General features: G+C 64.9%; 114 protein-coding genes, 2 tRNA genes and 4 pseudogenes (2 of these 120 running past the window's edge). 60 read left to right on the top strand and 60 right to left on the bottom strand.

Annotation, left to right across the window (positions count from 1 at the left end; all coding sequences use genetic code 11):
- From ACQY5A_RS08275 to ACQY5A_RS08255, 5 genes are all read right to left on the bottom strand, one after another.
- A protein-coding gene (locus tag ACQY5A_RS08275) for a cytochrome P450 (RefSeq protein WP_428339881.1) crosses the window boundary here: on the bottom strand, positions 1–326 show its start. 907 nt of this gene lie to the left of the window's left edge; 326 of the gene's 1,233 nt are visible here — the first part of the coding sequence; its start codon is at positions 324–326; its stop codon lies beyond the left edge, outside the window.
- A 234-nt stretch (positions 327–560) separates the two neighbouring features.
- On the bottom strand, positions 561–827 hold the full coding sequence (locus tag ACQY5A_RS08270; RefSeq protein WP_428339880.1) for a hypothetical protein: 267 nt from the start codon (positions 825–827) through the stop codon (positions 561–563).
- A 39-nt stretch (positions 828–866) separates the two neighbouring features.
- Entirely contained in the window at positions 867–1,859 is a 993-nt protein-coding gene (locus ACQY5A_RS08265) for an amidohydrolase family protein (RefSeq protein ID WP_428339879.1), read from the bottom strand.
- Between the two features lie 50 nt (positions 1,860–1,909).
- On the bottom strand, positions 1,910–2,764 hold the full coding sequence (locus ACQY5A_RS08260) for an SDR family oxidoreductase (RefSeq protein WP_428339878.1): 855 nt from the start codon (positions 2,762–2,764) through the stop codon (positions 1,910–1,912).
- Positions 2,765–2,846: 82 nt separating this feature from the next.
- On the bottom strand, positions 2,847–4,031 hold the full coding sequence (locus tag ACQY5A_RS08255) for a cytochrome P450 (RefSeq protein ID WP_428339877.1): 1,185 nt from the start codon (positions 4,029–4,031) through the stop codon (positions 2,847–2,849).
- 311 nt (positions 4,032–4,342) lie between these two features.
- Here ACQY5A_RS08255 and ACQY5A_RS08250 point away from each other — a divergent pair, with 311 nt between their 5' ends.
- Complete coding sequence (locus tag ACQY5A_RS08250; protein WP_428339876.1) at positions 4,343–5,107, top strand: SDR family NAD(P)-dependent oxidoreductase; 765 nt, start codon at positions 4,343–4,345, stop codon at positions 5,105–5,107.
- An 88-nt stretch (positions 5,108–5,195) separates the two neighbouring features.
- Complete coding sequence (locus ACQY5A_RS08245) at positions 5,196–6,713, top strand: class I adenylate-forming enzyme family protein (RefSeq protein ID WP_428339946.1); 1,518 nt, start codon at positions 5,196–5,198, stop codon at positions 6,711–6,713.
- A 49-nt stretch (positions 6,714–6,762) separates the two neighbouring features.
- Here ACQY5A_RS08245 and ACQY5A_RS08240 read toward each other — a convergent pair whose 3' ends face one another.
- The 3 genes from ACQY5A_RS08240 to ACQY5A_RS08230 are packed head-to-tail and all read right to left on the bottom strand — an operon-like array spanning position 6,763 to position 8,875.
- The gene (locus ACQY5A_RS08240; protein ID WP_428339875.1) at positions 6,763–8,370 is read right to left on the bottom strand and encodes a phytoene desaturase family protein; all 1,608 of its coding nucleotides are present in this window, start codon (positions 8,368–8,370) and stop codon (positions 6,763–6,765) included.
- A gap of 54 nt (positions 8,371–8,424) precedes the next feature.
- The gene (locus ACQY5A_RS08235; RefSeq protein WP_428339874.1) at positions 8,425–8,682 is read right to left on the bottom strand and encodes a cytochrome C oxidase subunit IV family protein; all 258 of its coding nucleotides are present in this window, start codon (positions 8,680–8,682) and stop codon (positions 8,425–8,427) included.
- Positions 8,683–8,686: 4 nt separating this feature from the next.
- Complete coding sequence (locus tag ACQY5A_RS08230; protein WP_428339873.1) at positions 8,687–8,875, bottom strand: cytochrome c oxidase subunit 3; 189 nt, start codon at positions 8,873–8,875, stop codon at positions 8,687–8,689.
- Positions 8,876–9,273: 398 nt separating this feature from the next.
- Here ACQY5A_RS08230 and ACQY5A_RS08225 point away from each other — a divergent pair, with 398 nt between their 5' ends.
- Positions 9,274–10,245, top strand: a complete 972-nt coding sequence (locus ACQY5A_RS08225) for an alpha/beta fold hydrolase (RefSeq protein ID WP_428339872.1) — start codon at positions 9,274–9,276, stop codon at positions 10,243–10,245.
- Positions 10,246–10,256: 11 nt separating this feature from the next.
- Positions 10,257–10,553: a hypothetical protein gene (locus ACQY5A_RS08220; protein WP_428339871.1), complete on the top strand. Its 297-nt coding sequence runs from the start codon at positions 10,257–10,259 to the stop codon at positions 10,551–10,553.
- A gap of 32 nt (positions 10,554–10,585) precedes the next feature.
- On the opposite strand, the gene ACQY5A_RS08215 is transcribed toward ACQY5A_RS08220, so the two are convergent.
- From ACQY5A_RS08215 to ACQY5A_RS08200, 4 genes are all read right to left on the bottom strand, one after another.
- On the bottom strand, positions 10,586–11,227 hold the full coding sequence (locus ACQY5A_RS08215) for a CoA transferase subunit B (protein ID WP_428339870.1): 642 nt from the start codon (positions 11,225–11,227) through the stop codon (positions 10,586–10,588).
- Positions 11,224–11,991 carry a CoA transferase subunit A gene (locus ACQY5A_RS08210; RefSeq protein ID WP_428339869.1) on the bottom strand — a complete coding sequence of 256 codons (768 nt, stop codon included), beginning with the start codon at positions 11,989–11,991 and terminating at the stop codon, positions 11,224–11,226. Before ACQY5A_RS08210 ends, ACQY5A_RS08215 begins: the two co-directional genes overlap by 4 nt.
- Positions 11,988–13,169: an NAD(P)/FAD-dependent oxidoreductase gene (locus ACQY5A_RS08205; RefSeq protein ID WP_428339868.1), complete on the bottom strand. Its 1,182-nt coding sequence runs from the start codon at positions 13,167–13,169 to the stop codon at positions 11,988–11,990. The genes ACQY5A_RS08210 and ACQY5A_RS08205 overlap by 4 nt, the downstream gene beginning before the upstream one ends.
- Before the next feature lie 196 nt (positions 13,170–13,365).
- Positions 13,366–14,106, bottom strand: coding sequence for an IclR family transcriptional regulator (locus ACQY5A_RS08200; RefSeq protein WP_428339867.1), 741 nt, complete (start codon positions 14,104–14,106; stop codon positions 13,366–13,368).
- Positions 14,107–14,428: 322 nt separating this feature from the next.
- Between ACQY5A_RS08200 and ACQY5A_RS08195 the strand changes: the two genes are divergently transcribed.
- The 11 genes from ACQY5A_RS08195 (at position 14,429) to ACQY5A_RS08145 (ending at position 23,447) form a co-directional block, all read left to right on the top strand.
- On the top strand, positions 14,429–15,394 hold the full coding sequence (locus ACQY5A_RS08195; RefSeq protein ID WP_428339866.1) for a VOC family protein: 966 nt from the start codon (positions 14,429–14,431) through the stop codon (positions 15,392–15,394).
- Between the two features lie 43 nt (positions 15,395–15,437).
- Positions 15,438–16,772, top strand: coding sequence for an aromatic ring-hydroxylating oxygenase subunit alpha (locus ACQY5A_RS08190; protein ID WP_428339865.1), 1,335 nt, complete (start codon positions 15,438–15,440; stop codon positions 16,770–16,772).
- Positions 16,769–17,269 (top strand): aromatic-ring-hydroxylating dioxygenase subunit beta, encoded by a 501-nt coding sequence (locus ACQY5A_RS08185; protein WP_428339864.1) that lies wholly within the window; start codon positions 16,769–16,771, stop codon positions 17,267–17,269. The genes ACQY5A_RS08190 and ACQY5A_RS08185 overlap by 4 nt, the downstream gene beginning before the upstream one ends.
- Positions 17,270–17,281: 12 nt before the next feature.
- Entirely contained in the window at positions 17,282–18,061 is a 780-nt protein-coding gene (locus ACQY5A_RS08180; protein WP_428339863.1) for an SDR family NAD(P)-dependent oxidoreductase, read from the top strand.
- Positions 18,062–18,117: 56 nt separating this feature from the next.
- Entirely contained in the window at positions 18,118–18,480 is a 363-nt protein-coding gene (locus ACQY5A_RS08175; protein ID WP_428339862.1) for a non-heme iron oxygenase ferredoxin subunit, read from the top strand.
- Entirely contained in the window at positions 18,477–19,181 is a 705-nt protein-coding gene (locus ACQY5A_RS08170) for a TetR/AcrR family transcriptional regulator (RefSeq protein ID WP_428339861.1), read from the top strand. Before ACQY5A_RS08175 ends, ACQY5A_RS08170 begins: the two co-directional genes overlap by 4 nt.
- 784 nt (positions 19,182–19,965) lie before the next feature.
- Entirely contained in the window at positions 19,966–20,256 is a 291-nt protein-coding gene (locus tag ACQY5A_RS08165; protein WP_428339860.1) for a hypothetical protein, read from the top strand.
- Positions 20,257–20,468: 212 nt separating this feature from the next.
- Entirely contained in the window at positions 20,469–20,636 is a 168-nt protein-coding gene (locus tag ACQY5A_RS08160; protein WP_428339859.1) for a hypothetical protein, read from the top strand.
- Positions 20,637–20,773: 137 nt separating this feature from the next.
- On the top strand, positions 20,774–21,550 hold the full coding sequence (locus tag ACQY5A_RS08155; protein ID WP_428339858.1) for a cupin domain-containing protein: 777 nt from the start codon (positions 20,774–20,776) through the stop codon (positions 21,548–21,550).
- Positions 21,547–22,548: an aldo/keto reductase gene (locus ACQY5A_RS08150; RefSeq protein ID WP_428339857.1), complete on the top strand. Its 1,002-nt coding sequence runs from the start codon at positions 21,547–21,549 to the stop codon at positions 22,546–22,548. The genes ACQY5A_RS08155 and ACQY5A_RS08150 overlap by 4 nt, the downstream gene beginning before the upstream one ends.
- Positions 22,545–23,447 carry an alpha/beta hydrolase fold domain-containing protein gene (locus tag ACQY5A_RS08145; RefSeq protein WP_428339856.1) on the top strand — a complete coding sequence of 301 codons (903 nt, stop codon included), beginning with the start codon at positions 22,545–22,547 and terminating at the stop codon, positions 23,445–23,447. The genes ACQY5A_RS08150 and ACQY5A_RS08145 overlap by 4 nt, the downstream gene beginning before the upstream one ends.
- A 538-nt stretch (positions 23,448–23,985) precedes the next feature.
- Here ACQY5A_RS08145 and ACQY5A_RS08140 read toward each other — a convergent pair.
- Positions 23,986–25,038, bottom strand: coding sequence for a ComEC/Rec2 family competence protein (locus tag ACQY5A_RS08140; RefSeq protein WP_428339855.1), 1,053 nt, complete (start codon positions 25,036–25,038; stop codon positions 23,986–23,988).
- A 77-nt stretch (positions 25,039–25,115) separates the two neighbouring features.
- The gene (locus tag ACQY5A_RS08135; protein WP_428339854.1) at positions 25,116–26,198 is read right to left on the bottom strand and encodes a patatin-like phospholipase family protein; all 1,083 of its coding nucleotides are present in this window, start codon (positions 26,196–26,198) and stop codon (positions 25,116–25,118) included.
- A gap of 276 nt (positions 26,199–26,474) precedes the next feature.
- Between ACQY5A_RS08135 and ACQY5A_RS08130 the strand changes: the two genes are divergently transcribed.
- Both ACQY5A_RS08130 and ACQY5A_RS08125 read left to right on the top strand, forming a co-directional pair.
- Positions 26,475–26,843 (top strand): transcriptional regulator, encoded by a 369-nt coding sequence (locus ACQY5A_RS08130; RefSeq protein WP_428339853.1) that lies wholly within the window; start codon positions 26,475–26,477, stop codon positions 26,841–26,843.
- Positions 26,844–26,846: 3 nt separating this feature from the next.
- Positions 26,847–27,416 carry an ImmA/IrrE family metallo-endopeptidase gene (locus ACQY5A_RS08125; RefSeq protein WP_428339852.1) on the top strand — a complete coding sequence of 190 codons (570 nt, stop codon included), beginning with the start codon at positions 26,847–26,849 and terminating at the stop codon, positions 27,414–27,416.
- 29 nt (positions 27,417–27,445) lie between these two features.
- On the opposite strand, the gene ACQY5A_RS08120 is transcribed toward ACQY5A_RS08125, so the two are convergent.
- Positions 27,446–27,619 carry a hypothetical protein gene (locus ACQY5A_RS08120; protein ID WP_428339851.1) on the bottom strand — a complete coding sequence of 58 codons (174 nt, stop codon included), beginning with the start codon at positions 27,617–27,619 and terminating at the stop codon, positions 27,446–27,448.
- A 323-nt stretch (positions 27,620–27,942) separates the two neighbouring features.
- Here ACQY5A_RS08120 and ACQY5A_RS08115 point away from each other — a divergent pair, with 323 nt between their 5' ends.
- A complete protein-coding gene (locus ACQY5A_RS08115; RefSeq protein WP_428339850.1) occupies positions 27,943–29,304 on the top strand; it encodes a trypsin-like peptidase domain-containing protein in 1,362 nt (453 codons plus the stop codon).
- Between the two features lie 740 nt (positions 29,305–30,044).
- Positions 30,045–30,251 carry a hypothetical protein gene (locus ACQY5A_RS08110; RefSeq protein WP_428339849.1) on the top strand — a complete coding sequence of 69 codons (207 nt, stop codon included), beginning with the start codon at positions 30,045–30,047 and terminating at the stop codon, positions 30,249–30,251.
- 594 nt (positions 30,252–30,845) lie between these two features.
- Here the strand turns inward: ACQY5A_RS08110 and ACQY5A_RS08105 are convergent.
- From ACQY5A_RS08105 to ACQY5A_RS08095, 3 genes and pseudogenes are all read right to left on the bottom strand, one after another.
- Positions 30,846–32,207 (bottom strand): hypothetical protein, encoded by a 1,362-nt coding sequence (locus ACQY5A_RS08105; RefSeq protein WP_428339951.1) that lies wholly within the window; start codon positions 32,205–32,207, stop codon positions 30,846–30,848.
- Between the two features lie 822 nt (positions 32,208–33,029).
- Positions 33,030–33,488, bottom strand: a pseudogene (locus ACQY5A_RS08100) (TniQ family protein); the annotation flags it as partial.
- Positions 33,488–33,784 (bottom strand): helix-turn-helix domain-containing protein, encoded by a 297-nt coding sequence (locus ACQY5A_RS08095; protein ID WP_428339847.1) that lies wholly within the window; start codon positions 33,782–33,784, stop codon positions 33,488–33,490. The gene ACQY5A_RS08095 and the pseudogene ACQY5A_RS08100, both read right to left, overlap by 1 nt.
- Positions 33,785–33,940: 156 nt before the next feature.
- Here ACQY5A_RS08095 and ACQY5A_RS08090 point away from each other — a divergent pair.
- Positions 33,941–34,363 (top strand): annotated as a pseudogene (locus ACQY5A_RS08090) (TniQ family protein); the annotation flags it as partial.
- Positions 34,364–34,501: 138 nt separating this feature from the next.
- Here ACQY5A_RS08090 and ACQY5A_RS08085 read toward each other — a convergent pair.
- Positions 34,502–34,663, bottom strand: coding sequence for a hypothetical protein (locus tag ACQY5A_RS08085; protein WP_428339950.1), 162 nt, complete (start codon positions 34,661–34,663; stop codon positions 34,502–34,504).
- Positions 34,664–34,789: 126 nt separating this feature from the next.
- Between ACQY5A_RS08085 and ACQY5A_RS08080 the strand changes: the two genes are divergently transcribed.
- Positions 34,790–35,599, top strand: a complete 810-nt coding sequence (locus ACQY5A_RS08080; RefSeq protein WP_428339949.1) for a hypothetical protein — start codon at positions 34,790–34,792, stop codon at positions 35,597–35,599.
- Here the strand turns inward: ACQY5A_RS08080 and ACQY5A_RS08075 are convergent.
- The 14 genes and pseudogenes from ACQY5A_RS08075 to ACQY5A_RS08010 all read right to left on the bottom strand — a co-directional run bounded on the left by ACQY5A_RS08075 (position 35,554) and on the right by ACQY5A_RS08010 (position 50,235).
- Positions 35,554–36,738: a TniB family NTP-binding protein gene (locus ACQY5A_RS08075; protein WP_428339846.1), complete on the bottom strand. Its 1,185-nt coding sequence runs from the start codon at positions 36,736–36,738 to the stop codon at positions 35,554–35,556. The genes ACQY5A_RS08080 and ACQY5A_RS08075 overlap by 46 nt on opposite strands.
- Before the next feature lie 6 nt (positions 36,739–36,744).
- Positions 36,745–37,452, bottom strand: a complete 708-nt coding sequence (locus ACQY5A_RS08070) for a hypothetical protein (protein WP_428339845.1) — start codon at positions 37,450–37,452, stop codon at positions 36,745–36,747.
- 8 nt (positions 37,453–37,460) lie between these two features.
- The gene (locus ACQY5A_RS08065; RefSeq protein WP_428339844.1) at positions 37,461–38,267 is read right to left on the bottom strand and encodes a hypothetical protein; all 807 of its coding nucleotides are present in this window, start codon (positions 38,265–38,267) and stop codon (positions 37,461–37,463) included.
- Positions 38,268–38,328: 61 nt separating this feature from the next.
- Entirely contained in the window at positions 38,329–38,835 is a 507-nt protein-coding gene (locus ACQY5A_RS08060) for a hypothetical protein (protein WP_428339843.1), read from the bottom strand.
- A 55-nt stretch (positions 38,836–38,890) separates the two neighbouring features.
- A complete protein-coding gene (locus ACQY5A_RS08055) occupies positions 38,891–39,568 on the bottom strand; it encodes a TnsA-like heteromeric transposase endonuclease subunit (RefSeq protein WP_428339842.1) in 678 nt (225 codons plus the stop codon).
- A 509-nt stretch (positions 39,569–40,077) separates the two neighbouring features.
- On the bottom strand, positions 40,078–41,886 hold the full coding sequence (gene dnaB, locus ACQY5A_RS08050; protein ID WP_428339841.1) for a replicative DNA helicase: 1,809 nt from the start codon (positions 41,884–41,886) through the stop codon (positions 40,078–40,080).
- Positions 41,887–42,492: 606 nt separating this feature from the next.
- Positions 42,493–42,951 carry a 50S ribosomal protein L9 gene (gene rplI / locus ACQY5A_RS08045; RefSeq protein WP_428339840.1) on the bottom strand — a complete coding sequence of 153 codons (459 nt, stop codon included), beginning with the start codon at positions 42,949–42,951 and terminating at the stop codon, positions 42,493–42,495.
- 34 nt (positions 42,952–42,985) lie between these two features.
- Positions 42,986–43,243 carry a 30S ribosomal protein S18 gene (gene rpsR / locus ACQY5A_RS08040; RefSeq protein ID WP_428339839.1) on the bottom strand — a complete coding sequence of 86 codons (258 nt, stop codon included), beginning with the start codon at positions 43,241–43,243 and terminating at the stop codon, positions 42,986–42,988.
- Positions 43,244–43,292: 49 nt separating this feature from the next.
- The gene (locus ACQY5A_RS08035) at positions 43,293–43,826 is read right to left on the bottom strand and encodes a single-stranded DNA-binding protein (protein ID WP_428339838.1); all 534 of its coding nucleotides are present in this window, start codon (positions 43,824–43,826) and stop codon (positions 43,293–43,295) included.
- 93 nt (positions 43,827–43,919) lie between these two features.
- Positions 43,920–44,210, bottom strand: coding sequence for a 30S ribosomal protein S6 (rpsF, locus tag ACQY5A_RS08030; RefSeq protein WP_428339837.1), 291 nt, complete (start codon positions 44,208–44,210; stop codon positions 43,920–43,922).
- A 155-nt stretch (positions 44,211–44,365) separates the two neighbouring features.
- Positions 44,366–46,066 carry a glycosyltransferase family 87 protein gene (locus ACQY5A_RS08025; protein WP_428339836.1) on the bottom strand — a complete coding sequence of 567 codons (1,701 nt, stop codon included), beginning with the start codon at positions 46,064–46,066 and terminating at the stop codon, positions 44,366–44,368.
- Positions 46,063–48,570: a transglycosylase domain-containing protein gene (locus tag ACQY5A_RS08020; RefSeq protein ID WP_428339835.1), complete on the bottom strand. Its 2,508-nt coding sequence runs from the start codon at positions 48,568–48,570 to the stop codon at positions 46,063–46,065. Before ACQY5A_RS08020 ends, ACQY5A_RS08025 begins: the two co-directional genes overlap by 4 nt.
- Entirely contained in the window at positions 48,563–48,997 is a 435-nt protein-coding gene (locus ACQY5A_RS08015) for a DUF5318 family protein (RefSeq protein WP_428339834.1), read from the bottom strand. The genes ACQY5A_RS08020 and ACQY5A_RS08015 overlap by 8 nt, the downstream gene beginning before the upstream one ends.
- A 58-nt stretch (positions 48,998–49,055) precedes the next feature.
- Positions 49,056–50,235: pseudogene (locus ACQY5A_RS08010) on the bottom strand (LLM class flavin-dependent oxidoreductase).
- Between the two features lie 215 nt (positions 50,236–50,450).
- Here ACQY5A_RS08010 and ACQY5A_RS08005 point away from each other — a divergent pair.
- The 3 genes from ACQY5A_RS08005 to ACQY5A_RS07995 all read left to right on the top strand — a co-directional run bounded on the left by ACQY5A_RS08005 (position 50,451) and on the right by ACQY5A_RS07995 (position 53,136).
- Positions 50,451–50,993 (top strand): PadR family transcriptional regulator, encoded by a 543-nt coding sequence (locus ACQY5A_RS08005; protein WP_428339833.1) that lies wholly within the window; start codon positions 50,451–50,453, stop codon positions 50,991–50,993.
- A gap of 41 nt (positions 50,994–51,034) precedes the next feature.
- Positions 51,035–52,132 carry an inositol-3-phosphate synthase gene (locus tag ACQY5A_RS08000; protein WP_428339832.1) on the top strand — a complete coding sequence of 366 codons (1,098 nt, stop codon included), beginning with the start codon at positions 51,035–51,037 and terminating at the stop codon, positions 52,130–52,132.
- Between the two features lie 101 nt (positions 52,133–52,233).
- Positions 52,234–53,136: an alpha/beta fold hydrolase gene (locus tag ACQY5A_RS07995; RefSeq protein WP_428339831.1), complete on the top strand. Its 903-nt coding sequence runs from the start codon at positions 52,234–52,236 to the stop codon at positions 53,134–53,136.
- 24 nt (positions 53,137–53,160) lie between these two features.
- Here the strand turns inward: ACQY5A_RS07995 and ACQY5A_RS07990 are convergent.
- A pseudogene (locus tag ACQY5A_RS07990) lies at positions 53,161–53,347 on the bottom strand (diguanylate cyclase); the annotation flags it as partial.
- Positions 53,348–53,385: 38 nt separating this feature from the next.
- Here ACQY5A_RS07990 and ACQY5A_RS07985 point away from each other — a divergent pair.
- From ACQY5A_RS07985 to ACQY5A_RS07965, 5 genes are read left to right on the top strand one after another with little or no spacing between them, the layout of a single operon-like run.
- Positions 53,386–54,171 carry an LLM class F420-dependent oxidoreductase gene (locus ACQY5A_RS07985; RefSeq protein ID WP_428339830.1) on the top strand — a complete coding sequence of 262 codons (786 nt, stop codon included), beginning with the start codon at positions 53,386–53,388 and terminating at the stop codon, positions 54,169–54,171.
- A complete protein-coding gene (locus tag ACQY5A_RS07980; protein ID WP_428339829.1) occupies positions 54,168–55,946 on the top strand; it encodes an ABC transporter substrate-binding protein/permease in 1,779 nt (592 codons plus the stop codon). Before ACQY5A_RS07985 ends, ACQY5A_RS07980 begins: the two co-directional genes overlap by 4 nt.
- Positions 55,943–56,674: an amino acid ABC transporter ATP-binding protein gene (locus tag ACQY5A_RS07975; protein WP_428339828.1), complete on the top strand. Its 732-nt coding sequence runs from the start codon at positions 55,943–55,945 to the stop codon at positions 56,672–56,674. The genes ACQY5A_RS07980 and ACQY5A_RS07975 overlap by 4 nt, the downstream gene beginning before the upstream one ends.
- A gap of 54 nt (positions 56,675–56,728) precedes the next feature.
- Positions 56,729–57,238 carry a MarR family winged helix-turn-helix transcriptional regulator gene (locus tag ACQY5A_RS07970; RefSeq protein ID WP_428339827.1) on the top strand — a complete coding sequence of 170 codons (510 nt, stop codon included), beginning with the start codon at positions 56,729–56,731 and terminating at the stop codon, positions 57,236–57,238.
- A 47-nt stretch (positions 57,239–57,285) separates the two neighbouring features.
- Positions 57,286–57,954 (top strand): SDR family oxidoreductase, encoded by a 669-nt coding sequence (locus tag ACQY5A_RS07965; RefSeq protein WP_428339826.1) that lies wholly within the window; start codon positions 57,286–57,288, stop codon positions 57,952–57,954.
- Between the two features lie 84 nt (positions 57,955–58,038).
- Here the strand turns inward: ACQY5A_RS07965 and leuS are convergent, their stop codons facing one another.
- Complete coding sequence (leuS, locus tag ACQY5A_RS07960) at positions 58,039–60,906, bottom strand: leucine--tRNA ligase (protein WP_428339825.1); 2,868 nt, start codon at positions 60,904–60,906, stop codon at positions 58,039–58,041.
- A gap of 186 nt (positions 60,907–61,092) precedes the next feature.
- Here leuS and ACQY5A_RS07955 point away from each other — a divergent pair, with 186 nt between their 5' ends.
- From ACQY5A_RS07955 to ACQY5A_RS07945, 3 genes are read left to right on the top strand one after another with little or no spacing between them, the layout of a single operon-like run.
- A complete protein-coding gene (locus ACQY5A_RS07955) occupies positions 61,093–62,001 on the top strand; it encodes an LpqN/LpqT family lipoprotein (protein ID WP_428339824.1) in 909 nt (302 codons plus the stop codon).
- 46 nt (positions 62,002–62,047) lie between these two features.
- Entirely contained in the window at positions 62,048–62,392 is a 345-nt protein-coding gene (locus ACQY5A_RS07950; protein ID WP_428339823.1) for a hypothetical protein, read from the top strand.
- Positions 62,393–62,407: 15 nt separating this feature from the next.
- On the top strand, positions 62,408–63,406 hold the full coding sequence (locus ACQY5A_RS07945; RefSeq protein ID WP_428339945.1) for a bile acid:sodium symporter family protein: 999 nt from the start codon (positions 62,408–62,410) through the stop codon (positions 63,404–63,406).
- On the opposite strand, the gene ACQY5A_RS07940 is transcribed toward ACQY5A_RS07945, so the two are convergent.
- Positions 63,403–64,008, bottom strand: a complete 606-nt coding sequence (locus ACQY5A_RS07940; protein WP_428339822.1) for a YqgE/AlgH family protein — start codon at positions 64,006–64,008, stop codon at positions 63,403–63,405. The genes ACQY5A_RS07945 and ACQY5A_RS07940 overlap by 4 nt on opposite strands.
- Before the next feature lie 146 nt (positions 64,009–64,154).
- Between ACQY5A_RS07940 and ACQY5A_RS07935 the strand changes: the two genes are divergently transcribed.
- The 3 genes from ACQY5A_RS07935 (at position 64,155) to ACQY5A_RS07925 (ending at position 66,981) form a co-directional block, all read left to right on the top strand.
- Positions 64,155–65,426, top strand: coding sequence for an MFS transporter (locus ACQY5A_RS07935; RefSeq protein ID WP_428339821.1), 1,272 nt, complete (start codon positions 64,155–64,157; stop codon positions 65,424–65,426).
- Between the two features lie 9 nt (positions 65,427–65,435).
- Positions 65,436–66,209 carry a TIGR03084 family metal-binding protein gene (locus ACQY5A_RS07930; RefSeq protein ID WP_428339820.1) on the top strand — a complete coding sequence of 258 codons (774 nt, stop codon included), beginning with the start codon at positions 65,436–65,438 and terminating at the stop codon, positions 66,207–66,209.
- 151 nt (positions 66,210–66,360) lie between these two features.
- Positions 66,361–66,981, top strand: a complete 621-nt coding sequence (locus ACQY5A_RS07925; RefSeq protein ID WP_428339819.1) for a GNAT family N-acetyltransferase — start codon at positions 66,361–66,363, stop codon at positions 66,979–66,981.
- 71 nt (positions 66,982–67,052) lie between these two features.
- Here ACQY5A_RS07925 and mbtN read toward each other — a convergent pair whose 3' ends face one another.
- Genes mbtN through ACQY5A_RS07900 form a run of 5 tightly spaced genes read right to left on the bottom strand, consistent with a single transcriptional unit; the run spans position 67,053 to position 72,084 of the window.
- The gene (mbtN, locus tag ACQY5A_RS07920) at positions 67,053–68,204 is read right to left on the bottom strand and encodes a mycobactin biosynthesis acyl-ACP dehydrogenase MbtN (protein WP_428339818.1); all 1,152 of its coding nucleotides are present in this window, start codon (positions 68,202–68,204) and stop codon (positions 67,053–67,055) included.
- On the bottom strand, positions 68,201–69,787 hold the full coding sequence (gene mbtM / locus ACQY5A_RS07915) for a long-chain-fatty acid--ACP ligase MbtM (RefSeq protein WP_428339817.1): 1,587 nt from the start codon (positions 69,785–69,787) through the stop codon (positions 68,201–68,203). Before mbtM ends, mbtN begins: the two co-directional genes overlap by 4 nt.
- Complete coding sequence (locus tag ACQY5A_RS07910; RefSeq protein WP_428339816.1) at positions 69,784–70,050, bottom strand: acyl carrier protein; 267 nt, start codon at positions 70,048–70,050, stop codon at positions 69,784–69,786. The genes mbtM and ACQY5A_RS07910 overlap by 4 nt, the downstream gene beginning before the upstream one ends.
- Before the next feature lie 39 nt (positions 70,051–70,089).
- Complete coding sequence (locus tag ACQY5A_RS07905; protein WP_428339815.1) at positions 70,090–70,617, bottom strand: pullulanase; 528 nt, start codon at positions 70,615–70,617, stop codon at positions 70,090–70,092.
- Between the two features lie 24 nt (positions 70,618–70,641).
- Positions 70,642–72,084: a CCA tRNA nucleotidyltransferase gene (locus ACQY5A_RS07900; protein WP_428339814.1), complete on the bottom strand. Its 1,443-nt coding sequence runs from the start codon at positions 72,082–72,084 to the stop codon at positions 70,642–70,644.
- 142 nt (positions 72,085–72,226) lie between these two features.
- Here ACQY5A_RS07900 and ACQY5A_RS07895 point away from each other — a divergent pair, with 142 nt between their 5' ends.
- From ACQY5A_RS07895 to sigM, 4 genes are read left to right on the top strand one after another with little or no spacing between them, the layout of a single operon-like run.
- Entirely contained in the window at positions 72,227–72,976 is a 750-nt protein-coding gene (locus ACQY5A_RS07895) for an NUDIX hydrolase (protein WP_428339813.1), read from the top strand.
- Positions 72,977–72,996: 20 nt separating this feature from the next.
- On the top strand, positions 72,997–75,441 hold the full coding sequence (locus ACQY5A_RS07890; RefSeq protein WP_428339812.1) for a hypothetical protein: 2,445 nt from the start codon (positions 72,997–72,999) through the stop codon (positions 75,439–75,441).
- A complete protein-coding gene (gene murJ / locus ACQY5A_RS07885) occupies positions 75,438–79,271 on the top strand; it encodes a murein biosynthesis integral membrane protein MurJ (protein WP_428339811.1) in 3,834 nt (1,277 codons plus the stop codon). The genes ACQY5A_RS07890 and murJ overlap by 4 nt, the downstream gene beginning before the upstream one ends.
- 54 nt (positions 79,272–79,325) lie before the next feature.
- Positions 79,326–79,913 carry an RNA polymerase sigma factor SigM gene (sigM, locus tag ACQY5A_RS07880; RefSeq protein WP_428339810.1) on the top strand — a complete coding sequence of 196 codons (588 nt, stop codon included), beginning with the start codon at positions 79,326–79,328 and terminating at the stop codon, positions 79,911–79,913.
- Between the two features lie 7 nt (positions 79,914–79,920).
- On the opposite strand, the gene ACQY5A_RS07875 is transcribed toward sigM, so the two are convergent.
- Positions 79,921–81,648, bottom strand: coding sequence for a diguanylate cyclase (locus tag ACQY5A_RS07875; RefSeq protein ID WP_428339809.1), 1,728 nt, complete (start codon positions 81,646–81,648; stop codon positions 79,921–79,923).
- Positions 81,649–81,842: 194 nt separating this feature from the next.
- Between ACQY5A_RS07875 and ACQY5A_RS07870 the strand changes: the two genes are divergently transcribed.
- From ACQY5A_RS07870 to ACQY5A_RS07855, 4 genes are all read left to right on the top strand, one after another.
- Positions 81,843–82,574, top strand: a complete 732-nt coding sequence (locus ACQY5A_RS07870; protein ID WP_428339808.1) for a hypothetical protein — start codon at positions 81,843–81,845, stop codon at positions 82,572–82,574.
- A gap of 76 nt (positions 82,575–82,650) precedes the next feature.
- Positions 82,651–83,649, top strand: a complete 999-nt coding sequence (gene trxB / locus ACQY5A_RS07865) for a thioredoxin-disulfide reductase (protein ID WP_428339807.1) — start codon at positions 82,651–82,653, stop codon at positions 83,647–83,649.
- Between the two features lie 14 nt (positions 83,650–83,663).
- The gene (trxA, locus tag ACQY5A_RS07860) at positions 83,664–84,017 is read left to right on the top strand and encodes a thioredoxin (protein WP_428339806.1); all 354 of its coding nucleotides are present in this window, start codon (positions 83,664–83,666) and stop codon (positions 84,015–84,017) included.
- Between the two features lie 122 nt (positions 84,018–84,139).
- Entirely contained in the window at positions 84,140–85,360 is a 1,221-nt protein-coding gene (locus ACQY5A_RS07855) for an N-acetylmuramoyl-L-alanine amidase (protein WP_428339805.1), read from the top strand.
- On the opposite strand, the gene ACQY5A_RS07850 is transcribed toward ACQY5A_RS07855, so the two are convergent.
- The 9 genes from ACQY5A_RS07850 to rpmH all read right to left on the bottom strand — a co-directional run bounded on the left by ACQY5A_RS07850 (position 85,347) and on the right by rpmH (position 91,672).
- Positions 85,347–86,105: an acetyltransferase gene (locus ACQY5A_RS07850; protein WP_428339804.1), complete on the bottom strand. Its 759-nt coding sequence runs from the start codon at positions 86,103–86,105 to the stop codon at positions 85,347–85,349. The genes ACQY5A_RS07855 and ACQY5A_RS07850 overlap by 14 nt on opposite strands.
- A 303-nt stretch (positions 86,106–86,408) precedes the next feature.
- Positions 86,409–87,392, bottom strand: a complete 984-nt coding sequence (locus tag ACQY5A_RS07845; protein ID WP_428339803.1) for a ParB/RepB/Spo0J family partition protein — start codon at positions 87,390–87,392, stop codon at positions 86,409–86,411.
- Positions 87,389–88,348: a ParA family protein gene (locus tag ACQY5A_RS07840; protein WP_428339802.1), complete on the bottom strand. Its 960-nt coding sequence runs from the start codon at positions 88,346–88,348 to the stop codon at positions 87,389–87,391. The genes ACQY5A_RS07845 and ACQY5A_RS07840 overlap by 4 nt, the downstream gene beginning before the upstream one ends.
- Positions 88,345–89,073, bottom strand: a complete 729-nt coding sequence (gene rsmG, locus ACQY5A_RS07835) for a 16S rRNA (guanine(527)-N(7))-methyltransferase RsmG (protein ID WP_428339801.1) — start codon at positions 89,071–89,073, stop codon at positions 88,345–88,347. Before rsmG ends, ACQY5A_RS07840 begins: the two co-directional genes overlap by 4 nt.
- 63 nt (positions 89,074–89,136) lie before the next feature.
- On the bottom strand, positions 89,137–89,715 hold the full coding sequence (locus ACQY5A_RS07830) for a protein jag (protein WP_428339800.1): 579 nt from the start codon (positions 89,713–89,715) through the stop codon (positions 89,137–89,139).
- Between the two features lie 78 nt (positions 89,716–89,793).
- Positions 89,794–90,855, bottom strand: coding sequence for a membrane protein insertase YidC (gene yidC, locus ACQY5A_RS07825; protein WP_428339944.1), 1,062 nt, complete (start codon positions 90,853–90,855; stop codon positions 89,794–89,796).
- Positions 90,839–91,078 carry a membrane protein insertion efficiency factor YidD gene (gene yidD / locus ACQY5A_RS07820; protein WP_428339943.1) on the bottom strand — a complete coding sequence of 80 codons (240 nt, stop codon included), beginning with the start codon at positions 91,076–91,078 and terminating at the stop codon, positions 90,839–90,841. Before yidD ends, yidC begins: the two co-directional genes overlap by 17 nt.
- A gap of 80 nt (positions 91,079–91,158) precedes the next feature.
- Positions 91,159–91,503, bottom strand: a complete 345-nt coding sequence (gene rnpA, locus ACQY5A_RS07815) for a ribonuclease P protein component (protein WP_428339942.1) — start codon at positions 91,501–91,503, stop codon at positions 91,159–91,161.
- A gap of 25 nt (positions 91,504–91,528) precedes the next feature.
- Positions 91,529–91,672 carry a 50S ribosomal protein L34 gene (gene rpmH, locus ACQY5A_RS07810; RefSeq protein WP_293001408.1) on the bottom strand — a complete coding sequence of 48 codons (144 nt, stop codon included), beginning with the start codon at positions 91,670–91,672 and terminating at the stop codon, positions 91,529–91,531.
- Positions 91,673–92,243: 571 nt separating this feature from the next.
- Here rpmH and dnaA point away from each other — a divergent pair.
- The 9 genes from dnaA to ACQY5A_RS07765 all read left to right on the top strand — a co-directional run bounded on the left by dnaA (position 92,244) and on the right by ACQY5A_RS07765 (position 103,248).
- A complete protein-coding gene (gene dnaA / locus ACQY5A_RS07805) occupies positions 92,244–93,746 on the top strand; it encodes a chromosomal replication initiator protein DnaA (RefSeq protein WP_428339941.1) in 1,503 nt (500 codons plus the stop codon).
- Positions 93,747–94,347: 601 nt separating this feature from the next.
- On the top strand, positions 94,348–95,547 hold the full coding sequence (gene dnaN / locus ACQY5A_RS07800) for a DNA polymerase III subunit beta (RefSeq protein ID WP_428339799.1): 1,200 nt from the start codon (positions 94,348–94,350) through the stop codon (positions 95,545–95,547).
- 7 nt (positions 95,548–95,554) lie between these two features.
- Positions 95,555–96,718 carry a DNA replication/repair protein RecF gene (gene recF / locus ACQY5A_RS07795; protein WP_428339798.1) on the top strand — a complete coding sequence of 388 codons (1,164 nt, stop codon included), beginning with the start codon at positions 95,555–95,557 and terminating at the stop codon, positions 96,716–96,718.
- Positions 96,719–96,722: 4 nt separating this feature from the next.
- Complete coding sequence (locus ACQY5A_RS07790) at positions 96,723–97,295, top strand: DUF721 family protein (RefSeq protein WP_428339797.1); 573 nt, start codon at positions 96,723–96,725, stop codon at positions 97,293–97,295.
- Positions 97,296–97,515: 220 nt separating this feature from the next.
- A complete protein-coding gene (gene gyrB / locus ACQY5A_RS07785; RefSeq protein ID WP_428339796.1) occupies positions 97,516–99,546 on the top strand; it encodes a DNA topoisomerase (ATP-hydrolyzing) subunit B in 2,031 nt (676 codons plus the stop codon).
- 38 nt (positions 99,547–99,584) lie between these two features.
- The gene (gene gyrA, locus ACQY5A_RS07780) at positions 99,585–102,086 is read left to right on the top strand and encodes a DNA gyrase subunit A (protein WP_428339795.1); all 2,502 of its coding nucleotides are present in this window, start codon (positions 99,585–99,587) and stop codon (positions 102,084–102,086) included.
- A 50-nt stretch (positions 102,087–102,136) separates the two neighbouring features.
- Complete coding sequence (locus tag ACQY5A_RS07775) at positions 102,137–102,889, top strand: DUF3566 domain-containing protein (protein WP_428339794.1); 753 nt, start codon at positions 102,137–102,139, stop codon at positions 102,887–102,889.
- Positions 102,890–102,947: 58 nt separating this feature from the next.
- Positions 102,948–103,021: transfer RNA gene (locus tag ACQY5A_RS07770), tRNA-Ile, on the top strand.
- A 154-nt stretch (positions 103,022–103,175) separates the two neighbouring features.
- A tRNA-Ala gene (locus tag ACQY5A_RS07765) sits at positions 103,176–103,248 on the top strand.
- An 89-nt stretch (positions 103,249–103,337) separates the two neighbouring features.
- Here ACQY5A_RS07765 and ACQY5A_RS07760 read toward each other — a convergent pair.
- Positions 103,338–103,952, bottom strand: a complete 615-nt coding sequence (locus tag ACQY5A_RS07760; RefSeq protein WP_428339793.1) for a site-specific integrase — start codon at positions 103,950–103,952, stop codon at positions 103,338–103,340.
- Positions 103,910–104,224 carry a hypothetical protein gene (locus ACQY5A_RS07755; RefSeq protein WP_428339792.1) on the bottom strand — a complete coding sequence of 105 codons (315 nt, stop codon included), beginning with the start codon at positions 104,222–104,224 and terminating at the stop codon, positions 103,910–103,912. Before ACQY5A_RS07755 ends, ACQY5A_RS07760 begins: the two co-directional genes overlap by 43 nt.
- 554 nt (positions 104,225–104,778) lie before the next feature.
- On the opposite strand from ACQY5A_RS07755, the gene ACQY5A_RS07750 reads away from it, so the two are divergent.
- From ACQY5A_RS07750 to ACQY5A_RS07740, 3 genes are all read left to right on the top strand, one after another.
- Positions 104,779–105,084 carry a P27 family phage terminase small subunit gene (locus ACQY5A_RS07750; protein WP_428339791.1) on the top strand — a complete coding sequence of 102 codons (306 nt, stop codon included), beginning with the start codon at positions 104,779–104,781 and terminating at the stop codon, positions 105,082–105,084.
- Between the two features lie 11 nt (positions 105,085–105,095).
- A complete protein-coding gene (locus tag ACQY5A_RS07745) occupies positions 105,096–105,461 on the top strand; it encodes a hypothetical protein (protein WP_428339790.1) in 366 nt (121 codons plus the stop codon).
- Between the two features lie 128 nt (positions 105,462–105,589).
- Positions 105,590–106,150 (top strand): hypothetical protein, encoded by a 561-nt coding sequence (locus tag ACQY5A_RS07740; protein ID WP_428339789.1) that lies wholly within the window; start codon positions 105,590–105,592, stop codon positions 106,148–106,150.
- Between the two features lie 636 nt (positions 106,151–106,786).
- On the opposite strand, the gene ACQY5A_RS07735 is transcribed toward ACQY5A_RS07740, so the two are convergent.
- Entirely contained in the window at positions 106,787–107,110 is a 324-nt protein-coding gene (locus tag ACQY5A_RS07735) for a hypothetical protein (protein ID WP_428339788.1), read from the bottom strand.
- Positions 107,111–107,269: 159 nt separating this feature from the next.
- Positions 107,270–107,623 (bottom strand): hypothetical protein, encoded by a 354-nt coding sequence (locus tag ACQY5A_RS07730; RefSeq protein ID WP_428339787.1) that lies wholly within the window; start codon positions 107,621–107,623, stop codon positions 107,270–107,272.
- A gap of 1,175 nt (positions 107,624–108,798) precedes the next feature.
- Between ACQY5A_RS07730 and ACQY5A_RS07725 the strand changes: the two genes are divergently transcribed.
- Positions 108,799–109,194 (top strand): hypothetical protein, encoded by a 396-nt coding sequence (locus ACQY5A_RS07725; protein WP_428339786.1) that lies wholly within the window; start codon positions 108,799–108,801, stop codon positions 109,192–109,194.
- Positions 109,187–109,879: an RES family NAD+ phosphorylase gene (locus tag ACQY5A_RS07720; RefSeq protein ID WP_428339785.1), complete on the top strand. Its 693-nt coding sequence runs from the start codon at positions 109,187–109,189 to the stop codon at positions 109,877–109,879. The genes ACQY5A_RS07725 and ACQY5A_RS07720 overlap by 8 nt, the downstream gene beginning before the upstream one ends.
- Positions 109,880–110,062: 183 nt before the next feature.
- Here the strand turns inward: ACQY5A_RS07720 and ACQY5A_RS07715 are convergent, their stop codons facing one another.
- The 3 genes from ACQY5A_RS07715 to cwsA form a co-directional block, all read right to left on the bottom strand.
- Positions 110,063–110,602, bottom strand: a complete 540-nt coding sequence (locus tag ACQY5A_RS07715) for a hypothetical protein (RefSeq protein WP_428339784.1) — start codon at positions 110,600–110,602, stop codon at positions 110,063–110,065.
- Between the two features lie 147 nt (positions 110,603–110,749).
- Positions 110,750–110,989, bottom strand: coding sequence for a hypothetical protein (locus ACQY5A_RS07710; RefSeq protein ID WP_428339783.1), 240 nt, complete (start codon positions 110,987–110,989; stop codon positions 110,750–110,752).
- Between the two features lie 7 nt (positions 110,990–110,996).
- Complete coding sequence (gene cwsA / locus ACQY5A_RS07705; RefSeq protein ID WP_428339781.1) at positions 110,997–111,422, bottom strand: cell wall synthesis protein CwsA; 426 nt, start codon at positions 111,420–111,422, stop codon at positions 110,997–110,999.
- Positions 111,423–111,510: 88 nt separating this feature from the next.
- On the opposite strand from cwsA, the gene ACQY5A_RS07700 reads away from it, so the two are divergent.
- The gene (locus ACQY5A_RS07700; RefSeq protein WP_428339780.1) at positions 111,511–112,059 is read left to right on the top strand and encodes a peptidylprolyl isomerase; all 549 of its coding nucleotides are present in this window, start codon (positions 111,511–111,513) and stop codon (positions 112,057–112,059) included.
- 42 nt (positions 112,060–112,101) lie between these two features.
- On the opposite strand, the gene ACQY5A_RS07695 is transcribed toward ACQY5A_RS07700, so the two are convergent.
- Together ACQY5A_RS07695 and crgA are read right to left on the bottom strand one after the other, a co-directional pair.
- Positions 112,102–112,518 carry a PH domain-containing protein gene (locus ACQY5A_RS07695; RefSeq protein WP_428339779.1) on the bottom strand — a complete coding sequence of 139 codons (417 nt, stop codon included), beginning with the start codon at positions 112,516–112,518 and terminating at the stop codon, positions 112,102–112,104.
- A 154-nt stretch (positions 112,519–112,672) separates the two neighbouring features.
- Complete coding sequence (gene crgA / locus ACQY5A_RS07690; protein WP_428339778.1) at positions 112,673–112,954, bottom strand: cell division protein CrgA; 282 nt, start codon at positions 112,952–112,954, stop codon at positions 112,673–112,675.
- Positions 112,955–113,042: 88 nt separating this feature from the next.
- Here crgA and ACQY5A_RS07685 point away from each other — a divergent pair, with 88 nt between their 5' ends.
- Positions 113,043–113,825, top strand: a complete 783-nt coding sequence (locus tag ACQY5A_RS07685) for a DUF881 domain-containing protein (RefSeq protein WP_428339777.1) — start codon at positions 113,043–113,045, stop codon at positions 113,823–113,825.
- A gap of 35 nt (positions 113,826–113,860) precedes the next feature.
- Positions 113,861–114,375, top strand: the 5' portion of a protein-coding gene (locus ACQY5A_RS07680) for an aminodeoxychorismate/anthranilate synthase component II (protein ID WP_428339776.1). It continues 178 nt past the right edge of the window; 515 of the gene's 693 nt are visible here — the first part of the coding sequence; the start codon lies at positions 113,861–113,863; its stop codon lies off the right edge, out of view.

Here is a 114,375-nt window from a genome sequence, read left to right as displayed (position 1 = left end):
TTGAGCACTTCACGGTGTTGGGTGTGGTCGGGAGGATCCATCATGAAGAACGTGCGCAACACGGCTTCAGGTGGCAGATCGTAGGGCTGGATACCCCCGAAGTGCGAATCGGAGGAAAATACCTGGGTATTCACCTCGATCTCTCTGATGTCGTCGAACCGCGTGATCGCCCAATACGGTCCGAAGAAGCTGTCGTGCACGCGATGAACTGGGTCTTCCCGGCGGAGCAGCGCGAACAGCGGGTCCCATTCGTCGCGTTGATAGGTGGCTGGATCGCTGATGAGCGCACCCACGCGTGCCAAGTGTTCTTCGACTTCAGCGGCCATGCGAAGCCCTCCATACGTGAATAGAGCGAGTCATTCGAATCGCGGTCCGATACCGCGTGCCGTTGATCAATGCGATCAGGGTTCCGCACGGAAGACGTTGCGCAACATACCGAATCCAGAGTCGATCCGTACACGCACTGTTCCGTCCTGTGGGACACACTTACCTCCCGCAGAACACAAGTCATATCGTCGAAAAGCGTTCGGCCTCATCCCGTCGGGGCTGGCAATCCGAATTTAGGCGCGGTCGATGCTCCGATCACGGCGGGCCGGAGAACATTCCCTTGGAATTCGATCCCCGTGTCCCGGTTTGTCGCGATGCTCGACGGGTGCGAAATTCGCCGGCTTGCCCGCAGGTCGTCGGTGCGCGCGGTAGCCCATGGCAGCCGTCAGCAGATGAACGAGGAACTTCGCGGGCTTGAGCAGGTGGCTTGCTGCAGCCGGATCGATGGCGGCCTCAGCCATGATCACCCGACCAGCTTCCAACTCGCGGCCACGGAGCACCGCACGTTCCTCGTAATGGAACCCGCAAAAGGGCTCGGGTCAGTGGCTCGTCGTCGGCACCCCAAGCAGCGCCGCGGCATTCAAGCCAGCGACCTTCTCGGCATCGGCCGCCGGCAGACCGGCCAGGACGGACCCGCCCAGATCGTCTTGCGCCGGCAGCGGGTAGTCGGTTCCGAACAGGACGCGGTCCGAACCGATCCGATCGCACAGGTATCGCAGGTTCGCCTGGTCGTAGACGACGCTGTCGACAAAAATGTTTTGGGTCAAGTCCGATGATCGCGGTTCCTCGCCCTGGTCCCACAAACGCGCGATCCGCGACAACGCCCAGAAGAAGGTGCCACCACCGTGCGCGAGGCAGATGCGCAACTGCGGGCAACGCGCCGAGGGGCCGCCGAACACCAGCCGGCTCGCGGCGATCGCCGTGTCGGTGGTCATGCCGAGACCGAATGTGGCGGCAAGCCCGGTGATCCGCTGCGCCCACGCCGTGCCGGTCTGGAGAATGAGCGGATGGACGAAAACGATCATGCCCAATTGTTCTGCGGCGTCGAAGAACTCGCGCAGGTCAACATGGTCCAGTTCACGGTCGCCAGCGGCGGTGCCGATCTCCACACCTGAAAGCCCGGCATCGTGCGCGCGCTGCAGAACGTCCACGGCCTTGTCGGGATAGTGCAGGGGTACCGTGCCAAGCCCGCTGAACCGGCCTGGTTGTTCGGCAACCACCTGCGCGATTCCTGCGTTCAGGTGGTCGGCCCATTCGGTCGCCTGTCTGGCCTCACCCCAATCACAGATCAACGGCGGGACCGGGGACAGCACCTGCCGGTCGAGCCCGGCCGCATCCATGTCGTCGAGCCGAAGTCGGGTCGACCACGCCGAGGGCGACATGCTCCGCACCACCTGTCCGTCGCGGCTCAGCCGGCCTGTGCCGTCGGCGGTGCTGAACGTGGGCCAGTGTCGGTCACCGAAGCGCTCGGCGAAATCGGGTAGCTCAACGACGATGTGGGCATGAAAGTCGATGCGGCACAAGTGATTCATGGTAACGTCCTCCTAAAACCTAGCGCCGCACTGCAGTGCTAAGCGTGCGGTCACTCGCGTACGGGCGCACCGTTATACCCAGGGAGTATCAGCGACCCGGCGTCAACGGGCAGTTCGATGCCAGTCACCTCGGCCGCTTCGTCGGATGCTAGCCAGGAGAAGGCATTAGCGACCGCGGATGCTGGAAGCACCGAACGTGCGCGCAACGCCGACATGCGTCGGAAGAAGGCAGTCCGACGGCTTTCCTCCTCGGCGGCTTCGGAATTCAGTGCACCGGCCGCATCGTTGTCGATCATCGGGGTATGAATCGCCCCAGGCAGCACCGTGTTGGCGCGGACACCGAACTCACCCAGCTCCAGCGCGATCGACTTCATCAGCCCGGCTAGTCCGTGTTTGGACGCCGTGTAGGCGCCGAGTCCTCTGCGCGGGGTCCGTGCCTGCACCGATGCGGTGGCCAGGATGACGCCCGAAAGCTGCTGAATCATCTGCGGGGCAACCGCTTTGGCCGTTCGCCACACGCCTGAAACGTTGATGTCAAGGACGGCCTGCCACTCGTGTTCTTCGACCTCCCAAAAGGGCTTGGAGAGCATGATGCCTGCATTGGCGATGGCCACATCGATGCGGCCGAATTCGGCAACGGTGGCCTGAACCGCGGCATCGATGGAGCCTTGGTCTCGGACGTCGACGATGTGGGCAAGGCACGCCGCGCCCGCAGCGACCACCGCGCGTCGGGTGTCGTCGAGATCGGTGGCGTTCGCCGTGGTCGCCTGGGCTGCCGAGACGCTGTCAGCGATGTCGCATACCACTACGGAAGCGCCCTGGGCCGCGAATAGTTCGGCGGTCGCACGTCCGATCCCGCGCGCCGCGCCGGTGATGAACACGACCCTGCCTTGGTGCCGGGACAACGGTGTCTTCCTCTCGTGGGCTACTGCGCGTGACATGAATTACCAGGCACTCCGGTGTGGGCCACCGCGACCGGCGACCGCGTCAGCGCGCGGTATCCACCACCAACGGGACCGACCGGATTCCCTGCGTCGGCCAGATCGTCCTTCCGACGTCGCCCTCGACGTGGAAGTCCGGAAAGGCTTCGAGGAAAGCGTCGATCGCGACGCGCAGCTGGGTCCGGCCCAGATCGGCCCCGACGCAGTAGTGGGTGCCGAATCCGAAACTGACGTTGCGCGTGGGTGGCCGGTCGAGGATAAATTCGTTGGCGCGCTCGAACTGGTCCTCGTCGCGGGATGCGGACGCCCAGACCAATGCCACTTGCTCCCCGGCATTGATCGTTCGGCCGCCCACCACGATATCCTGCACGGCGCGTCGGCCTAATCCGATCAACGGTCCGTAGAACCGGATGATCTCATCCACCGCACCCGCAGTAAGGCCCGGATCGGCGATGAGCCGGGCCCGGTGCTCGGGATGCGCGCCGAGATGGTTCAAGGCGTGTCCCAAAGAGTTCGCCGAGGTGTCGTGACCGGCCGACGTCAGCAACATGTAGTAACCGTGCAGTTCTTTCTGCGTGAGCGGGCGTCCGTCCACCCGGACCTTCAGCAGCGCACTCGTCAGATCGTCGCCGGGATTCTTGTTTCGCTCCTCGGCCTCATCGGTGACGTACTCCGATATTGCGTTGGACACGTCGAGGAGGAGCTGCAGATTACCGTCAGACATGGCCTGGACGATGTTGGATGTCCAGCTGCGAAACTCGGCCCACATGGATTCGGGCACCCGCAACGCGAGGCACAGTGCCTCGCCGGCGAACGGCTGCGCGAATTCGGTCGAAGCGTCGAAGCGATCGCGGCCGCGCAGCGGCTCCAGCAGGTGGTGCGCGATCTCCCGCAGTTGTGGCACCAGCTCGGCCACCCTGGCCTTCGAAAGAAAGGGCAGCAGCGGCGACCGGTAGTTGGTGTGATCGGGCGGATCACTCTGCAGGGGAATCCAGGGAAAACCCAGGTCCAGATGCGGAACGGCGAACTGCGGGCCGGACGAGAACGTGCCCGGCGTCTTGCACGCCGACGCGATGTCAGCGTGCTTCAGCAGGGCCCAGAACCCCCCGAAATCCTCGGTCCAGGCGACGGGGCAACCCTTGCGAAGGTCGGCGAAGGTCTGCGCATACGTCCCATCGGCATCTGGCGCCAGCGGGCTCCAGTCACTGTGGCGTTCCTCTGCTCGGGTCATGGTCGAAGTCTCAGTGCAGTCGGGACGTTTGCACATCCACCAGTTCCGCATGACAGAACACGATCGATTGTGGCTCACCGCAAGGCAGGTGCGGGCGCTGGATCGCCGCTGACGCGAGCGCTCCGCTCGAGTGCAGTTCCGACCCTCAGAACGGCGATCGCCTCCGCGTGACGCCGGTGACCGACGATGAACGCGGACGTGGCCCTGCTACCGAGTCGCCCGAACACAGGCGGGGCAGGCGCACGGGCGCGGACCTGACAGTCCGGGAAAGGTACCTCGTGAACACCTCATCGACGACACCAACCGCTCTGGTGACCGGCGCCGGCGCGGGTACTGGCCGTGAATACGTGCGGCTGCTGCTGGCCGACAACTTCAGAGTGCTCGCCGTCAGCCTCCTCGATGACGAACTGGCGCGACTCAAGCGCGATCATGATCCCGGCGGCGACCGCCTCGTAGTCAGGCAAGCCGACCTCTGCGAGCCCGACTCCGCGGAGAAGCTCCTGGCCTGGTGCGACGAACACGCCTATCAGGTCGATACCCTCGTCAACAACGCGGGCTTCGCCGCGTATGGGGCTCCAACCGAGATCGACCTGACCAAGCTCGAGCGCATGTTGATGCTCAACGTCATCACCTCGACGAAGCTGTCGATGGTCTTCGGTCGCCGAATGCAGGAACGTGGGTCGGGTCGGATCCTGGTGATGGGATCGTCCGCCGGATTCTCGCCCGCGGTCAGGCTCGCGGCGTACGGAGCATCGAAGGCGTACACGAATACGTTCAGCCTGGCGCTGGGCGCGGAGCTCGAACAGAGCGGCATCACGCTCACGTGCGTGGCGCCCGGGTCCTTCCAGTCCAATTTCGCGGCCACCGCAGATGTCGCCGGCTTCAGTGGAAACTCGATGATGAAGAGGATCTATGCCACTGAGAAGCTGGATGCCGCGGCGGTCGCGCAGGCCGGATACAGCGCCCTGGTCCAGGGCAAACCCATGGTGACGGTGGGCAATAAGGGCATGGCGGCGAAGTTGCTGGCACGGGCACTCTCCCCGGTCTTCATCGCACGGCGCTCCAGAATTCTCTAGCCGTGCCGCTTGCCGTCGGCAGCGGCCGAACACGTTATGGCGCAGGACAACCGAGGTGGAGGACGACGTGCTCGATGTGAGAAGCGCAATGCGACGCTCGGCGAGTTTTCACCGCGATCTGATTGCAGTCGAAAGTTCCGGGCGGACAGTGACCTACAGTCAGGCTTGGGAGCGGGGCGTGCGACTCGCCAATGCTCTCATCGCGCTCGGCGCGAAGCCCGGAGACCGGGTCGCGGTACTCGAAGACAACTGCATCGCGGCGTGCGACTTCTACGTTGCCACCGCGGTGGCGAACCTGGTCCGGGTTCCGCTCTACCGCCGTAATTCGCCGGAAGCCCACCAGCACATGATCAGCCATACCGGCACCAAGATCGTCGTCGCCGCTGAGGAATACGCCGACGAGATCGCCGGCATCGACCAAGGAATCGGCGACGTGCACGTCGTGGTCCGAGATGGCCGGTACGAGGACTGGCTCGCCGCCCAGGATGACACCGACCCCAATCCCGAAGTGTCGTTGGACGACGTATTCATCATCCGGCACTCGGCCGGCACGACGGGCAAGGCCAAGGGCATTGCTTACACCCACCGCGCCTGGATGAGCGCCACTCGTGATTGGTTCTACATGCTCCCGCCGGTGAATCGTGGCGACGGTTGTCTGCACGTGGGACCTATTTCGCACGGTTCGGGCTACATGTTCCTGCCGATCTGGCTGGGCGGTGGACGCAACGTGTTGGCTCCCAAGTTCGAGTCGGAGACGTTCCTGTCCACCGTGGCCGATCGGGAGATCGCTTACCTGTTCGCCGTTCCGACGATGATCGCCGACATCGTCGCCCGCGCCGAGGGACGCCGTCAGCATCTGCCGCACCTCAAGTCCGTTGTGGTGTCCGGCGCTCCGATCAGTGAAACCACAGCGCTGGCTGGGCGAGAGGTGTTGGGGGACAACATGTATCAGCTCTACGGCCAGACTGAGGCGGTACCCGTGGCGATAATGGGGCCAGAAGAATGGTTCGGCGTCTCGCCGGGTTCGGATCCCCTGCGTGCGGCCGGACGCATCATGCCCTTCGCCGAGCTAGAAATCCGGGACGAATCGAACCGCCCGGTCGCGCTCGGCGAACCCGGTGAGATCGCCATCCGATGCGAAGGCCAGATGACCGGATTGTGGAACGACGACGAGATGACCGAGCGCCGGCTGAAGGACGGCTGGGTGCTGACCGGCGATATCGGCAGGGTGGACGAACACGGCTTCCTCTACGTCATCGACCGCGTCGATGACATGATTGTCTCGGGTGGTTTCAACATCTGGCCCGCCGAACTCGAACAGGTCATCGCCGCAGTGCCGGGAGTACGTGAAGTTGCCGTCGTCGGTGTGCCGCACGAGAAATGGGGAGAGGCGCCACTAGCCGTGGTGTTCGCTGATCCTGCCGCCGGACTCGAACAGCAGGCAATCATCGACGCGTGCAGCACCAGGCTGGGCTCATACAAGAAACCGGCCCGGGTGCTGTTCCAGGACCACCCGCTACCGCGCAACCCGGTAGGCAAGGTTCAACGCAAGGTGATTCGGGAGCCTTTTTGGGCGGGTCGGAGTGTGCGCGTCGCTGGTTCCTGACGGGCGACGGCGCGACAACGTGATCGTCCGGAATTGACGGCGGCCCGAGTCACGTCGCCGCGCCACCATCGTGAGATGCCAGGATGTTTCGTGCTGCGCGCCGCCCGGGTATGCCCGACACTCCGCCGCCGGGATGGGTGCCGGCACCGCCGAGAACCAACCCCTTGACCGGAAGGCGGCTTCCCGCAAGGCCCATCGCCGGCCGCAACGGGCCCTGGCTGAAGAGCAGATGGTCGACGTGCATGGCGGCGCCGTTGGTGACGCGGTTCCGCTCGCCGGCCAACTCGGGAGTCTCCACCCACCTACCGATCTCGAGTTCTGCGATTCCGTCGTAGAACTGGCCTGCACGCTCGACAATGGTGTTCGCTGCTTTCTCTCGCCATTGGTTCCACCCACCCTCGGGGTGCAGCGGCATGTTGGTGGCGAAAAGATAGAGCGAATCCTGGCCATCGGGCGCCTGGGACGGATCTGCCCCGTTTAGCAAGACCGGCCAGAGCGCGACGTCATCTGCGTCGGGCACGATTCCCGCCGCTGCGCGGCTCCAACCTCGGCGGATCTGATCGCAGGTGCCCACCAACACTGCGGGTACGCGTAAGTCAACGTCGTCCCCGCGCCACCGTTGGTGACGCTTCAGCGTGAGCCGCCCCGACAACGCAAGATCGGCCTTCATGGCGCCGGCTCCGCTGCTATTGGCAGGGATGTGGCGCACCTTGACGGCAAGATCACCTGACAATGTGCCCGCCGGCAGCAACTTAGCCAGCGTGGTGCGCGGATCGGGTGTGGACACGACGGCTCTGCGTGCGGCGAATGTGCGTCCATCGGTCAGGCGGACCCCGGCTGCCCGGCCTCCGGTCACCACGATCTCGGCGACTTCGGACCCCGTCGAGATGGTACCGCCCAAGGCGGTAAACCGGTTGGCAAGCGCGTTAGGGATGGCCTGCATTCCACCGACCGGGCGGGCAGTCCCGCTGCGATGCAAGAAGGCCAGGAACAGGTGCGTCAGGGACGTGCCATGCTGATTGATCGGGTTGGCGCCGGCACCCAGGCAATACAGCAGCGACCGCGTTACCGGATGCTCGAAGCGTTGGTCGATGGTCTCCTCGCCGGAGGCCAGCAGAAAGTAACCGAACTGGCGCAGTAGCCGACGGTGCTTGATGGTGCCACGTGCCATGCTCATGATGGACCGAAGATCCGGCCGCTGCGGATTTGTCAGCATGTACGGAAACACGATGTCGAACAACGCATCCAGGAACCGGGCGTACTCCAGGTAAGCCTCGGCGTCCGCGCGCGAGAATAGTCGTATCTCATCGGCGGTCCGCGGGGGATCCTTCCAGACCGCGATGGAAGCTCCATCGGGATGGAGGTACACATAGGATGGATCGACCACAATCTTTTTCAACCCGAAAGCTTCGAGTTGAAGTTCGCGGTCAACCGGACTGGATAACCAGAACAAGAGGTCGGCTGCGCAGTAATTGACGACGTGCCGCGGCGCCGTGGAAATCGGAGTGCCCGATGCGGTCATACCGCCAATCTGATCAGCGGCTTCCAGCACCGCCACCTCAAGGCCGGCCTTGGCAAGGTAGCAAGCCGTGGTCAGTCCGTTGTGTCCGCCGCCGATGATGACGACGTCGTAGGTTTTTTGGTCGGTGATGTTCACGTCAGATTCCGTTTCTTCGATGAATACCAATATCGTTCGTCTGTCATGCCAGGCTCACCAGGTGAATCCGACGATCACGACAGCATTGACCAGTAGCCACATGTTGAAGAACACCCGCCACGCCGGCGGAAAGGATCGGGCGCCCATGAACCACACGAGAATGACTCGTCCCTTCATCGCTGCGACGACGATTACGATCAAGGTCTCGACGACCGGGCCGATGCCGGACGAGGCGGCGATCACAAACGACAGGATGCTCAGAACGACTAAGCCGATCCAGGCGTTCGCCAGGGCTTGCTTGGTCTGATTCATGGGATCATCGCGCCAGGTATAGCAGCGGGAAGGTGAACATCCACAATAGGTCGACGAGGTGCCAATACGACGCGCCGCATTCCAGGAAGACTCGGCTCCGTCCGTGATTCGCGACATTGCGCAACCGCCAAGAAATAGCGCTCAGGGCGATGACACCTGCCAAGAGGTGCACTAGGTGGATCCCGGTGATCATCCACAGAATCGGACTAGTCGGGCTTCGTTTTCGTCCATCGATCCTCTAGTGGCTCGCCGCTCGATCAGCCGGGTTTGTAGTCCGCCGAGATATGGCCGGATGCTGCGTAATGCAGGCCCGGGTTAATTGGGGGTTGTCCTGGCTGAGACGTTATGAAGCGATGCCGATGCGCACGAGCCTGTCGTTCCGTTGACCGAAACGCCGTTCCGTGGACACTTCCCGCTGGACCCGACCTCGCACTGCGGATCACAGCCATTGACGATCCGTCGCAGACGAGTTCCGTTCAGCGAAATGGCAGCCTTGCCAGTCTGAACGATCCCAGCCACCATCGGCATACCTCACGACCCGGTCGATGCCAGGTTTGTGGGATGTATTGCACGCGAAAGGATCCAGTAGACGTGACCTTAACCAACGAGGGACTGATCGACGTACCGGGCATGATGAGCCGTTGGGTCCGTCTCGCCAATGGGGAACGAGCGCACTACACGACCGCTGGGGAGAGCGGCCCCGCAGTGGTGCTGCTGCACGGTGGCATCCCCGGATCGTCGGGGTTGGCCGGATGGCGCATGCTGGCGCCGCTCTTGGCGCAGGCGGGTTTCCGGGTCTACTGTCCCGATCAACCAGGCTTCGGACTGTCCGACCCGAGCCCGCAGTACTGGCCGGTCTACGGGCCCTATTCGCACATCAACTTCCTGGAGCGATTCGTCGAGGCGTTGTGCCTCGACGAATTCTTCCTGTCGGGGAATTCCATGGGCTGTATCAACACCTCCCACTACGTCGTGCGCTACCCGCATCGGGTCAAGAGGTTTATCCTCATCGCCGGGCCCGTTGGCGACCTCATCTCGTTCGGGACAACGGACCTCAAGGCCGACGTCGGGTGGGACGGCACCCGCGAGACGATGAAGAAGATGATGAATTCCATCATCCACCACCCAGAGGCGATCACCGATGATCTCCTCGAGATGCGGATGCGTTCGGCTGACCTCCATAAGGACTCCTGGATCGCCTGGCAGAAGGCCACGGTGCGTGGCGAGGTCCCGCCGGACATTGCGATCGCGATGTCGACGAAGAATCGGCTTGACCGTCTCGAGATACCGGCGCTGTGCCTCTACGGGAAGAACGACGTCATCCTTCCCGTTCATGAGCTCGGCCACCGCGTCGAGGACGCACTGCCGCGAGTGCAATTCTTCTATCCCGACGACTGCGGGCACCAAGGGCAGACCGATCAACCGGAACTGTTCGCCCAGGTCTTTACGGAGTTCTTCCGCGATGGCCGGGTTAGCCGGGAAACCGCCGACCGCGCCGGAGTTTCAGATCGCCGTCCCGAGATACCGGAGCTGGTGGAACAGCGCCAAAAGGCCAACGTCTAGACCATTCCACAGTGGCCGGATGGGCCTACGTCAGGACATCGGTGAAGATCATCACGCACCACGCCGGGGGTGCGGACAAGCTGCTGCGTATCGAGACCGCGGGATGCGCAGTGCACATCACTGTCGGACTGCACGACGCGGACGGCCAAGAGTTCACAGCCATCGAAATCGAGCCGCTACAGCCTGCCGACAATTCCGACGTATGGTTCGTCCGCGGTCAAGCCACCACCGTCGTCGTCAATCACGGCCCGCAGGTGATGGCCGGAGATCGCCAACACGTCGGCGAAGGCCAAGACCGACACGCTTGACAACGACTTATCTGCGCTCGACGGCGGGGAGTTCACTCGGCGTTGAGCTCAGTCGCGGTGCTCTGACTCACCTGCTCGACGCTCACCCCCGGCGCGCATTCGCGCAGATAAAGCCGCGTGTCTACGCGGTCGATGACGGCAAGGTTGGTGATGATCCGATCCACCACACACCGGCCGGTCAACGGAAGCGAACAGCGATCGACGATCTTCGGATTGCCGTCACGGTCGCAATGCTCCATCACCACGATCACGCGGCCGGCGCCGTGAACGAGATCCATCGCACCACCCATGCCCTTGACCATCTTGCCTGGGACCATCCAATTTGCGAGGTCACCTCCACGAGACACCTGCATCGCACCGAGCACGGCGGTATCAATATGTCCGCCACGGATCATCGCGAACGACAGCGCCGAGTCGAAGAACGACGAGCCCGCGTTGACCGTCACCGTCTCCTTGCCCGCATTTATGAGATCGGCGTCGACGCAGTCGTCGGCCGGATACGGACCGGTACCCAGTATCCCGTTCTCTGAGTGCAGTACCACCTTGACGCCGGGCGGCAAGAAGCCGGGGATCAAGGTGGGCAGCCCAATGCCCAGGTTGACATATTCGCCGTCTCGGAGCTCGGCCGCGGCCCGGGCCGCTATCTGATCGCGCGTCCACCCCGATGCGGTCACGAGGCACTCTCGGTGCCGGCCCAGACCGTCCGCTTCTCGATGCGTTTCTCCTGGGCTCCGGTACACACGATGCGCTGCACGAAAATACCGGGAAGGTGAACCTGGCCGGGCTCGATCTCGCCCGGCTCGACGAGATGCTCAACCTGAGCGATAGTGATCCGGCCAGCCATTGCGACGAGCGGATTGAAATTCATCGCAGTCTTGTTGAAGACGAGGTTGCCGTCGGTGTCGCCGAGAGCTGCGTGTACTAACGCGAAATCTGCGCGCAACGCGGTTTCCAGCACATGGGGCCGCTCGCCGAACATTCGGGTCTCCTTGGGCTCAGAGGCCAGCGCGACGGAGCCGTCAGTGTTGTAGCGCAACGGCAGCCCGCCCTCGCTCACCAGGCTGCCGGCGCCGGCCGGGGTGAAGAAGGCGGGAATCCCGGCGCCCCCGGCCCTTAGCCGTTCTGCGAGGGTGCCCTGCGGCGTTAGTTCAACTTCCAATTCGCCGTATAGATACTGTCGGGCAAACTCCTTATTCTCCCCCACGTACGAGGCGACGATGCGGCGAATCCTGCCGGCCGACAACAGAAGACCCAGTCCCCATCCGTCGACGCCGCAGTTGTTGGAGATGATCTCGAGGTCTGCACTGCCCGTCGCTACGATTGCGCCGATCAGCACATCAGGTATGCCGCACAGCCCGAATCCACCTACGGCCAGGCTTGCCCCGTGACCGATGTCGGCCACCGCGTCAGCGGCCGCGTCCAACACCTTGCTGCTCACAGGCCTGCCACCAGTTCCGCGGCGGATGTACCGGTCGCAATCGCGCGTCGGCCGCGCAACATCGTCCTTGGAGCATCGACGGTGAGGGTGCCGACGACTCTGCCCCAACGCTCGTACACCGCGACGTGCAGGCCATCTGCGGGATCGTTGATCAGCGTGATGTTGTCGCCAGCAGCGGGGCGTCCGACGATCTGAATCTTGCGGTTGTACTGATCCGACCAGACGTAGGGCACGGCTCCGGCGACGCGCGGCTCTCCCATGATCGCCGAAGCGACGACGTCCGCGTGCTCATTTGCGTTGGTCCAATGTTCGACGCGGATGGACTCGTCGAAGATCGGGTGCGTCCAACGGGCGACGTCGCCGACCGCGTAAACGCCGGGCCAGCCGATGGCTCGCAGACGGTCGTCGCACTTGACCCCGTTGTCGACCTCCAGACCGCTGTCACGCAGCCAGGCTGTTGTCGGGACGACGCCGAGACCCATTACTACCACGTCGGCATCCAAAACCGTACCGTTGGACAATTCAACCTTCTCCACTCGTGGCGCTCCAAAGACCCGCGCGACCGTGACCCCGCAATGCAGCCGCACGCCGTGGTCGGTATGCAGGTCAGCCAACAGCGCTCCGACCGTCGGCCCCAGCGCACCCGACATGGGTGCCGGCAGGAGTTCGACGAGGTCGACGTCGAGATCACGCGCACGGGCGGCCGCAGCGACTTCCGCGCCGATGAACCCACCGCCTAGGACCACTACCTTGGGGCGTCGGTCGAAGTCGGCGCGAAGGAGGTCTGCATCGGCCAACGTGCGCAACGTCCGGAAGCCGTCCACCCCTTCGCTGAGCGGCAGTCGGCGAGCATCGGCACCCGTCGCAATCACCACATGGTCGTAAGGCACCTCGTCCCCGTTCGACAGGCAAACTCGTCGACGATCCTGATTCAGCCGCGTGGCGCGGGTCTCCGCTCGTAATTCGAGTTCGAGTTCGGCGAAGGCCACTTCGTCGCGCAGTAGGGGCACCTCGCCGGAGTGATCCGAGGACAAATATTCCTTGGACAGCGGCGGCCGATCGTACGGCAGCCCCGGTTCCGCGCCCACCAGCGTGATGCACTCGCCGTACCCCCGGGCACGCAGCGCCTCGGCCGTTCGTAGGCCGGCGAGCGACGCGCCGATGATTACTGCACCCATATTTTTCATGCTGATTCCCGCGGGCCACACCCAGGGCCATGCCGCCCTGCGGAACGAAGCCGTCTCGCAACCCTGCCGTGCAACTGATCGGTGCAGAGCGGGCAATGCGGCTATGAGCACTTTGCGCCGATTGACGCGGCCGCCTGACTGAGTCCTCGTTCTAACTCGGGAGTCACCTTGTCCGTCAACAGGAAGCTCATGGAAATGGCGCCGAGGACCTCGGCGGTGGAACGGACGCAGGATAGGAGCTGCGATGCAATGTGCGCCCAGTGATGATCCCTTCGTTGTCGTGGGCAACTCCGCTCTCGCGCGCCTTGATCAACGACGCTCGCAGAATTGCGGTGTTAGTCATGGTCTTGACGGTCAGTCGCGGCACACGAGCCGAAAGGGCACGCTCCAGCGTTGCCTCGGCCGAGAACGCCAGCATTGCCTTTCCCAGTGCCGTACACAGAGCTGGAATCCGGCCACCGATCTGGCTGGGCAGCTCTACTCCATCGTGCCCATAGATCTTCTCGACGTAGAGCACATCCATTCCGTCGAGCACCGCCAGATGCACTGTTGCACCGAATGTCCGGTACAGGTCGGACATGTACGGGATGGCAACCGAGCGCAGACTACGCGGCCGGCACTCGGCGACCATGTTTCCAAGCTCGAAGGCGGCACGACCCAGCCGGTAACGCGCGTCGACCCGTTCGACGTATCCATGATCGACCAGCACCCCCAGCAGACGATGTGCGGTGCTCTTGGGAATGCGCGCACGACCCGCGATCTGCGAGACCCCGAGCAGCGAACCGCCGCCACGGAAAGAGTCCAGCACCGCCAACGCCTTGCCGACGCTCGTGCCCAACGCCGATCCGCCGTCGCGGACGGTCGACGTCTGCGCGAAGGTCGAGATCAATGATTCTGTGGGTGACCGAGGCGGTGCCGCTGCAGTCATCTGGCCTCCTTGGGATCACAGAAGCGCGGGGTTGGACCGATACGGCGAAATGGCATGTGGAGCGGTGTGACGGGAGCAACACTACGGAACCGACGCTCCGCAGTCAACGTGCGTGTTGAAAACCACTCGATCCTCGGCCGGATGGAATCCGACCGGCGGTCATCACGCCATCCGGTCCCGCGATGCGGAACGCGAACCTTGGCAGCACGGCCGGCGTGCCATAAACCGCTAGTACACAAAGGAAGAGGCTGCGGGGCTCCGACGGGCTGGTCACCGGCCACCAACTGACGACCGACGGCTCGCAGCTCAGACGGGAATGTGCATGAAAGATATCGTCCACAGGTTCGGTTACCTGGCCATCGGCGTGAGCGATCTCGTCGAAGCCAAAGAGTTTTACTCGAGATTCGCCCGCCTCGACCTCACCGAGGTCGTCGGATCGACTGCGTTCATGACCGGCGGGCGAGAACACCACTGGGTGCGGCTAGAAGAAGGAAACGGACAGGGAGTCAAGCGCATCGGGTACGAGGTCACCGGTGAAGAAAGCCTCGGGCAGGTCCGCGACGAGTTGAAAAGCTGGAACATCGAGTTCGAAGAGGGGGGCAACCCTGCGGCCGACCGCGTGTCCCACTGGCTTCGATTCACCGACCCTGGCGGAACCGACATTGAACTGTTTTCGGGGATGTACGAGCGCGGCGTCGCACCGGTCAACACTGGTGTTAAAATGGAGAAGTTCTTGCATGGCGGCTGGGAGACGGCGCAGTTCGACACCACCACCCGTTTCTATCAAGAGGTCCTTGGCTTCAAGCCATCAGATTGGATCGCTGACAAAGTTGCATTTTTACGGGCCGGCGACAGGTATCACCATTCGCTTGTGTTGCTGAGGGGACAGCGCTCGGCGTTCAACCACTTCTGTGTGCAGGTCGAGTCCATCGACGACGTTATGCGTTTCCGCAACAATGCAATACGTCACGGTGTCAAGTTGCGCGACGACCTGCTCCGCCACGCTCCATCGGGCTCCATTGGGGTCTATATGCAGGATGAAGCGCGAGGCTTTGCCGTCGAATTCTGCACGGGCCATCCGCAGGTGGACGATGCGACACATAAGGCGAGGATTCTGCCGATGGCCCCCGAAACTGCTGACATCTGGCTGTCGGCGTTACCGGATCTGCCGGTCGAACCGTCGTCGCGGGCCCTTATTATCCCCGACGTCAGCGAACCGATCGAAAGCGACCGCGGACAGGCCGTCGAATCGCCCCCAGTCGGCGCGCAACCAGTCCACGACGCGTGACCACGTTTCCCAACAGCGCACCCGAAGCGAGAGGCAACATATTGTGACCACTCCAGACAAGTTGGTAGTCGACGATCGGGATAAGGGGTTGTTCCGAATCCACCGGTCCGCCTTCACATCCGAGGAGATTTTTAAGCGCGAGCAGGAAGAGATTTTCGGTAAAAGCTGGCTTTACGTCGGGCATGAGTCAGAGATCCCCGACCCGAACGACTTTCAGACCAGGCGGGTCGGCGGGCGGACGGTGATCTACACCAGAGACAAGCAGGGCCACGTCCACGTCATGCTCAACAGCTGCCGCCACCGCGGGGCCGAGGTCTGCCGCGAACGCCGTGGCAACCGCAAGATCTTTACCTGCTTTTACCACGGCTGGGCCTACACCAACCAAGGCACGTTGGTCAGCGTGCCCGACGGTGATCGCTACAGCGAAGCATTCGACCGCGGCGAACACGGCCTCTTCAAGCCCCGAGCCGAAACCTACCGCGGTTTCACTTATCTCACGTTCGGCGCCGATGCGCCTGATCTGGAAACGTATTTGGCGGACGCCAAGCACCTCATCGACCTCGTCGCCGACCAATCGTCGACGGGCATGTACATCGTGCACGGAACTCACAACTACTCCATGCGCGCAAATTGGAAGCTGCTGATGGAGAACAGCTGCGACGGATATCACGCCTTCACGGTGCACCAAACTTACTTCGAGATGATGCTGAACCTCGGGGTCACCCCGGGCCTGGTCGCCGAGCAAGGCCGCGGCGCCGGATGGGATCTCGGCAACGGTCACGCCGTAGTGGAGAGTCCGGAACTCGGCATGCCGTTGATGTCGGAAGAGATTCTGGCGGCGACCGTCTTGCGGCGCACGGAAATGGCGGACCGAATTGGCGAGGCCCGCACAAAACGGATGCTGAACACCACCCGTAACCTCATCATTTTTCCCAACATGGCGATCGTCGACCTCAACTTCGGGATCCAGGTACGCACGATGTACCCGCTCGCTCCCGACCGCACCGAGATCACCGGCTGGCAACTCATGCCGAAGGACGTTTCGGAGGCACTGAAGCGCTACCGAATCGACAACGCCCTCACCTTCTGGGGGCCGGCCGGCCTTGCGACGCCCGACGACGTTGAGGGCCTTGAGCAGTGTCAGCGAGGCTTCTCCTCGATGCGGGAGATCGAGTGGTCCGACATCTCCCGGGGCATGAGCTCACCACAGCCGACCGCCGTGGACGAACTTCAAATGCGCTGCTTCTGGCGCCAATGGAACGCGTCGATCACTGGTGAAAGCACCGTCTCGGAGGGATCCCCTTATGGCACTTCATATCTCGAGCGACCGGAAGCACAGCCGGTACTGGAGACCTCAAGCAGCGGGATAACACAGTGACCGGCGTCCTGTCCGCCGCGACGTTAACCCGTGCGGATGTTGAAGACTTCCTCTACCACGAGGCCGCGCTCCTGGACGAGTGGCGCCTCGAAGAATGGTTGGACCTTTTCACCATCGACTGCGTCTACGAGGTACCCGCGCCGGATCGGCCCGACGACGATCCGGCCGAAACCTTCGCGCTCATCCATGACCGTCGACCCATGCTTGAGCAGCGCGTGATCCGGCTGACGAAGCCGACCGCACATGCTGAATTTCCGCACTCCAGAACACGCCGTTTCATCACCAACGTGCGGATCATCGATGCCGACAGCGGTCAGATCTGGGTGGGCGCCAACTTCGCGGTACACCGAGTGAGGAACGGCATTGAAGTCACCTATGTGGGGCGCTACGAATACGACCTCACCCTCGAGGCGGACGAGTGGAAGATCCGTCGCCGCAAAGCGATCTTGGACCAAGATGTCCTGGACCCACACGGCAAGATCAGCATCATCCTCTGAGTCAGAGCGACAGTGAACATCAGCGGACGAACAGCGGTCGTGACCGGCGCCGCCAGCGGCCTCGGTCTCGGTATCGCACGCCATCTGGTATCCCTCGGAGTCAGGGTCTGCCTGGCCGATGTGAACGAACAAAGTCTGGAAAAGGCGCTTCCGTCGATACCGGCCAACGGCACCAGTGGCGCCATCGGGGTGGTCGCCGATCTCAGCCAGCGCGCGGGCGCCCAGAGACTCGTCGACGCCGCGACTGATGCGTTCGGGCACGTCGACATCCTCGTCAACAATGCCGGTGGAGGCGTCATCCGGCCAACGCTCACACACACCGACGCCACGCTTCACGAAACGTTTGACCGCAATCTGTGGACGATGCTCTACACCACCATCGAGATGATCCCGCACATGATCGAACGCAACTACGGCCGAGTAGTAAGCATCGGTGCGGAATCCGTTCGCAACGGGCTATGGCAGCACGCCGTCTACAGCGCCGCCAAGGGCGCCGTCCACGGCGTGACACCCGGCTTGGCCCGTGAGTTCGCCCAATACAACATCACTTTCAACGTGGTCGCGCCAGCGATGGTGATCACGCCTGAGCATGCGGCATTAGTGGAGCGGATGCCCGAACACGACAGGCGGGAACATGAGCGATTCCTTGAGCAAATTCGTGGCTCCATTCCGGCTGGCCGCAGCGGAACCGTCGATGAAATCGCGTCTGCGACAGCCTATCTGGCATCCGACGACGCGGGATTCGTCACCGGACAAATTTTGAGCGTCAACGGTGGCAGCTCGATGTTGTGACTTCACACCGCGGCCACGCCGACGTGGCCACAGCCTTTTCGAGCCCGGAGGAAACCATGTCTTTGACCTTCGCTTTCACCGTCGGCGACCTCGCCGACGGCCAGGCGCGGCAGATGCCCGCCGCGCCGCACATCGCGGTGTATCGCGTCGGCGAAGACTTCTATGCCACGCAGGATTCGTGCAGTCACGAGGAATGGTCACTCGGCGAGGACGGCGAACTGGAGGGGCACGAAGTGATGTGTTCACTGCACATGGCGCGCTTCGACGTCCGGGACGGGCGTGCCCTGTGCCTGCCAGCCATGAAAGCACTCAAGACATATCCGGTCAGCGTTACCGATGGGCGGGTGCTGGTGGATGTGGACGGTCACCATGTCGCAGCGACTGACAACGTGGCCGGCAACGGAAACCGGTCCGGATGAGTGAACTGTCGCGCAAACGCCAAAAGGCTGGCCAGGCGCCCAGTCACAACTACACAACCCGGCGAAGAGCCCTTATCAGGGCTGCTGCGGAAGTCTTTCGCATCAAAGGCCTTTCGGGCACCAGCTTGCACGATATCAGCGAAGCCATTGGTGTCGACCGAGCCAGCTTGTACTACTACTTCGGCAGCAAAGAGCAGCTGTTCCGCGCGGTGATCCTGGAGTCGACAGAAGATGTGGTTGCCTACGCTCGGGCGATCAGCACAGGACCGGGCACCGCGCGAGAACGCCTCACGGCCCTCATCACGCACATCGTGTCGTCGTTTAATCGCCACTACCCATCGCTGCACATCTTCGTTCAGGAGGACATGCGGCGGGTTCGGAGTCGCGACGATGCGTGCGCCGACGCCGAATTTCGCCGGCTAGCCGAGCTGGCCGACCTGTACATGTCGACGCTGGACGACATAATCCGGGACGGCATCGAGGCCTCCGAGTTCCGTAATGTCGGCAGCTCCTACGCGACTGCACTAGTCATCCAAGGTTCACTCAACTGGATGCACCGATGGCTGGATCCGGGCGATGAGTGGGAAATATCAAGCGTAGCAGAGCTATTCGTTACCATCTTGCTCGATGGTCTAGGAGTAACGGCACCCACCGCGAGCGACGAAGGGGGCAGCCCGTCGCCGTTACAGGCTGCCGAATGACCCGTACCTGGGTGTCGTCGTGGACTTCGGCCCTGCCGCTCTCGACCAACGGGACCTGCTGGTGCTCTTGACTCAGTGAGGTGCAACCGAATAGCGGCACCCGAGATTGACTGCTCAGCGCGGGGTTCACAACCATCACCGGGGCGACCGGCTGCTGTCGACGTTCGACACCACACTGCTGGGTGCGGACGACGGCGGTGCGTCGGATTACGGCCAAGTCAACCGCAAACCGGACAATCAGCCTGCACAGACTCATTGAACACTAAGGCTTCCCAAGCCGAGGGACCGCCGGCGCTTCCCGATTCGCTGCTGAACGACACAGGCGTGCCGAGCGGGCGCTGACGATCGCCGCAGCCAACCAATGTCCAGGTCGATCTAACGGTGAGCTGGCAGCCTTGGCTGTCGGAGTCAACGTATACGTTGACGCAAAGGTCTTATCGCGAGAGAGGTCAACGGTCTTCGCATTCATATTGTTTCCACGTATACGTTGACAAAAATCTGCACGGCGGCCACGATGAACGTCGTCTGTGGCCAATACCGCGGCCAATGACACTGCTGATAGTTGCCGTGGTACGACTCGGTCTTTGGGTCGTCGTACTGGTGGAGGATGATGGCTCGGATCGCTACGCCGCCGGAGTCCACGACGGCCCTGATTGTGGCGCCGGAGCACCAAAATGGGCTGCAGCGGGCACGTTCTACGGCCACAGCGACGTTCCGCCGCACGGTATCTCGGATCGTTCATACCCCTGGGAACAGTGCGGCGACGACGGGTCGCGGTTTTCAGATGTTGCTTCAAGTGCTGCGGTACGTAGTCACCGATACGTTGTCGTTCAAGTTGCCGGTCGGCGAGGCGTTGGTGCAGGCGTGGGCGCTGTTCAAAGTGACGGCGATTCCTGCCTTAATGATGGCGATTCCGTTTGGTGCGTTGGTAACGGTGGTGACCTCGGGTCTGGTCAATCAGGTCGGGGCGACGTCGTTGTTGGGCGCGGCCAGCGGGGTGGTGGGCTGCGTTCGGGAGATCGGCCCGCTACGGTTTCCCAGTTGCCTCAGCTTGGTAGGTCGTCGAGCCGCATGAGTGACGGACTCAACGCCAACGTTGATGAAATTGTCGTATTGTCGCCCAGTCAACGGACTTCGTAGAGAATTTGCTTCTACGGATACGTTGACAAGAATCTGCACGGCCGCCACGATGAGGGGCGTGAGGCCGATGCCGCAGGTCGTCGGATCCGCACGGCCAGTGTCTGGAACCGTGGGGGGAAGTAGAGACCACGGCTGGTCACTTGCGGCGTGGCCGAACCGATCTGGAGTCTGGAGTCGATGCGTGAAGCCGATGAGCCGATTACCGCCGACGAGATCGAGGTTATGGTTGACGCCAGCGAGGTCGAGTTACTTCTTGGCGATGGTCAACACACTCGCGCGGGGTTGGTGGCCGCAGCGCATTTCGCGCTCCTCTGAAGTGCAGGCCGTCGCCTCGCAGCTTTCTTCGTACTCGATGAGCGCCCATTCGCGTGCTGATACCGATTCCCGTCGGCGACACGCCCGCCACACCTGTCGGAGTGCAGCCTTGCTCTCAAACTCAAGGAGGAAGACCAATGCGAGTCCTGAGGAAGTTCGGCGACATCCCGACCAAGCCCGGCACCCACTCCCCGGAATTCATGGCACATCTGGAAAACTGCGCAATGGTCAAGGGCGGCATTCCCCCAGTGACCGTCGCCGACCCGCTACACACGCACAAATTCGACCAGTTCTACTTCGTCATGAGCGGCGTCGTCGACGTGCAGTTGGGAACCGACAAAGTGCGCGCCGAACCCGACACGTTGGTTCGCATCCCCGCCGGCCTAGCCCATTTCGCATTGAACGAAGGCGTCGATCCCGTTGTTCAGATGGAAATCCTGCTTCCCGCACCAGTTCCCGCAAGCGGAGGTGAATTGATTCCGATCAAGGAGCTCTGCACGGAGAACGACGAGCCACCGCCGCCGAACTGTTTGACGCAAGTTCGAGCCGATAAGTGGATGAGCATGCCCGACGGCAAAATCGAGTTGCAGATCCTGGCGAACCGGGCATCCGGTTCCGAGCACGGCATGATCTCAGTGACTCGCGTAGCCCCTGGAACGGAACCCACTCAGTACGGCGTGCATCCCTTCGACGAGTTTTACTTCGTGCTTGACGGTGAGTTGACCGTCGACCTGTCGGGAGAAGTGTTCACCGGTGGGCGCCACGATCTGATCGTCGTGCCGGCGCGCACCCCGTATCGCGCGTGGAACGCGGGCGAGCAGCCGGAACGCCACTTGACCGTCGTTGCACCTGAACCGCCGTCGTCGATGGAGTTGTCGAGCTGGACGGTTCCGGTCGACTTCGCGCGCCAGTGACCGCGGCGAACCTGATCCGGGTCGCCGCCACCGACCTCGAGGTCTTTCCGCTGTGTCTGGGCTGCAACGTCTTCGGCTGGACAGTTGGCCAAGACCAGGCCTTCGCCGTCCTCGATGCCTTCTCCGGTGCCGGCGGCAACTTCTTCGACACCTCCGATGCTTATTGGAAATTCATCGAGGGCAACAGCGGTGGTGAGTCAGAGACCATCATCGGCGAATGGATGCGGCGGCGCGGGCGCGGCGACCGCATGGTGGTATCAACCAAGATCGGCGTGCTGGACGGCATGACCGGCGGCCTGACACCGCCGAAGATCCGCCGGTACGTCGAGGGCAGCCTGAAACGGCTGGGCGTCGAAACCATCGACCTGCTTTACGCGCACGCCGACGATCCGGAAACGCCGCTCGAAGAGACCCTAACCGGATTCGATGCCCTCGTCCGCGAGGGCAAGGTCCGCTACATCGCCGCCTCGCGATACACCGCGTCGCGCCTCAGCGAGGCCGCCGCGGTGGCCGAACGGGAAAATCTCGCGTCATTCGTTGCCACCCAGTCGCTGTACAGTCTGGTCGAGCGTGAGTTTGAAACGACTCACACCGCAGTGGTGGAGCGATTGGGACTCGCGGTCATGCCGTATTACGCGTTGGCTGCGGGATTCCTGACCGGGAAGTATCGGCCGGGCAGTACTCCCAACAGCGTGCGTGCCGAAGCGGAAGCCCGTCCGGCCAATCCCACCCTGTATCTAGACGACCACGGTCTAGCCCTACTGGCCGTGCTCGACGACATCGCCGCCGCCCATCACACGACCGTGGCCGCTGTGTCGCTCGCATGGTTGATCGCGCAAGACTTCGTCACCGCACCTATCGCCAGCGCACGTACGGTCGCGCAACTCGAAAATATCCTTCCTACAATGGAGTTAGCCTTGTCAGCAGAGGACGTCCAGCGCCTGCGTAACGCCTATCCGAGTCCCATCCCGACTCCGTCGACAAAGCGCGACCAGTGAGCGCGCCCTCGCGCAAGGCCCGCACCATGGGATTCGCCATGCGCCACGCTTCGCTGGTGAATATGTGGATGTGGGGTGGCGACCTCGAACGTAAGAACTGGCGGCGAAGACGCAAATTGTTGTGTCGGGCGCCGAGTTCGGCCATGCGCAAGCGCCTCTCGGTGCGCGCGGAGACGTTCCGTGGTCGGACGGTATGGCACATCGGCCCCCTGGACTCACGATCCTCGGTACGCATCCTCTACTGGCACGGTGGGGGTTTCGTCTTCGGACCGATGTCGATTCACTGGAAGTTCATCACCCGACTCGCGCACGACTTCGGCATCTCGTTCATCGTTCCGCTGTATCCACTGGCGCCCGACGCCCAGGCGCCCGAGATCACCGACTTCGGCATAGCGCTGTATCGCTCATTGGTGGCCACCACTGGGGCCGACGACCTCGTCATGGCGGGCGACTCCGCTGGCGGAATGCTCACTGCCGTCATCGCACTTCTGGCTCAGGACGAAGGGATCGACCTGCCAAAGGGGCTGGTGCTGATCTCGCCCGGACTTGAGGCGGTTCGGCGAGACGATCCGGACTATCCGGCGATTCGCCGGCGCGACAGCATGCTGAGCGATCGGACGATCGACGAGTTGCGTGCGCTGTATGCGGGTGGTCTCGCCGACGACGACCCCCGTATCAGCCCCATCGTGGGCGACTTCACGAACTTCCCGCCGATGTTGATGTTCGCCGGAACGGACGACGTGCTGGTACTGGAGTCGCGCGCATTCAAACGGAAGTGGCCTCAGGTGGAGTACGTCGAAGAGGCCGGACTCTTCCACTGCTGGCCGATCATGCGGTTGCCCGAGGCGATCCCCGCCCAGAATCGAATCGCGCAGTTCGCCCTTTCGGTACTCCCCTAGCTGCCGAAGACTTCGTCCCCGACCGCCCATCCACACGCCATTCGGAGCGGCTGCATGGTTGCTCAGTTCCATGGCCGATTTCGGTTTGGTCGCGAAACCCCCCTTCTCGGTGGGGATTCCGGCATCAGTACACCGCTGGGGATCCTCGGTCCAGGAGCGAGCATGTCGGCGGCCACCGCCCAGCTGACGGCTACGGGCGAGACGCCGAATTGAACGGCAATGATGCCGAGCACTGGCACCACAGCTGTCTGCAGCAGCCCGACGGTGAGGGCGACTAGGCCGAGAACGACAACCAGCGACCCGACGTGCGCGTGAACGATCCCGCCGTCGGCCGCTTTTCGCACAACTGTTGGGTCGGTCCAGTCGCCAACAACAGCTGCACATCCCGACCTCGCCGATTATAAGTGCTTACGTCAACCGCGACAGGTGCAGTTGGTAGGCGCCGATCGCGGTCACGGTTGGAAAGTGCCAAGTCACAGCGCGCCGATAATCGACCATTACGTCAGCGCCGCCGCATGGGACCGACGGATTCCAGCCACTAGTTGTCTTCATGACGGGGAGGCATGCTCGGGGCTGGTACCCAACCAATGCGGGACGGGCCTGAGTATGCGCATATCGTCTTGCCCTCTGTTGAAACAACTTTCGCGCCTCTGCGCAGCAGCGCGTTGGTAACTTTGGGGCTCGGGTGATGCGGGCTGGCCTTTGCTGAACTAACGACGGCATCCAACGTGTTGAACGATCCCTGAGGTCCGATAAATCGGTCGAGCAACGAGGGTGCAGAGTTGTGGTGACTGCCGTGATGCGGAACTTGGAAGACGCTGAGCGGCTGATCGGTGAAAGTGCCGATCCGCAGCTCGTATTCAGCAGCGGCAAGGCTGAGTGCTGGCACGCCTGCGTCTCCGGTGAGCAGAATACGTTGCCCGTCAATGGATTCCAATAACAATACCGCTGATGTGTTATTGCGGTGACTTGTCACCGGATTGTCCTCCAGGGTTTCCTCAGGGAGGTATGGGAGCGCCCCGGCGCGGAAGCCTCCTGCAGCCGCTATCGCGCTAGACAAGACCTTCGCCACGGTGCGCTTAGCTTCACCGATGCCTGACCGCTCTTCGCTTACATGGAGACCTACGAGGTACTCGTAGTACTCGACGGATGGCCCCAGGACCCGAAGTGCGCCACCCCATCTTGTGAGGCCAGTGAATGGCTCGCTCACCGGCACGCCGCGCGATTCGGCCTCGTCGATCACCGCATCGATCATCTCAAGGTTTGTGAAGTGTGAAGCGTCAGCTGCCGACAGAAGGTGTCGTGGTCTGTGGATGAGAAGCTCCCGCACCGTCGTTGATTTCATCACCGTGAGAAGTCCGTTGAGGTGGTCGCCGTCGGGGTGGGTCGAAACGACTAGGTCGATCGTGTTAGTTCCGTAGTACTCGGCGATGTGGTCGACAACGTCCTCGCCGATCGCGCTGTAGCCGGCGTCAACGACGATCACGCGGTGGGTGCCGTCCGGTAGCCACAATCGGCCTGCGATTGCATCCCCGCTCTTAGTGCCGTTGCCGTCCTCGGCTTCCACTGGCAGGAAATCAAGCTCGTACATCACTGTTCCTCTGGTGCCCAAAATTATTCGCATCCCAAGCGGACTCCCAACGTTGGAATCTTCTACCGGGCATAGCTTTACGCTCGATCCAGTTCGGGGCAGTAGTAACTAAGAAGCGCATCTGTCAGCTGCCCGGCGCGCGCCGTAATCTTCGCCAGCGGCTCCGCGCGCATCTTCGCGAAGTCAGTACGATAGGTGTCGACTTCTTCACGCCTTGAGAGATCTGCAACGGCTACCGGCAGCCGTTCGTCCTTCATCCCCAGATAAGCATGTACGAAACCTTTGATCTGGCCGCGCTCGCGCGCCGCGTGCAGCTTCGAGCGGCCCGCATCCTGCGCCACGGTGTGAGTGATCGCGAAAGCTTGCTTCAAGCGCCCGAAAATGAATCGCGCGGGAGTACCGACACTTCGTCCCTGACCAGCGTCAGCAGCGATCAGGTAATCCAAATCGTAAGTGTGCTTGGTATATTCAGCCGAACGCCCCGGCATAAGTGGCGTCAGCCCCAGGTTGTCGTAGACTCCCCCGTCCGTCATCACCACAGTCCGGCCGGAGACGACGCCGCTCTGGTCGCGAAACTTGTAGTCACGACGGAGCGCCGGCAACAGCAACGGGAACGCTGCCGACGCAGCTACTGCCTCGGCAACCGTTATGGGGCCCACTATTTCACCGTAAGCAGAGCAAGCGCTAACTCTTCTTCCAAATCGCACCGCATTACCCGACGCCATGTCGGTAGCCGAAACGATCGTGTCCAAATCGGGATGGGTCACCTCGTCGATCAACCGTCGACCGAACGGTCGTGCAGCAACAGCGGCCACAAGGCTGCCGGTACGGTTGTTCCTCGGTGGGGCCCCGGTGACCACACTCTCACCGAGGCTGATGAGACTTCGAGCGATGGCGCCAGGCGCCAAAGTCCTGGATACGAGTTCCATTTGCAAACTGCGGCTGAGCATGGCAACCACTGATTCATCGAACTGCTGGAAATCTTCTGGTCCGTATGCCCACATCGAAGCCAACAGACTGCCCCCGCTGACGCCGGAGACGACACGAACATGTCGGAGGAGGTCTCGCTCGTGCAGCGCGCGCAAGCAACCCAGGCCGAACGCGGTTGCACGAAAACCACCTCCAGAGACGGCGAGGCCGATGCGCGGCAAATCTGTCACGAGTAGACCCGAAACCTTTGTCGTATCAAGCTTTTCAGCTATGGGACCTGGGCACTCATGGTTACTTCTTCTTACCGCCCTTATTGCTCTCATTCACTGTGGTCTTGGGGTTCTTTTTCACGGTCGACTGCTTCACGAATCGGCCTGTGATCGCGCTGCGCCCTGTCTTGCCCGCCATGACGCTCCCTCCTAGCGTTTCATATCCGATAGAGTGTTTGAATCCTAACACAGTGCGTCGGCGGTGACAGGGCCTTGCAGATGTGAGACAGTGCCTAAATGCCCAAGACCAGCATCAACCCGGCCTTGCTACACGCGGCTCTCGACGCTGTGCGCCAACAACGTCAGCTATCTTGGCGCGGTCTAGCCGGCGAGATTGGCGTCAGCCCATCATTACTCTCAAGACTTAGCAATGGGCTCAAGCCCGATACCGACGGTTTCGCGACAATCGTTGCGTGGCTTAGGGTTCCTGCCGAGCAGTTCTTCGAGACCGACGACCCGACGATAGCCAACAATGCGCGCGAACCAGATCTGATGGCTCAGCTCGCGCCGCTGCTGCGCGCAAGAAAAGATCTCAGCGAGACAGACATCAAGTATCTACAGCAAATCATCGCTTTGACCGTAGAACGCGCTCGCACGCAAGGGTGAGCCGTGCGACGTGGATTCAAAACCGAGGCCAAGCGCCTCGCACTGGAACTGCGCGCGGACATTGGCCTCGACGCTCACGCACCCTTCGACCCCTATGCCTTCGCCACTGAATATGGCATCACCGTCGTCCAACTGAGCGGATTAGACGGGGCAGCACGCGATCACTTTCTGAGGGCGAGCGGAAGCGCACTGTCTGGCGCTTTGATACCCGTTCAGACAGGGGCAATCATCCTGGAAAACGATGCCCAGCCGCTGACACGCCGGCGCACAACTATGTGTCACGAGCTTGCTCATGTCGTGCTGGAACATCAGTTCGGCGTGTCCCTTTCGGCGGACGAGCGCAAGTGCGGCCTTGGTGGCGACCAGGAGGACGAAGCCGACTGGCTTTCGGGCGAAATGCTCATCCCATACGATGGCGCCATCCGCTTGGCCCGCTCCGACGCCACCGACCAACAGGCGGCGAACGTCTTCGACGTCAGCCTTGCGGTCGCTCGTTGGCGTATGAACCACAGCGGTGCAAGAAAAATCGTCGAACGCAGCCGCGATAAATTTGCGAGATCGCGCCGCCGATAATGCTCAATTACGTCAGTAAAGACGACTCATCACGAAGCCTGGCCGCCGCGACTCTCGTATCTGCTCTCCCACGGATCGCGTACCTCTTGGTCGACCCGGTCACGATCATCAGTCCACGCTGGATCGCCGGACGCGTCGAACAGTTCGGCCACGTCGGCCCACGGTCGCCAGACTCGGCACGTGTCTGCATTGTCGGAGACCATCGGTCGAGTCCTTCCGCGATACACCATCCGGTCCTAGTCCTGTGGCTTGAAAATCTGCCAGTTTCATCCTAGGTCTGTCACGCCGATAACCGCCGACTACGTCAAGTGCGGTGAGCCCAACTGATGCGTGGGCGCGTCCAGTCCTTTCGACGCTTTGGCACTCTGTCCGCACGCATGTCTACTCTTGACTGCCTGCGCCGGACCTTCGGCGGCACCTGCGCTGCGCACCGCGATCTCGCGCAGTGTTTGGGTGCTTAGTACGACGACTTCAGGTGTGCGGGCCGCGACGAACGCAGGCTGGCAGCTGGCGGAAGGCGAAAGACGTGAGCGACAACGTACCGGACCCGAACGCTGGCGAGACTGTCCACGTCACAATTCAGATATCGCGCGAGTCGCTGTGCTCGTTGCCCATCAGGATGTACTGGTTCCCGGATGGCGCCAACATGGCCGGCCTCGAAGGCTTGCCAACGGGCCGCCCGCTGGGAGATGGCACTGCTTTCCTGTACCGGTACGACGGGAACGTCTATCTCGTCACGGCCGGCCATAATTTCTCGGGCAGGCACGCCGAAAATGACCAACTCGGAAGCCGTGGAGTTGCCCCGACCCACATCCGGATTGGGTTACGGAGCCCGCTTCCGCCAGGAGGACACAATCTCCGCGAGCCCTTCAGCATCAAGCGACTGCTCCTTCCCATTGTCGACGCCGACGACAACCCTCTGTGGCTCGAGCATCCGCACTACGGACGCCGAGTCGATATCGCCGTCCTACCGTTCGACGTGACCGATCCGACCGTGCAGATAGAGGCCTACGAGGCCGAGCCGACAAAGCCACCGACCGCGACCGACCCGAGAATGCGGCCCACCGAGGACTTGTTCGTCGTCGGCTTCCCATACGGGCTCCAAACCGGGATAGACCTTCCGCTATGGATTCGCGGGACCATCGCCTCCGAACCCGCGTTCTACTGGAGATCGGACCTCGGACAAGAGCTTCCGCTCTTCCTGGTCGACAGCCGCACCCGAGAAGGCCAGTCCGGCGCCCCGGTCATATTTTTCCGACCCCCCAACACATTGTTCCTTTCCGAGCAACAACAACTCAGCTACACCAAAGGCTCCCAATCGAAGCTCCTCGGCGTCTACTCGGGCCGGGCATTCGCGAAGGACGATACCGGCTCGTCCGACCTAGGGTTTTGCTGGCGCATAAGTGAAGTCAGAACCATATGCACCAAACAGGTGCGAGCGAAGCGAGTCGCCAATAGCGGTATCAGTGACCATAGCGAGCAAGTCCTTTTCGACCATTTGAGCGACGATGACCTCGTCACACTGCTGGCGAACTCAGGCGGAGCCCTATCTACCGCGCTCGTAACTCGCCTGGCGCTCATCCCAGGCGGCCTGCCCGGCCGAGCCGAATGGGTGTCCGATCTGTCTACCGATACCGAAACGGTCCGACTCAGTGAGCAACTGCGGGAGCGGCTGACCTCTCAGCGAGAAAGGCTAACTCTGTGGTGGGAGCAACTCAAACCCAATGATCGCCGCTACATCACCGAGCACCGAGCCGGCGCCCTAGCAGCCGACTATGCCGAAATCATCTCCGCAGCAAGCGAGTTAGCTGCTACCAAGAACGATGGGGCTGAATTTCTGCTGCCCACAATTATCAGGGTGTTCGTGGAATGGAAGATGAGCGAGTGACAACAATGGCGCTGGTGGGCGCCCTGTTTTTCACTGGACTGCGTGAAAGCGGTAAGTGTAGCCACCAACCCGCACCTTACGAAATGGGCTGCCGGACAGCTGGATCTGCGCCCCACAGAGCCACCATCGCGGCAATGTGTCGGTCGCATAGGTCAAGCTATTGAACACGGGATTTGGCACATTGCTCATCGATTACCAACGTCACCGCTCGAAGACCGCCTCCGAACCGGCTGGGCGGAAACTGTTGTGCCTAGGCGGCTTTGGTGCAAATCACCGTGACAGCCCAGCACGCGCGGTGCGAACCCCGCGCGTGACGTAGAACGCACTCCAGCGTTTCGACCTCCGCGCGTGAGGGTGAGCCCGGCAGCGGCAGTTGGGTGCGCCGCGATGCCTTCGAAAAGGCCCTTGCGCGGCCGGATCCGCGCCCCAGATTCCGACTCTTCAGGGAAGCCAACGACCGGGCCCACACGTCGAAGGTATCACTAGTAGGGCTTTAGTGTCCGATGCGTCGACGGGGGCCATCCGGCGCGGCCATTCACGACCGCGCCGCAGAACTAGTCCTCAGCATCGAACGCCTCAGCGCCATGCGGCTGTCCATTCCACCAAACTGGAGCCGCGCGCCGCAGTTCGGCGAGCTCCTCGGCAGGCACGCGTTCGGCGTATCCCCGCTCGTGGCCGGTATGTGCGCCAGACATCCATCGGCATGACGCCGTCCACATGCAACTCATTAGAATTCCAGGGTGGACGTTGGTGGAGTAGACGAGGCTTCGCGGCGGCCGGCCGATCTGCTCGGCGATGATGACGTGCCTTGGCTGCGGTCGGCTCGACACCGCGGCGGTTTGGCTTCGATCAACACCGAGAGCCTGCCGCGGCGAGTCCTGAGTGCGGTCCTCGCCAACATGCGCGAGGATCGACTGATCTTGCCGGAGCCGACCAAGGGTCAATGACCACTTGATCGAGACCTTGCTCGACGCGGAGGAGATGCGGCGGCGATGCGACGACCAAAACAAATGGGTGCTAGACCACGTTGAGGCCGCTGCTATCGGGTAGGCGCAGGCTGACCGCAAGCTTGACGAGTTGACCATCCAGTGACGCGAAGACTGCCGCGTATCCGCTCTGTCCGCCGTCCGTCGGCTCGTCGTCGTGCCAGAGCGGCGAGGTAAATCCGATGGGTGACCGTCGCTAGCCACGGGTGCGATCATCATGGCCGGCGGAGAGCGCTAGGAATGCGCCACCAGGTAAAAAGGCCGGCCAGGGTGGACGCGCGGGTATCCGATTACATCTCACCACGATGCAGGTTCCGACGCCGTCCACAGGCTCTTGAAGATTCAGCAAGCTGTGTCGTCGTAATTGCGCATCGCGAGCAGTGGTCTCAATTCTTCTAGAATCAAGGCCTGAACGCTTGGATAGCCTTTTTCTTTTGCTAGAAGTCGGAGAGTGCTCGCTTCGACTGGGAGAAGACGGATGTTTACCGGGTCAGTTCGTCGCCGACGTTCCGAGCCACTTCGACTTTTACTTTGCGCCATACACCGAATGTACTACTAGTAGTGCATTCGGCGGTTTCGACGCACCGGGATTTGCCATTGTTTGGCGAGCTTGCTCAGCGTCCAGCAGGAGACTTCGAAATCCCGCGTCATGTCGGTCAGGGTTCGCTTCTCGATCACGTACTCCTCGTAGAATCGTTCGCGGGTGATGGCTGACGTGGCGGGCGATGACCGATTCTGGAGTGCGGGGATTCCGAGTTTGCGCGCTCGCCTGAACAGGGCATGGGGGTCGATGCCAGCCTCGCGGGCCATGTCGGTGAGCCTGCGCTTGTTTACAACATGCTCTTGGTAGATCCACGCCTCAGAAATGGGTGGCGTTGGCCGATACTTGCGTATTCCGGATTCGCTGGCTTTAGCGAGTAGCGTCCGAGGAGTGATGCCGACTTCGAGCGCGATGTCTTTTATGGTGCGTTGTTTGACGATGTATTCGTGGTGCAGCCATTCGGCGTCCACGGGCTTGGGTTGCACCGAGTTGAGATGAATTGAGATGCCCAGTTCTATGGCCAGTTGTTTGACCACGTCTGAATCGATGTCAAAATGCTTGCCGATGGCGCGGATCGACCATTTCTCCCGTTCGTGTAGGCGGGCGAGTTCGGCTCTCGGAAGTCGAGTACGCGCTCGGTCGAGGCGTGTTGGCTTTTTCGGGCGCTTTTGCCCTCGACACAGGGGTTGCGGCAGCGGGGACCTTTCCAGCAGGCGCCGAACCACTAGTGGCCGCACGCCCATAGCTTTAGCGACGGCATGGGTCGATGTTGGTGACTGAAGGATCCCGCGATGGAGCTGTGCGATATCCAGCGCTTCGACGTCGGGTCCGGGCAAGTCGAGATCGGCGACCAGTGTCAGTGGCGGCGTCCATGCGACGGGTTCACCAAAGATTCGGTGCTGTCGGAGAAATCGTGATGCGAGGGCGTCGAGTCGATCACTAATCGGGGGTGCGAGCAATTCAATGGGTTCTAGTCGAACCCCCGGTTTAGACATGGGTGCAGCGAAGGGGGATCTGTTGGCGGGAAGCATGCTGACCCGGTCGAACATCCAGTTGCGGACGCGTTGTCCTGTGTGGGCACAGTCGAGGCGTCCGAAATCGGTCGTGGCGAATATCTCCTGCCAGTCCTTGTCTGGCAGCATGTTTCGGTAGTCGAGTCGCCGTCGTCGCGTGTAGTCGATCGGACTGGGGTGATCGAGCAGATAGTCGGCCAGGCGTGTCAGTGCTGTCGCGACGTTGGGCCACCACCCTTCGTTATGCAGGCGCATTCTGACGGCGCTGGACTCATTCTCGGCGTAGTTTCCGGCCGAGAGTTTCAGCGCAACGCTGCGTGCGATCTCGTGTTCGGAAGCGCGGTTGCCCACTGCGAGCAGCATTATGGCTAGCGCCGTTCGTGACGCGTTGCGCCGGCCGGATCTCCCGTCGGGGGGCAGCAGCCGAATCCACCAGTCGCTCCACAGACTGGTGGGGACGCTGCGATGCGCGGACGCAGGCAATTTGCGCGGGCACCGCGGAAACGGCTCCCACGCCCGGTATCGCAGCTGATCTAACGGGCTCATCGAGTTCCGGAGCGCCCGCACCGTCGTCGCATCGATGACGGGACTGCGGTGTCCCCTTGATAGGACAGCGTTATTCACCGTTTTACCGATCTGGCGGCGCGCTACCAGCAGAGGCTCCATCAGAACCGCGGCCTGGTCGACAGTGTCGCGTTGAAGGAGTCTCAGGGACGCACTAATGCCCACCGCGGCTATAAGCGCCGGCACTGTACGACTCGTGCTCGGCGGGGCGCGCCACCGCCGAACCTCATCGCTGTCCCACGCGCCGACGAGGTCGCCGCCCCAGTGAGGTAACGAGAGGATCTCGCGTGCATAGGGGGCCATTTCCTCAGCGAATCGCATCGCCAACAGTCGAAGATCCGCGAGAAATTGTGTCGTGGGCACCGGCATCGTTCTGTAAAGACCTGCGCTCACCGTCGTGTTGGTAAGGACTTCAGATATGGCTGCCTGCGCCTGCAGAAAAGGATGTCCCTCCGGGAGAGAAATCGTTGATGCTGCCGATAGCCGTTGCCCACAACGGGTTCCGTCCGGTCGGGCTGCACGACATGCTTCGAGAGCGGGGACGAGGTCGCCCCTGAGCCAGCCGCGGCTGGTGCGTTCAGTATGTCCACACGCCGGGCAGCTATCAGCGAGCAACTGGGAATGCTGTTGGCAGGCAAACACCCACGGAAGTCGCCACTCCAGCTGCCAGCGCCCGTGCGAGCTCGCCAGGCATGCGGGGCAAAATCGCGACCGGCCGAAGGGCCAGGTCAGCTTCATCTGCCGTCGAGCGACATCGACGGTTCCGACAACGCCGTCGAATCGGCGCCACGTCAACGACTCGATCGTGGCGGTGTCAACACCCGTCGCCGCCGAGATGGACCTCAGTTCGGCTGATTTGAGGTGTGCGGTGATATCCAACCGGCGGAGCCAGTGTTTTCCTGACACGAGGGCTGGGGGAAGGATCGCGCTGAGAAACCTGCCCCACTTGAGATCGAGACACTGTGCCAGTGCCGCCAACCACGACTCGAGCGCCTCTCCAGGCAGCGGGGTGACAGCTAGCGGAAGTGTCCGCGGACCCAGCCGCGCTCCCGATATCTCGCCCGCCGTTGGTATGGACATCAATCCGGGCGAGTTTCGCGATCCTGGTCTGACGAATGCCCACGCTTTTCCATCAAGTCGCAGACAGACACCGTCAATGCGTCGGCGATGTCGAAGAGTCGCTCGTAGAGAAGCCCACGGCGGCCGAATTCCACATCAATGAGCACATTGCGGGTCACACCGGACCTGAGTGCGAGGGCTTCTTGCGTCATGCCCTGTTCAGTACGTACCCTGCGGATGTTGGCCCCGACCCTTTGCCGGGATTGCTCCCAACGCGCCACGCGTTCCGGATTGTTCTGATTCGGACGAGTGGGCACCGCTTCAGTAATCGGCGAACACTGCACGATGTCTGCCCTACTAGTAATACATTGAGGTGTCGGTTATGGATGGTGCCGGCCGTGCCGCGTCCGGCCGGATCGGGCTGAGGGTCCGCTGTCGAACGAGGCCGACCAGGAGTTATCACGGTCAAGCTGTTGCCGAGTCGCCCCGCGCTGCACCCTGATGAGGCGCTAGACGGCTACCTTGAACGGCTCGCCGAGGCGAACGGTCTCTCCACAGCGACTCTCCACAAGCTCATGCTCGGGGCACTCAGCGCCTCTCCAGCGGCACTGGCATATTTGATGATCAAACCCCAGTGCGCCGCCCTCAAAGCGATTGCCGATCTCGGAGGAGTCGACAGCGCGGCCCTGACTGCAGCCACATTGATGCGCTACGGCGATGGTCTACCGCTGCATCTGCATGGGCTTGATCCCAGCCGGCGGCACACTTACCGCAGCCTCGTCGCGCGAGGCTGGTTTCCCCCGCACGGCACGCAAGCCTGCCCCCAGTGCCTGGCACGCGACGGCATGTGGCGGTTGGAGTGGCGGCTGCCGCTCATCACGGTCTGCACGGTTCATGGGGTCGAGTTACTCACCGAGTGCGACGCGTGTCGGCAGCGTTTCCGCATGCGGCGACACTCCCCTATGCGACCGGTTTTAGGTCCAGAACAGTTGTGCGGCAACCCGACCGGAGTCGGCCGGTACTGCGATCGGACGCTAGCGGAGCATCGAACGCCGCCAGCGGCACCCGATGCCCTCGTCACGGCGAACACGATTGCGTTGGCGCTGGGAGGCCAGCGTATTGAGATGCTGGGCCGGGTTGTCGATCCCCGCATCTTTCTTGCCGAATTGCGGCACGTCGCGACGATGCTTCTCCATATCCTCACCGCTGCAGGGGATTTCACTGCCTTAGGGTGGGCGACAGTCTTAAAGACCGAGTCCGCCTCGCGCACGGCCGAGCTTCGCAACCCTCGGTGGGGAATTAGCCCGCCCAGAAGCTCGGCAGTGCGTGCATATGTTCTCGCCGAAGCCAATGCCATCCTCGGTGAGCGCGCGGTTGCAGGGGCGGGAGCACGCCTCGCGTCCTGGCTGGCGCCGATCTCGGCGGTGGCTAACGGGCCGAGCAACTGGCTGAGCAATCGCACCACGCGCACTGCGACGACTGCCGCGTTGATTTCCTCGGCCGTTTCGGGTCGGCACCACGTTGGTCGTCGGCTCAACGTGACGGGCGTCCGACAACTGCCGCCGATGACTGCGATCCCTCAACTTCTCGATCCCGAGCTGTTTGCGAGGTTTTTCGACGGCATGCTTGGCAGCTACCCGTGGACAGCGCGGCTCTACGCCTCGCTGTGCCTGGCGCGATCGGTCTCGGCTGCACCGAACTGGTCGACTGCCGCCGCCGATCTCGGTCTCGATCCCGCGATCGGTCACCGAACCGCCCGCGCCGCCAGTGGCCGAATGCTGGCGACGCCAGGCGTGTTTGCTGACGCGGTCCACCGAACCCTTGACGCGCTGCCGCGGGACCGCGACTTCCGTGAACGCGAATCGCGTGTCGCCACTCTCGCCTCCCAAACCGCCGACTGGTTCGATCACTGGCGTACGTCGTCGACGCCGCATCGCCGGCTCACATCGCTGCCGTATGCGATCACCTGGATGTGGTGCGTGCCGGCTCAGGGATGGCTCGGCGCCAGTCCCGCATGGCACAGCCCTGTTCCGGCGTGCGCCAAGGTCGGCTACCGCGAGTTCTGCGCCCGGCTCACGCCCGAAGCTCAGGCCGGTTTACGGGCCCTTGTCCTCGACGACCCTCGGGACTGACGAGCCTTGCCTCGCGGCGCCGGGAGCTTAGCCGCCTGTGCGGTCGGTGGCGTCGCGGTGTTAGGCGCCGCTGACAGTGCCCTCGCCGTAGGCCTTGTAAGGGCTCCGTTCCTGTCCATCATCGCGTGACGCGCCGCTTCAGCACGATCGCTAAGGGTGACACCATCGAGGTGGTGGCGCAGGATCGCGTGGGTGCCGTCGTTGGTAGCGGCGAGCGTCGCTTCGCAGATCAACTGTTTGAGATCTTGGAAGTAGCCCTGGGTGCGAAACCATAGCTCACCCGCCAGATCTCGGTACAGCATCCCATCCCTGCCGGCTGGTAAGTGCGGAAGGAGTCGCTGCTCGACGTCGCGGATGACGCGCTGCCAGACGCGCTGCTCGTCAGGCTCGTCAATTTCGTATTGGGTCACCGCAAACGTCGTCGACCTGCCTTTGATCTGCGGATCGTTGAGCAGCTCGCCGCCGATCAGGTTGGCGCCCACCAGCACAAGAGTCGCGGCACTTTCGCCGAGTTCGGTGTTGAGAAATTTGATGTGATCGAGCACTTTTCGTGCTCCTCGCCATTCTGTTTTGAGCAGATTGACATCGTCGATCACCACCACCCGAGCTTGGTGTCGGGCAAGTGCTTTCATCGCGCTTCGCGTTGTGTCGTGGGCAGTGGTACCGCTGGGCAGGCCGTAAAACCCCAGGATCTGTGAATCGAGTGCCTTCGTTTGCGCGTCGGCTTGAAGATTGATGAACACGACTGGACAGAAGTCGCATTCAACGTCTGGCGTCGGGTACCACACCGGACGGTGTGTTGACCCGTCCACTGCTGACGCTGTCCAGTGGAGGTATCGCTGTCGAGCCCAGTCCTTGATGAATACGCTCTTGCCGATCGTATTTGGGCCGGTGATGACGGGGATTTCCTTTGCACCCGGCGGCGTTTGAGCGTTGCGCTCGATAATCGTGTTCAGTCGCTGGGTGACAACATCGAATTGGGCGGTGGTGAAGTAGTGCTGATGGAGCCAGCGCTTGAGGTGGTCGATCTGGGACCTGCGTTGGGCACTGTTGAGGGCGCCCCACTCTTGGAGCGTCAGCGGTGGGGGCTCCTCCGGTGTAGGAGCGGTGCACCAGTCGTGCCATCGGCGGGAATCCATGTTCGGTCAGTCCTCGGCTAACAGGTCCGGCCACTGGGTGCGCATTGGAGACCAATCGCGTGCCCACGCCGAGATCTTCTTGTCAGCAGGCCATTCCGGGTGTAGCCCAATGGCGCGTTGGGCCTCGTGGTGGTCCCAGCGCGCTTGTTCGACGCGAAGGGTCGCCGCTACTACTTGGGTGGAATCTGATTGGACTTTATCGACGCGGGCCAATTCGGTGAGCTCGTCGAGGATCTGACGTGTGGCCGAGTTCTTCGTAAGGACGGTGTTGCCGCCCCGGTCGCGGATTCGTCGGCACGCCGTTGCTACAAGCCGAGCGGTCATCGGCGCTTCGGTGCGCGAAGCGCCCCGCCAGACAATGGGTTCCACCCGTTGCGTTTCGGGGTCGCGGAACCATATCCGGGAGACATCATGCGGATCGACGTGGAACGGCGCCGCGCTATCACCGTCTCGGAAATAGCCGCTCGGCGTGGTCCGATACTTATCCAGTGTCGTGGCGTCATAGACCAGGTTGGCCCACTCAACCCCCTGATGACTGATGGTCAGCCAACGCAACGGCAGAAACTGGTAGATCAAATCCGGTGTCTGGGGCACGTCTATGCGGCCCGTGACCTCTACCAATGCATCCCACATCTCCAGCGGGCACAACCGTGCGGCCGGCTCCCCCGGCAGGATCAAACCGGTGTGCCATGAGCGGTGGTAGTCCAATGCCACGAAACGTCTCAAGAAATCTTCAGTTCGCGGGCGGTCATCAGGGGTTCTGCAGAAACGAGCCTTCCGCGCTCAGACGTGTTGCGGCCCTTATATCCTGGGAATTGTTGCAACGCCCGCTGAAGCGTCTCGTGCCATCGCTCGACGTGCGGATTGTCCGTCGGGTGACCACCCCGGCTGAGCAGCAGATCAATTCCCAGGTCACGCAACGTCGCTCGAAACACCCGAGAAATGAAAATGGCTCCTTGGTCCGCGTGAATCGCGTCGGGTCGGACCGACGGTATGTGATGTCGCCCCTGCAGAGTCGTGAAGTCCGGCGATATCAGTTGGTTTCCGGCCCGCACAGGGGTGTCCGATAGATCGAGCTGCGCGGGCAGCCCAACCCACCGCCAATCAGTCATCGCGGTTCCCTGGACAATCGCAGAGAAGGGCCGACAGATGTCATAGATCATCAAGCCGGCGTCGATCCCGTCGGCGCTGCGCGGAGTCACACGCAACGCAAGGACGACCCGAGTAGCGACGTCGACAGCCGTGAGGATCTCGACACTGTACGGCGCGCCAGTCAGAGGTGAATACACAAGGTTGTCCGCTCTGGTCGCATCGATGGCGACGATCTGCCCGGGGCGGATAGCTGGAAAGTGTTGTAACCCTGAGGTTTTCCGTAGACTTCGGCTGCGCTGGGCACGCGGGGTGGCACCACGCTGCCTCTTCAGGGTCGACAGGTACTCGCCGGTAATACGCTCGGGCACCCGAGGATCTTTGACGCCGCTGTCGATGAGCCGGACTCGAATACGGCGATCGATCTCTTTGGTGGACACCGTCGACCTATCACCGTCGAGGGTGTCAAGTACCTGCTCGGCGAGTGCCCGATAGCGGAAATCAATGAGATCTCGCGGTTTCCGTGCCCGTAGGCTGCGCCCGTCGATGAGCGCCCTTAATCCGCTGTCTTTCCATGACCTGACCCAGTTTCTGATTGTGCTCGGATTCGTTGTCCCGAACTGAATCGCCGTCGCGGAGCCGCCGCTGCGCCGCCCGGTCGTGGCGCTGCTCCTCAGCGAGCAGTCCCGCCATCACGTCACAACGGCGAGATTCAGAGATGCCGAAACCCGGCCCGAACGGGTACCGGGGCTCGTCCCCGCGGGCCAGGTCGCGGTGGCCGTCCCGGTAACCAGTAATGATCTCCTGAACCACCTCCAGACGATCCAGGGCGACATGTTTGGCGTTTTCGTCTAGAGCGTCCCAGAGCGGCCGCAGTGCCTCTGTCAGCGGCGCGATTTCGCCTTGGCTGATTTCTCGCACGGTGACCTCGTCGAGCCAACCCACCGATTCCAGTTCGCCGAACGCGTCACGGATCATGTAGCCAGACGAGCCTACCGAGATCACCACCCCAGTTCCGTTTCTAGTCAGCACGCGCGTTCCCTCACGTAGGCGGGTACGGCCTTCAGGCATCCCAGTACTCCTCGTTCACAGTGACGCGCGACTCCTCTGTGATGCTCGTGGACAGGTCGACCGTAAGCTGGCCGCCCCACACCAAATGCCACACCACCGATTTCAGCTCGCCCGAACCGTCGTCATGATCGAACAAGTGTCCAAGCGTTGCGCCATCGCCGCTTGCTACACGCCGGATCGACTCGACATGCAGGTTCATCCATGCCGGGCGCTGACGAAAACCGTGCAGCCACAACAAGTTCATTCGTTCGATCGTTGTCAGCCCGCTGAATACTTCGTAGCTCCAGCCAACCGCCCCGCAACAACGCCGGGCGACGTCGGCGTGCATTATGAAATCGTCGTCTTGGTTATTTAGCCGTCGTGCGTCCCAGACTGTCACCTCGCCCCCTACACCGACGGTGAGCAAATCCGGCGTATGACCACCCGGCGCGGGCTCGTCCCACGACAGCCGAAAAGGCTGCGACACAAGCCACGCGACCTTGGGGTCACGGTCGCACCTGCGCATGAGGTCATGCTCTAGGCCTGACTCCAACCAAACGTGGTCACCGTTAGTCATTGAGAACGCCGACACAGGAATGTGCCTTGCACGCCTGCAGGCACGCGTCATCCGCACAGACTCAAGAAGACGCACCGGTGGGCTACCTTGCAACTGCCAGTTCCATGCCTCCATAACGGCTGACCCGGAGACTCTCAGTTCCCACGCAATTGATGCGGCCACAGGTGTCAAAAGAGCGTCGTCGTGGTCGTTTGGTTGCGAATCTACGCCAGCGACACGGTCTGCCTCGGTGAGATCACGGCCAACGCCGACCCCGCCTCGAGGAGATGCGTATGGGCGACGGTCATTGTGGCGTCGTCCACCGCTCCCCGGGACTAATGCGCGGGATGCCTTATTGGCCACGTCCGCGCCGGCAAGCGACGGTGGACATGGTTAGCACGCTAGCGACGGATACCAGCCGGGGTGCCAAAATCGCAAGAAGAACTTGACATAACCATGGTAAGCGCGAGCCGGAAGGACGCCCAGGCACGACAGGTCAGGCCCAACAACACCCTACGAATCCGGGTTGGCTCCGCCCCCTGGCTTTCAAAACCCCTGATAAGCGAGCCGACGAGGATCTGCCTACGGCTTGTTAAACAAGAAGGTGCCGCTCGCTAATCTTCGTTGCATCTCGACACCTACAACTACCGCGCCATGTTGGTGAAGCGCGAAAGATGAAGCTGGTGAGCAACTGTCACCGTCTTGGTCGGCCCGTTACGGTGCTTGGCCACAATGAGGTCCGCCTCACCGCCGCGCGGATCGTCACGCTCGAACGCATCGGGACGGTTCAACAGAATGACCATGTCCGCATCTTGTTCCAAACTCCCGCTCTCACGAAGGTCGGACAGCAGCGGCTTCTTGTCGGTGCGCTGCTCGGGACCACGGTTGAGCTGGCTGATGGCGATCACCGGAACTTCGAGCTCTTTGGCCAAAAGCTTGAGGTGCCTCGAGAATTCGGATACTTCGATCTGCCGGGACTCGACTTTCTTGCCGGACGACATCAGCTGCAGGTAGTCGACAACGACCAGCCGCAGATCGGCTTTTTGCTTCAGCCGACGGGCCTTGGCGCGGATCTCCATCATCGTCAGGTTTGGCGAATCGTCGATATACAGTGGCGCTTCGCTGATTTCGCTCATCCGCCGGGCCAGCCGAGTCCAATCGTCGTCGCTCATCCGGCCCGAGCGCATGTCGCCGAGCTTGATCTTGGCCTCGGCGGACAGCAGCCGCATCACGATCTCGGACTTGCTCATTTCCAGCGAGAAGATGACGCTGGCCTTCCGGTGCTTGATCGAGCACGACCGCATGAAATCCAGACCCAGCGTCGAGTTGTGCGTCGGCACCATGCCCCGCCCAGCCAAATACAGATGCGCCGCGTTGTCCACCTGCACGCAGCGCACTGGAACACAACAGACCGGGCGCACGGCGTCCACTTGCAGCACCGGGGCCATCACGGTGGTGGCGCCCGTACGCATCCCGTCGCGGCCCAGGGATCCGGCAGCAGAGATCGTGTCCAGGCCGCCGCGCAATAGGCCGGTCGCGCGGATGCCATAAGCGGTCGGCCACTGATGCTCCGCGTCGGCGACGATCACCGTGCCGTCGGAGAATTCAACCTCGTAGCACGGCCGGCCCAGCATGACCTCGGTGGCGGCCACCACGCGGGTCGGTTGCCCGTCGGCACCCAGCAGCTCATCGCCGACCGCGACGGCGCCCATCGTGGTCCAGCCGTCTGGCGTCGGCAGCGGCGTGTCCAGCGCCAGCGCCTTCCCCACACCGGGCCTCGCCGCGACGATGATCATCTGCCCCGGGTGCAGGCCGTTGGTCAGCTCGTCGAGCTCGGTGAACCCGGTCGGCACCCCGCGCGCCAGACCGCCGTTAGAGGCGATCGCGTCGATCTCATCCATCGTCGGCTGCAACAGGTCTTCCAGCGGGACGAAGTCCTCAGACATCCGCCGCTCGGTCACCTCGTACATCTCGGCCTGCGCGCGGTCGACGACCTCGGCAACGTCGGCACCCTCCGCGCCGGCATAGCCGTATTGCACAACCCGCGTTCCAGCCTCCACCAGCCGCCGCAGCAGCGCCTTCTCCGCGACGATGCCCGCGTAGTACCCGGCGTTGGCCGCGGTCGGCACCGTCGAGATCAGGGTGTGAAGATAAGGCGCCCCGCCGATTCGGCGTAGCAGCCCGCGGCGGTCCAACTCGGCGGCCACCGTCACCGCGTCGGCCGGCTCCCCGCGCCCATAGAGATCCAGGACGGCGTCGTAGACGTTCTGATGCGCTGGGCGGTAGAAGTCGCTGGGCCGAAGCCGTTCCAGCACATCGGCGATCGCGTCCTTGCTCAATAGCATGCCGCCCAACACCGACTGCTCGGCAGCGAGATCCTGTGGCGGCTGACGGCCGTAATCCTCACTCGGCGCCTCCGCGCTCGCACGTCCCAAATCATCAACGACCGCCACTGCTATCCCGCCTCCTACACACGACGCTCGAACGCACATTCGACGCCGATGGCTAGACGTTAAGACGCGCCACCGACACCGCTCGACTCAGCCGACCGCCCACCACCCCCCGAAAATCGGGGGCCCACCCCAGGCGGATCCACGGCCTTCGCCCTCGTGACCGACCTCGACCCGCAGGCGGCGGGACAACCACCGCGGGCCGTGAATCGGCTTTCGAATGCCAGCATCACCTCACGACGGGTCGACGTTAAAGGTTGCTGGCGAGGACAACAAACGGGGTTGTTCATAACCTTGTGCATGGTGTGTGCATATCCGTCTACGCCCGTGTTGAGGGGTTGTGGAGAACTTGTGGAGCAATATGCGCCATTGCAGCATCACCGCAGATAAGCGCACCACACACCTGCGTATCTTGTGTGGATGGGAATCTCTACGGCGTGTCGGGCGCGGTTGCCACTTCGGGCGTGTTGTGTTTCGCCGAGTGAATAACAGTGTTAACGGACGGTAACGTTCGCTATCGGTTGCTGACGACTATGAGTTCGCTATGCAAACACAAAACCCCGGGGCAGCCGACTGTGGCTACCACCGGGGGTTTGCGGTGTGAAAAGCTCACGCCTCCGCGACCACGTCGAGCGCGACGTGCACGTCGACGTCGGGGTGCACATGCACAGTGATCGGATGGCTGCCAACGGCCTTGATGTGGCCCTTCGGCAAACGCACCACGCGCTTGTCGAGGTTCGGCCCGCCGGCTTTGCGGATAGCCGTGACGACCGCGCTGGTCGTCACCGAGCCGAACAGCTTGCCCGAGTCGCCGGAGGTGCGCACCGGGAGCGGGACAGCGCCCAGACCCTCGAGGGCGGTCTTGATCTCGTTGGCGTGCTCGAGGTCGCGCACCTGCTTGGTGTCGCGGGCGCGACGAATGTCGTCCGCCTGCTTCTGCGCGCCGCGCGATGCGACGATCGCCAGGCCTCGCGGCAGCAGGAAGTTGCGGCCGTAGCCGTCCTTGACCTCAACGGTCTCGCCGACGACACCGAGGTGGTCGACGTCGGCGGTCAAAATGAGCTTCATTGTTTCGCTGATTCCGTTCTGCGTGTATCCGCGCTTACCGCGTCGACGAAGTGAAGGGCAGCAACGCCACTTCGCGGGCGTTCTTGACCGCGATTGCGACGTCGCGCTGGTGCTGGACGCAGTTGCCGGTCACCCGGCGGGCGCGGATCTTGCCGCGCTCGCTGATGTAGGTGCGCAGCAGCTGGGTGTCCTTGTAGTCGATGTCCTGGCCCTTTTTGGAGCAGAACACGCACTTGCGCGCCTTGATCGGCTTTTCCGGCGCCGGACGCCGCTTGGTGGAGGACTTCGCCATGGTCTATCTCTTTCGTTCTGTCGTCCCGGGTTATTCAGAAGGGGGGTTGTTAGAAGGGGGGCTCGTCGTCGCCGCCGGCGAAGGAACCCGATGCCGGGGCGCTGCCCCACGGGTCGTCGCCACCGGCCGAGCCGCCGCTGCTGCTGCTGCCGCTCTGGGCGGCCGCCGGCTGACGGGATCCGCCGCCGCCACCGAAGCCACCACCACCGCCGCCGCTGCGGCTGGCTTTGTTGACCTTCGCGGTGGCGTAGCGCAAGGACGGCCCGATCTCGTCGACCTCGAGCTCGACCACGGTGCGCTTCTCGCCCTCCCGGGTTTCGAACGAACGCTGCTTGAGCCGTCCGCTGACGATCACGCGCGCGCCGCGAGTCAGGCTCTCGGCCACGTTCTCGGCGGCCTCTCGCCAGATGTTGCAGCGAAGGAACAGCGCTTCGCCGTCCTTCCACTCGTTGGTCTGGCGGTCGAAGGTGCGCGGAGTCGACGCGACCGTGAAGTTCGCGACGGCGGCGCCCGACGGCGTGAAACGCAGCTCGGGGTCGGCGGTCAGGTTTCCGATAACCGTGATGACAGTGTCACCAGCCACAATGAACTCCTAAGTTCGTTTTGGCGTAAGTCACGCTGAGCCTACGCAAAGGCTCGGACGTGCCGTGGTTGTTCGCCAACAGGTCGTCGCCAGTCAGTGCTTGTCGGTGCGCATGACCTTGGTGCGGAGCACCGACTCGTTCAGGCTGAGCTGACGGTCGAGTTCGGACACCGTCGCGGGTTCCGCTTTGAGATCAATCACGGCGTAAATGCCTTCGGCATGCTTGAGGATCTCGTAGGCCAGCCGGCGCTTGCCCCAGATGTCGACCTTCTCCACTGATCCACCGTCCTTGCGGACAACGTTGAGAAAAGTCTCCAGCGACGGAGCTACGGTGCGCTCGTCGAGAGTGGGGTCGAGGATGACCATTAATTCGTATGGACGCATGGGAACCTCATCACCTCCTATGGTCGTGTGCGGCCGTGGCTCATTTCTCCACGGCAGGAGGGTCGCCTGCGTCGGCAACCGTCACAGGCTACCGGACGGCGGCCGGACCTGCGAAATCCTGCACTTCCAGCCAATGAGACACGTCGAGTGTGCACTCAGCGTTCCGAGTGTGCGCCAGGGGCGGGAATCTCGCCGGATTCTCGCCCAGGATCCACACTCGACGCCGCGGTTGCACGATCGGTCGGGGCGCCGGCTGCGACCGTCTGCCGTAGCCCGGCTGGGCGCAGCCGCGCAGACAGCCAGCCTGGTGGTGCGTCGGGAGCGCGGTCGAACACTCCGCCGGCCGGATCGTCCACCCGTCCGCCCCAGCGCACCAGATCCTCCTCGGGCCGATAGACCTGGCGGATCACCAGCACGCACAAGACCAGCACCGCGACGTCGCGCAGCAGCACCGTGGTGGTGAACCACTGCTGAGGCAATCCCCGATCGGGCACGCTGTAGAGGTAGTACATCCGTGGCACCCACACCAGCGCGTCAATGGTCATCCACGCCAACAGAATTCGCCGGTGCGGCAGCGCCAGCACCGCCAGCGGCACCAGCCACAGCGAAAACTGCGGGCTCCACACCTTGTTGGTCAACAGGAACGCGGCCACCACCAGAAAGACCAGCTGCGCCAGCCGTGGCCGGCGCGGCGCCGTCAGTGCGACGTAACCGATTGCGGCGCAACATAATACGAGCAGAACCAGCACGACGCTGTTCAGGATCTGCGGCGGCTGCCAGAAACCGATGTCGGAATCGAAACCCGCCCAGCCGGTGAGAGATTTGACGACGTTGTAGAGCGAATCCATGTCCTCGCCGCGACGGGCGTTCAGCCGGAAGAACTCCGACCAGCCCCGCGGAAAGAGCAGCAGCACCGGCAGATTCACCAGCAGCCACGTCACCGCCGCGGCGGCCGCGGTGCGGGCCACCTCCCGCAAGCGCCCGGTCCGGATGCCCAGCACCAGCAGCGGGCCCAACAACAACAGCGGATACAGCTTGGCCGCGCCACCCAAACCGATCAGCACCCCGGCGAGCAACGGCCGCCGTCGCGCCCAGGCCAGCAGACCACCGACTGCGAAAGCCGTTGCCAGGGAATCGAAATTCGTGAAGATCTGGAAGATCACCAACGGCGATGCCGCCACCAGGGCGGCGTCCCACACCCGTCGTCCGGCCAGCCCGGCCGTGGCCCACAGCGTCGCCAACCAGGCCAGCGCCAGGCCGAGCGCGGCAATGTCGAAGAACACCACCACCTCGGCCACCACCGGCAGCGGAATCATCCGGGTGACGGCGGTGTAGGTCTTGGCCAACGACATCGACACGTACTGGTACACCCCGGTGAGCACCGGATACTCCATGTAGCGCACCGCCGGCTTGCCGTCGTAGCGGGTTTGCGGTTTGCCGCTGCCGTCCTTCTCGATCCAGCTCGACTTGTACGGAAAACGGCCCTGGCTCAACAACTCCGCGCCGTACAGCGGCACGGTGTCGGAGTAGCACAACTCGTAGTAGGCCCGCTGGTTCTGCCAGTTGGCGACGCGCTGATCACCCGGCCCGGTCCCGACGGTCTGCAGGCACGGCGCTTTGGTCGACCAGCCCAGCGCCAAAAACACCAGTGCGATCAGGAACATCACCCGCAGCGGCGTCAGGATCCGGGTGCGCCCGATGATCGCGTGCCGGCCTACCGGACCGCCCACTACATTCGACAGCGCCGCGCCCAGAAAGTCGGTGCGGCTCGGGCAATCCCGATCATCAGCGGAGCGTAGATCACCGGCCAGCGGCCGCGGTGAGATGTCGGCGTGATCCGTCTCGGCGACGGTCACGGCGGAGGCGGCGGTCCCGGCTCCGCCGCTGCCGGCGGCGGAGGCACCGGCGCCACCGGGACGGTGGTCGGCGGCCCGACCGGAATCGTGATGCCCGGTGCGATTTCCATCGTGGGCTGGATGACCGTCATCTGCGGAGGCTCCGGTGCGGGTGGCGGCGCGGCCGGCACGCCGGCGGAGCCGCCGATCTCGGTGGGCTTCGGGAAGGTTTCGTTCGTGGTGCCTTTGAGCGTGCCGTCCATCGTCGACTTCCAAATGTCCGACGGCAGACCGGATCCGTAGACCGCGGCACCGCCCTTGGTCACCAGCGGCACGTCGCCGCGCACGGTCCCGAGCCAGACCGCCGTCGACAGCGAGGGGGTGTAACCCACCATCCAGGCGTCCTTGTCGGCGTCGGTGTCACCGAATTGGGTGGTGCCGGTCTTGGACGCCGACGGCCGTCCGCCGGCCAGCGCATGTCCGCGCGAATACGACGCGATCGGCTGCATCGCCGACGTGACGTTGTCGGCGACGTCCTTGGGGATCCGCTGCTCACCGGAGTTGTCCGAGCCGCTCGCGTCGAACAGCACCTTGCCGTCGGCGTTGACCACCTTTTGCACGAAGTGCGGGCGGTGGTAGATACCGGAGTCGGCCAGCGTGGCGTAGGCCGAGGCCATATCGATGGCCCGGGTTTGGTACTGGCCCAACACAATTCCGTTGTTGGGCGGGCCGCCCTTGCCATCCTCGGACAACGTGTGCGAGACCCCGGGGAAACTGCCCGCGATGCCGGCCTGGTGCGCGGCGTCGGCCACGTCTTGCGGGCCGTGCTTCAGCTTCAGCATCAGCCGGTAGTAGGAGGTGTTCAACGAACGCTTGAGCGCCTCGGCGATGTTGCAGACCCCGCAGCCTTCGCCCTCGACGTTGGTGATCTTGATCCCGTTGACCGTGAGCGGCGAGCTGTCCACCTGGTAGCCCAAGCCGATGCCCTGTTCGAGCGCGGCGATCAACGCGAACACCTTGAACGACGACCCGGTCTGCAACCCGGCCTGGGCGAAGTCGAATCCGTTGGCGTCCGCGCCACCGTAATACGCCTTCACCGCGCCGTTGTGCGGGTCGATCGACACCACCGCGGTCCGCATGTCGGCGTTCTGCCCGGCCAGGTATTTCGCCACCGCGTCCTCGGCAGCCTTCTGCGCCGTCGGATCGATCGCCGTGGTGATCTGCAATCCCTGGGTATTCAGCGTCTGCTCGTCGATGTTGAACAACTCGAGCAGTTCCTTGGTCACCTGTCGCTGGATCAGCCCGTTCGGCCCGGTGGTCTGGTTCTGCTGGCGGGCCTGATCGGCCGGCACTGTCGGCGGGAACTGCTGCGCAGCGCGGTCTTTCGGCGTCAGGGCTTTGTCGTCGACCATCCCGTCGAGCACCCAGTTCCACCGGCCCTGGGCGCCCACCAGGTTCACCGCCGGGTCCAGGGTCGACGGCCGCTGGATCAGCGCGGCCAGCAGCGCGCCGTCGGCGATGGTGAGTTGCTCGACGGGCTTGCCGAAGTAGGCCTGCGAGGCCGCCGAGATTCCGTAGGCGCCCCGGCCGAAGTAGATGATGTTCAGATAGGCCTGCAGCACATCGTCTTTGGACCACTCCCCGGTCATCTTCGTGGCGATGACGAGTTCTTTGGCCTTGCGGATCAGGCCGCCGACTCCGGCGCGCTGCGCTCCGACCAACGCGTTCTTGACGTACTGCTGGGTGATCGTCGAGCCACCCTGCGTGTCGCCACCGAAGATGTTGTTCTTGAACGCTCGGGCGAACCCGGTGAACGAGAAGCCCGGGTTGGAGTAGAAGTTGCGGTCCTCGGCGGCGATCACCGCCTGGCGGACGTGCACCGGTACCTGGTCGATGTTGACGTCGACTCGATTGCCCTCGGGTGGAACGATTTTCGCCAGCTCCGAGCCGTCGCTGGCCAGGATCGTCGAAACCTGGTTGGTGCGGATGTCGCCGGGCTTGGGAATGTCGACGATGGTGTAGGCCATCGCGAAGGTGACGATCGGCAGCAGCAGGAGCACCACCGCGCTGACGAAGAGCCCGCGACGGACCCACTTCCCATTGATGTGGTTCAGCCACTCCCAGTCGAGCCGCTGAGCCCAGCCCGGTTGCGGTGGCTTGCGTCGCGGCGGTCCCTTCTGCGGGCCACTCGGCGGTGGGCCACTTGGCGGTGGGCCGCCGGGGGGCGGCTGCTGACGCCGCGGCGTCTTGGCGTCCAGGGCGGACGAGGCCATCTCGACCGGGTCGCGCCGGTCCGATGGCCGGGACGTCGGCCGTCCGTCCAGCGCGGCCTTCACCGCGTCGATGGGGTCCTTGAAACGGTTCGGGGTGTCGTCCTTGACCGGCGGCAGGATCGTGGTCAGCCGGTCATCGGGCGGAACGATCGGCCGGCCCGAGCCCTGCCGCGTCTGCTTCGAGCCGCCATCGGCCCCTGCCCCTTTCGGGTTGTCAGCGGCTGATCGGTCTTGCTGCCTTTCGTTATTCACTGGCCGTGCGCGCGCCGTCGCGCGCCGTCCGAGTGCTGCGTGACTTCCGCGGCGGGCGAGCCGTGCGTGTCGCGCCGAGCACATACGACTTGACCAAGTGATTCCAGCTGCAGGTTCGACATACCTCCACCACATGTACCGCGAACTCTTCGAACCGCGACGCCAACAAGACCAACTCCTCGGCGCTCCGCGCCGACCCCGACACCGCGCCGAGGTGCTCGCCGAACACCCACGAGACCAGCGTCAGCTGCTCTTTGCGGCAGATCGGGCACATGACCGTGCTGACCTTGCCGTGGTATTTGGCGGCGCGCAGCAGGTACGGGTTGGCGTCGCAGACCTCGGTGACACCGGTGCGGCCCGAGTAGACCTCAGCCAGCAGCGACCGACGCTTGAGCGCGTAGTCCACCACCTGTCGCTGCAATCGCACGATGACCAGAGTACGTCTGCGCGGCCGGTGCGCAGAGGTAGGTCGGTCACGTTTCGACCTACGCCTCGCCGACGCTGGGCAAGAAGGCCGACCTGACCGGCTCGGGTGCTCGACCGATTCGCGCACCATCGTCGAGCAGACCCCGCTCCGCGAAGGATCGGGCGGACGCCCTCGCCGAAGATGTAGGCCTCCTCCAGGTGCGGATAGCCGGACAGGATGAGGTGGTCCAGACCGAGTTCGGCGTATTCGGCGATGCGGTCGGCGACCTCGGCGTGCGAGCCGACCAGGGCGGTACCGGCGCCGCCGCGAACCAGCCCGACACCAGACCACAGGTTGGGATAGATCTCCAGCCGTCGGGCATCCGTCCCGGACGTGTAATCCTGGCCGCCGCCGTGCAATTGGCGCATGCGGCGTTGGCCCACCGATTCGGAGCGGGCCAGCGACTGCTGTGCGGCGGCCACGGTCTCGGGGTTCAGCGCCCCCAGCAGCCGCTCCGCCTCGGCCCACGCCTGCTCGCTGGTATCGCGGGAGATGACGTGCAGCCGGATGCCGTAGCTCAGAGTCCTGCCCAGCGCGGCGGCCAGGCCGCGAATCCAGTCCAGCTTCTCCTTGACCTGCTCGGGCCGCTCACCCCAGGTCAGATAGGTGTCGGCGTAACGGGCCGCGACCTGGCCGGCTTCCGGTGACGAGCCGCCGAAGAACACCCCCGGCAGCGGATCGGGCCGGCGCGCCAGCGACGCCCGCTCGACGCGCAGGTGCTCACCGGCCACTGTCACCGGGGTCTCGGAGGTCCACAGCTGCTTCACGATGTCCAGGAACTCGCCGCAGCGGGTGTAGCGGTCCTGCTTTTCCAGGAAGTCGCCGAAGGCGCGTTGCTCGGCGCTCTCGCCTCCGGTGACCACGTTGAGCAACAGCCGGCCCTGCGATTGCCATTGGAAGGTGGCCGACATCTGCGCGGCCAGCGTCGGGCTGATCAGCCCCGGCCGGAACGCCACCAGGTACTTCAGCGACTCGGTGTTGCCGATCAGCATGGCGGTGGTCAGCCAGGCGTCTTCGCACCACAGGCCGGTCGGCGTCAGCACCGCCTCGAAGCCGTTGATCTCAGCCGCCTGCGCGAGCTGGATGAGGTATTTCAGGTCCGCCGGCCGATCGCCGCGCATCCCGCTGCCGTGCCCGCCGGCGATCAGGTCCCGCGAGTCGCCGTACGTCGGAAGGAACCAGTGCAGATGAAGTGACACGTTGTGTGGTTATGCCTGGCTGCGCCCGTCGCCACCAGGCTTGCACCCATCCTGATTTCAACCCGATCGGCAACTTGAACGACCAGCGGTTGAACTTGGAGAGAACACCAGTTGTCCGCCCGAAGTAGCGGCGAATATATCGGGCCGATACTATGACGCGAGACAATATCTCGACATAGCAGCGACGTAATCAATCGGGCAAAGGTGGTGACTTAATGCTGGAGCTCGCCATCCTGGGACTTTTGCTCGAGTCGCCTATGCATGGCTACGAGCTCCGCAAACGGTTGACCGGTCTGCTCGGGGCATTTCGGGCCTTCTCCTACGGGTCGCTCTATCCCGCGCTGCGGCGGATGCAGACCGACGGAATGATCGCCGAGAACGCCGCGCCGGCCGGAACGCCGGTGCGTCGGGCCCGGCGGGTCTACGAGTTGACCGACGCGGGCCGGTCGCGCTTCAGCGAGCTGGTGGCTGATACCGGTCCGAGCAACTACACCGACGACGGGTTCGGCGTGCACCTGGCATTTTTCAACCGCACGCCGGCTGAAGCGCGGATGCGCATCCTGGAGGGCCGTCGCCGCCAGGTCGAAGAACGACGAGAAGGCTTGCGTGAAGCAATCGCGCGGGCCAGTAACTCGTTGGATCGCTACACCCGCCAGCTACACCAACTCGGGCTGGAATCCAGCGAGCGCGAAGTCAACTGGCTCAACGAACTGATCGCGGCCGAACGCTTAGCGCAAAGCAGCGCTGAGCAGGCCTAGAGCCAACTCACCCCCCAAAGAAAAAGTTAAGGAGTACGCCCATGAGTGAGCAGAACGCGCCCCAGGCGTCCACCGAGGTAAGAGTCGCCATCGTTGGCGTCGGGAACTGCGCGTCCTCACTTGTTCAGGGCGTCCAGTACTACTACGACGCGGACGAGAACAGCACCGTGCCGGGCTTGATGCACGTGAAGTTCGGCCAGTACCACGTTCGCGACGTGAAGTTCGTCGCCGCGTTCGACGTGGACGCCAAGAAGGTGGGCTTCGACCTGTCCGAGGCGATCTTCGCGTCAGAGAACAACACCATCAAGATCTCCGACGTGCCGCCGACCAACGTGACGGTGCAGCGCGGCCCGACCCTCGACGGCATCGGCAAGTACTACGCGGAGACGATCGAGATCTCTGACACCGAGGCTGTCGACGTGGTGAAGGCGCTCAAGGACGCGCAGGTCGACGTGATGGTCTCCTACCTGCCGGTGGGTTCCGAACAAGCCGACAAGTTCTACGCCCAGTGCGCGATCGACGCGGGAGTGGCATTCGTCAACGCACTGCCGGTGTTCATCGCGTCCGACCCGGTGTGGGCCAAGAAGTTCACCGACGCCGGCGTGCCGATCGTCGGCGACGACATCAAGAGCCAGGTCGGCGCCACGATCACGCACCGCGTGATGGCCAAGCTGTTCGAAGACCGCGGTGTGCAGCTCGACCGCACCATGCAGCTCAACGTCGGCGGCAACATGGACTTCCTCAACATGTTGGAGCGCGAGCGGCTGGAGTCCAAGAAGATCTCCAAGACCCAGGCCGTCACGTCGAACGTGCAGCGCGAGTTCAAGACCAAAGACGTGCACATCGGTCCGTCCGATCACGTCGGCTGGCTCGACGACCGCAAGTGGGCCTACGTCCGCCTCGAGGGCCGCGCCTTCGGTGACGTGCCGCTGAACCTGGAATACAAGCTCGAGGTGTGGGACTCGCCGAACTCGGCCGGCGTCATCATCGACGCGGTACGGGCGGCGAAGATCGCCAAGGACCGCGGTATCGGTGGACCGGTCGTCGCCGCGTCGGCGTACCTGATGAAGAGCCCGCCGAAGCAGATGGCAGACGACATTGCCCGTACCAAGCTCGAAGAGTTCATCATCGAGGGCTAACGCTCAGCGCCGAGGGTAACGGCAGCGTCGCGTTCGGGGTCGAAAGTCGCTTCAGCGTTACGCTCGCGGCGCGCGTGCCCGGCTCGTTAGTGTCGAGAGCCATGACCGACATCTCCGACGACGACCTGGTTGGGCTGTCCGAATTCGGGCTGCTGTCCGAGAACGCCGAGCAGGCCGGCGTCACCGGTCCGCTGCCGTCGGTGCGACGCGTCGAGGTCGGCCGCGTCAGCGCGTTGCAGTGGGGCAAGGCGTCGCCGCGGGTGGTGTTCTTCCACGGCGGCGGGCAGAACGCGCATACCTGGGACACCGTGATCGTCGGTCTGGGTGTGCCCGCGCTGTCGGTCGACCTGCCCGGCCACGGGCATTCGGCGTGGCGTGAAGACGGCAACTATTCACCGCAGCACAACGCGGCGGCCGCGGCGCCGGTGGTCAGCGAGCTGGCCCCGGAGGCCGAGCTGGTGGTCGGCATGTCGCTGGGCGGGCTGACCGCAATCGGGCTCGGGGCCATCGCCCCGCGGCTGGTGCGCGAGCTCGTACTGGTCGACGTCACCCCGTCGGCAATGAAGCGGGTCACCGAGATGACCAAAGAGCAGCAGGGCACCGTCGCGTTGATGCAGGGCGACCGCGAGTTTCCCAGCTTCGACGCGATCCTCGAGATCACCACCGCCGCGGCACCGCACCGCGACCGGAAATCGTTGCGCCGCGGCGTTTTTCACAACACCAAGCAACTCGATAACGGCACCTGGACGTGGCGCTGGGACACTATCCGGGAATTCCCCGACTTCGACGGCCTGTGGGATGACATCGCCGGCCTGTCGGCGCCGGTTCGATTGGTACGCGGCGCCACGTCGGGCTTCGTCACCGACGAGGACGCCGACGAACTTGCCCGGCGCGCACAGCAATTTCGCGGCCTGCAGGTCGTGGAGAACTCGGGCCACTCGGTGCAGAGCGATCAGCCGCTGGTGCTGATCGAGATCCTGCGGGGCGTGCTCGGCGACGCCTGAGCCGCCTACTCGGGCCAGGAGTTGCATCGCGCCGGCATACAGCAACTCCAGGTTCGGGCAGCCCACGCCGTTGGCCCTGCAAGGCCCCGAAGATGAACACTCGGCGGGAGTGGTTGAACAGTAGGTCGCCTTCGGCGTCCCGAATGTGCGCCGTTATTGTTCTGACCAGCGCAGTGTCGGGGATATCGATGCCAGCGATGCGTTCGGCCATTTGTTGACGAGCGTATCGCCGGGCCTACGGTGGAGGCCATGACTTCTTCCGACCGGCCGATCCGCATCGGCGTCCAGCTGCAGCCTCAGCACACCTCCGATTACAGCAACCTGCGCGATGCCGTGCGCCGATGCGAGGACATCGGCGTCGACGTCGCCTTCAACTGGGATCACTTCTTCCCGCTCTACGGCGATCCGGACGGCGCGCACTACGAATGCTGGACCATGCTCGGCGCCTGGGCCGAGCAGACCTCGCGTATCGAAATCGGTGCCCTGGTGACCTGTAACTCCTACCGCAACCCCGAGTTGCTGGCCGATATGGCCCGCACCGTCGACCACATCTCGGGTGGCCGGCTGATCCTGGGCATCGGATCGGGTTGGAAGGAAAAGGATTACGACGAGTACGGCTACGAGTTCGGCACTGCCGGCAGCCGCCTGGACGATCTGGGCAGCGCGCTGCCGCGGATCAACGACCGGCTGTCCAAGCTGAATCCGCCGCCCACCCGCGACATCCCGCTGCTGATCGGCGGCAAAGGCCCGAAGAAGACCCTGCGATTGGTCGCCGAACACGGTGATATCTGGCATGGGTTCACCACCGTCGACAGTTACCCGCAGGCCGCCGACGTGCTTGCCGAGCACTGCACGGCGGTGGGCCGCGACCCCGACACCATCGAGCGCTCGGCCGGCGTCAACGCCGAAAATCTGCTGGCCGACGCGGACGGGTTGGTAGCCCTCGGCGTGACACTGTTGACCGTCGGCGTCAACGGTCCGGACTACGACCTGAGCGACGCCGAGGATCTGTGCCGGTGGCGTGATCGGGCATGAGCGCCGGCGCATCCAGGCTGTCCGCGCTGTTCGCGACGATCCTGCTGACCTGGACGCTGGTCGCGGCGGCGCCGGCCGCGGCTGACAGCAATCACATGTGCAAGCCGTCCGGCAAGGAGGGCGCGATGGCCCTCCCGGGCAAGCTCGTCCACGCAAGCCCGCCATTGGAACGCGACTACACGACCCCCGACGTCGAGCCGTTGAGCGCGGTGGATATCGACGCGCTCGGATTGCACACCCCGCGGACCCTGACCATCGGTACCCAGCCGGGAGGTCCCCCGACCAGCTGCCTGAATGCGTCCGGGCGCTTCACCGGCTTTGACAACGAGCTGTTGGGCTCGGTCGCGGCAAAGCTGGGCCTGAAGGTCGCCTTCGCCGGCACCGAATTCGCCGGCCTGCTCGCTCAAGTGGCGACGGGACGCTTCGACGTCGCCTCATCATCGATCATCGCCACCGAAAAGCGCCGTCGCACAGTTGGATTCACTAATGGCTACGACTTCGGTTACATCTCGCTGATCGTCCCGACCGGCTCGCCGCTGGACAGCTTCGACAAACTGGGCGCCGGGCAGCGGATCGGCGTCATCCAGGGGACGGTCGAGGAGGCCTACGTCGTCGACACGGTGCATGTGCAGCCGGTGAAATTCCCCGACTTCACCACCCTGTACACCTGCCTGAAAAACCATCAGGTCGACGCGTGGGTAGCGCCGGCGATGGAGGCGGACAAAGTGATGCGGCCCGGCGACCGCGCCAAGGTTGCCGCGTACACCTACAGTCCGGGCAGTTTCATCGCGTTCCCGGTCGCCAAAGACAACCAGCCGCTGATCGATGCCTTGAACGCCGGCTTGGACGCTGTGATCGCCGACGGCACCTGGTCGCAGCTGTACACCGACTGGGAGCCGCGGCCCTTGCCACAGGACTGGAAGCCGGGATCGCGAGCGGCGCCGACTCCGCACCTGCCGGATTTCGCGGCGATCGCCGCACACAACCACCGTGAGACGACCGACACCGGGCCGGAGAAATCCACGCTGGCCCAACTGCGGGATCAGTTCTTCGACTGGGACCTCTACCAGCAAGCCATCCCCGCCATGCTGACAGTAGGCCTGCCCAATACGCTGATCCTCACGGTCAGCTCCGCAGTCATCGGAGTGGTAATGGGCATGGCGCTCGCGGTCGCCGGCATCTCCCGGTCCCGCTGGCTGCGCTGGCCGTCGCGGATCTACACCGACATCTTCCGCGGCCTGCCCGAGGTGGTGATCATTCTGGTGATCGGGCTCGGAATCGGGCCCCTCGTAGGCGGATTGACGAACAACAACCCGTTCCCGCTGGGCATCGCGGCGCTGGGGCTGACCGCGGCGGCCTATATCGGCGAGATCTTCCGCTCCGGAATCCAAAGCGTCGAGCCCGGACAGCTCGACGCCGCTCGGGCGCTGGGGCTGAGCCATCGCACCGCGATGCGCCTGGTGGTGATTCCGCAGGGAATCCGTCGGGTGCTGCCTGCGCTGGTCAACCAGTTCATCGCGCTGCTGAAGGGGTCCGCGCTGGTGTACTTCCTGGGGTTGATCGCCGGCCAGCGGGAGCTCTTCCAGGTCGGCCGCGACCTCAACGCGCAAACCGGCAGCCTCTCGCCGCTGGTGGCCGCGGGCTTGTTCTATCTGGCGCTGACCATTCCGCTGACCCACCTGGTCAACGTCGTCGATCGCCGGCTTCGGGAGGGCAGGCCGGAGACCGGACCCGACGACACCTTTGCGTTGGCCGCTGGTCAGGAGATGATATGAACCAGTCAGTAGCGTTGGCGGCCAACGGAATTCACTTGTCGTTCGGCCGCAACAAGGTGTTGTGCGGCGTCGACATCGCCGCGCCCGCCGGGAGCACCGTCGCGGTGATCGGGCCGTCGGGGTCCGGGAAATCCACCTTGCTGCGCACCCTGAACCGGCTGCACGAGCCCGACCAGGGCGACATCCTGCTCGACGGCCAGTCCGTCTTGGCCGACGACCCCGCCGCGGTGCGGCAGCGGATCGGCATGGTGTTCCAGCAGTTCAATCTCTTCCCCCATCTCAGCGTGCTGGCCAACGTAATGCTGGCCCCGCGCAAGCTCAAACGGCTGTCCACTGATGCGGCCCGTGAGTCGGCGCTCACCCAATTGGACCGGGTCGGCATGAAACACAAGGCCGACTGCCGGCCCGGCGCCCTGTCCGGCGGCCAGCAGCAAAGGGTGGCGATCGCCCGAGCGCTGGCAATGGGACCACAAGTGATGCTGTTCGACGAAGCCACCTCGGCGCTGGATCCCGAATTGATCAAGGGCATCCTGGCGTTGATCGCCGATCTGGGCTCCGACGGCATGACGATGCTGGTGGTGACCCACGAAATGGCGTTCGCCCGGTCGACGTCCGACGCTGTCGTGTTCATGGACCACGGCCAGGTGGTGGAGACCGGGCCACCCGAGCAGCTCTTCGAGGCCGCGGCCACCGACCGGCTGCAACGCTTCTTGTCGCAGGTCCTGTGATAGCAAAACCCGATTCCGGACCGCTGTAAGGCAGACAGGTTAGACTAGCGAACTATGGCGGAAACCGAAGCCACCGTGCCCGAGCTCACCGAGCTGGCGGAGGGGCTTCACCGTACGCTTTCCAAGCTGTTCTCGATCCTGCGGCGGGGCGATCCCAGCGCCGGCGCGGCGACGGCCAGCGACCTCACCCTCGCCCAGTTGTCGATCCTGGTCACCTTGCTCGACCGCGGACCGATCCGGATGACCGATCTCGCCGCGCATGAGCGCGTCCGCACGCCCACCACGACGGTGGCGATTCGCCGCCTGGAGAAGGTCGGCCTGGTGAAGCGTTCGCGTGATCCGTCGGATCTCCGTGCCGTTCTCGTCGACATCACCCCGCGAGGCCTCGCCGTTCATCGGGAGTCCCTGACCAACCGGATCGGCGCTCTGGTCACGTTGCTGAGCCAACTCAGCGGATCCGACCTGGAGTCGCTCACCACGGCGCTCGCGCCGCTGGAACGCCTGGCTGCCAGCGAGCCGGTAGGCAGCACGGCAGCCGCGACCAACGGCGACTCGACCGCGTAAACCGTTGCTGCGCTTAGCTGCCAGCGCGGCCCTCTAAGCTGGCGAGCATGCGGACAGCGCTCATCACCGGTGCCAGCCGAGGGATCGGCGCCGCGATCGCCGATGCCCTGGCGCCGACCCATACCCTGTACCTGGCCGGTCGATCATCGCCCGCGCTGCACGCCACCGCGGAGCGCCTCGGTGCCACCGCACTGCCGCTGGATGTGACGGACGCCAACTCCATCCAGGCCGCTGCCGCTGCCGTCGGCGAACTCAATGTGCTGGTGCACAACGCGGGAGTGTCGCTGCCCGGACCGGTCTCCGAATCCACCCCCGACCAGTGGCGGACCACGTTCGAGGTGAATGTAGTTGGCGCAGTGGCGGTTACGCTGGCGCTGCTGCCCGCGTTGCGCCGCGACGACGGCCAGGTGGTGTTCATCAACTCCGGATCGGGCCGGACCGCATCGAAGAACATGGCGTCCTACTCGGCCAGCAAGTTCGCTCTACGCGCCTTCGCCGATTCGCTGCGGCTGAGCGAGCCCACGCTTCGAGTCACCACCGTCTACCCCGGCCGCACCGACACCGACATGCAACGCGAGCTGGTGTCATTCGAGGGCGGCGACTACGACGCCGGCCGGCTCCTGCGCGCGGACACCGTCGCCGCTGCGGTCGCCCAAGCGGTCAACACTGCGGCCGACGGTCATTTGAACGAGGTCATCCTGCGACCACGCGGCTGACCGCCGCGCATCGACTGTGCGGGTTACGAAGCAAATTCGGGCACTGTTGCCTCAAGGGGCGCATACAACCTGCACACTCGACTCTCAGACGACCAGGTTGACCATCTTGCCGGGAACGACGATCACCTTTTTCGGGGTGCCGCCGGCCAGAAATGCCTGCACCTTCTCGTCGGCCAGGGCCGCGGTCTCGACAGCGTCGGCGTCGGAGCTGGCCGCGACCGTGATCCGGCCCCGCACCTTGCCGTTGACCTGCACGGGATACTCCACGGTGTCCTCAACCAGATACGCCGGCTCGGCGACCGGGAATGGCCCGTGCGCAAGCGAATTCGGGTGCCCGAGCCGCTGCCACAGCTCCTCGGCCAGATGCGGCGCCAGCGGTGCCAGCAGCAGCACCAGCGGCTCGGCCGCCGCCCGCGGCACCGAGTCCCGGTGCTGCTTGGTCAGGTGATTCGTGTACTCGATCAGCTTGGCCACGGCGGTGTTGTTGCGCAGTGCCGCATAGTCTTCGGAGACCCCGGCGATGGTCCGGTGCAGCAGCCGCAGCGTGTCGGTGTCCAGGTCGTCATCGGTCACCCGGACGTCACCGGAGTTCTCGTCGACGACAAGCCGCCAAGCCCGCTGCAGGAACCGGTGCGCCCCGACGACGTCTTTGGTGGCCCACGGCCGGGATGCCTCGATCGGGCCCATCGCCATCTCGTACACCCGCAGAGTGTCGGCGCCATAGTCGTCGCACATCTCGTCCGGTGAGATCGAATTCTTCAGGCTCTTACCGATTTTCCCGAATTCCTGGAAGACTTCGATCTCCCCGTCGGGACCCGGGTAGAAGAACGCGCCATCCCGCTCGATGACATCAGCGGCCAACACGTAGGCCCCGCGGGCATCGGTGTAGGCGAACGCCTGGATGTAGCCCTGGTTGACCAGCCGCCGGTACGGCTCCCAGGAGCTGACGTGGCCGAGGTCGTAGAGCACCTTGTGCCAGAACCGCGAATAGAGCAGGTGCAGCACGGCGTGCTCGGCGCCGCCGACGTAGAGGTCGACACCACCGGGGTCGCCCGCACCGTGCTCGGCCGGCCGGGGCCCCATCCAGTAGGCCTCGTTCTCCTTGCCGCAGAAGCGATCCGGGTTGTGCGGGTCGGCGTAGCGCAGCTCGTACCAGGAGCTGCCGGCCCACTGCGGCATGACGTTGGTGTCGCGGGTGTACGGCTTGAGCCCGTCGCCGAGATCCAGCTCGACGTTGACCCATTCGGTCGCCTTGCCCAGCGGCGGCGACGGCTCGCTGCCGGCGTCATCGGGGTCGAACAGCACGGGCGAATAGTCTCCGACGTCCGGCAGTTCGACCGGCAGGGACGCGTTGTCCAGCGCGTGCGCGCGTCCGTCGCTGTCGTAGACGATCGGAAACGGCTCACCCCAGTAGCGTTGTCGCGCGAAAAGCCAGTCGCGCAACTTGTATTCGATGCGGCCGCGGCCGTGGCCCCCGGCTTCCAGCCGCGCGGTGACCGCTTCCCTGGCGGCCGCCACCTCGAAACCGTTGAGGTAATCCGAGTTCACCAGAACGCCATTGCCGACGTACGCCGCCAGCGAAACATCGCCGCCGGCAATGACTTCGACGATCGGCAGGTCGAACTCGCTGGCGAACACCCAGTCGCGCTGGTCGTGGCCCGGGACGGCCATGATCGCGCCGGTGCCGTATCCGGCCAGCACGTAGTCGGCGATGAAGATCGGCACCTGTTCGGCATTGGCCGGGTTGGTCGCATAAGCGCCGAGGAAGACGCCGGTCTTGGTCTTGTTCTCCAGGCGCTCCAGGTCGGACTTGGCCGCGATGGCCTGCCGGTAGGCGGCGACGGCCCGCCCGGGGGTGTCGGCGCCGTAGGTCCAACGCGGATCCGTCCCCTCCGGCCAACTCGAGGCGACCAGGGCGTCGACCAGATCGTGCTCCGGCGCCAACACCACATAGGTTGCGCCGAACAGGGTGTCGGGGCGGGTGGTGAACACCTCGATATCGCCCGCCGCCGCCGAGAACAACACAGCCGCGCCGGTGGACCGCCCGATCCAGTTGCGCTGCATGGTCTTGACCTTCTCCGGCCAGTCCAGCACGTCGAGGTCATCGAGCAGCCGGTCGGAGTAGGCGGTGATCCGCATCATCCACTGCCGCAGCCGCTTCCGGAACACCGGGAAGTTACCCCGCTCGCTGCGGCCGTCGGCCGTGACCTCTTCATTGGCCAGCACGGTGCCCAGGCCCGGGCACCAGTTGACCATCGATTCGGACTGGTACACCAGCCGGTGCCCGTCGATCACGTCGGCACGCTCACCCGTAGACAGTGTCGACCACACCCGGTCGTCGTCCAATTGGCGTGCGCCGGAATCGAACTCGTCGACCAGTTCGGCGATCGGGCGGGCCTTGCCGGCGCCGGTGTCGAACCAGGCGTTGTAAATCTGTAGGAAGATCCACTGCGTCCACTTGTAGAAGTCGACGTCGGTGCTGGAAAAGCTGCGCCGGCTGTCGTGACCGAACCCCAGCCGGCCGAGCTGGCGCCGGAAGTTGACGATGTTGGCCTCGGTGCGGCTGCGCGGGTGCGTGCCGGTCTGCACCGCATACTGCTCGGCCGGCAAGCCGAACGCGTCGAAACCCAACGCGTGCAGCACATTACGGCCCAGCATCCGGAAATAGCGGGCGTAGACGTCGGTGGCGATGTAGCCGAGCGGGTGACCGACGTGCAGCCCCTCGCCGGACGGGTACGGGAACATGTCCTGGACGAACATCTTGTTGTCGGGTATCGGTGAGCCGTCCGGCGGCGCCAGCGAACCGACCGGGTTGGGCACGTTGAAGGTCCCCAGCCGGGTCCAGTTGTCCTGCCAGGTCTGTTCGATGCGGCCGGCCAGGTCCGCGGTATAGCGGTACCGCGGCACGGCCGAACCGGCCTCATCGGCAGATGTGGGGTCGGAGTCGGTCACGCCCAACAGGTTATAAGGGCGGCGTCGCGCGACCCGCCGACCACCGACGGTCTCGGTTGGATTGCAGAGCGGTCAGGGGTTTATCCCAGCTCTGTTGCAGCTCGATTCCAGTGCTGGTTGCCGGCGCTTACCCCTGGTTACAGTCGCTTTCTGCGCCTCAAGTAACGACCCGAAGGACCGAACGCAATGAAGCAGACAGCCCGTAGCTGGCGAGTGACGGTCGCAGGTCTGGCCGTCGGTGCCGCCGGCGTGCTGAGCCTCGCCACCCCCACCGCGTCGGCCGACCCGGTATTCCCGCCTCGGCCCGTCCCCGCACCGATCCCCGCCCCCGCGCCGCAGGCCGTCGCCGCAGCTCCCGGAGCGCTCGGCAACGCCATGCCCGGGCTGGCGCCACAGGCGGTTGCGCCCGTCGCGGCCCCGGTCGTACCCGCACCGGCGCCCCCGCCGCAGGCCGCCGCCCCGCCGGCGCTGTTGCCGGCCGCCGCCGGAACGATGCGCGACTTCTTCAACAGCAAGGCCGTCAAGATGGAGCCGCAAAAGGCTCCGGGGTTCAGCGCGCTCGACCTCGTCCTGCCGATGCCGCAAGGCTGGACGCAGGTCCCCGACCCCAACGTCCCGGACGCGTTCGTCGTGACCGCCAACCGCCGCAGCACCAGCCTCTACAACCCGAACGCCCAGCTCGTGGTCTACCGACTGGTCGGCGATTTCGATCCGCATGAGGCCATCTCCCACGGTTACATCGACAGCCAGCAGCTGCCCGCCTGGCGCACCACGAACGCCTCGCTGGCCGACTACAACGGTTCCGCGTCGTCGATCATCGAGGGCACCTACCGGCAGAACGAGATGACGCTGAACACCTCGAAGCGCAATGTGATCGTCGCGTCCGGACCGGACAAGTACCTGGTGTCGCTGGCCGTGACCACCGAGGCCGGCGGAGGAGTCGGCGAAGCGCAGGCCACCGACGGCATCATCAACGGGTTCCGGGCCGGTGCGCCCGGGTCCAACCAGCCGCCGCCCCCAGCCCCAGCTCCGGCTCCGGCAGCCGCACCGGCGGCGCTCCCCGCTCCTGGGGGTCCCCAAGCACTAGCGCACTGACCACCGGGCGGTGCACCCCGGACGGGCCGCCTCGTATGGTGTCCCCATGCTCATCACGGGAGTGCTGTGCGTATGCGCGGCGGGGGTCTTGGCCGTTCTCGGTGTGCGGTCGCTGACCCGTCCCGTTGTCACCGGCACCGCCGGGCTGGTGCTGCGCTCCGTCGCGCCACCGCAGCTGGCCGCCGCCACCATGCTGGCCGTCGGCGGCGCTGTGGCTCTGGCCGCGCGGCCGGCCACCGCGCTCACCGTCGTCTGCGTGTGCATCGTCGGCGCCATCGGGACGATCGCCGCCGGGTCGTACCAGACCGCACGATTCGCGCTGCGCCGGGAAGAGGCTGTCGTGGGCGGCTGCGGCGCGGTCTGCGCGGGCTGCACGCTCGCCTGCCATTGACGGGTACGCCCGATGCTGAAAAGGCTCTCGGCGCTGCCGATTGACTCCTTCCTGCTGGCCATGGCCGCGACCGTCGCGCTGGCCGCGGTGTTCCCGGCCCGCGGCGGATTCGCCGACGTGATGTCGGTGGCCGCCAAAGTCGTTATCGCCCTGCTGTTTTGGCTTTACGGTGCCCGGCTCTCGCCGCAGCAGGCCTGGCAGGGCGTCAAGCGCTGGCGGCTGCACCTGCTGGTGCTGGCCACCACCTTCGTGCTGTTTCCGCTGCTCGGGCTGGCCTGCCGCGGCCTGGTGCCGTGGCTGCTGAACCTCGACCTGTACAACGGGCTGCTGTTCTTGTGCCTGGTCCCGTCGACCGTGCAGTCGTCGATCGCGTTCACCTCGATTGCGCGGGGCAACGTTTCGGCCGCGCTGGTCAGCGCATCGCTGTCCAACATCGTCGGGATCGCGCTGACTCCGCTGCTGGTCGTGTTGCTGATGAACACCAACGGCGGCGCCCGGATGGACGCCACCGCGGTCCGCGACGTGCTGCTGCAACTGCTGCTGCCCTTCGTGGCGGGCCAGTTGATGCGGCCGTGGATCGCCGACTGGGTCGTCCGGCACGCGGTGTTGACCAAGGCCGTCGACCGTGGGTCGATCCTGTTGGTCGTCTACACCGCGTTCTCGATGGGCATGGTGGAGCACATCTGGGCCAGCGTCGACCCGTGGCAGTTGGGGATCGTCGCGGCCGTCAACGCCGTGCTGCTGGCAGTGGTGCTGGCGTTCACCTGGTTCGTCGGCCGAGCGGTCGGCCTGGATCGCGGCGACCGGATCGTGCTGCTGTTCTGCGGCTCGAAAAAGAGCCTGGCGTCCGGGCTTCCGATGGCACTGGTGTTCTTTCCCGCTGCAACCGTCGGCGTGATCATGTTGCCGCTGATGATCTTTCACCAGATCCAGCTGATCGTGTGCTCGGTGATCGCGAGCCGGCTCTCCCGCGACTCCCTCGACGACGAAGCGGCCGCGGCTGCGCCCGCCTAGTTGCGGCTGACGTCGATCGGGTGGGTGGCCAGCATCGACAGCGGCTGCGGCTGGCGCCGCAGCACCCGGCCCCACAGATCTACCCGCGGCTCGACCAGGACGTCAGATGGCAAGGCCGACAACACAATCCAGTCGTCGCGTTCGATCTCGCCTTCCAGTTGGCCGATCGTCCAGCCGGAGTAGCCGGCGAAGATCCGGACACCCTCCACCGCCGGGGCGATCAACTCCGGGTCGGCGTCCAGGTCGACCATCGCCATCCGGCCGGCCACATGCCGCAGCCCGGGCACGTCGTCGGCGACGGCGCCGATCCGTAACACCGCCAAGCACAACGCCGCATCACGCTTGACCGGTCCGCCAACGAACATCGTCTTCGGCTTCTGCGACAGCTTGGCCCACTGCGGCAGCACGTTGTAGACCGCGGTCTCGCTGGGCCGGTTGAGCACCACGCCCAACGTGCCCCCGTCGTTGTGCTCGACGATGTAGATCACGCTGCGGCGGAACGTCGGCTCGAGCAAATCCGTATTCGCCAGAAGCAAAGTCCCGGCTCGCACCCGGTGTGCGGCCGGGGCGATGAAATCCTCGGGGTCTTCGGACTGCGCCACCTGTCCATCATGGCATCCGGGCCCGACGGCTGTGGTCAACCCGAAGCGCGGTGGGCGAGAATTTGTACTGTTGTAACAGGCGCCCCGCTGCCCGGTCTGATCGTCGCCGGGCTGGATCACCGCCCAGCCAATTGGAAGCAGGTTCAGTGACTCATCCGAGCGCGCCGGTGGCTGTCTGGCGCTCGGTGCGCGCGCTGACCGACTTTCGGCGACTGCTCGAACTGCGGGTGGCAAGCCAGTTCAGCGACGGCCTCTTTCAAGCGGGCCTGGCCGGCGCGCTGCTGTTCAACCCCGAACGCGCCTCGAGCGCGCTGGCCATCGCCGGTGCGTTCGCGGTGCTGTTCCTGCCGTATTCACTGCTCGGACCCTTCGCCGGCGCCCTGATGGACCGCTGGGACCGCCGGCTGGTGTTGATCGCGGCCAACGTGGGCCGGGTGGTGTCGGTGGCGGTCGTGGGCATTTGTCTGGCGCTGGGTGTCCGCGACTTCCTCGTGCTGTGCGGCGCGCTGGTGGTCAACGGCCTGGCCCGCTTCGTCGCGTCGGGACTGTCGGCCGCGCTGCCGCACGTGGTGCCCCGCGCGGAGGTCGTCACGATGAACTCGATCGCGTCGGCGATCGGCGCCGTCGCGGCGTTTCTCGGAGCCAACTTCATGCTGGTGCCGCGCGCAGTGTTCGGCTCCGGAGACGCCGGCGCCGCATCGGTCATCTTTCTTGTCATCGTCCCGTTGTTGATCGCGCTGCTGCTCTCGCTGCGCTTCTCCGATCACCTGCTGGGTCCCGATGACACCCAGCGGGCTATCCACGGGTCGGCCGTCTACGCCGTCGTGACCGGTTGGCTGCATGGCGTGCGGACCGTGCTGGACCGCCCCACCGTCGCGGCCACGCTGTCCGCGCTGGCCGCCCATCGAATGGTGTTCGGCATCAACACCCTGCTGGTGCTGCTGCTGGTGCGCAACGGGCACGCGGCCTCCCCGCTGGGCAGCGCGATGCTGTTCGTCGCCGCCGCCGGCGCCGGATCGTTCCTGGCTAATCTGGTCACGCCGCCGGCCGTGCGCCGCTGGGGCCGCTACGCCACGGCCAACGGCGCGCTGGTGATTGCTGCCGTCATCGAGATCGCCGGGGCCGGTTTGCAACTGTGGGTTTTGGTGACGGGTGGCTTCCTGCTCGGCGGGATCGGTCAGGTGATCAAGCTGTGCGCCGACACCGCCATCCAGATCGACGTCGACGACGCGCTGCGCGGGCACGTGTTCGCGGTGCAGGACTCGCTGTTCTGGGTGGCGTTCCTCGCCGCGATCACCGTCGCGGCCACCGTGATCCCTGCCGACGGCCACTCGCCGTCGCTGGTGGTGGCCGGCAGCGGCGCCTACCTGTTGGGGCTGGCCGCGCACAGTGTCGTCGGGCGCGCGGCGAATCGTTAAGGTACGCACATGGCCGACCTCTCGCAGATTGTCGATGATCTGCGCGCCGAGAGCGACGAGCTGGACAATCTGGTCGCGGCGCTGCCCGACGACGGCTGGACGGCGCTCACACCGGCCGCGGGGTGGACGATCGCCCACCAGATCGGGCACCTGCTGTGGACCGACCGCGGGGCGCTGGTGTCAGTCACCGACTCCGACGGCTTCGCCGATGTCATCAAATCCGCTCTCGACGACCCGATCGGCTTCGTCAACACCGCGGCCGACGGGTTGGCCGCCGTTCCGCCCGCCGAGTTGCTCGCCGACTGGCGGGCCACCCGCTCGCAATTGCACGACGCGCTGTTGAACGTCGACGATGGGCGCAAGCTGCCGTGGTTCGGCCCGCCGATGAGTGGCCCGTCGATGGCGACGGCGCGGCTGATGGAGACCTGGGCGCACGGCCTCGACGTCGCCGACGCGCTCGGCGTCACCCGTCCCCCGACCGCCCGGCTGCGCTCCATCGCCCATATCGGGGTGCGAACCCGAGATTTCGCGTTCGCCATCAACCAGCTGCCGCCGCCGGGTGAGCCGTTCCGGGTCGAACTGCGTGCACCCGATGGCAGCCTCTGGACGTGGGGACCAGAGGCCGCCGCACAACGGGTCACCGGCTCCGCCGAAGACTTCTGCTTCCTGGTCACCCAGCGACGCCCACTGCGCGAGCTGGACATCACCGTGGACGGTGACGACGCGGCGCGCTGGCTGCCGATCGCGCAGGCCTTCGCCGGGCCTCCCGGCGGAGGTCGATGAGCGCGTAGCGCGAAGAGAGGCTCCGCCGCATCCATGTAGCGGAGGTCGATGAGCGCGTAGCGCGAAGAGAGGCTCCGCCGCGTCCATGTAGCGGAGGTCGATGAGCGGGGGTAGGTAACCCTAACCTCAATTCCGGTAGGCTCACCGTTCGATGTCCGACGCCTCAATGATCCTGCCGCGGGAGCTGACCGAGCTCAGCGATGAGGTACGCGCCGCCCCCGCGCCGCCGACGCCGGTGCTGGCCGATCCCTACGCGCTGCGGGCCGTGGACCCCGATACCGACGCCGAGCTGATCGCGGGGTGGATGAACATGCCGCACCTGGTCGAGGCGTGGGAGTCGGACTGGCCGGTGGCGCGGTGGCGGGACTACCTGCGCGCCCAGTGTGCGGGCGACTACTCCCGGCCGTTCGTCGGCGCGATGAACGGCGAGGACGGCGGGTACGTCGAGGTGTACCGGTCCGCAAAGGATTCCATCGCCACCCGCTACAACGCCGACCCCTACGACATCGGACTGCACGCGGCGATCGCTGAGCTGTCGATCGTCAACAAGGGACTCGGGCCGTTTCTGCTGCCGCGCATCGTCGCCAGCGTCTTCGGCGTCGAACCCCGTTGCCGCCGAATCATGTTCGATCCCGATCATCGCAACACCTCGGCGCGTCGACTGTGCGAATACGCCGGCTGCACGTTCCTCGGCGAGCACGACATGAGCAACCGCAGGATGGCACTGTACGCGCTGCCACGCACGCCCGGCGACGTCCCCGACGCCCGCTGAGATCGACGGTAGCGACACGCTCTCTCGCAGTTCTTCGCGCCAGCGTCGATCTCGACGTGATCTGCCGCAAGCTAGTCCCCGTTCAGCTCGTGGTAGCCGTCGAAGTCGGGTTTCATTGCCGCAGCGACCAATTCCCACAGTACCTCGTCGGTGCCGCCGCCGACCCTGGCCAGCTTCATGTCCCGCCACCACCGGCCCAGCGGCGTCTCGTCGACCAGATAGCCGGATCCGCCGAAGATGTGCATGCATTCCGACAGCACCTCTTCGCCGAGCCGTGCGGCGGTGACCTTCACGGCCGCAGCGGCCCGCAGGTCGAGTCGACCCTCGGCAGCGATTCCGTTGAGCCCGTGGCGAAGTAAGTCGACACGGGCCTGCAGGTCTGCCATCCGTAACCGCAGTGCCTGATGCTCGAACAGCGTCGACCCGAACTGCCGGCGCTCGACCATCCTGGCGTGCGTGATGCCGAGCACCCGCTGGCAGCCCCCGGCAACCTGACCGGCGATCGACATCCGCTCATGCGCCAGCCCCCAGGAGATCGCGGCCAAACCCGTTCCGGGGCGGGCAATCAACGCATCGGCGGGCACCCAGGTGTCGATGTGCACCGCGGCGGTGTCCAGCGGTCCCGCACCAACTTTGCGGTAGGGCGCCTGGATGTCGGTCTGCGCGGTCGGCACGGCGATCACCAGCACGTTGCCGTGCCGGCTGGTGTTGTCGTCGTCCACACCGCGGCCGACCACCATGATGAAGTCGGCCACCGGGGAGAGCGACACGTACTTCTTGATACCGCGTATGTCGAATCCGTCTCGTGCGGAACGGACTTCGGTCTCGACGATCTGCAGGTCCGAGCCGCCCGACTCCTCGGATGCGCCGATGCACAGCACCGCCTCACCCCGGATGGCTTGCTCGCAGATGTCTTTGAGGTAGTTCGAGCGGCCGAAGCGGCGCAGGATGGCGATGGCCGAATCGTGCAGGCTGACACCGACGCCGATACCTGCCGAGCCCAACCTGCCCAGCGCGAATGCCAACGCGACAAGCTTGCCCACGTCGGGGTGCTGGCCGTTGCGCCATTTCTGCGCGAACACCCCGCGCGCACCCAGGTGTTCGATCAGCTTACGTGGAAATCGTTCGCTGGCTTCGGCTTCCGCGGTCCATTTGGTGACGTCGTCGTTGAAGACCTCGTCGAGCAGTCCCCGGTACTCGTCGATGCTCAGCTCGTCGCTCATGTGGTCACCGCCGCCGGGTTGCGTTTGACTTCCAGCCGCCGCAGCTTGCCTGACGAGGTCCGCGGCAGCGACCCCGGCCGGACGAACACTACGTCGGCCGGCACGATGCCGCACTCGGAAGCCACTTTGGCGACCAGCTGGCTGCGGGAGCCGGCCTCGTCGGGGCCGCGGAATTCGGCGGTGATCACCAGACCGGGCCGGGTCGCGTCGTCGTCGGTGCCGACGGCCACCACCGCACCCTCACGCACACCGCGGATTTCGGCGGCGACCCGTTCGATCTCGGCGGGAAAGACGTTGCGGCCGGCGACGGTGATGATCTCCTTGGCACGTCCGCAGACCACCAGTCCGTTGTCGGTCAGGTAGCCCAGATCGCCCGTCGGGAACCAGGAATCCGGCTCGAACGGGACGTCGCCGAGATACCCGGAGAACATTGACGTGCCGCGGATCTCGATCTCGCCGACCTCGCGGCCGGGGACCTCGGCCGAATGCTCGGACGCCGGGTTGACCCGGATCTCCATCCCGGGAATCGCGTCGCCCAGCATCGCATGCTGCTGCGGTTCGGACTCACCTGTGCTCGAGGGGATCTCGTCGTAGACCAGTCCCCTGCCCGGCGCGGGGATCGTCACCGCGCAGGTGGATTCGGCCAGCCCGTAGGACGGCGCCAGTGCGCCGGCATCGAAACCGAAAGGGCGCAACGCATTCGCGAACCGCTCCATTCCGGCGCAGTCGACGGGCTCGCCGCCGTTGATGGTGAACCGCACCCGTCCGAGGTCGACGTCGGACACCAGCCGGGCGTACTTGCCGATCATGCTGTAGGCCATGTTCGGGGCGGCGGTCAGCGAGGCCCCGCTTTCGCTGAGCCAGCGCAGCCACCGGAACGGCGACGCGGTGAACGCCGAGGTGGGAGCCAGCCACACCGGTGTCCCGCCCAGGGCGCCGCTGAGCAGAAACGTCAGCCCCATGTCGTGGTAGAGCGGCAGCCAGGTGCACCCGCCGTCGACCGCCGGGTCGACGCCGATGCAGGTCAGCAGCGCGTTGACGTTGTTCAGCACCGCCTCGGCGGACAGCTGCGCGGTGCGCGGAGTTCCGGTGGAACCCGCCGTGCCTTGCAGAATCGCCGGGGTGCCGGCGGCCGGCTCGACCGGGGTGAAGCTGGCCGACAGCTCGTGCGCGGCGCCCGCCAGGTCGATGACCTCCGGCGCCCCGGCGTGGCCGCTCAGCAGCGCGAGCTCGTCGCCGTGGCTGAACACCGTTCGCACGCCGATGCCCCGGAACCGGGTCAGCGTCGCCTGCGCCCACTGCTGCGGGTCGGCACCGCGGACCGGGCCGGGCAGGATCGACAGACTCCGGCCGGCCAACCAGGTGGCGTGGACGGCCGCGACGACGTCCGCGGTCGGTTCGCCGACCAGACCGACGGCGCCGTCCTGTGGCTGGTCGAGGATCCGCGTGGCGATTCCTTCGGCGCGGGCGTGAACCTGTGACCAGGGCCGCCGCGTCCACACGTCGGCCGCCTTGTCGAAGATGACCAGATCGTGAGCTGAGGTGCGCATCGCCCCGGACAGGGCGGTGGCCAGCACGCTCACCGGCCGACCGGGACCTTTGCCCGGATCACGTTCTCGAGGTCCCCGACGGTGTCGCAGCCCAGCAGCTCCTGCTCGTTCACCACGACGCCGAGTCTGTCTTCGATGGCGACCATGCCCACCGCGAACGCCACCGAGTCCAGACCGACGTCGTCAACCAGCCGGGACCCCGGGGTCACACGGTTGACGTCGATGTTCAGGTCATCGCGCAGGATCTCGGTCAGGGCAGCGCTTACCGAGTCCGGGCGCGACACATCGGAGGTCATGGGCCGTCACAGTACCGGGCGGCCGCGGCGGGCAGGGATCTACGCTTTGGGCGCCAACACGCTCGCCGCGTCGGCGGTGCCGTCACCGTCGGTGTCGGTGAGCGTGACGTCCCACCGGCCGTCCCCGTCGGTGTCGACGTAGCCGGTCACGCCGCCGGCGCCAGCGCTGATCGCGCGGTCGGCCAGGCCGTTGCCGTCGCTGTCCAGCAGCCGCACCTCGTCGCGGCCCGCGGCGCCGAAGTCGGTGAGCGGCCTGCCGGTGTGCTCGACGTTGTCGAGGCCGAACCAGCGCAGGCCCGTCGGCTGTCGCGGCGGCCGCTCAGCCGCGATCCCCCAGGTCCCGGTCCCATCGTCGGTGAAAAAGCGCTCACCGCTGCCGTTGAGGTCGAGCACCGCGTGATCGGCGATGCCGTCGCCGTCCAGGTCGGCCAGCGCGTCGTCGGCCAATCCGTCGCCGTCGAAATCCAGGCCGACCGCGTCAAGCCGACCATCGCCGTCGAGGTCGAGGTCCGGGCCGCGGTCCCACATGTTCGCTGCGCCGTCGCCGGCGCTCAGGCAATACTCCATGCCTGATCCGACGAGCCCGGGCGGCTACCGGTTCCCCCGCGCTTCCCACCAGGACTTCAGCTCGGCCGTCGCCTCTTCGTGGCTCAGCGGGCCGCGATCCAGGCGCAACTCCTTGAGATAGCGCCACGCCTCCCCCACCTGCGGGCCCGCCGGGATGCCCAGCAACTCCATGATCTCGTTGCCGTCGAGGTCTGGGCGCACCCGTTGCAGGTCTTCCTTGGCCGCCAGTTCGGCGATCCGCGCCTCCAGGTCGTCGTAATTGGCCTGCAGCCGGGCCGCGCGTCGCTTGTTGCGGGTGGTGCAGTCGGCACGCACCAGTTTGTGCAGCCGCGGCAGCAGCGGACCCGCGTCGGTGACGTAGCGCCGCACCGCCGAGTCGGTCCACTTGCCGCCGCCGTAGCCGTGGAACCGCAGGTGCAGGTACACCAACTGCGAGACGTCGTCGACGACCTGCTTCGAATACTTCAAGGCGCGAAGGCGTTTTCGGGTCATCTTGGCACCGACGACCTCGTGGTGGTGGAAGCTGACCCCGCCGTCGGATTCGTGCTTGCGCGTCGCGGGTTTGCCGATGTCGTGTAGCAGCGCCGCCCAGCGCAGAACGAGATCCGGTCCGTCGTCTTCCAGAGCCACGGCCTGCCGCAGCACGGTCAGCGAATGCTCGTAGACGTCCTTGTGCTGGTGATGTTCGTCGATGGCCATCCGCATGCCGCCAACGTCGGGCAGCACCACATCACCCATCCCGGTCTGCACCGTCAGGTCGATGCCGGCGACCGGGTCGGCGCCGAGCAGCAGCTTGTCCAGTTCGGCAGCCACCCGCTCAACGGTGATCCGGCCAAGCTGCGGGGCCATGTCGAGGATCGCCTCCAGCACCCGCGGCGCCACACTGAACCCGAGCTGCGAGACGAACCGGGCGGCGCGCAGCATCCGTAGCGGGTCGTCGCCGAACGACACCGACGGCTGCGCCGGCGTGTCCAGCACGCCGGCCCGCACCGCGGCCAAACCATGGAGCGGATCGACGAATTCGGCCGCGCCGCCCGCGGTCACGCGCACCGCCATCGCATTCACGGTGAAATCGCGGCGGATCAGGTCGTCGTCGAGGGAGTCGCCGAAACGGACCTCCGGGTTGCGCGTCACCCCGTCGTAGCGGTCGGCCCGGAACGTGGTGATCTCCAGGCGCTGACCACTCTTCTCGGCGCCGATTGTGCCGAAGTCGATACCGGTGTCCCACAGTGCGTCGGCCCAGGGCCGCAGCAACTTCTGCAGCTGTTCGGGGCGCGCATCGGTGGCGAGGTCCAGATCGGTGCTCAGCCGTTGCAGTACCGCGTCGCGCACCGAACCGCCGACCAGATACAGCTCGTGACCGGCGCCGGCGAACAGGGCGCCGAGCCCGCGCAAGACCTCGGCATGGCTGTTCAACGCGACTGCGGCGGCACGCAACAGCTCGGCATCCTGTGGGTCTTCAGGCACGGGAGAGACAGTAGTCGGGCGACGAGGCGGCGGCTTCGCGCCGTGGAGGAGCCCGACGATTCAGGCCCAGCGCCCAATCCCGCAGCTCACTACCGGCGAGTGTGCCCCAGAGCGTCTGAGCACGCCAGCTACTATCGCTTGGGTGTCCGACGGCGAAAATGCACAATCACGTCGGCGCCGGGGGAGGCGCCGCGGTCGGCGCTCGGCAGGGTCTGGCCAAGCCAAATCCAGCAATGAGCCGACGGCTGCCGCCACGCCTTCTGACACCGCCAACTCCGCGCAGCGTCGCCCGGAGCGCCGCGGCCCCGAACGGCTGCGCACGGTGCACGAGACCTCGGCCGGCGGACTGGTGATCGACAACATCGATCGCCCCCGCGAGGAGCAGGTCGCCGCGCTGATCGGCCGGGTGGACCGGCGCGGACGCATGCTGTGGTCATTGCCCAAGGGCCACATCGAACAGGGCGAGACGGCGGAGCAGACGGCAATCCGGGAAGTAGCCGAGGAGACCGGGATTCAAGGCAGCGTGCTGGCGGCACTGGGCCGCATCGACTACTGGTTCGTCACCGACGGCCGACGCGTGCACAAGACCGTCCATCACTATCTGATGCGCTTCTCCGGCGGCGAGCTGTCCGACGAGGACGTCGAGGTCGCCGAGGTGGCGTGGGTGCCGATCCCCGAGCTGCCCTCCCGACTGGCCTACGCCGACGAACGCAAGCTCGCCGAAGTGGCCGATGAGCTGATCGACAAGCTGCAGAGCGACGGCCCGGCCGCGCTTCCGCCGCTGCCACCCAGCACGCCGCGGCGACGGCCGCAGACTCACTCGCGCACCCGCATCCGCCGGGCCGACGAGCCCGTCCGAGGCCGGAAGAACGCCAGCGGACCGCGGCCCTGAGGGGCTAGGTGCCAATAACGATGCAGAGCAACTCGAAGTGGGGACAACACCCGCTGGCGGGGATCAACCGCGGTTCGACGGCACCGCGACTCCGGCGGGGCGCCCTGTCGCATCTGCTGGCAGTCGTCGGCATCCTGGCCGGCCTTTGCGTCGGCGTCATCCCGACCGCGGCCGCGGGTGAGCCCGGCGCCATGCCGTTCGTCGAGGTCCGCATCGACCAGGTCACCCCGCAGGTGGTCACCACGACCAGCGAGCCGGTGGTGACCGTCGCGGGCACCGTGACCAACATCGGCGATCGTCCGGTCCACGACGTGATGCTGCGCCTGGAACATGCGGCGTCGGTGCCCGTTTCGATGGGCCTGCGCACCAACCTCGACGGCGACACCGACCAGTACGAGGCCGCGATGGAGTTCGCCACGGTCTCCCCCGCGCTGCAGCGCGGCCAGAAGGTGAAGTTCTTGCTGTCGGCCCCGCTGCGGTCGGTGACCAAACATTCGCTGGACATCGCGACGCCCGGCGTCTACCCGCTGCTGGTCAACGTCAATGGCACACCCGACTACGGCGAACCGGCGCGGCTGGACAACGCCCGCTTCCTACTGCCGGTCCTCGGCGTGCCTCCCGAGACGCTGGACACCGCCGGCGGCGCGGCGGCTGCGCTGGATACCGTGATCGCGCCCGACACCTCCAAACCGGTGCCGGTCACCATGCTGTGGCCGCTGGCCGACCGGCCACGGCTGGCGCCCGGTGTTCCCGGCGGCACGATTCCGGTGCGCCTGATGGACGACGACCTGGCCTCCTCGCTGGCCGGCGGCGGCCGGTTGGACGTGCTGCTGTCCGCCGCCGAGTTCGCCACCAGCCACGACGTCGACCCGGACGGCGCGGTCGGCCGCTCGGTGTGCCTGGCCGTCGACCCGGACCTGCTGGTGACCGTCAACGCGATGACCGCCGGCTACATAGTTTCGGGTGGAGTCCCCGGTTCCTCCGCCGGCCTCGCCCAGGAGCCGGGCACCCCGACGCACCCAGGCACCGGGCAGGCCGCGGCCACCACCTGGTTGAACCGGCTGCGCGGGCTGGCGCACCGGATGTGTGTCGCGCCGCTGCCCTACGCCCAGGCCGACCTCGACGCCGTGCAGAGGATCGGGGAACCTGGCCTCAGCGCGACCGCGACCAGCGCCGCCGGCGACATCGTCGACCAGATCCTCGGTGTCGTCGCGGTCCGCGGCGCCACCTTGATCCCCGACGGCGCGCTGACCCGCCGCGGCGTCGACCTCCTCAGCGCCAACGGCAACACCGTGGTCGTCGCGCCCGCCGACTCTTCCGCCGGCGAAGCCACTGCCCCGCTGCCGGCCACCCCGGACACCGCCCCGCAGCGGCTGTCGCCGCAGGTGGTGCTCGCGCCTTTCGACCCCGCCGTCGGCGCCGCCTTCGCAGCGGCCGGCGCGGATCCCGTCGCACCGAGCTACCTCAACTCCGCCTTGCAGATTCGGCTCCGGCACGACTCCGACGTCGCTCGCCGGCAGGACGCGCTGGGCTCGATGCTGTGGCGAGCGCTGCAGCCGAAGATCAACCCGCGCACCCAGATTCTGCTGCCGCCGACCAACTGGAATCTGCGGCCCGAGGACGCGGGCGCGATCATGACCACATTGGCGACCGCGATCCGGTCCGGCCTGGCGATACCGCGACCGCTGCCGGCACTGATCGCGGAGGCCTCAGCCGTACCACCGGTCAACGAAACGCCTCAGCCGCAGGTCGACGCCGGTGGACGCGGCCGGTTCAGCGACGCCGTCATCAGCAAGATCACCGCGGAAATGGGTCGGCTGGGGGGCCTGACCGCGGCCGTGGCCCCCGACGTCCGCAGCGGGCTGAACGGTGTCAGCTACACCGCGCCGCTGCGCGAAGACATGTTGCGCGCGGTCAGCCAGGCCGACCGGCCCGACACCCGCAACGGGCTGGCCCAGCAACGGCTGGACGTTCTGGCTCACGCGCTCGATGACCAGTTCGGTGCGGTCACCATTGTCACCCCGACCGGGTCGTACACGCTGGCCACCGAGCACAGCCCGCTTCCGCTGGTGCTGCACAACGGGCTGGCGGTGCCGATCCGGGTGCGGCTGCACCTCGACGTGCCGCCCGGGATGACCGTGACCGACCCGGGCGAGATCGAGCTGCCGCCGGGATACCTGCCGATGCGGGTGCCGATCGAGGTCAACTTCACCCAGCGCGTGGCGATCGATGCCGTGTTGCGCACGCCCGACGGTGTGCCGCTGGGTGAGCCGGTGCGGCTCTCGGTGCATTCCAATGCGTACGGCAAGGTGCTGTTCGCGATCACGATGAGCGCGGCCGCGGTGCTGGTGGCGCTGGCCGGACGACGGCTGTGGCACCGCTTCCGCGGACAGCCCGACCCCGCTGACCTGGACCGGCCGGACCCACCGGACGGCGGGCCCGTCGACGACGAGCTGAACGTATGAGCCGGGCCATGCCGCCGCGGGGCGTCCAGCGCAGTCCAGGGCCGCCGACCGGGCCGCTGCCGCCGACCGGCCACGTGCCGGAGCAGGGCGCCTCGCCGCAGCCCCGCCCGGAGCTCTCCGACGCCGCGCTGGTGTCCCGGTCGTGGGGCATGGCGCTGGCGACCCTGGTCAGCCGCGTCACCGGCTTCGCCCGGATCGTGCTGCTGGCCGCGATTCTGGGTGCCGCGCTGTCCAGCGCGTTCACGGTGGCTAACCAGCTGCCGAACCTGGTCGCCGCGCTGGTGCTCGAAGCGACGTTCACCGCGATCTTCGTGCCGGTACTGGCCCGCGCCGAGCAGGACGACGCCGACCAGGGTGCCGCCTTCGTGCGCCGCCTGGTGACGTTGGCCTTCACCGTGCTGCTGGGCGCAACCCTGTTGTCGGTGGTGGCGGCCCCGCTGCTGGTGCAGCTGATGCTGGGCCGTGACCCGCAGGTGAACGCGCCGCTGACCGTCGCGTTCGCCTACCTGCTTCTTCCGCAGGTCATCTTCTACGGCCTCTCGTCGGTGTTCATGGCAATCCTCAACACCCGCAACGTATTCGGGCCGCCGGCCTGGGCGCCGGTGCTCAACAACGTCGTTGCGATCGCCACCCTGGGCGCCTACCTGGCCGCACCTGGACAACTGTCGGTGGATCCGGTTGACATGGGCAACGCCAAGCTGCTGGTGCTCGGCGTCGGCACCACCCTCGGCGTGTTCGCGCAGACGGCGGTGTTGGTGCTCGCCATTCGGCGCAGGCGGATCAGCCTTCGCCCGCTGTGGGGAATCGACAACCGGCTCAAGCGCTTCGGCGCGATGGCCGCCGCGATGGTCTGCTACGTACTGATCAGCCAGATCGGCCTGGTCGTCACCAACCAGATCGCCAGCACCGCAGCCGCTTCCGGCCCGGCGATCTACAACTACACCTGGCTGGTGCTGATGCTGCCCTACGGCATGATCGGCGTGACCGTGCTGACGGTGGTGATGCCGCGGCTGAGCCGGAACGCCGCCGCCGACGACACCGTCGGGGTGCTCGCCGACCTGTCGCTGGCCATCCGGTTGACCATGGTCACGCTGATCCCGACGGTGGCGTTCATGACCGTCGGCGGCTCGGCGATGGGCAGCGCGCTGTTCGCCTACGGCCATTTCGGCGACATCGACGCCGGCCATCTGGGCGCGGCGATCGCGATGTCGGCGTTCACGCTGCTCCCCTATGCCGTGGTGCTGCTGCAGCTGCGGGTCTTCTACGCCCGCGAGCAGCCGTGGATACCGATCGCGATCATCGTCGTCATCACGATCGTCAAGATCGCCGGTTCGCTGGCCGCACCGCACCTGACCGACAAGCCCGACCTGGTCGCGGGCTATCTCGGACTGGCCAACGGACTGGGCTTCGTCGCAGGCGCGGTGGCCGGCTACGTTCTGCTGCGTAATGCGTTGCGGGCAGGCGGGGGTCACCTGCTCGGGGTGGCTGAGGTGCGCACGATCCTGGTCACCGCCACCGCGTCGCTGCTGGCCGGTCTGGTGGCCTACCTGGTCGACGTGCTGACCGGCATGCATCGGCTCACCGCGTACGGCGGCGGCGCCGGCTCGCTGCTGCGGCTGGTCGTCCTCGCGGTGATCATGGTGCCGATCGTGGCCGTGGTCATGGTTCGGGCGCACGTACCTGAGGCGGTCGCGGCGCTGGCCGTGCTGCGCAGCTGGATCGGCGTCGCCCCGGGCAGAAGGAAGCCCGCCGCCCCGCCGCCTCCTCCCGCTGCTGTCGCACCCCCTTCTGGCAGGTCAGCCGACGTCACCGCCGCCGCATTCGGTGGCCGAGATCAACTGTTGCGCTCCGGCATCGTCACGTACCCTGAGCACAACAATCCGTCCCGTCGGGCGGAGTATCCGGCACGAGAATCGATCCGGCGATGGCGTCCGGAACAACCCACCGGGGAGGGGACAGGAAGGGAAACGGCGATGACGGACGGCTCACCGGACAGCACCTCGGCCAAAGCTGTCCCCGAGGGACCCTCATCGTCGCCGGCCGGATCTAATGGCCCGGCTCCTTCTCGGGCAGCTGCGCCGCCCGCATCGTCGCCGACTGGATCTGATGGCCCGGCTCCTCCTCGGGCGGCTGCGCCGCCCGCATCGTCGCCGGTAGCGGACGACTTCCATCCCGATGTGCCCACCGATCCCCAGGTCGGCACCGTTGCTGCGCCCGAACCCGCGACGCCCACCAACGGCGAATCGTCCCGCTCCGACCTCGAGACCACCGCTTTCGCGGCGGGCGACCCGATCGGGTTCGATACACCGGGCCCCCCGGACTCCGAGGCCTCGGCGCAGTCGGACGAACAGCTTCTGGTGCCCGGCGCCAGCATCGCCCGCGGTCGCTACCGGCTGCTGGTCTTTCACGGCGGCGCGCCGCACTTGCAGTTCTGGCAGGCGCTGGACACCGCCCTGAACCGGCAGGTGGCGCTGACCTTCGTCGATCCCGACGGCGGTCTGCCCGACGAGCAGATCCGCGAGATCCTGGCCCGCACCATGAAGCTGAGCCGGATCGACAAGCTCGGAATCGCCCGCATTCTCGACGTCGTGCACACCGGAACCGGCGGCCTGGTCGTCACCGAATGGGTCCGCGGTGGTTCGTTGCAGGAGGTGGCTGACACTTCGCCGTCGGCCGCCGGCGCATCGCGAGCCATGCAGACCTTGGCCGCGGCCGCCGAGGCCGCCCACCACGCCGGCGTCGCGCTGTCGATCGACCACCCGGGCCGGGTGCGGGTCAGCATCGAGGGCGACGTCGTGCTCGCGTTCCCAGCCACCATGCCGGACATCAGCCCCGAAGACGACATCCGCGGCATCGGCGCCGCGCTGTATGCCCTGCTGGTCAACAAGTGGCCGCTGCCCGAGTCCGGCGAGCCCAGCGGAATGGCGCCGGCGCCGCGCGATTCGTCCGGCCAACCTCTCGACCCCAGCTCGATCGATGAAGACATCCCCTTCCAGATCTCCGCGGCGGCCACTCACTCGATCCAGCTGGATGGCGGCATACGCAGTGCGGCAACCCTTTTGAACCTGCTGCAGCAGGCCACGGTGGTCGCGGACCGCACCGAGTTGCTCGCCCCGATCGACGAGAACACACCCCCGCCGGCGCCGTTGCGGCCCACCCGGGCGAACGCCGCCGGCGATGACGCGGAGCAGGCCCGCCTGCGCCGGCGCCGGGCCATCATCATCGGGGTCAGCGCCGGAGCCGCGGTCATCCTGGTCGCGCTGCTGGTCCTGGCTTCGGTGCTGAGCAAGATGTTCAGCGACGTCAGTGGCCTCGATAAGGACCAACTCGGCCTCAACGGCCCGTCGACCTCGGGTTCCGGCGACAGTGCCGCTGCGGGCAGCCTGATCAAACCGGCAGACGCCACGGTCTACTCCCCCGGCGGTGAAGCCGACAACCCGGCCTCGGCCGCGCTCGCGATCGACGGCAGCCCCGGCACCTCGTGGGAGACCGACATCTACCACGACCCGGTGCCGTTCCCCGGCTTCAAGAGCGGCGTCGGCCTGATGCTGCAGCTGCCCAAGCCCACCGTCGTCGGGGCCGTCAACGTGGACCTGCCCAGCAACGGAACGAAGATCCAGATCCGCTCCTCGGCAACCGCGGTACCGAGCAAGCTCGAGGACACCGCCGTCTTGAGCCAGCCGACCTCAATGCACCCGGGGCACAATACAATTCAGGTTAACGCGTCCTCGCCCACCAGCTACCTGCTGGTGTGGATTCCGACGCTCGGAACAACCAACGGGCAGAGTCGCACCAGCCTCTCCGAAGTCACGGTGCAAGCCAAGTCCTGACAGGCCCGACCAAGTGAAGTGCCGGGTTTCGGCCGATTGGCTACTGTCCGGCGAGTGGGCTTAGCGCAACGGATTCGGCAAGAATCGCCTGAGCAACGCAGCGATGCCCAACTGCTGGCGGCGCACGTCGCCGGGGATCGCTTTGCCTTCGCCGAACTCTTTCACCGTCATCACCGGCAACTGCATCGCGTCGCCCGCCTGACCAGCCGCTGCACCGAAGATGCCGAGGACGCGCTGCAGGAGGCGATGGCATCGGCGCACCGCGCTGCCGGCGCATTCCGGCACGACGCCGCAGTCAGCAGCTGGCTGCACCGCATCGTGGTCAACGCGTGCTTGGATCGGTTGCGCAGCAGCAAGAACCATCTGACCACCGTGCTCGACGATGTCCATTCGGTTCCGGATCGGACGGCGCAGGTCGACACGGCGATCGCGGTGCAGCGGGCGCTGATGCGGCTTCCCGTCGAACAGCGGGCCGCGGTGGTAGCCGTCGACATGCACGGCTATTCGGTGGCCGACACCGCCCGGCTACTCGGTGTAGCGGAGGGGACGGTGAAGAGCCGCTGTGCCCGCGCCCGGGCCCGGCTGGCCGCGACCCTCGGTTATCTGCGCTCCGATACAGCGCCGCATCGACCGGCCGGTTAGCCGCCGTTCAGTTCCGGGTCGGCCGTGCGGCTCGCCAGGCAGGCTTGGGCCGTCGTGCCGATGCTTCGGCGCCATCCCCGGAGTGGCAGGTCGCTCCGCCGGTCGTCTTGGCCCGATACATCGCGGCATCAGCAGCGCGCAGCACCTCCGCGGCGCACCGCTGCTCTCCCGGGCGCACCGTGACGACGCCGATACTCGCACTGATCCGGACCCGGTTTGCCGGCGTGCAGGGCCTGACCGCAGAGATTCTGATCGGCTTACGCAACGCGGCATGTAACCGCCGGACAAGGGCGTCCACTTCGGCCCGCGCGACTGGCGCGGCCAGCAGCACCACGAACTCATCGCCGCCGACGCGGCCAACGACGTCATCCGGCCCGATGCCCGCCCGGAGTCGCTGAGAAGCGATCTCGAGAACAGCGTCGCCGGCGTGGTGGCCCAGCTCGTCGTTGACCACCTTGAATTTGTTCAGATCGATGAAGAGTACTGCGCCCCAGCGATATTCGGTAGATCCGACAGTGCCATTGATCAGCGCGACCATGCGGGCGCGGTTGGGAATGCCGGTCAGCACGTCGTGGGTGGCCTGGTATACGAGCTGCCGGTGGGCGTTGTGCTGGTCGGTGACGTCGGCAATCGACACCAATAGTGACGAACGGTCCGGATCGGCGGGGTCCAGCAACGACCAGTTGATCGACACCCAGATCCGCTCGCCGTCGCTGAATCGGTCCATCCCGTAAATGCATCCCCGCCGCGGGCTCTGTTTGAAGGTTGTCATCAGTGGGCGCTGGTCCCACGTCAGGAGGCGGCCGTTCGGGTCGTACACCGGGACATCTGCCACTCTCGCGATCTCGCCGAGGTCGACCCCCGTCCTCCGCACACCGAAGATGCGCAGTGCGGCCGGGTTGACCGACTCGATAGTCCCGTCTGCTGTAACGACGACAACGCCTTCTTGCAGGGACGCCACGACGGCTTCGCACCGCTGTTCAACGCGCCGCAAAGCGGTCTGATTTGTGCACAAGACGACGTATCCGCCATCCATCCGGGACACCGAGACCCGCACCGCGAGAACCGACCCGTCACTCGCGCGATGGGTGGTGTGAATCGCTCCGCCGAAGGCGACGATGCTCGCCAGATCGAGTTCGGTACCGACGACTCCACCGATCGGCATGCCTAACGCCTGGACCGCCGGGCGCAGGTAGAGCGCCTCAGCAGCAGGATTCCAACTGGTCACATGTCCACTGGCGCTGGTGGAAATGATGGCGTCACTGACATGAGTGACCAGGGCGGCCTGGAAGCGCAGGTTCGCCTCGGTGGCCTTCTGCTCGGTGACGTCCCGAATGACCACCTTGTGGGCGGGCCTACCCGCCCACCGCGTTCGGATGGCCCACGCTTCCACGTGGAGCGTGGCGCCACTGAGCGTGACGATCGCCATTTCCAGAGGCGGGCTCGTGTCGCCCTCGTGCTGGCGCGATGCGATCTGCTGGAGCACCGCACCGAGCGAATCCGGGTGGATGAAATCGGAGATGCTGCGCCCGAGCAGTTGGTTGGCCGATCGCGCCCCGATCTTGCGCACCCAGGTCGGGTTGACGTAGACGCAGCGGCCGTCGACATGAACGCACATCGCGAGCGGGCTGTGATCGATCAGCCATCGGTATTGTTCGGCCTCGCCGGCGAGCGGGGGCTCGGCCAGCGCAGTCTGCTCGGCATGGCCGATCCGTTGAAGGGCGATTCCCGTCACCGCGTGCTCCCGACGTGGTCTTTTCAGATTTCTCGCGTCGGTTCGGCGCGTTCTGGGTGTCCGCGCCGCTCAGTCGCCCCAACTGATAATTCCTCAGCTTCCTCTGAGTCTATCCTCATATTCAGGATTGGGCATCCCCCGAAGGAATGAATCCCTCGTAGCAATCGTGTTACTGATGCCGGACACTGGCGGAGATGAACGACGACGGACGTGACGCTTCACCGACCGTCGAATCGCTGGCCGACCTGCAGGCAGGACTGGTCGACGACGAGACCGCGGCGCGGCTGCGCCAGCGCATCCGCACCGATCCCGCTGCCCGTCAGACGATGGAGGCGTTGAACCGGGTCCGCCGCGAGGTCGCCGCGCTGGGCTCCGACGCGGCATCCGCGCCCCCGGTCGATCCCGCCGTTGTCGCCCGCGTCGCCGACGGCCTCAATGCCGCCAAACCCACCGGCGCCGCTCACGCTGTGCGACAAGGGTCCTTGCCCCGCCCGACGCGATTGGCGTTCGCCGTCGCAGGCCTGGCCGCGGCCGCCGCAGCGGTGTGGCTGGGCGTCAATGCGCTGCTGATCACCCCGCCGGCGCCGACGTCGAGCCGGCCGACCACCATCGAACACATCACGGTCTCGCGCCCGCCGCCGACGATTCCGCTGTCGGATCAGCAGATCCTCGCACTGCTGGACCACCCACCGGATCTCGGGCCGCTGACCGATCCGCGGCGACGCGCCTCGTGCCTGGCCGGTCTGGGCTATCCGGCCAACACCCGCGTGCTCGGCGCAAGCCCAGTCGACATCACCGGTCATCCGGCCGTTCTCCTGGTGTTGCCGGGCGACGCGCCGGAGACGCTGGCGGCGCTCGCGGTGGCGCCGACCTGCAGTTCGGCAAACACCGGCCTGTCGGCTGACAGGACGGTCCACCGTCCGTAATGTGCGCGGGAACAGCACCGCCTACCCTGGCGTTCCAGTGCACTACAGCGGTTTCAAGTATTGAAGAAAGGTTGGTATGAGTTCCTCGACCAGCACCGTCCACGACGTGATCGTCATCGGCTCCGGGCCCGCCGGCTACACCGCGGCGCTCTACGCCGCCCGGGCACAGCTGGCGCCGGTGGTCTTCGAAGGGACCGCCTTCGGCGGGGCGCTGATGACCACGACCGAAGTGGAGAACTACCCCGGATTCCGGGAAGGAATCCAAGGCCCCGAGCTGATGGACCAGATGCGTGAGCAGGCCCACCGCTTCGGCGCCGACCTGCGGATGGAAGACGTCGAATCGGTGTCGCTGGAGAGCCCGGTGAAGTCGGTCACGACATCGGAAGGCGAGACGCTGCAGGCCCGGGCCGTGGTGTTGGCCATGGGTGCCGCGGCGCGTTACCTGCACGTCCCGGGTGAGCAGGAATTGCTCGGCCGCGGCGTGAGCTCGTGTGCCACCTGTGACGGCTTCTTCTTCAAGGATCAGGACATTGCCGTAATCGGCGGCGGCGACTCGGCCATGGAAGAGGCCACCTTCCTGACCAAGTTCGCCCGCAGTGTCACCCTGGTGCACCGCCGCGAGGAGTTCCGCGCCTCGAAGATCATGCTCGACCGCGCCCGCGCGAACGACAAGATCACCTTCCTCACCAACAGCGCCGTGGTCTCCGTCGAGGGCGAGAACACCGTGACAGGCCTCAAGCTGCGCGACACCGTGTCCGACAAGGAATCCACCCTGCCGGTGACCGGAGTGTTCGTCGCGATCGGCCACGACCCGCGCTCAGGGCTGGTCCGCGGCCAAGTCGACCTCGACGAGGACGGCTACGTACTGGTCCGCGACCACACGACCTACACCTCGCTGGACGGCGTGTTCGCCGCCGGCGACCTGGTCGACCACACCTACCGGCAGGCGATCACCGCTGCGGGTACCGGTTGTTCGGCAGCGATCGACGCCGAGCGCTGGCTGGCCGAGCACGCTGAGCCGGGCGAACGAACCCAGACCCAACCCGCCGGAGAACCGGCGGCGGCGACCCTCTGAATGGAGTACGTGCGATGACACAGACCGAGTCCGACGGCGCGACCGTGGATGTCTCCGACGCTTCCTTTGGAAGTGACGTCTTGGCAAGCAGTACGCCTGTGCTGGTTGACTTTTGGGCCACCTGGTGCGGTCCGTGCAAGATGGTCGCACCCGTGCTCGCGGAGATCGCCAAAGAATCCGTCGGCCAACTGACCGTCGCCAAACTCGACGTCGACGCCAACCCCGAGACCGCCCGCAACTTCGACGTGGTGTCGATCCCGACGTTGATCCTGTTCAAGGACGGCGAGCCGGTCAAACGCATCGTCGGTGCCAAAGGCAAGGCGGCGCTGCTGCGCGAGCTTTCCGACGCCGTTCCCGGCGTCGGCTAGGTCGCCACACACCGCGGCACTTTGCCTGGCGTTTTCCCTAAATCGGCGAGCGTCTGAGAGAATACCGCCAAGCCTGTCAATAAAGCGGCAGGGCTGCTCACACGGCTCACCGGAGGCTTTGTATGTCGAGACCGCACCGCGGTGACGGCGATCAATTGCGCCGAGGTGACCGTAGTGCGGCGGTCACCGAGATCCGGGTTGCGCTGATCGCCCTCGGTCACCTCGACGGCGCGGACGCCGACCTCAGCACCGGACGCCACGTCGCGGTGGATGTCTTCGATGACGAGCTCGACCACGCCGTCCGGGCATTTCAGCAACATCGGGGCCTGCTGGTCGACGGTGTTGTCGGCGAAGCTACCAATCGCGCGCTGCGCGAAGCGTCGTACCGGTTGGGCGCCCGCACATTGCATCACCAGTTCGGTGCGCCGATGTACGGCGATGACGTTGCGACGCTGCAGAACCGCTTGCAAGATCTCGGCTTTTACACCGGCCTGGTCGACGGATACTTCGGCCTGCAGACCCACACCGGTCTGATGTCCTACCAGCGCGAGTACGGAATGTACGCCGACGGCATCTGTGGTCCGGAAACGTTGCGCTCCTTGTACTTTCTCAGTTCGCGGGTGACCGGCGGATCGTTGCACGCGATCCGTGAAGAGGAACTGGTGCGCCGATCCGGCCCGAAGTTGTCGGGCAAGCGGATCATCATCGACCCGGGTCGCGGCGGCAACGACCACGGTTTGATCGCGCACGGTTCGGACGGACCGATCAGTGAGTCAGACATCTTGTGGGACTTGGCAAGTCGGCTCGAAGGCCGGATGACCGCCATCGGCATGGAAACGTTTTTGTCCCGGCCGACCAATCGCAGCCCGTCGGATCACGAACGCGCGGCGACCGCCAACGCCGTCGGCGCCGACCTGATGATCAGCCTGCGTTGCGAAACGCAGGCCAGCCCGTCCGCCGGCGGCGTCGCATCGTTTCACTTCGGCAACTCGCACGGCTCGGTGTCGACGATCGGCCGCAATCTGGCTGACTTCATTCAGCGAGAAGTGGTGGCGCGCACCGGTTTACGTGACTGCCGCACCCACGGCCGGACCTGGGATCTGCTCCGGCTGACCCGGATGCCCACCGTTCAGGTCGACGCCGGCTACATCACCAACCCGCGCGACCGCGCGATGCTGATCACCACGCAGACCCGCGACGCGATCGCCGAGGGAATCCTGGCCGCGGTGAAACGCCTCTACCTGCTCGGGAAGAACGACCGGCCCACCGGCACGTTCACGTTCGCCGAGTTGCTCGCCCACGAGCTTGCCGTGGAGCAAGCCGGCCGGGTCAGCGGCTCTTAGCCGACGACTTCGACGAGACCGCCGACGCCGTGGCCCCCGCGGTGACTGGCTGTTGCAGCGACGCGGTTTCCAACAGTCGCTCCAACGCTGCCTCCACCTCGGCCTTCCAGCCCAGGCCCTTGTCCAGCTCGAGCCGCAGCCTCGGGAAGTACGGATGCGGTGCCACCACAACGAATCCCGCGCCGAGCAAGAACTCGGCCTCGATCACGCATTGCTCGGCCGAGCAGTCCCCCAACACTTCGAGCACCGGCAGCAACGCGGGGTCGGCACTGGCGAGGCCGGCCAACTCCGCAACGGCCTCGGTGCGGCCGAATGCTTCCAGAGCCCGCACACCGCGACGCACCAATTCATCGACGACCCGGTCGATGAGGCTGTACGGCAACTCATCGGCCGCCGGCCCGGGTTCCACCCGCATCGACGTCAGCAGCACCGCGTCGGCCGAAACCGGCGCCGTCGGAAACCGGTGCGCTCGCGGAACGGTGCGCGGCGGTGCGTAGAACGCGTAGCCCAAGCATGTCGCCTCCCCCTCGGCGCAGTCGGCCGGCGCGGCCGTGGCCACCTGCCCGCACGATCCCCACTCCAGCATGACCATCGACAGCCACGCTTCTTTCTCGAATTCGGGATCGGCGAGATGATCGTTGTCGCCGAGGGTTGCCGGGTCGACTTCCCAGAAGACGCAGCGACGGGCGTGCTTCGGAAGCAGTTCGAAGGCCTCGAGGCGTAGCGGTGTAATTCGAGCAGACACTAGACTCCTGGGCCTCTGTGGGGCGGGGCCGCCGAAACTATTGTCGGCCCGGCTTCCCCGAGAGCGGGTGGTGCCCCCACCTCGAAGCCGAGCGTACCCCGACGGCCACGGCCGCGACACCCGCGCGCGCCCCGCCCTTGTGGTTGACTGCCGATTTCGGGGTCCGGCACGACGCCGACGCCGGCCAGCCGACTGCACCAGCTCAAATCGCTTGGGGCGCAGAGGGTTCGGGTTTTTCTCGGCATGTCAGTCCGGCTCGATCGGGCAGAATGTCACAGTGACGTAACGGGTCGGTATGGTCGGTCAGCGCTTCGACGAGTTCATCAACCCGACAATGCGCTGCAAATCCTCTACGGAGCCGAACTCGACCACGATTTTGCCTTTGCGCTTGCCGAGGCTCACCGTGACGCGGGTGTCGAAGGCACCGGAGAGTTGCTCGGCCACATCTTGCAGTCCGGGCATCTGGATCGGCTTACGCCGCGGCGCCGGTGGCTGACTCGGTCCGGCCCGGTTGGCCAGGGTCACCGCCTCTTCGGTCGCGCGGACCGACAGCCCTTCCGCGACGATCCGCGCCGCAAGCGTCTCCTGCGCTTCCGCCCCGGCTTCGAGCGACAGCAGGGCCCGGGCATGACCGGCCGACAGAACGCCGGCCGCGACCCGACGTTGCACAGGGATCGGCAGGCGCAGCAGTCGGATCATGTTGGAGATCAACGGTCGCGACCGACCGATCCGCGTGGCGAGTTCGTCGTGGGTGACGTCGAATTCCTCGAGCAGTTGCTGGTAGGCCGCCGCCTCTTCCAACGGGTTCAACTGGGCCCGGTGGATGTTCTCCAGGAGGGCGTCGCGCAACAGGTTGTCCTCGGCGGTCTCCCGCACGATCGCGGGGATGGCGGTCAGCCCTGCCGTCTGCGCCGCGCGCCAGCGCCGCTCCCCCATGACGAGTTGGTAGCGGGGACCGCTTGTCCGCTCGAGTGCACGGACCACGATCGGCTGCATGAGCCCGAACTCGCGGATCGAGTGCACGAGTTCTGCGAGCGCCTCGTCGTCGAAAACCTGCCGCGGCTGACGCGGGTTCGGCTCGATCTGGGTCGGGTCGATTTCGCGGTACACCGCACCGATGTCCGATGTCGGCGCCGGCGGACCGCCCATCAGAACGTCGGCGGCAGCGGCGCCGATCCGTGGGCCGCCGAGTGGGGCCGAGTGGCTATCCCCCTCGGCTGGCCCGGTCGGGATCAGTGAGGCGAGCCCTCGTCCGAGGCCACCTTTTTTGCGGGTCGGTTGGCTCATCGTGATTCCCCTCTATCGGGTGCTGGTCGGCCGCGCTCGGCAATTTCGCGGCTGGCGTCGAGGTAGCTCATCGCGCCGCGTGAACCGGGATCATATTCGATGATCGTCATGCTGTAGCCGGGCGCTTCGGAGACCTTGACACTGCGCGGGATCACGGTCTTCAAGACCTTGGGCCCGAAGTAGCGGCGGACCTCGTCGGCGACTTGGTCGGCCAACTTGGTCCGGCCGTCATACATAGTGAGGATGACGGTGCTGACGTCGAGCCCCGGGTTCAGATGCGCCTTCACCATTTCGATGTTGTTCATCAACTGCGACACCCCCTCCAGCGCGTAGTACTCGCACTGGATCGGGATCAATACCTCTGGCGCCGCGACCAATGCGTTGATGGTCAGCAGCCCCAGCGACGGTGGGCAGTCGATGAAGACGTAGTCGAAGGGTGCTTCGGGATCGAGGTCGTCGAGTTCGGCGAGCGCCGTGCGCAGCCGGTTCTCACGAGCCACCATGCTGACCAACTCGATCTCGGCGCCGGCCAGGTCGATCGTGGAGGGGACGCAGAAAAGTCGGTCGCTGTACGGGCTCTGCCGCATCGCTTCCTTCAGCGGGATCTCGCCAAGCAGAACCTCGTAGGACGACGGCGTCCCGGAGTGGCGGTCGCTGATGCCCAGCGCGGTGCTCGCGTTGCCCTGCGGATCCAGATCGATCACGAGTGTCTTGAGCCCTTGGATGGCCAGCGCGGCTGCCAGGTTCACCGCGGTGGTGGTTTTGCCGACGCCGCCCTTTTGGTTGGCGATGGTGAACAGCCGGCGGTGGCTGGGACGGCTCAGTGCCTCGTACGACTTGGAAAGCACCTGCATCGCGCGCTCGGCCGCGGCGCCGATCGGTGTGTCGAAGTCCGATGTTTCACGTGAAACATCTACCCCGCTTCCGGGGCCGAACGAGTCATGTGGCGCGTTCATGGGCTCTCCCTGCTCGATCGTCGGCGCGATGAATTCCGGGCTTTTTCCGGCTTGTCCCGTCGTGCCACCACCACCGTTGTCGGTGGGGATAAATAGCTCACGCCGCATTCCACCACCCTCGCATCGACGGCGCCTAACTCGGCCATCACACGCCGGTGCTCGAGCACCTCATCGGGTGCGCGCTCCCCCTTGATCGCGAGCAGTCGACCGCCCGGACGCAGCAGCGGCAGGCTCCAGCGGGTGAGCTTGTCCAGCGACGCCACCGCCCTTGACGTGACCGCGTCAGCGCCGCCGGCTGCCTGACGAACCTCGGCATCCTCGGCGCGGCCCCGGAGGACCTTGGCATCGAGCCCGAGCTCGTCGACAACCATCTGGAGGAACTCGGTGCGGCGCAGTAGCGACTCGACCAGCACCACGCGGAGACCAGGTCTGGCGATTACCATCGGCACCCCTGGGAGCCCCGCCCCGGTCCCGATGTCGACGATCCGGTCGCCGTCCTCGACGAGCTCTGCGACCACCGCGCAGTTCAGCAGATGGCGGTCCCAGATGCGGTCGACTTCGCGCGGGCCCAGCAGGCCCCACTCCACACCGGCGGTAGCAAGCAAGTCGGCGTACCGCTCGGCAAGGCCGATTCGCTCACCGAAGATCGGTGCGGCCGCCTCCGGTGCGGGCGGTACCAGCGGCGCCGCGTGGCCGCGGGACTCGGCATGTTTCACGTGAAACATTCCCCCCTTTGCACCGACTGGCGACGCGTGGCCGAACTACATCGCTGTAACTCGTTGACTGTCTCAGTCGACCAGGACGACCACGCGGCGTCCCGGCTCCACGCCCTCGCTCTCGCTGTGTACGCCGCTGACCGCAGCGACGGCGTCATGCACGATCTTGCGCTCAAACGGAGTCATAGGGGCGAGTTCTTCGCGTTCGCCGCTTTCCAGGACACGCTTGGCCACCTTGTCGCCCAGTGCGGCCAGCTCGTCGCGGCGGCGGCGACGCCAGCTCGCGATGTCCAGCATCAGCCGACTACGCACGCCGGTCTTCTGATGCACGGCCAGCCGGGTCAACTCCTGCAGTGCGTCGAGGACCTCGCCCTTGCGGCCTACCAACTTGGCCAGGTCGTCGCTGCCGTCGATGCTGACGATCGCGCGGCTGCCTTCGACGTCCAAGTCGATGTCGCCGTCGAAGTCCAAGAGGTCGAGCAGCTCCTCCAAGTAGTCGCCGGCGATCTCTCCCTCAGCGACCAAGCGCTCTTCCTGCTCGCCCTCGCCGTCGCCGTCCGCGTCGCCCTCGGCCGGAGGGGTACCGTTCGCGGCGCCTTCCAACTCGTCCTCCGGCGGCGCTTCTTGGCCGCTGGTTTCGACCTCAGTCATCTTGTCTGCCTTCCTTCCCGTGCCCGGGCTTCGCCCGGTGAAGTGTCGTGTCCGGCGCGAGAACCGGACGGTGGCGTGTCAGCGGCCGCGCTTCTTCGGCTTGGCACCCGGCCGGGGCGCGCGGCTGCCCGGATCGGTGTCGGGCTTGGGGGTATCGGCGTCCGAGGCATCGCCCGTGCCGTTACCGGCGGCCGCCGTCTTGGTCGCTGAACGTTTTGGTTTGGCACCCGGCGCCGGCGCGTTCGCCGCCCGGCGCTCGATCGCCTCGCGCTTCTTTTCCTCTTCTTCGCGCTCGATCATCCCGAACACATAGTGCTGCTGGCCGAACGTCCAGATGTTGTTGGCGAACCAGTAGAAGATGATCGCAAGCGGCAGAAACGGTCCACCGACCACCACGCCGAGCGGGAAGACGTAGAGCGCCAGCTTGTTCATCATCGCGGTCTGCGGGTTGGCCGCGGCCTCCACGCTCTGGCGGGCCACCGATGCGCGGCTGTTGAAGTAGGTGGCGATGCCGGCCAGAATCATCACCGGCACACCGACGGCCGCGACAGCGGGCCGGCTGAACTCGAAACCCTGGAACGCCTGGAGGCTCGCGCCCCGCTGCGTCATGCTGGCTCCCAGTGGTGCACCGAACAAGTTGGCGTCCAGGAAATGTCCGACGTCAGTCGCGCTGAAGACGTAGTTGCCCAGCGAGCGGTTACGCTCGGGCGACAGGCCGAGCTGGCCGATCCCGCTCGACGTCCGGTTGAAACAACGCAAAACGTGATACAGACCCAGGAACACCGGCACCTGAACCAGCATCGGCAGGCAGCCGAGGATCGGGTTGAACCCGTGTTCGCGCTGCAGCTTCTGCATCTCCAACGCCATCCGCTGGCGGTCCTTGCCGTACTTCTTCTGCAGCGCCTTGATCTGTGGTTGCAGCTCCTGCATCTGCCGGGTGGTCCGGATCTGCCGGACGAACGGGCTGTACAGGATCGCCCGCAGGGTGAAGACCAAAAACATCACCGCCAGCGTCCAGGTGAGGAAGTTCTTCGGACCCAGTCCAGGGACGGCCGAAAACGCCTTGTACCAGAGCCACATGATTGCCGAGACGGGGTAATAGAAATAGTCAAGGCTGAACGGATCAAACGACAACAGAATCACTCTCCCCTAGCGTTGCTGGGGTGTCCCAGTCTTGGGCCCGGGCTTCGGCGCGCTCCGGTACCGGGTCCCATCCTCCCCGATGCCACGGACCACACTTCGCCAGCCGGACTGCTGCCAACCAACTCCCCCGCACCAACCCGAATTCAGCGAGCGCGTCGACCGCGTACTGGCTACAGGTCGGGCTGAACCGGCACGTCGGCAACCGCAGCGGCGACACCATGTGGCGGTAGAGCTGGATCACGACAATCACGCCGCGCGCGACTCGGAGTTCGACGGCCCGCAGTCGTGACCCCACTGCGCTCACCGCTTGGATCCCGCTTCCTCGATGCGCCGCAAGCCGGCCCGCAGTTCCTCACCCAACCGCGACGACGCGACATCGCGGCTACTGGGAAGAGCACGGATCACCACGTGCTCGGCATGATTCAGTTCTGCCATCACGTCGCGGGCGACATGGCGCAACCGTCGGGAGAGTCCGTGCCGTTGCACGGCGGACCCGACCGATCGCGAGACAATCAGTCCGAGTTTGGGATCGCCGATGGCATGCCGCATATAGATGACCAGGTCCGGTTGAACGGTTCGCTTTCCACGCTTGACGGTCGCGTCGAAATCGGTCGACCGCGTCATGCGGTTGCGCGCGGAAAGCACCGCCGTCACACCGGAGTTGAGGAGGTCAGGCAGTCAGCGAGCGACGGCCCTTGCCACGCCGATTCGACACAATCGCCCGGCCGGCCCTGGTCCGCATCCGCAGCCGGAAACCGTGCACACGGGCACGGCGCCGGTTATTCGGCTGGAAGGTCCGCTTACCCTTTGCCACGACTCTCTCCTTGCTGCATCTGGCATCGTGCTCGACACGGTTTCCCGTGCCGGTGGGTCACGCTCTCCCCCACGACGCCTCGATAGGCTTTGTATCTCACTGGTGACCGGCGCGGCCTCCGGGCTGAATGCTCGGATCGCAGCCGTATCGCCTACTTTCGGGCGACTGTATGAGGGTACTGACCGCTGTTGCCCGGGTCAAACCACACCTCGAGACTGGCCCCATCGTGACCGATCTTTAACTGCCGTCACACCCGCCTCCGTCGCGCGGAGCAATCTTGACGATGCGTTAGCCAATGTTGCAGAACGGTTGGCGCGGGCCGGGAAAACTGTTAGCTTCGGGCGGTGCTGTTTCACACCGAAACGGCGCTAGACAACGAACCGAGGATGGCAGACCGGCCTCCCAGCCAGCTCAGCTCCACTGGCCGTCTCGAGCGCCGATCCCGCGAGCCGTCAGGGGTATGTTGCGGCACGACGGTCGCTGTCCTTTCCACACCTGTGGATAACCGTGTGGACAGTTTGTCATCGGCAGTATTAGTTGAACTTTTATGGCACATCAGGGGGAACCGTCGTTGACCGATGACCCCGGATCAAGTTTCGCGACGGTCTGGAGCGCGGTCGTCTCGGAACTCAACGGCGAACTCGCCACAGAAGGCGTCGCCCACAACGGTGAACCATATGTTCCGCCTCTGACACCACAACAGCGAGCGTGGCTCAACCTGGTGCAGCCGCTGACGATCGTCGAAGGTTTCGCCCTGCTTTCAGTGCCCAGCAGCTTCGTGCAGAACGAGATCGAACGACACCTGCGCACCCAGATCACCGACGCGCTCAGCCGTCGGCTCGGCCAGCAAATCGAGCTTGGGGTCCGCATCTCACCCCTGACCTCCGACGAGAACGAGGACCGCTCGAACGCTGCGTTCGACGAAGCACTCGACGACCTCGACGAAATCGACGAAGACGGTGAGGCGCTCGCCAGCGCACACCAGAGTTGGCCGTCCTATTTCTCCGAACGGCCGCACAGCCCGGCCGCCGACGCAGCCGCCGAGCTCAGCCTCAACCGTCGCTACACCTTCGACACCTTCGTGATCGGTGCATCGAACCGCTTCGCCCACGCCGCGGCACTGGCCATCGCCGAGGCGCCGGCCCGGGCCTACAACCCGCTGTTCATCTGGGGCGAGTCCGGTCTGGGTAAGACTCACCTACTGCATGCAGCCGGCAACTACGCGCAGCGGCTCTTCCCCGGCATGCGGGTCAAGTACGTCTCGACCGAAGAGTTCACCAACGACTTCATCAACTCGCTGCGTGACGATCGCAAAGTGGCCTTCAAACGCAGCTATCGCGACGTCGACGTGCTGCTGGTCGATGACATCCAGTTCATCGAAGGTAAAGAAGGTATCCAGGAAGAGTTCTTCCACACCTTCAATACGCTGCACAACGCCAACAAGCAGATCGTCATTTCCTCCGACCGGCCACCGAAACAGCTTGCGACACTTGAGGATCGACTTCGCACCCGGTTCGAGTGGGGTCTGATCACCGACGTTCAGCCACCTGAGCTGGAAACCCGCATCGCCATTTTGCGCAAGAAAGCGCAGATGGAGCGGCTCAACGTGCCCGATGATGTGCTCGAGCTGATTGCCAGCAGCATCGAGCGCAACATCCGTGAATTAGAAGGCGCGCTGATTCGTGTCACGGCGTTCGCATCGCTGAACAAGGCGCCTATCGACAAGTCCCTCGCCGAGATCGTTCTGCGCGACCTGATCGCCGACGCCAGCACCATGCAGATCAGCGCCGCGACGATCATGGCCGCCACCGCGGAGTACTTCGACACCACCGTGGAAGAACTACGCGGTCCGGGCAAGACCCGGGCCCTGGCCCAATCACGTCAGATCGCCATGTATCTGTGCCGTGAGCTGACCGACTTGTCCTTGCCCAAGATTGGTCAAGCCTTCGGTCGCGACCACACCACGGTGATGTACGCGCAGAAGAAAATCCTGTCCGAGATGGCCGAGCGGCGTGAAGTTTTCGATCACGTGAAAGAGCTCACCACCCGGATACGCCAGCGCTCCAAGCGCTGACCCGCCGTTCGCCCTGAGTCGAGTGGCCAGTTATTGCACGAAATTTGCGACGTATCGCGCCACAACTGGCCGCTGGGCCACTGCAAAGCGGCTGAAGTTCAAAAAAACTTTTACCCCGTCGGTACCTCGTGTCACAGTGCCGGCTGTGGATACCGCTGTGGGCAAACTGCGGACACCCGTCGCAAGAACGGCCGAACCGTGGACAGGCGCCACCGATCCCCAACCGCTGCACACAAACCGCACAGTCCTTCCGCGCGTCATACACAACCCGGTCGGTACCGCCAGCAGCGCAGACACCATGCTGTCCACAACGTGCACAGGCCTTATTACTAATATTGAAATCACTACATAGTGTGTTATTCAGAAAAAGCTGTTGGGGACAAGCCGTTCCACACCCCGGCATCCAGGCTCGAAAGACCTGAGTGTCACTGATTCCGATTAGCTTTCAAGATGGCCTCCGACGCTCTACGGTTGTGGTTCGACAGCCGTTTCGGTCGTCGGGACGGATTACGGGCACAGGCGGCCGCCGGCGGGGACCGCTCCTCACACGAGGTGGAGCCGCCGAAGTCAGCTTTACTGCTCGAGGTGATGAAGGGACGCAATGGACGTGGCGACGACCACCGTCGGTCTGACCGACTTGAAGTTCCGCCTGGTGCGGGATGACTTCGCCGATGCAGTGGCGTGGGTGGCCCGGACCCTGCCATCCCGCCCGACCGTGCCGGTGCTGGCCGGCGTGTTGCTGACGGGCTCCGATAACGGGCTCACGATTTCCGGATTCGACTACGAAGTTTCCGCCGAGGTTCGCTTGGCAGCTGAAATCGCTTCTCCGGGAACGGCTTTGGTGTCAGGTCGGCTACTTTCCGACATTACCCGGGCATTGCCGAACAAGCCGGTGGACGTCCAGGTCGAGGGAACCAGAGTTTCGTTGGCCTGCGGAAGTGCGAAGTTCTCGCTGCCGACGATGGCTGTCGAGGATTATCCGACGCTGCCGACGTTGCCCGACGAGACCGGTGCCCTGTCGGTCGATGTGTTCGCCGAGGCCATCAGTCAGGTCGCCGTCGCCGCCGGCCGCGATGACACACTGCCGATGCTGACCGGGATCAGAGTTGAAATCTCCGGGCAGTCAGTGGTTTTGGCCGCGACCGACCGTTTCCGGTTGGCGGTGCGCGAGCTGACCTGGTCGGCCGCCGCACCCGACGTGGAGGCTGCGGTGCTGGTACCGGCGAAGACGTTGTCCGAAGCGGCCAAGAGCGGAACCGATGGCGCCGAGGTCCATTTGTCGCTCGGCGCCGGCCCCTCAGTGGGCAAAGACGGACTGCTGGGCATCAGCGGGAATGGCAAGCGAAGCACCACCCGGCTGCTGGATGCGGAGTTCCCGAAATTCCGTCAACTGCTGCCCGGTGAGCACACGGCGGTCGCCACCGTGGGAGTCGCGGAGTTGACCGAGGCGATCAAGCGCGTCGCGCTGGTCGCCGACCGCGGCGCCCAGGTGCGGATGGAATTCTCGGCGGACACGCTGCGATTGTCGGCCGGCGCTGACGACGTCGGTCGGGCCGAGGAAGACGTGCCGGTGGAATTCGCCGGTGAACCCCTGACCATAGCCTTCAACCCGACGTATCTCACCGATGGCCTGGGCTCCTTGCATTCCGACCGGGTGTCGTTCGGGTTCACCACCCCGAGCCGTCCGGCGGTGCTACGCCCGGCCGGCGCCGATGATACGCAACCGACCGACAGCGGACCCTTCCCGGCGATCCAGACGGATTACGTGTATTTGCTGATGCCGGTTCGACTGCCCGGTTAGCGATTAGGTGTACGTCCGTCATCTTGGCTTACGCGACTTTCGGTCCTGGGCGAACGTCGAACTCGAGCTGACGCCCGGGCGGACGGTCTTCATCGGCTCGAATGGGTTCGGTAAGACGAATCTCATTGAAGCCCTGTGGTATTCGTCGACACTGGGGTCTCACCGCGTTGCCACCGACGCACCGCTGATCCGGGTCGGCGCGCAGCGCGCCGTGGTGTCGACGATCGTGGTCAACGAGGGCCGCGAATGCGCCGTCGACCTGGAAATCACCGCCGGCCGGGCCAACAAAGCGCGACTCAACCGGTCGCCGGTGCGCAGCCCGCGCGAAATCGTGGGGGTGCTGCGCGCGGTGCTGTTCGCCCCCGAAGACCTGGCGCTGGTCCGGGGAGACCCCGGTGATCGCCGGCGATACCTCGACGATCTGGCCACCGTGCGTCGCCCGCGGGTGGCCGGTATCCGGGCCGACTACGACAAGGTACTTCGCCAGCGCACCGCCTTACTGAAGTCCGCGTCCGGCGGGCGATTCCGGGGCGACCGCGGCGCGTTGGACACCCTCGACGTGTGGGACGGGCATCTGGCCACGCACGGCGCGGAGTTGATGGCTGCCCGGATCACGCTGGTCAACGAGCTGGCGCCCGAGGTGCAGAAGAGTTACCAGCTGCTGGCGCCGGCGTCGCGGCCCGCCTCGATCGCTTATCACGCCAGCATCGAGATCGACCCCACCCGACCCGACGTCGATGTTCTGCGGACCACCCTGCTGGAAAAAATGGCCTCCCGCCGCGACGCCGAACTCGAGCGCGGGGTGTGCCTGGTCGGCCCGCACCGCGACGATCTGGAGCTGCGGCTCGGCGACCAACCCGCGAAAGGGTTTGCCAGCCATGGGGAATCGTGGTCGATGGCGCTGGCGCTGCGACTAGCTGCTTACGAATTGCTGCGCGCCGACGGCAGCGATCCGGTGTTGTTGCTCGACGACGTTTTCGCCGAACTGGACACCGCGCGCCGCGAAGCGTTGGCCGCGGCGGCCGCCTCGGCGGAGCAGGTGCTGGTGACCGCCGCGGTCCTCGACGACATCCCGCGTGACTGGGACGCCGAGCGCATCAACATCACCTTGAGTGACGATGACACCGGCCCGGCCTCAGCGGTGCGTAGTCCCGGGCCTGAGGAGGGGTGACGCAGTGACCGCCGATGACAAGACACCAGAACCCGAGACCGGACCGCCCGAGCCGCTGAGTGCAGCCAAGGGCATGGACCTGGTCCGGCGGGTCCTGGAGGAAGCCCGCGGGGCCGCCCGGACCCAAGGAAAGGATGTCGGCCGTGGTCGCCGGCTGCCGCCGAGTCGCCGGGTGGCCGGCACCACGAGCCGGCGCCGGTGGTCCGGCCCGGGCCCCGACGCCCGTGACCCGCAGCCGCTGGCCCGTGCCACCCGCGACCTCGCGAAAAAGCAGGGATGGACGCCGCGGGTCGCCGAGGGGGCGGTGTTCGGCCGGTGGGCCAGCGTGGTCGGCTCGGACATTTCCGAACACGCGGCGCCGACCGGGTTGCGGGACGGGGTGCTCAGCGTGACGGCCGAGTCGACGGCCTGGGCCACCCAACTGCGGCTCATTCAGAGCCAGGTGCTGGCCAAGATCGCGGCGGAAGTCGGCGACGGTGTGGTGACCAGCCTACGGATCACCGGCCCCACCGCGCCGTCCTGGCGGAAAGGTCCGCGGCACATCTCCGGGCGCGGGCCGCGTGACACCTACGGGTGACCCTGCGCGGGATCCGCTCAGGGCCGTCAGAAGGTCGCAAACCGCCTCGTCAAGCGTCAGGACGCAGCCTAGATCGAGAAATTCCGTACACGGCGCAGATAGCTGTGTAGAAACGCCCATGCAGAGACGGTACGGGGCCGTCTTGACGGTAGACTGAACGAGAACCAGCGCACAGTCATCGGACTGGCCGCGCGTGCACCCCAAGGAGAGCCTGCAGATCGTGGCTGCCCCGAAGAAGAATCCGAAAGAGTACGGCGCCGACTCCATCACCATTTTGGAGGGACTGGAAGCGGTCCGTAAACGCCCCGGCATGTACATCGGCTCCACCGGGGAGCGCGGATTGCACCACCTGATTTGGGAGGTCGTCGACAACGCGGTCGACGAGGCGATGGCGGGCTACGCCGACACCGTCGACGTCAAGATTTTGGAGAACGGCGGAGTCGAGGTCACCGACAACGGCCGCGGTATTCCGGTGGCCATGCACGCCACCGGTGTCCCCACCGTCGACGTCGTGATGACCCAGTTGCACGCCGGTGGAAAGTTCGGCGGCGACGACGGGGCTTACGCGGTCTCGGGTGGGCTACACGGGGTGGGCGTCTCGGTGGTCAACGCGTTGTCGACCCGGCTCGAGGCGGAAATCTCCCGCGACGGCTTCGAGTGGGTTCAGTCCTACGACCGTTCCGTGCCGGGCACGCTCAAGCAAGGTGACAAGACCAAGAAAACGGGGACGACGATCCGGTTCTGGGCGGACCCGGGCATTTTCGAAACCACCAACTATGACTTCGAGACGGTGGCCCGCCGGCTGCAGGAGATGGCGTTCCTCAACAAAGGGCTGACCATCGACTTGATCGACGAGCGGGTCGCCGCGGACGAGGTCGTCGACGAAGTGGTCAGCGACACCGCCGAGGCGCCGAAATCAGCGGAGGAGATATCAGCGGAATCCGTTGCGCCGCATAAGGTCAAGCACCGCACCTTCCACTACCCGGGCGGTCTGGTCGACTACGTCAAGCACATCAACCGGACCAAGAACCCGATCCACACCAGCATCGTGGACTTCTCCGACAAGGGCCCGGGCCACGAGGTCGAGATCGCCATGCAGTGGAACGCCGGCTACTCAGAGTCGGTGCACACCTTCGCCAACACCATCAACACGCATGAGGGCGGCACCCACGAGGAGGGCTTCCGTGCCGCGCTGACGTCGGTGGTGAACAAATATGCCAAAGACAAGAAGCTGCTGAAAGAAAAGGACGCCAACCTCACCGGCGATGACATTCGCGAGGGTTTGGCCGCGGTCATCTCGGTGAAGGTCAGTGAACCGCAGTTCGAGGGCCAGACCAAGACGAAGCTGGGCAACACCGAGGTCAAATCGTTTGTGCAGAAGGCTTGCAACGACAAGCTGTCGCACTGGTTCGAGGCCAACCCCGCCGATGCCAAGACGGTGGTGAACAAAGCGGTGTCCTCGGCGCAGGCCCGGTTGGCCGCCCGCAAAGCCCGAGAGTTGGTGCGGCGCAAGAGCGCCACGGACATCGGCGGCTTGCCCGGCAAGCTGGCCGACTGCCGCTCCACCGACCCACGCAAGTCGGAAGTTTATGTGGTCGAGGGTGATTCGGCCGGTGGCTCGGCGAAGAGCGGTAGGGACTCGATGTTCCAGGCCATTCTCCCGTTGCGCGGCAAGATCATCAACGTCGAGAAAGCCCGCATCGACCGGGTGCTGAAAAACACCGAAGTGCAGGCGATCATCACCGCGCTGGGCACCGGAATCCACGACGAGTTCGACATCACCAAGCTGCGGTATCACAAGATCGTGCTGATGGCCGACGCGGACGTCGACGGCCAGCACATCTCGACACTGCTGCTGACGTTGTTGTTCCGGTTCATGCGACCGCTGATCGAAAACGGCCACGTATTCCTGGCCCAGCCACCGCTGTACAAGCTGAAGTGGCAACGCAGCGAGCCGGAGTTCGCCTACTCCGACCGAGAGCGCGACGGTCTGCTGGAGGCCGGCCGGGCAGCGGGCCGAAAGATCAACACCGAGGACGGTATTCAGCGATACAAGGGTCTCGGCGAGATGGATGCCAAGGAGCTGTGGGAGACCACCATGGACCCGTCCGTGCGGGTGCTGCGGCGGATCACCCTCGACGACGCCGCCGCAGCCGACGAGTTGTTCTCCATCCTGATGGGCGAGGACGTCGAGGCCCGACGCAGCTTCATCACCCGCAACGCCAAAGACGTTCGCTTCCTGGATGTTTAAGAAATCGAGACGGCTAGTTCTAGCGACCGAAGGATCACATGACTGACACCACTTTGCCGCCGAGCGACGAAGCCGGCGACCGCATCGAACCGGTGGACATTCAGCACGAGATGCAGCGCAGCTACATCGACTACGCCATGAGCGTGATCGTCGGCCGCGCGTTGCCCGAAGTGCGTGACGGCCTCAAGCCGGTACACCGCCGGGTGCTGTACGCGATGTTCGACTCCGGCTTCCGCCCGGACCGCGGCCACGCGAAATCCGCACGCTCCGTTGCCGAGACGATGGGCAACTATCATCCGCACGGGGACTCGTCGATCTACGACACCCTGGTGCGGATGGCGCAGCCGTGGTCGCTGCGGTACCCGCTCGTCGACGGGCAGGGCAACTTCGGTTCGCCAGGCAACGATCCGCCGGCAGCCATGCGGTACACCGAAGCCCGGCTTACTCCGCTGGCAATGGAGATGCTGCGTGAAATCGACGAGGAGACAGTCGATTTCATCCCGAACTACGACGGGCGTGTGCAGGAGCCGACGGTTCTGCCCAGCCGGTTCCCGAACCTGTTGGCCAACGGATCCGGCGGCATCGCCGTCGGTATGGCCACTAACATCCCACCGCACAACCTGCGCGAGCTGGCCGAGGCCGTCTACTGGTGCCTGGAAAATCACGAGGCCGACGAGGAAGCTACGCTGGCCGCGGTCTGCGAGCGGGTCAAGGGCCCGGACTTCCCCACCCACGGCCTGATCGTCGGATCGCAGGGCATCCACGACGCCTACACCACCGGCCGCGGTTCCATCCGGATGCGCGGAGTCGTTGAGGTAGAAGAGGATTCGCGCGGGCGCACCTCGATCGTCATCACCGAACTGCCGTATCAGGTCAACCACGACAACTTCATCACCTCAATCGCCGATCAGGTCCGCGACGGGAAGTTGGCGGGCATCTCGAACATCGAGGACCAGAGCAGCGACCGTGTCGGCCTGCGCATCGTCGTGGAGATCAAGCGCGACGCCGTCGCCAAGGTGGTGCTGAACAACCTTTACAAGCACACCCAGCTGCAGACCAGCTTCGGCGCCAACATGCTGTCGATCGTCGACGGTGTCCCCCGCACGCTGCGCATCGACCAGATGATCCGCTACTACGTCGAACACCAACTCGACGTGATCATCCGGCGCACCACCTACCGGTTGCGTAAGGCCAACGAGCGCGCACACATCTTGCGCGGTTTGGTGAAAGCCCTTGACGCACTTGACGAAGTGATCGCGTTGATCCGCGCGTCGCAGACCGTCGACATCGCCCGGGCCGGCCTGATCGAGCTGCTCGACATCGACGAAATCCAGTCGCAGGCGATCTTGGACATGCAGTTGCGCCGGCTCGCCGCCCTGGAGCGTCAGCGCATCATCGACGACCTGGCCAAGATCGAGGCCGAGATCGCCGATCTGGAAGACATCCTGGCCAAGCCGGAACGGCAGCGCGCGATCGTGCGCGACGAACTCGCCGAGATCGCCGACAAGCACGGCGATGACCGCCGCACCCGGATCATCGCCGCCGACGGCGATGTCAGCGACGAGGACCTGATCACCCGCGAGGACGTCGTCGTCACGATCACCGAAACCGGGTACGCCAAGCGCACCAAGACCGACCTGTACCGCAGCCAGAAACGCGGCGGCAAGGGTGTTCAGGGCGCTGGGCTGAAGCAGGACGACATCGTGCGGCACTTCTTCGTGTGCTCAACCCACGACTGGATCTTGTTCTTCACCACCCAGGGCCGGGTCTATCGGGCAAAGGCGTATGACTTGCCGGAGGCCTCCCGGATCGCGCGCGGACAGCACGTCGCCAACCTGCTGGCCTTCCAGCCCGAGGAGCGCATCGCCCAGGTCATCCAGATCAAGAGCTACGAAGACGCGCCCTACCTGGTGCTGGCCACCCGCAACGGGCTGGTCAAGAAGACCAAGCTGACCGACTTCGACTCGAACCGGTCCGGCGGCATCGTCGCGGTCAACCTGCGTGATGCTGACGAACTGGTCGGGGCGGTGCTGTGCTCGTCGGAGGAAGACCTGCTACTGGTCTCGGCCAACGGCCAGTCGATCCGCTTCTCGGCGACCGACGACGCCCTGCGGCCGATGGGCCGGGCGACCTCGGGTGTGCAGGGCATGCGGTTCAACGCCGACGATTATCTGCTGTCGCTCAATGTCGTCCGGGAAGGCACATACCTGCTTGTCGCCACCGCCGGCGGCTATGCCAAGCGCACCGCGATCGAGGAGTACACCGCCCAGGGCCGCGGCGGGAAAGGCATCTTGACGATCCAGTACGACATCCGTCGTGGCAAGCTCGTGGGAGCGCTGATCGTCGACGACGACAGCGAGGTGTTCGCGATCACCTCCGGTGGTGGGGTGATCCGGACGAAAGCCAAGCAGGTTCGCAAGGCCGGGCGGCAGACCAAGGGTGTTCGGTTGATGAACTTGGGCGAGGGCGACACACTGTTAGCCATTGCGCGCAACGCTGAAGAGGCTGACGACGAGTCGGACGTCGAGTCCGAGGCGTAAGCGATCGCCGACCGCCTCGGCGGCTGGTTGCACAGTTAGGAGCTGTGGGTGTGACGTCACCGAACGAGCCGGGCTACTCCGGACCGGGCGACAGCCCGAATGGGACTGGCGCGAATACGGCCGCGACGCCGCGGCAGCGGCCCGCTGCCCGCCCGTCGCCGCCCCGTCAGCCCGGCCGCGGCGCCACCCCCAACGCCGAGGCACGGCTGAACCGCTTCATCTCCGGCACTGCCGCGCCGGGCGCAGCCAAAACCCCACCGTCCGAGGCCGAGCCCGTGCCTAACGAGAGCCGAGACAACGATGCGTACGCCAGTGAACTTCCCGACCTATCCGGCCCGATTCCCCGTGGCACGCAACGGAAGTCGGCCGGGGATCGTGCGGGCGACACGATGACCGCGCCGGTTCGTTCGGAAGCCCGGATCCAGGTGTCGTCGCGGAACCCCGGCCCGGTCCGGGCCAGCATGCAGATCCGCCGCGTCGATCCGTGGAGCACGCTCAAGGTGTCGCTGGTGCTGTCGGTGGCGTTGTTCTTCGTCTGGATGATCGCGGTGGCATTCCTGTACCTGGTGCTCGGCGGCATGGGGGTGTGGAGCAAGCTCAATAGCAACGTCGGCGATCTGTTGAACAACTCCGGCGGCAGCGCCGAGTTGGTGTCCAGCGGGACGATCTTCGGGGGCGCCATCCTGGTCGGACTGGTGAACATCGTTCTGCTCACCGCCGCGGCCACCATCGGCGCGTTCATCTACAACTTGACGACCGACTTGATCGGCGGCGTCGAGGTGACGCTGGCCGACCGGGACTAGCGTTTTGGGTGCAGACCCGCGAGTGCGGTAATCTCGGCGCTCGTCCGTGTGCGTGCGCGGGCCTATAGCTCAGGTGGTTAGAGCGCTTCGCTGATAACGAAGAGGTCGGAGGTTCGAGTCCTCCTAGGCCCACAACCATGTGTTCGCCAAGACGTTACGTGAGACTGGTACTGCCGCTGGCAGCCATCGCGGTGCTGGCGGTGGTCGTCCGGTCTCGGCAGAGCGTCGAGGTGTGGCATATGGCTGCCGACCAGGTCGATGGTCGGCACCCCAAAGATCAACATCAGGGGCCTTAGCTCAGTTGGTAGAGCGCTGCCTTTGCAAGGCAGATGTCAGGAGTTCGAATCTCCTAGGCTCCACAAGGAAAACTGCTGGTCAGATACTAGGGTTTTAAACCTAAGTATGGGTTACGCGCTCTGGCTGACCACATTTTGACCACAATCGCGAGTTAAAAGCGCGTGATGGCCACTCCGACAGCCTCGACGTCGGACCCGTAGAGGTGCCCGTAGCGGTCCAAAGTGAGCCCCGCGGACGCATGGCCGAGCATGTTCTGCAGCACCTTGATGTTGGCTCCGGCTTGGATCGCCAGCGACGCCGCGGTGTGCCGGAGCTCGTGCAACTTGAAGTCGTACACCACCAAGTCGCCCTCGGCGCGAGGGAACAGCTCGGCGGCCTTAACAGCCTGCGACCACCAGCGGCGCCGGACATTCGTCCCTCGCATCCAGCCTCCCGACGTATCCGGAAAGACCAGGGCGTCGCCATCCCCGGGTGTTAGGAGCTGAGCGACGAATGCCGGCAGCGACACAGTGCGCGCTTTCCCGCCTTTGGGCGACCCGACCACAAAGGTGTTGTCTACCAGCGTCACCGAATGCGATACCCGCACGCTCAGTTTGTCCAGGTTGATGTCTCGCCAACGCAGTTCGGCTACTTCTCCAAACCGAAAACCACAGGTTCCCAGGACGTACACCAGGGGCCGGTGCTGGTCGGCAGCGTCGGCCAGGGCATGCAGTTGCTCGAGCGTCAAGAACCGTTGCTCCACGGTGTTGATCGCGGGCAGTTCCACGCCCTCGACCGGATTGCCATCAGCCGGTTGTCGTCGACTGCCATCGCCAGCACCTGGCGCAGGACCCCGACCGTTTTATGCACTGACGCCGGCGCCAGATCCACACCCAGGTCGGCGACCCATTCACGGACGAAGCGACGACTGATATCCCCAAGAGCCATGGGGGCGTACTTCGAGAGCGCCGTGTCCAAAACCACCTGATAGCGGGCACGCGTCGAAGGCTTCAGCTTGTGCTTCGAGTCCAGCAGCCATCCGGCACGAAGGTGGCACACCGCCCCAAGGTGGCACCAAATACCCCGAAGGTGGCGGAGGTGGCACCCAATATGTTGTGCCGCCTAGCACGCCACCTTCCACGAATTTGCCACCTTCGGCGGACAGTTCAACAGCGCCAAACACGGCGCCAGAACACCGCACCCCGATGCCCCACACCCGTCACCTCACCGCCGTTCCCCCCGCGCCGAAACAGAAGCGTTCCGACCACTTCACTGGGCTGATCGGGCAGGGACGCTGTCCCATCTGCCGCTGGCACGTGGAGAAGATGGGCGGCCACGCCGACACCTGACAGCAAACGAATCAGCCTGACAAACCCAACCACCGCAGGAGTGACGCATGACCACCAATCCGATCGCCGACGACGACCGACCGCAGGTCAGGGGGGGTGTTGAGAGGCTGACACTAGGACCCATCCCGACCCAGCCAGTCGAGTGCATCCCGCCGTCGGTGTGCGTAATTAATTCTGGATGGCAAGGGCAAGTGCGTTGAAATGAGGAAGTCTGCTGACCGGGTCTTCGATCCTCCGCGTCCGCCGGACTCGGTTGCTCGCTCGGTGTGGGACCGGCAGTCGCAGAGGCTGTTCCGGGATGGGCGCTGGCACAACATCGATCCAGACCTCTTGTGTCTGTTTTGTGAGACGACTGCGCTCTATCTTCGCATCAAGAGTGATGTTGATGAGCGGGGAATCCTCGTTCCCGGTCGTGGTGACGTGGTGGTGCGGCATCCGGGCTTGACGCCGATGGCGCAGGCGCGGGCCGATCTGGTGCGGATTGCGAAGGCTATTCCGCTGGCTTCGCCAGCCGCGCTGGCGGATGGATTCGGCGCCGAGGTGGATCGACTTCCGGCGGAGATCCGATGAAGGGTTCCTACGTGACCGTCGAGCAATATGCGGCGCAGATTTGGGATTGGGCCTCGTTCGACCGGGAAAATCGCCGGCATAGAGGTATGGCACCGGTTGATCCGAACGTGGTCTTTACGTCCTCCCGCGTCGCGGCGGCGTGGGAGCGCCTCCGTTGGGACATCCACGCGAAGGGTGCGTCGCTCGGTGACCGTAGCCGGCTGGATGAGCTGACTGTTGTGCTGCAGAAGCTGTCGACGGCACTCGGGTTTGAGGGCACGATTGATCCCGACGACTGGCTGCCAGATGATCCGGGCACATATCTGGCGGGCCGCGGGCCGCGCAACGAGCTCGCCCCGTGGTTTGAACACTGCAGCTATGCCCCGAGAGAAGCATGATGACGACCCCTGGCTGCGGGGGCCGTAAACCGATGCGCCGCAATAGCACTGCCCCAACAAGCATGACAGTCACTGCATCTGATGTGATTACGGCTCGGTTGTGAGCTGGCGACGGCATACTGAGGCTCATGCTTCTTCGGTTGGCGATGCAGCCTTTTTGGGTGCGGGCCCTGGTGTACGGCGCCTCCTTCGGCGTGTTGTATGGGCTTTTCTCGCTTACGGACGGCTTACAGACCGTCCCGTCGGCTGTTGTCTCGACTCTTTTCACGAGCGTCGTGTACGGCACTGTTATGGCTTTTGCGGTTCGGTCTGTGCATACCGAGATGACCGAGGCAGTTGCCGGGCTCGACGCGGGGGGACGCTCGAAGGCTTTGGCTGCGGTTAGTGATGGTGTTGTCCCTGCTGATGCCGCGGTGCGGAATGCGGCGATCCGAATTGGGAACGCTTACCTGAGGCAAAAGACCGGTGCACAGCTGAAGCGGGAGGAGTGGTGGATTTGGCTGGCGATGCTGTTTTTTGTCGGTATAGCTATTTGGTTGGCGGCGATGAGCAGCAGCGTATGCGGGGCTGCTGTCGGGGTGGTGGTGGTGCTGTTGGGCTTGATTGTGTTTCCACTCGGGGTGGTTCACCGGCGGAAGATACAATGCAACGTCGCGCTGCTCACCCAAGGTGCGGATTCAACCCACTGAACCCTCGGCCATCAATTCTTCCGCTAGGTGTGCCGCTGTTCGTCTTCGTATACTGACACCGGTCCTCGGTCGCGGAGCCGGCAGTCCTGTCCCGGCTGCGGCGCGTAAAGGGTTGCGCCACAATGACACCGCCACTCCATATGGCGATCACCGCAGCTGCACCAGACCGCAGCAACTTTCCAGCCGGGATCGCTGTAGGCGTGGCCGTCAGGGCAGCAGGTCGGTGGCACCACGACCCAGCCGCGCTCGGTGGGCACGAGGTCGCCCGCGAAGTTGTTTGGGAAGTCGTCGTGCGGTTCCGCCACGGCGACGTTCTACCTCGACCCACCGACATGCCGCCGCCGCGTCTTCGCCGTTGTAGGGATCGAAGCGGTTTGCCATTCTAGTGTTGGACCAGGCTCCGTCATCAAAGTGCTTTGTCACGACTTTGACGAAAGCGTCACGTTTCTTGAACACATCGTCTTGGAGCCGAACCATTTCATCATAGCCGTCCACATCATGTTCGGTCTCTGAGCCTGAGTTGGTGATTGGCGCCAGATAATTGATCCTGCGCGTGGGACGCGTCAAGATAAACTTTGATCGACTGCGTGTAGTCATCGAATTCGGGTGTGGCATCTGGGGGCAGCGTCAAGTGAGCTACTTGGGCGGCTGCCTGATAGTCCAAGCTGCTTGGTCAGCCTCTGCATTGTCCTTGAGTACGTTTTCCCGTGGTTCTTTGATATAAACGTCGTAGCACAAAACTCCCATCGCAGTTGTAAGCAACCGGGCAGCTTTGAGATAATCCACCGTCGCCGCGAAGCTGCGGTCCTCAATGGCCCGTTTACGGGCATCCTTTGACGCCCTTGTCTCTTGCGAGTTCTTTTGGATGTTCGCCAAAAAAGTTACTCCGCCACCGACTATAGCGCCGAGCAATGTCGACACTCCGGGCCAGATAATCTGGAAAATTCCACCGTCTGCCATGGGCCAATCATTTCACGCCTTCGGGATAACAACAGGTGATTGATCTGCTCCTCGGAAGCGGTCAGGTATGTAAATCGGGCCGCCCTGGAGAGTAAGGCGGCCCGATCACTTACTTGGACGTCGACTACAGCTATCTAGTTCCCGGCCCTTCCCAGCTAATTAATGGCAGCTTCGGAACTCGTCGATCACATCACCTAGAAACACCAGCGCATCGGCGCCGACGGCGACGGATACGGCTGCCCACGGCAGGATGACGGCGAGCGCGATTGCGGCTGTGAGCAGGACCAGGGTTTGTACCAACTGGACCCACTCTTCGCGCCTGGCCGGGGTTCCCGTCTCAGACACCCGGAGTTGCCGGACAGCGGCCAGCAGCGGCGTGCCGAGGGTGATCGCGAGCATCACCACTGCTTCTCGCGATTGATCTTGGTGGGCCACCCAGACGGCGATGCCGGCCAGGGCCAGTACCAACAGGCGCGGAAGGATACGTACCCTTGCGCGCGGATATAGACTCATACTTGAACTCCTGTCGTTTCTTAGCAGTGCGGTGGGGTTCGAGTAGACGGCCCGTGTTCGCGCACGGGTCGTTTCTCGTCTACTCGGTCGTGCGTATCCCTTTCTCTCCCTTTCTCCTCTACTCGGTTTGTGCGTATATCTGAGTTTAAGGTGTTTTCGGACCCTGTCACTGCACGTATTTTTTCCGACAGCGCGGGGTCTCCGGGAGGGCGGCGTGACCCGGCGAGCAGCGGCTTCGTCTTTCCGGCTGAGACAGCTCCGCACGCTAACTCGCGGCAACTGCAGAGCATTGACCTGCGCGAATACCTTCACATTTGCCGGGTCGTTGTCCATGAACAAGGTCGGCGACCCGAGATCTCTGCGGCCAATTATCGCCGAAATACTGCAGGTCGCGTAACGCAGCCGATCAGCGTGGTTTTGAGGTCGATCACGGTGATCTGGGCCTGCTCCGGAGTGATCAGCCATCTGCTTCTTCTCCTTTTCTCCTTTGTGCCAGCGCCCCTGGGGGAGGAGCGGTCTCGAGAGTGTAAGCGGTTTTTGGTAGCTGTCACTTAGGTGTTTTCCCGCATCGGGTTAGGCGCCAGAGGTCAACTGATTAGCCGCGGTCGACCAGGGGATTCGCGGGAGACACACGGCAAAGCGAACGCTCCGCCCCGGGAGAGCCGCGGCGGATGAGCTTTGTCCCACACCGCGGCCGCCAGCGGAAGGTTGTCGGGCCGAGCGCCCCACGGATGCGGACGTTAATAGGGTCCGAAGTGTGTCGTCTGCATGCCGATGTCCATGCAAGCAACGTACTCGCGGGGCCGACCAAACCGACCGCACTGACCTCCCCGGTGTTTGCTAGCCAACTTCGATAACGCTGCATACGACACGCCTCTGACCTGCCTGAACAGGCAATGTCGGTCCTGCTGGGTAGGCTCGCAGCGACTCGCCCTGTTCAAAAGGAGCGAGCCTACCCAGCAGGAACCGAAACTTCGTTTCGGCCCGGATTGCTGGAGCATCTGCTGGGCGCGTTCAAAAGCCAAAATCCGGGGTATATGTCACGATGTGGTCGTAAGGTGATCGTAATTACGTCGGAAGTGAGGCGGAATCTCTGGCGGAAGTCGTTCGTTTCACTATCGTGGGCAGTATCGAAGCTGGCCCGGGCCAGCCAGACAGAAGGGTAGATGAGTGGAATGACGGACAGGAATGTGCTTGGCGCCGAGACCAGGAGCGCAGCCGAGGACAGTTCCCACAAGCGAAGCGTGGAGCTGCGATTCGGGGACATCGTGGCGTTCTTGCAGAGCGAGATCGGACCGCATCTCACCGCATACATCGCGGATAAGGCACCAAGCACCGTGGCTCGGTGGAGTAGGTCTGAGCAGCACCCGGGGGATAAAGAGGAGCGACGACTGCGCGAGACCTACCGGATCTACCAACTGATCACCCAGGCTGATTCAAACCATGTAGCTAGGGCGTGGCTCATGGGGTTGAACCCACAACTCGACGATCAAGCACCAGCCGACGTCTTGAGGGAAGACAGGTTGCGGGACGCCCTAGTCGCAGCGAAGGCCTTTCGAGTAGGTGGCTGACGATCCGATAGAACCAAGTTCACCCGGTGCCGTCACTGTGACGCCGCCGGGTGAACTCTGGCGTATCGCGACGACCGATAACTCGTTGCGGTTCGCCCAGATCAGCCCCATCACCGCCGCGGGGCCGCACGGCAATCGCTACGACGTCCCAGGCGGCGGTGTGCTGTATGCGAGCACGGATGTGCGCGGTTGCTTCGCAGAAACCCTTGCTCGCTACCGGGTGAAACTTGGCTCCCCGGTTGCGATCGCAGCAGCTAAGGACACCGGTTTCATGCCCCCCGGCAGCATTCCTGCAAGTTGGCGGGAAGCCCGGCGCAAGTACAAGCTCACCACGCCCGCCCCGTTGCCATTCCTCGATATCGAGCATGAGGACACACGAAGCGTTCTAGAGCGGGAGATGCCACTGGCGTTGGCTCGCTTTCACGTGGAGAACCTCGACATTCCGACTATCCGCGGATCTGATCGACGGCTCACTCGAGCGTTCGCTGAATGGGCATATACGCGCACCGGTACCGACGGCCGCCCCCTGTACTCCGGGATTAGATACGTTTCCAAGCACGGGGATTACGAATGCTGGGCGATCTTCGATGGAACGAACGCGGAGCTCCTCGAAGCGGAGTCAATTGAGAAATCGGACCCAGAATTGGTCGCGGTTGCGAACGTCTTCAATCTCACGATCCACTGAAGCTCTGGCCGTGGCCACGCACTGGCCACAATCTGACCACAGTTACAGGTAACTACTGTGAACAACAGTGATGTGTTTCTGCGGGCCAGCTACGCTGAAAACCATTGACCTGCGGCTAGATTCGCCTTTGCAAGGCAGATGTCAGGAGTTCGAATCTCCTAGGCTCCACAAGCCGAATCGCGGTCAGAACGCCACTGCCGCACCGATGAGGAACTCCTGCAGGGCGATGGTGAAATAGTCGCCGCCGAGGAGATCGGCGTAGGTCGCGTCGACGTAATCGCCGCTGGCGAGGAATCCCGACGCCGACTGCAGAGTTTGCACCGTGGTGTTGAAGAAACCCTCGGCGTCGGCCACACCGGACGTGAAATCGGGTGGAACCCCGAAGTTGAAGGCGAGGCTGCCGTCGATGGGATTGCCCGTCAGCGCCTCCACCGTGCCCAGCAGCAGGTTGTCCGGCGCGCCCAGGACGTCGTCATCGAGGCCATAGAAAAGCTCTGCCAGACCGGGGGCGAAGTCCCCGCTGACGTTGAAGTACGAATCAGCGAGCGTGAAGGCGGTCTGGCCGGCCGCATAGTCTCCGTCGACGGCGGCGAGGATGTCGGAGAAGTCGTCGGCACGCGCGGTCGGCGCGGTGGCCGCCGACAGTGTGGCCGCCAGCCCGAAGGCGACGGCCGCCGTGCCGAAACCGATCCACATTCCGGTGCGTGATCTGCTGCTGCGCATGGGAGGTTCCAATCTCGAAGGTAGGACACCAGCGCGTCTAGATTGCCCGGCAGAACGCGTACACACATGGGGCAAATTGCCTATGTTTGGGGATTTCGGCGCGGAACCCCTTCATCTGCAGCGCGATTCGCCTGGGTCAGGCAGATGTCAGGAGCCTGAGTCTCCGGGGTTCCACTCGTCGCCACCCTCGCCGTCATCGGCCCAGTAGGTCACGTCGTACCACCGCCGCGACCGCTCGTAGCCGTCGGTCTCGGTGGCGCTCTCCATCCGCACGTCGCACAGGTGCGAGTTGTCCAGCCGGATGAACCCCTCCAGCTCGGTGTCGCGTGCCTCGCCGGTCAGGGTGCCGTCGGCCAGCGCCCTGCCCTCGTAGCGTCGCCAGCCCACGGGTTCCTCAGGGCCGGTGGTCGACGTCCACGCTGGGCGGCAGCGGCGACGGCTCGGGCTCCGATGAGCGGCGGATGATCGAGAACGCGGCCCCGCCGGCCGCCAGCACCACCACCGCGGCCCCAGCCAGCACCCATGGCCGCGGCTTGCGGCGTTGCGAGCGACGGGCCTGGGCGAGGGCCTCAGGCAGGCCGGTCACCACTTCCTGCGCGGCGGCCAGCTCGTGGACCAGTGCCTCCTGGGCCTGCTGGATGTCGCGGGCCAGCCGGCCCGCCTGATAGCGCTTACGCAGACTCGCGGCGCCGGCCTGGGCGGAGTGCACACCGAGACCGACCACACCACGTGTCACGTCCACCGGACCGACCGCCGTGTAGGTCAGACCGCGGCTCAGCCGCTCCCGCGGGGTCAGCCGGATGTGGTTCTCAGCGCCCATTTCTCGCCCTTTCGCAACACTGCCCCGGGAATACGTTCAGACTGCCACACGGGCTACCGGCACCGGATGTCTGGCGGGGCGGACGGTGATGGCAGACTGTGATCCCGTGACTACCAGCCCGATTCAGACCGCCACTGCCACGCTGCACACCAACCGCGGCGACATCAAGATCGCGTTGTTCGGAAACCACGCCCCCAAGACCGTCGCCAACTTCGTGGGCCTGGCCCAAGGCACCAAGGAGTACTCGACCGAGAACGCCTCCGGTGGCAGCTCCGGCCCGTTCTACGACGGAGTGATCTTCCACCGGGTGATCAGCGGCTTCATGATCCAGGGCGGCGACCCGACCGGCACCGGCCGCGGCGATGCGGGCTACAAGTTCGCCGACGAGTTCCACCCCGAGTTGCAGTTCGACAAGCCCTACCTGCTGGCGATGGCGAACGCAGGACCGGGCACCAACGGCTCGCAGTTCTTCATCACCGTGGGCAAGACGCCGCACCTGAACCGCAAGCACACCATCTTCGGTGAGGTCGTCGATGCAAACTCCCAAGGTGTTGTGGACGCCATCGCCACCACGGCTACCGGCCCGGGCGACCGTCCCTCCGACCCGGTCGTGATCGAGTCGATCACCATCTCTTAGTGCTGCAACCCTGGCAGCAGGTTCGCGGATGCGAATGCTGACTCAGGTACCCGCGTAACCGCGCGCGGTCAGCGCGTCGAGCACGTTCAGCGGGTCGGTGCCGAGATCCCATCGGGACAAGACGAACAGCCGGCCGTCGTGGGCGTCGATCTCGAGCAGGCGCATCTTGCGCCCGATCCGGCGGAACTCGGTGATCCGGATGATCTTGATGTCGGGTCGCCGCAGGCGCTGAGTCCGCAACCAGCCCCCGATCTGCAGGCCGTCCTCGGTGATTGCCAGCTTCGGCCGCGCGCGCCACGTCCCGGCCGCAAACACGATTAATCCGGCCGCGGCTATCCCCAGCAAAAGACGCCCCGGGGCGTCTGTGCCAACGGTCACACATGCGGTAGCCATCACAACGCCGACGAGTCCACACGCTGCGTTTCCGATGACGGACGGCGCCCATTGTGTTTGCTGCACGAGGCTCCTCACAGGGTCTACCACTAACGATGCGGTTATCCACAGGCGCTATGCACAATGGGGATGAACTACACGCGTGTGATCTACTCTCTCACCGGTTGCTGGCTCAGCAACCCCGCAGAGCGAACACGGGTGCGCCAGCGAGCGGCTCGACCTACCGCCACCGCATCGTGAGCAACAGACCGCTGATCATGAAGGCAAACGCGACGGCGTAATTCCACGGCCCCAGCTCCGCCATCCAGTTCAGCACCGAGGGCGCGTCGGGGCCCGTGGCCGCCAACTGGAACACCATCAGCCAGATCAGACCGATCAGCATCAAACCGCAGAACAGCACCACGAACCACACGCTTGATGGGCCGGCCTTGACCTTGACCGGGGTGCGGCTCACCGTTTTCGCCGCGAAGTCAGTCTTCTTGCGGACTTTGGATTTGGGCATTTCTACCTCGGGTATAACTCGGAGCTACGGTAGGCAGAGCAGGGCAACGACGAGCGTAACGCACTCAGCAGCAGCGGATGGAGAGCCGATGGCCAGACGGATCACCCGGCTGTCCTCCGGCCGCGGCGGCGACCGGGCGAAACCGTCCCCGTGGCGAGTGGGTGTCCCGGTGGTGTGTCTGCTGGCAGGTCTGATGATCGGTGCGACGCACGGGGTGTCCCGCGGTGGGGAGATCCGGCGCAGCGACGCACCCCGGCTTGTCGACCTGGTCCGCAGCGAACAATCCGCCGTCGACCGGCTGGCCGGCGAGCGGGACCGGCTGGCCGACACCATCGACTCCAGCCACGGCCGGTCCGCCAACGTGGCGCTGACGGCGATGTTGCGCCGGTCGGCGGAGCTGGCCGGTGAAGCGGGGCTGGAACCAGCGCACGGACCGGGGCTGACCGTCACGCTCAACGACGCACAGCGTGACGCCAACGGCCGCTTCCCCCGCGACGCCTCCCCCGACGACCTGGTCGTGCATCAGCAGGACATCCAGGCCGTCCTCAACGCGTTGTGGAGCGCCGGCGCGGAAGCCATCCAGATGCAGGACCAGCGGATCATCGGCACGTCGGTGGCCCGCTGCGTGGGCAACACGCTGCTGCTCAACGGCCGGACCTACAGCCCGCCGTACACGATCACCGCGATCGGCGACGCCACGGCCATGCAGTCCGCACTGGCCGGGGCTCCCTTGGTGATCCTCTACAAGCAATACGTGGTGCGGTTCGGACTCGGCTACGCCGACCACGCCGTCGCCGACGCCCACGTGGTGGGTCACAACGAGCCGCTGCGGATGCACTTCGCGCAGCCTGCCGGCCCGATCACTTACTGAGCTCACCTGCAGTTAGGGACCGGTAACCTGACACGATGCAGATCTTGGTCGTCGACAACTACGACAGCTTCGTCTTCAACCTGGTGCAATACCTCGGCCAGTTGGGTGTCGAGGCAACCGTGTGGCGCAACGACGATCCGCGGCTGTCCGACCGCGCAGCAATCGCCGCCGAGGTGGACGGGATCCTGCTGAGCCCCGGCCCGGGAACCCCGGAGCGCGCGGGCGCATCGATCGACCTGGTGCGGGCCTGTGCCGCAGCGCATACCCCGCTGCTCGGGGTCTGCCTCGGCCACCAAGCCATCGGGGTGGCGTTCGGTGCCACCGTCGACCGGGCGCCCGAACTCCTGCACGGCAAGACCAGTAGCGTGTATCACACGAATAGCGATGTGCTGCAAGGACTTCCCGATCCCTTCACCGCGACCCGGTATCACTCGCTGACGATCATGCCCGAGACGTTGCCCGCCGAGTTGGAGGTGACCGCCCACACCGAAAGCGGTGTGATCATGGGCGTTCGGCACGCCGAGCTACCGATTCACGGTGTCCAGTTCCA

The sequence above is a fragment of the Mycobacterium sp. genome, assembly GCF_965277065.1.
Taxonomy (GTDB): Bacteria; Actinomycetota; Actinomycetes; order Mycobacteriales; family Mycobacteriaceae; genus Mycobacterium.
This window is presented reverse-complemented; position numbering and strand designations above follow the sequence as displayed.

What these genes read in the sequence shown, in the direction of transcription:
- ACQY5A_RS08265 (WP_428339879.1), bottom strand. Translation starts at nt 1,859, where the DNA reads ATGAATCACTTGTGCCGCATCGACTTTCATGCCCACATCGTCGTTGAG.
- ACQY5A_RS08255 (WP_428339877.1), bottom strand. Translation starts at nt 4,031, where the DNA reads ATGACCCGAGCAGAGGAACGCCACAGTGACTGGAGCCCGCTGGCGCCA.
- ACQY5A_RS08245 (WP_428339946.1), top strand. Translation starts at nt 5,196, where the DNA reads ATGCGACGCTCGGCGAGTTTTCACCGCGATCTGATTGCAGTCGAAAGT.
- ACQY5A_RS08235 (WP_428339874.1), bottom strand. Translation starts at nt 8,682, where the DNA reads ATGAATCAGACCAAGCAAGCCCTGGCGAACGCCTGGATCGGCTTAGTC.
- ACQY5A_RS08230 (WP_428339873.1), bottom strand. Translation starts at nt 8,875, where the DNA reads ATGATCACCGGGATCCACCTAGTGCACCTCTTGGCAGGTGTCATCGCC.
- ACQY5A_RS08205 (WP_428339868.1), bottom strand. Translation starts at nt 13,169, where the DNA reads ATGGGTGCAGTAATCATCGGCGCGTCGCTCGCCGGCCTACGAACGGCC.
- ACQY5A_RS08200 (WP_428339867.1), bottom strand. Translation starts at nt 14,106, where the DNA reads ATGACTGCAGCGGCACCGCCTCGGTCACCCACAGAATCATTGATCTCG.
- ACQY5A_RS08195 (WP_428339866.1), top strand. Translation starts at nt 14,429, where the DNA reads ATGAAAGATATCGTCCACAGGTTCGGTTACCTGGCCATCGGCGTGAGC.
- ACQY5A_RS08175 (WP_428339862.1), top strand. Translation starts at nt 18,118, where the DNA reads ATGTCTTTGACCTTCGCTTTCACCGTCGGCGACCTCGCCGACGGCCAG.
- ACQY5A_RS08170 (WP_428339861.1), top strand. Translation starts at nt 18,477, where the DNA reads ATGAGTGAACTGTCGCGCAAACGCCAAAAGGCTGGCCAGGCGCCCAGT.
- ACQY5A_RS08165 (WP_428339860.1), top strand. Translation starts at nt 19,966, where the DNA reads ATGTTGCTTCAAGTGCTGCGGTACGTAGTCACCGATACGTTGTCGTTC.
- ACQY5A_RS08155 (WP_428339858.1), top strand. Translation starts at nt 20,774, where the DNA reads ATGCGAGTCCTGAGGAAGTTCGGCGACATCCCGACCAAGCCCGGCACC.
- ACQY5A_RS08140 (WP_428339855.1), bottom strand. Translation starts at nt 25,038, where the DNA reads ATGTACGAGCTTGATTTCCTGCCAGTGGAAGCCGAGGACGGCAACGGC.
- ACQY5A_RS08130 (WP_428339853.1), top strand. Translation starts at nt 26,475, where the DNA reads ATGCCCAAGACCAGCATCAACCCGGCCTTGCTACACGCGGCTCTCGAC.
- ACQY5A_RS08120 (WP_428339851.1), bottom strand. Translation starts at nt 27,619, where the DNA reads ATGGTCTCCGACAATGCAGACACGTGCCGAGTCTGGCGACCGTGGGCC.
- ACQY5A_RS08105 (WP_428339951.1), bottom strand. Translation starts at nt 32,207, where the DNA reads ATGCTGCTCGCAGTGGGCAACCGCGCTTCCGAACACGAGATCGCACGC.
- ACQY5A_RS08085 (WP_428339950.1), bottom strand. Translation starts at nt 34,663, where the DNA reads ATGGAGAAGCATCGTCGCGACGTGCCGCAATTCGGCAAGAAAGATGCG.
- ACQY5A_RS08075 (WP_428339846.1), bottom strand. Translation starts at nt 36,738, where the DNA reads ATGGATTCCCGCCGATGGCACGACTGGTGCACCGCTCCTACACCGGAG.
- ACQY5A_RS08055 (WP_428339842.1), bottom strand. Translation starts at nt 39,568, where the DNA reads ATGGAGGCATGGAACTGGCAGTTGCAAGGTAGCCCACCGGTGCGTCTT.
- rplI (WP_428339840.1), bottom strand. Translation starts at nt 42,951, where the DNA reads ATGAAGCTCATTTTGACCGCCGACGTCGACCACCTCGGTGTCGTCGGC.
- rpsR (WP_428339839.1), bottom strand. Translation starts at nt 43,243, where the DNA reads ATGGCGAAGTCCTCCACCAAGCGGCGTCCGGCGCCGGAAAAGCCGATC.
- rpsF (WP_428339837.1), bottom strand. Translation starts at nt 44,210, where the DNA reads ATGCGTCCATACGAATTAATGGTCATCCTCGACCCCACTCTCGACGAG.
- ACQY5A_RS08005 (WP_428339833.1), top strand. Translation starts at nt 50,451, where the DNA reads ATGCTGGAGCTCGCCATCCTGGGACTTTTGCTCGAGTCGCCTATGCAT.
- ACQY5A_RS08000 (WP_428339832.1), top strand. Translation starts at nt 51,035, where the DNA reads ATGAGTGAGCAGAACGCGCCCCAGGCGTCCACCGAGGTAAGAGTCGCC.
- ACQY5A_RS07995 (WP_428339831.1), top strand. Translation starts at nt 52,234, where the DNA reads ATGACCGACATCTCCGACGACGACCTGGTTGGGCTGTCCGAATTCGGG.
- ACQY5A_RS07985 (WP_428339830.1), top strand. Translation starts at nt 53,386, where the DNA reads ATGACTTCTTCCGACCGGCCGATCCGCATCGGCGTCCAGCTGCAGCCT.
- ACQY5A_RS07980 (WP_428339829.1), top strand. Translation starts at nt 54,168, where the DNA reads ATGAGCGCCGGCGCATCCAGGCTGTCCGCGCTGTTCGCGACGATCCTG.
- ACQY5A_RS07975 (WP_428339828.1), top strand. Translation starts at nt 55,943, where the DNA reads ATGAACCAGTCAGTAGCGTTGGCGGCCAACGGAATTCACTTGTCGTTC.
- ACQY5A_RS07970 (WP_428339827.1), top strand. Translation starts at nt 56,729, where the DNA reads ATGGCGGAAACCGAAGCCACCGTGCCCGAGCTCACCGAGCTGGCGGAG.
- ACQY5A_RS07965 (WP_428339826.1), top strand. Translation starts at nt 57,286, where the DNA reads ATGCGGACAGCGCTCATCACCGGTGCCAGCCGAGGGATCGGCGCCGCG.
- ACQY5A_RS07955 (WP_428339824.1), top strand. Translation starts at nt 61,093, where the DNA reads ATGAAGCAGACAGCCCGTAGCTGGCGAGTGACGGTCGCAGGTCTGGCC.
- ACQY5A_RS07950 (WP_428339823.1), top strand. Translation starts at nt 62,048, where the DNA reads ATGCTCATCACGGGAGTGCTGTGCGTATGCGCGGCGGGGGTCTTGGCC.
- ACQY5A_RS07930 (WP_428339820.1), top strand. Translation starts at nt 65,436, where the DNA reads ATGGCCGACCTCTCGCAGATTGTCGATGATCTGCGCGCCGAGAGCGAC.
- ACQY5A_RS07925 (WP_428339819.1), top strand. Translation starts at nt 66,361, where the DNA reads ATGTCCGACGCCTCAATGATCCTGCCGCGGGAGCTGACCGAGCTCAGC.
- mbtN (WP_428339818.1), bottom strand. Translation starts at nt 68,204, where the DNA reads ATGAGCGACGAGCTGAGCATCGACGAGTACCGGGGACTGCTCGACGAG.
- ACQY5A_RS07910 (WP_428339816.1), bottom strand. Translation starts at nt 70,050, where the DNA reads ATGACCTCCGATGTGTCGCGCCCGGACTCGGTAAGCGCTGCCCTGACC.
- ACQY5A_RS07905 (WP_428339815.1), bottom strand. Translation starts at nt 70,617, where the DNA reads ATGGAGTATTGCCTGAGCGCCGGCGACGGCGCAGCGAACATGTGGGAC.
- ACQY5A_RS07890 (WP_428339812.1), top strand. Translation starts at nt 72,997, where the DNA reads ATGCAGAGCAACTCGAAGTGGGGACAACACCCGCTGGCGGGGATCAAC.
- murJ (WP_428339811.1), top strand. Translation starts at nt 75,438, where the DNA reads ATGAGCCGGGCCATGCCGCCGCGGGGCGTCCAGCGCAGTCCAGGGCCG.
- ACQY5A_RS07870 (WP_428339808.1), top strand. Translation starts at nt 81,843, where the DNA reads ATGAACGACGACGGACGTGACGCTTCACCGACCGTCGAATCGCTGGCC.
- trxB (WP_428339807.1), top strand. Translation starts at nt 82,651, where the DNA reads ATGAGTTCCTCGACCAGCACCGTCCACGACGTGATCGTCATCGGCTCC.
- trxA (WP_428339806.1), top strand. Translation starts at nt 83,664, where the DNA reads ATGACACAGACCGAGTCCGACGGCGCGACCGTGGATGTCTCCGACGCT.
- ACQY5A_RS07855 (WP_428339805.1), top strand. Translation starts at nt 84,140, where the DNA reads ATGTCGAGACCGCACCGCGGTGACGGCGATCAATTGCGCCGAGGTGAC.
- ACQY5A_RS07845 (WP_428339803.1), bottom strand. Translation starts at nt 87,392, where the DNA reads ATGAGCCAACCGACCCGCAAAAAAGGTGGCCTCGGACGAGGGCTCGCC.
- ACQY5A_RS07840 (WP_428339802.1), bottom strand. Translation starts at nt 88,348, where the DNA reads ATGAACGCGCCACATGACTCGTTCGGCCCCGGAAGCGGGGTAGATGTT.
- rsmG (WP_428339801.1), bottom strand. Translation starts at nt 89,073, where the DNA reads ATGTTTCACGTGAAACATGCCGAGTCCCGCGGCCACGCGGCGCCGCTG.
- ACQY5A_RS07830 (WP_428339800.1), bottom strand. Translation starts at nt 89,715, where the DNA reads ATGACTGAGGTCGAAACCAGCGGCCAAGAAGCGCCGCCGGAGGACGAG.
- yidD (WP_428339943.1), bottom strand. Translation starts at nt 91,078, where the DNA reads ATGGTGTCGCCGCTGCGGTTGCCGACGTGCCGGTTCAGCCCGACCTGT.
- dnaN (WP_428339799.1), top strand. Translation starts at nt 94,348, where the DNA reads ATGGACGTGGCGACGACCACCGTCGGTCTGACCGACTTGAAGTTCCGC.
- gyrA (WP_428339795.1), top strand. Translation starts at nt 99,585, where the DNA reads ATGACTGACACCACTTTGCCGCCGAGCGACGAAGCCGGCGACCGCATC.
- ACQY5A_RS07740 (WP_428339789.1), top strand. Translation starts at nt 105,590, where the DNA reads ATGCTTCTTCGGTTGGCGATGCAGCCTTTTTGGGTGCGGGCCCTGGTG.
- ACQY5A_RS07735 (WP_428339788.1), bottom strand. Translation starts at nt 107,110, where the DNA reads ATGGCAGACGGTGGAATTTTCCAGATTATCTGGCCCGGAGTGTCGACA.
- ACQY5A_RS07730 (WP_428339787.1), bottom strand. Translation starts at nt 107,623, where the DNA reads ATGAGTCTATATCCGCGCGCAAGGGTACGTATCCTTCCGCGCCTGTTG.
- ACQY5A_RS07725 (WP_428339786.1), top strand. Translation starts at nt 108,799, where the DNA reads ATGACGGACAGGAATGTGCTTGGCGCCGAGACCAGGAGCGCAGCCGAG.
- ACQY5A_RS07715 (WP_428339784.1), bottom strand. Translation starts at nt 110,602, where the DNA reads ATGCGCAGCAGCAGATCACGCACCGGAATGTGGATCGGTTTCGGCACG.
- cwsA (WP_428339781.1), bottom strand. Translation starts at nt 111,422, where the DNA reads ATGGGCGCTGAGAACCACATCCGGCTGACCCCGCGGGAGCGGCTGAGC.
- ACQY5A_RS07700 (WP_428339780.1), top strand. Translation starts at nt 111,511, where the DNA reads ATGGCAGACTGTGATCCCGTGACTACCAGCCCGATTCAGACCGCCACT.
- crgA (WP_428339778.1), bottom strand. Translation starts at nt 112,954, where the DNA reads ATGCCCAAATCCAAAGTCCGCAAGAAGACTGACTTCGCGGCGAAAACG.
- ACQY5A_RS07685 (WP_428339777.1), top strand. Translation starts at nt 113,043, where the DNA reads ATGGCCAGACGGATCACCCGGCTGTCCTCCGGCCGCGGCGGCGACCGG.